This window comes from Modestobacter altitudinis (genome assembly GCF_005930475.1).
Lineage (GTDB): Bacteria > Actinomycetota > Actinomycetes > Mycobacteriales > Geodermatophilaceae > Modestobacter > Modestobacter altitudinis.
Genome location: NZ_SJEW01000012.1, coordinates 1 through 80,856, shown reverse-complemented (window position 1 = coordinate 80,856; position 80,856 = coordinate 1). Strand labels below are relative to the sequence as shown.

Genomic DNA, 80,856 nt, shown 5'->3' with positions numbered 1-80,856 from the left:
CCACTACTCGCGGCGCTGCGCTCCGCACGTCCGGCACTCGTCGTACGCGCGCACGTGCTCGTCCCAGCGCGGGTTCAGCCGGTCCAGTCCACGTCGCCGCCGACGCGACTCGACCCGCACGACGTCCGCACTCCCGCAGAGCAGACAGGGCCAACAAGCCCGCTCCAGAACCGAGCGTATCTGTTCCACAACCCCAGTGTGTAGCCCGGGTGTTGCGCGCCCGCGAGCGACTGCTGACGACCCGGTGACCCGCCGGGGTGTCGAGCGCGACGCGCGTCAGCCCGCGCGGCGGCCCAGCGCGCGGTAGCTCCAGCCGGCGGCGGTCCACGCCTCACGGTCGAGAGCGTTGCGGCCGTCGAGCACCCGCTTTTGCTTGACCACCTTGCCGAAGGCGACCGGGTCCAGCTCGCAGAACTGCTTCCACTCGGTGAGCACGAGGACCGCGTCGGCGCGCTCGGCCGCTTCCTCGGCGGTGTCCACGACGTCCAGCTGAGCCCACGAGCGCCGGATGTTGTCCCCCGCCGCGGGGTCGGTGACCCGCACGACCGCGCCCTGCAGCTGCAGCTGCGCGGCGACGTTGAGCGCCGGGGAGTCCCGGATGTCGTCGCTGTCGGGCTTGAACGCCGCACCCAGCACAGCCACGCGCTTGCCGAGCAGCGAGCCGTCGCAGACCTCGCGAGCGAGGTCGACCATCCGGATCCGGCGGCGCATGTTGATGTTGTCGACCTCGCGCAGGAAGGTCAGCGCCTGGTCGGCGCCCAACTCGCCGGCACGGGCCATGAAGGCGCGGATGTCCTTGGGCAGGCAGCCGCCACCGAAGCCGAGCCCGGCGTTGAGGAACTTCCGGCCGATCCGGTCGTCGTAACCGATGGCGTCGGCGAGCAGCTTGACGTCGGCGCCGGTGGCCTCGCACAGCTCGGCCATCGCGTTGATGAAGGAAATCTTGGTGGCCAGGAAGGAGTTGGCTGCCGTCTTCACCATCTCCGCCGTGGCGTAGTCCGTGACCACCTGCGGCGTACCGGCCGCGACGATCGCGGCATACACCTCGTCGAGCAGTGCACGGGCCGTGTCGGCGTCGGGACCGGTCGACAGCCCGTAGACCAGCCGGTCGGGGTGCAGGGTGTCCTGCACGGCGAAGCCCTCGCGGAGGAACTCCGGGTTCCAAGCGAGCATCGCTCCGGGCACCTTCCCCGACACGATCTCCGCCAGCCGCGCCGCCGTGCCCACCGGCACCGTCGACTTCCCGGCCACCAGATCACCAGGCTTGAGCGCCTCCAGCAGCGACTCGACCGCGGCCTCGACGTAGCGCAGGTCGGCGGCGTACTCCCCGCGCTTCTGCGGCGTCCCGACGCAGACGAAGTGGACGACGGCATCGCGGGCGTCGGCGATGTCGGTGCTGAACCGCAGCCGCCCGGAGGCGAGCGAGGAGCTCAGCAGGTCCTCGAAACCGGGCTCGTAGAACGGCGCCTTCGCCTGCTGGAGCAGCTCGATCTTCGGCCGGTCGACGTCGATGCCCACGACGTCGTGCCCGAGTTCCGCCATCGAGGCGGCGTGCACCGCACCCAGGTAGCCACAGCCGATGACCGAGATCTTCATGGACGTCGTTCCCTCTCCACGCACAGTCGGGCGGACGCCCCGTTCCGCCCGAACGGTAGGAGACGCGGTCAGCCGGGCGCCAGCCGCGTCCGGTCCGGCCCGACCCTCCAACGGGTGAGAACCGCTGCACGACCGTGGGCCGCACCGCGGCGAGCCGTTACCGTTCGTGCAGTTGGCCAGGCAGAACACGGGGGCACCGCATGCGCGAGGTTGATGACGGCGGTCGTCGTGGTCGCCGCGCGGCGCCTGAGTCGGTTGCAAGCGGTTCGCTCCTCGCCGACGCCTCGATAAACTCCACTCCTCCTCCGCGCCAGGAGCGCCGGGGTCACCGGCTGCGGCGCACGCTGGTCGCGATCGGCGTCCTCGCGCTCGTGCTCGCGCTGGCGGTGGGTGGCGGCATCTGGTTCCTGACCAACCGTTACGCCGGCAACGTCGAGCGGGTCGGTGACGTCTTCGCCGACCTGGACCAGAGCGCCCGACCGGCGGCGTCCTCTCACACCAGCACGGCAGCCGCGACTGCCGACCCGATCACCTTCCTGCTGGTCGGCTCGGACACCCGCGAGGAGATCGCGCCCGGCGACCTGCCCGACGCCCGCTCGGACGCGATCATGATCGCCCGCTTCTCGGCCGACCGGCAGCACGCCCAGATCGTCTCTATCCCCCGCGACTCCTGGGTCGAGATCCCCGGCCACGGCAGGAACAAGATCAATGCGGCGTACGCCTACGGCGGGCCCACGCTGCTGATCCAGACCGTCGAGCAGCTGACCGGCGTCCGGATCGACCACTACGCGGCGATCGACTTCGACGGCCTGATCCAGGTGACCGACGACCTGGGCGGCGTGGACGTCGTCGTGCAGGACACCACCAGCAACGGCCCGTACACGTTCACCGCCGGCTTCAACCACCTCGACGGCGACCAGGCCCGCTGGTACGTCGGGCAGCGCTACGACCTGGCTGGCGGCGACTTCGACCGGGTGAAGCGTCAGCAGAACTACCTGCGGGCGATGTTCGGCAAGCTGGCCGCCCAGGGCGTGTTCACCTCCCCCGGCAGGCTCGACTCGACCCTGCTGGCGGTCACCGATGCCGTCGCCGTGGACGACGCGCTCAGCAACGGCGACCTGCTGTCGATCGCCAACTCGCTACGGGGCCTCACCCCCAGCGACGTCGAGTTCTTCACCGCGCCGGTGCTGGGCACGGGCACCGAGGGGTCGGCCAGCGTGGTGTACCTCGACGCCACGACCGGCGCCCGCATGTGGGGCTACCTACAGACCGACTCGCTGGGGCAGAACGCCGACGAGTTCGGCGACGAGACGCTTCCCGAGGTCCCCCGCTGACCTGTTCTGCTGGCTGACTGCTACGCAGCCGTCGCGGAGAGTCCCACCGATGTGATCTTACCTGCGAGCCATCGCGTGGGATGGCGTACCGGACCGCGTCCAGGTGGACGCCGCCCGACCCTGCTCCCCGCCCGTCGTCCAGGGGGATCGGGGCATGAGCTCGACAGACATCATCGCCGGTTCCGCCGCCCTGCCCGACTCGACGGGCGACGGCTGGTTCCGCTTCGCCCTCAACATCACGGTGCGGGGACGACGGCCCGGCGCGCCTGGCAGTGAGCTACGTGCGGCGGACCGTCGCGCTCGACGCGCTGTGCGCGTTCATCGCCGCCTTCGCCGGCTACCACCTCTGGTTCGACTGGGGGGGCGGCGAGCGACGGACGGCCCCCCCTACTGGGAGGTGGTGCTGCTGCCGGTGCTCTGGCTGCCCGCCATGGTGGTCTCGCGCACCTACGAGAAGCGGTTCCTGTGGGTGAGGGTCGAGGAGTACCGCCGGGTGGTCGCTGCGGCGGTGGGGCTGCTGGCCGCGGTCGGGTTTGTCTCCTCTGCCATCGACCTCCGGCTGGCCCGGGGCTTCGTGGTCCTGGCGCTGCCCGGCGCGACGCTGCTGACCCTGCGGCACGCTTCGATCATCGGAACTGGCTCTACCGCCAGCGCCGGCACGGCAATACCAGCAGACGACGCTCCTGGTCGGCCATCGGCGCGCGGTGGCCGCGCTCGACGAGCAGCTGCAGTGGGCCACTGACCGCGGCTACCGGGTGATCGGCTGCTGCTCGACCAAGTCAGCACGATCGCTTTGATCATATCGCCTCGTCAATCCCACCCGTTCGCCAGCCAACCCTCCTACGGCCATCAGCAGCACCACGAGCAGGACTGGGGAGTGCGACCGAATGATCCCGTCGCACTCCTTAGGTCTTGGCCGGCGCCGTCATGCGCCGAGGCCGGAGGCGCTTCTCCATCGGCACCTCCACGAAGGTGTGCAGACACCAGGCCGCAGCCACCGCACAGCCCAGGATCCCGCAGACCGCGAGCAGCCACTGGCTGCCGCTGGGACTCGACAAGACGATTCCCGAGCGGTGGAGCGCCTCGAAGCCGGCCATCATGACAAGCGAGTGCACCAGGTAGAAGGCGTAGGACCAGGTGCCCAGGGCCGCGAACGGGCGTGCCCGGAACACCGAGCGCCGGCTGGTCAGGTCCGCGTGGGCAGCAGACCAGATGAGCAGCGCGAAGGGCACCAGCGTCACGGCGACGTCCCGGAAGGCTGCCGGGACGTGGTCAGCCAGGAGGAAGGCGCCGCCGGCCACGGCGACCGCAGCGCCGAGCTGGGGTGACCAGCGAACTCCACGGGCGGCCAGCACCCCGAGCAGCACGCCGACGGCGAATTCCGCGGCCCTGGTGACCGGGAAGACCACCGCGAGCCAGTGCAGGACCGGTCCGCCGCCGGCTCCCCAGACGGCCAAGGCGAGCAGCTCCACAGCCACCACGAGGACGACGATGCCCAGCAGTGCCTGCCGCGCGGTCCACGACCGGACGACCCGATACATCCACGGGAACGCGATGTAGAAGAACGCTTCGCAGGACAGCGTCCAGAAGACGGCGTTGGTGGCCCAGTACACGTTCTCCGACGGGACCCACGACTGCAGCAGGGTCAGCGGCACTCCATCGAGGAGGCTGACCTGTCGACCTGCGGCCATGGTGGCGACGAGCGAGAGCACCCAGGTGACCGCGTACGCTGGGTAGATGCGCGCAAACCGCCGGCGGTAGAAGAGGACGGCGGTGTCGTCGTCGCGGGCCGTCCAGCTCATCACGAAGCCGCTGACGATGAAGAAGAACGAGACCCCGGTCGTGCCGGCGATGAGCAGTGCCTCACCCGGAGCACCCCCGCCGTAGTTCAGCGCGTGCAGCCCGAACACCGCCAGCGCCGCGACGAAGCGGAGACCCGTCAGGGAGTCCAGTCGTGGCGGCGGCGTGGCTGCGTCACGACGCAGCGGCCGGGTCGAGCCTCGCGTGGAGAGGGGCTCGCCGTCGCCCGTCAGTGCCTGCACCCCAGCAGCCTGCAGGTTGGACGCGGGTTCGGAGGCCTCGCCACCGACGCCGTCACCCTCATGGTGGATGCCCAGCGGGGCCTGCCCGCTCACCGAGATGCCGGCGGTCGAGCCGGCGCGGTCGGCCCTCACCGTGGGATCCCGGCGTCATGACGGCGCTGCAGCCGGACCAGCGCCGTCCAGGACAGCACCACGAACACGACCTCGGCGACCAGCGTCGCTGTCACTGCCCCACGCCAGGACCACAGCGGGATGAGGACGCCACACATCACGGCCGCGACCGCAGCCGCGGACCCGACGGCCAGCAGGCGCGTGCCGTGGGCCCGCAACCCCATCAGCCCGTTGAAGCAGAACATGCCCAGCCCGCGCAGCAGCACGAGGACCGCGAGCAGGCGGACCATCTCGACGGAGCCGGCGTAGGCCGATCCCAGCACCACCGGCAGGAGTGGCGCCGCCAGGATCACGGCGACCGCAGCGACGCAGCCGTATCCAGCACCGGCCGCAGTGAACCGGGCCGACCGCTGGAGGTGCTCACCTCGGCGGGCCGGGTCGTGCTCGAGGAAGCGCCGGTGCGACGCCGCCTGCAGCGCGCGGAGCGGGGCCACCGCGACCTGCACCGCCCGGTAGGCGGCCGCGTACAGCCCGGCCGTCGCCGGGTCTGCCAGCCGCACCATGAGGATCTTGTCTGCGTCCTCGTGGACGGAGAAGGCCAGCAGCGCCGCCGAGAACGAGAAGGTGTCCCGCACGTCGGGCCGCGTGGGCCGCGCCAGCCGCAACCGGTGACCGGTGTGCACTCGGAGGTGGACCAGGACGGCGACTGCGGCGAGCAGGCCCAGCGTGCCGTAGGCCCAGGCCACCGCCTGGAGGGACAGCGCCTGCCCGGTCGCCAGGAGCAGCAGGGCAGCAGCCCGCAGGACGAGCGGCAGCATCCGCAGCGCCACGGAGAGGCGATAGGCGTCGAGGGCCTGGTGGTGGCTCGCCGCGAGGGCGACCACACCGGAGCCGACCAGCTCCGCGAGCGTCAGCAGCGTGAAGACCAGCAGCCCCAGCTGGGGGAACAACAGCGGCCGCAGCAGGAACCCGGCCGCCAGGGCGATCGCCGTGCTCCCGATGAGCAGCGTGAGGCACCGCGCGAGGACCTCGTCCGGTGGCCGGCGGTCGCGGACGACGCCCTGCAGCAGCAGCTGGCCCACCGACGCGTAGGAGAACATGCCCAACGTGGCCGCGAGGGCCTGCGCGCCGACGAACTGCCCGTAGTCCGCGGGGCCCAGCCGGGTGCTGATCAGGTACATCGCCAGCAGGCTGGAGACCAGCGTCAGCAGCTCTGCGCCGAAGGCCCAGCCGGTGTCACCGGCCAGCCGACCAGAGCGGCGTCGCCGAGCCCCCGCATCGCGGGGTTGGTCCGCGGCTTCGTCCTGCGCGTCGGTGTGCTGCTCGGTCCCGAGCGCGTTCACGCCGTCACCACCTCACGTCGCTCGTCCACCAGGGCCGGGTGGGCGGTGCCCGGTCCGGTAGCGGGGCGCATGGCAGGGCGGCCGAGGCAACCGGCCAGGAGGGCGATCAGCAGCAAGCCGTTGCCGGTGAACGGGGAGCTCTCGGTGATCGACGTCAGCAGCAGCAGCACCAGCACGCCGAGCGCCCAGGCGCCGACCGCCCCGCCGCCCCGCACGGCACCGACCGCGATCGCGGCGAGCACGACGACGAGGAGCACGAGGCCCACCCAGCCGACCTGCAGCCGGATGTCCAGCCACCCGTTGTGGGCGTAGAAGGCGTCGAACCGCGACTCCCGCCAGATGGCGAGCGTCACCGGGGAGGTCAGCTCCCACACGCCGCCGAACCCGTGACCGGTGAGCGGCCGGTGCTGCACCTGGTCCAGGACGGCGGTCCAGATGGCGCGCCGACCGGTCAGTGAACTGTCCCGGCCGAGCAGGCCCAGGAACAGGTCCGGCAGGACGAGGGCCACTGCGGTCAGCACCCCGGCTCCTGCCGCCGCGGTGACGTCCACCATCAGTCGGGCACCTGCAGCGCGGCGGTCACGGGCCTGGGACCAGAGCACCACCACCATCGCCGCCACGGTCGCCCCCAGCGCACTCGCCGAGGCACTGCCGAGCAGCAGCACGAGAGTCAGGACCAGCCACGCCCGCCGCCGCCAGCCGCGGGGCAGCTGTGTCCACAGCGTGACCGCGGCCAGGGCACAGAAGAACCCGAGGTCGTTCTTGTGCGGGAAGAGCCCGTGCCAGCCCGGAGCGCCGTCGACGCCCGCCGCCGTCGCCCAGCCGGGGGCCACCAGGAGCGTCACGACCGTGGCCACCAGCACGTAGCGGACGGTGCGGGCCAGGCTCGCCGCGACCGAGGCACCGCAGATCTGGCCGGCGACCCAGCCCACAGCGGTCAGCGCGACCAGGTCGATCAGCCGGCGGCTGGTGGTCGTCGGATCCGCGCTCCAAGTAGCGGACACCAGGCACCACAGCACGAAGGCCGCGAGCGGTACGGACAGGCGCAGCCGGGCGCGTCGAGCCTGGGGCAGGGCCAGCACGATCAGGACCACCCAGATCGGCAGGGCGCGGACCATCCAGCGCGCAACCACGAACTCCGACCACTGCGACAGCACGAAGGCGCTGGCGAGGAGCAGGGCGGCGGAGCGCTCAACGCGTCCCGCGGCCCGCGTGAGCCCGACCGCCTCGGTGGTGCTCACGGCGTGGTGACGACCACGTGCTGCCGGGTGCCCGGCATCGTCGCCAGGACGTCGACGGCCAGTCGCAGATCGGCCTCCACCTGGTCGCCGACCGGGACCACGAGCACCGCCCGTCCGCTCGCCCGGACCGCCGCACCGGCGAAGGTGGAGTCCAGCAGCGAGCCGGCGTCGACGAGCACCACGTCGGCCCCGTTGGACCAGTCGGGGAGCGCCTTGACGAAGTCCTCAGCGGTGAGCTCACCGGGTTCCGGGTGTGAGAAGACGGTCACGCCGGTCCCGACCGTCCCTGACTGCCAACCGCGGTCGCCGTGGACGGCCAACTCCGCCTGCGGCACCAGCGGCCGGTCGCCCGGACGCCGCGGGGTCACCGCGACCACCCGCCGTCCTTCGGCTGCCAGCCGCGATGCCAGGGCGCTGACGACCGCGGAGCGACCCCGTGCGGCGCCCGCGTCGCAGACCGAGATCACCAGGGGGCTGTCCTCCGGCTCCACGGGCTCCATCAGCGCGACCAGCCGCGTGGCCGGTGCCACCCCCCGACCAGGTCGTCGGCCGGCCCGGCGGAAGACGGCCTCGACGGGGCGGCCGGTCAACTCCTCGACCCGCCACTCCCCCGCCACCCGCGGGCGGCGGACCGCCCGGGTCACCGCCACGAGCAGCGCCACGAGACCGCAGAGGGCCGCCGCGCCCAGCACGCTGAGCGGCAGGCTGACCGGCCGCACCGCGGCGGCCTCACGAGCGCCGTCGGCCACCCGCGTGGCGTCGCGGACCGCGCCCGGCAGGGACAGCTCGGCGAGGTCCGACGCCACCTGTGCGTACTGGGTCTGCAACGCCGATGCCAACGACGGCGAGAGTGCCTCGTCCGCGAGCCGGTCGGTCAGCTCCCCGGCCTGGTCCTGCAGCGCGGCGCGCTGCCCGTCCAGGGCGGACTGTGCGGCCTCCGCCCGACGGTCCACGTAGGAGTCGACCACGGCGTTGGCCAGGGCCACCGCGTCCGCCGGTGAGTCCGCCGCCGCCGTCACGGTGACCACGTCGCTGCCGGTCACGTGCGACAGCCGGAGGTCGCTCAGCACCTGCCGGGCGGTCGGGGACGGGTCGAGCAGCTGTGCGGCCGCGGTTGCCGCCGAGAAGCTCTGCAGCGACTCGAGCTCACCGGTCACGTACCGCTCCGGGTCGCCGGCGAACGGCGCCTGCCCGGGCACGGTCACCGCGGTGCTGTCCATGACCAGCACCGCGGAGGCCTCGTAGCCGGCGGGCAGCAGGCGCCAGGCCGCCGTCCCGAGCGCCGCCCCGAGCACGACGCAGGTGACGATCAGGACGAACGATCTCCGCACGGCCTGCGCGAGCAGTTGCAGTTCCACCAGATGCCTCTCTCAGGTGCGCCGATCTGGCGCCGACTCGCGGTCAAGGATGGGTGCGCCGGCTCTCGATCGGCCGACTCCGGCGTCGGCTCTGCCCCGGGGGAGTGAGCGCCGGCGCGGTCGATCAGGTCGCCAGGACAACCCCTGCCGGCTCGCTGCCCACCCCGACCCGCGCCAGGTACCGGTCCAGTTCCGCGTACGCCTGACCTGCGGAGAAGAGCCCGGCAGCCGCGCGTGCAGCACTCTCCACCTCTCGGCGAGCCGGGCCGTCGGCGAGCAGCTCGACCACGGCGTCGGTGAACTCCCCGGCCGAGTCGGCGAGCCGGTAGGGAGCCGGCCGCAGTCCGCCCAGGCCCTGCGCCCCGACGCTCGTGGTCACGGTCGGCACGCCGTGGCAGAGCGCCTCCACGACCTTCACCTTCAGCCCGCTCCCTGCGCGCAGCGGCGCGACAGCCACCGACGCCTGCTCGTACTCCTCGGCCAGCGACCGCACCTCTCCGCGCAGGACCACCCCGGCCGGGACGCTCGCGAGCCGGGCGCACACGGTGCCGACGACGTGCAGCTCAGCGTCCGGCCGGCGGCGGCGCACCTCCGGCCAGATCGCGCGCAGGAACCACTGGAGGGCCTCGACGTTGTGCAACGAGCCGCTCCCGATGAACAGGCAGCGCCCCGATCGGGCCCGCTCGCGCACCACCGGTTCGACGTCCACCACGACGGGCGTCACGACGACGGCCGCACCAGGAGCGAGGGCGGCGAGGGTCGCCACGTCGTCCCACTGGATGGCCAGGACCAGGTCCATCCGGGCGAGCACAGCGGCCTCGTGCTCGGCGGCGAAGCCAGCCGGGTCGACCCGGTGCCCCGCAGCGCGGAAGCTGCTGGCGCGTTCGTGCACCACGTCGTGGCTGATCACCCCCGTCACCCGGACCGAGGGCGGGAGGAGCAACGGGTCGGGCACGGAGAAGACGGTGTTGAACAGGACCACCTCCGGAGCCACGGTCGCCAGTTCCCGGGCCACCCAGTGGGACGTCGCCGGATCGAGCCACGTCCCCAGGACGTGGTCGACCTCGGCGCGGGACCGCCGCGCGGTCCGGACCCGGTCCACCGCCGTCTGCACACGGTGCGGCAACCGCCGGAAGACGGCCCAGGCCACGTGTCCGGCGACCGCTGCCGGGCTGGTGACCACCTGCCAGCCGCCGACGGTCAGCAGGCCCGGCGCGCGGTAGGTCAGTCCGTCCTGCCCTGCCCGTCGGACGAGGAAGCCCGCGCGCGAGCCGGTGAGCAGCACGACGACGTCGTGGCCGACGTCGCGGTGGTGGGCGAGGATGCCGCGGAGGTGCTGGCCGTGACCGGCTCGCTGGTACTCCGGCCCCTCGGCGGCGACGACGGCCACGCGGGGTCGCTCGGTCTCCTGCGCCGGCGCTGTCCCGTAGAGGTCGTAGGTGCGTCCGCGCAGACCATCGACCATGCCCGCTGCGCGCGTCACCTTCATCAGCCCCTCGACCGTCCGGGCCCGGTCACGCGCCACGACGGCGCGCACCACGGCGGTCAGCCCGGCGGCGGCCCAGTAACCGGCGACCAGGACACGCCGCACCGGCCGGCCCGCAGGCCAGCCGGGCCGTGACCGGTCGAGGATCCCGAGCGTCCCGCCCTTCCGGTACTCCCGGCGGAGCAGGTACCGCACGGACAGCCGATCGGACGGAACCGGTTCGTGGACGACGGCGGACGGCTCGAACCAGATGCGTGCCCCGGCCGCCACCGCCTGGCGGGAGAACAACTGGTCCTCCCCACCGGATCGCCCCAACGTCTCGTCGAAGCGCAGGCCATGCCGCTCGACCAGGCCGGTGGACAGCAGCAGGTTGCCTGCGTGGGCCTCCGCGACCCAGCCAGGGCCGTCGCCGGCCACCGAGTGGAAGACCGGTCGCCGCACCCACTGCGGCGCTTCGGTCGGGTAGTCGGCCAGGACAGGGCCGATGACGAGCTCGGCTGAGGTGCGCTGCTGGGCGTCGAGCAGCCGGTCCAGCCAGTCGGCATCAGGCAGTTCGTCGTCGTCGATGAGCGCGAGGAACGGTGCGCGCCCGACCGCGTGCGTCAGCACGGCGTTGCGACCGCTGGCGATGTTGCCCGCTCCGTGCGGCACGTACTGGACGGTGAACCGGTCGGGCAGGGTCGCTGTCGCAACGACGGGACGCGCCTCCGAGTCCGGCGAGTTGTCGACGACGAGCAGCAGCACCTGCTGCGTCCGGTCCGCCGGGGAGTCCAGTTCGGCGAGTCGCTGCAACAGCGCCCGCAGCGGTTCGGGTCGGCGGTACGTCACGATGCCGATGACGACGTCCGCGAGACTCGTCTCCCCGTCGCTCCCGACCGGGCGGTCACGCGTGCTCGTCACATCGCCACCGGGTGCGACGGCACGTGAGCCAGATGGGTCGGTGCGCCGGCGAGAGATGCCGCCACCATGGCCTCGTAGGGCCGGCGCCCCTGCTCGCGCAGGTAGCCACGGACGACATCGGCAGAGCGGATGCCGCGGACTGCCTCGACCGTGTAGCGACGCCACAGCCGGCCTGGCTCGCGCAGGACACGGAACAGCCAGTTCAGCTTGAGCCGGTAGGCCCACGGCGGGTAGTAGGTCGGATCGCTGACCTGGTCGAGCCAACCGCCTGCGGTGACGAGGACCTGCTCGGTCATCCCGTGTTCGACCAGTTCCAGGAGGTAGGAGTCCTGGCGCGGGGCACCCAGCCCGAGGACGACCACGTCGACCCCGAGGGCGCGGAGTCGGGTCGCCATCTGGTTCGGCGGGAGCAGCTCCTCGAACCCGTCGCAGGTGAAGACGACGGCCGGAGCGGAGGGCAGTGCCTCGAGGGTCTCCTTGGCCGCGGCGAGGTTCTCGGCGCGACTGCCGATCAGCGCGACCCGAGCACCGGGCGGCAAGGAGCCCAGGAGCACGGGGAGCACCAGGTCGGCGCTCGTGCGGGGCGCACCCGGAGCGGCCAGCCACCGGAGGAAGAAGCCGTCGATGCCGACGTGGTCGAACCGGGACACGTCGACGTCCGCGTCGATCGACCGCAGGACGGAGGCGTGGTTGTACCAGGTGACCCGGGCACCACGGCCGGTCAGGAGCGCCTCCCGGAGATGACTGGCGACGTTCACTGCCCATCTGCGCTCGTCCAGCAGGACAGGCCCCCGCACTTCGCCCACGACGCTCCCCCTTGCACATGCGCGGGGGAGGGGCACCACGGACGTGGCTCCAGCCGAGGTCGGGCGCGACACTGCGCGAGGTGATGGACCTGGCCGCCGACGTAGCTCCCCGGCAGTAACCTCACGATCAGGCGCGGAGGGCTGCGCGGAACAGGTCCGGGCGACTGCCGTCACCCCGAGGAGGGAGCGCCGTCGAGGCGGATCCCGCGACGCACGCGCGAGCCGGCGGACCACAGCAGGTCCCCGGTGAGACCAGGTACGGTGCCGGAACTGTGCGCCGAGCTTCTCCCGTGACGAGCCCGTCCATGCCCTGCTGCCGGTGACCCGGCCCTCCGCGCCGCCACGAGCGACGCCGCGTTGGCTCGAGGCCGTCGGCTCGTCGCGCTGGATCGTGCTGCTGCCCTTCTGCGGCCTGCTGTTCGTGGTCGCGCTGGACGCCGCACTGGCCTACCGGCACTGGCCGGTCGTCCTCGCCGGGCTGATCGACGAGCCCGGCCACCTCGTCACCGCCGCGCTGCTGCTGGCGACACTGCTCCCCTGGCGCGCCTGCGCGCTCGCACCGTGGGCGCTGGCCGGGTCGGTCCTGCTGGACATCGACCACGTGCCGCTCTACTCGTTCTGGCCGGGCATCGCCGCCGAGGGCGGGGGCCGGCCGGTCACCCACTCGCTGATCACCGCGGCCGTGCTGCTCGCCGGCGCAGCGGCGGTCCGGCGCTGGCGCATCCCGCTGGTCGGCCTCGCCACCGGCGTCCTGCTGCACCTGGTCCGGGACCTCGCCTCCGGGCCGGGCGCACCACTGCTCTTCCCGTGGACCGAGGCGTGGGTCCGGGTGTCCGAGCGCAGTTACCTCGCGCTGGTGGCGGTGGCGGCCGTCGTCGCCACCGTGCGGCTCGCGCGGTCGGTCAGCGCGCGAGGAAGCGGCTGAGGAACGGCCGCGAGTACTTGGCGCACGAGCACATCGCGCAGTCGCTGCCCCGGCGGTAGTGCTCGTGGGCCTGCTTGCCGTGCCCGCACGAGCAGGGCTTGGCCATGGCGGCAGGAGCCATCGCCTGCCGGACCGAGGTGCGCGACGCAGCAGCGCGACGGGCCGCGGCCCGGTCGGCGGCCGGGGCAAACAGCAGCACGCTGCCCCCGATGACGACGGAGCCCCCCGCCGGAACGACCGACGGAGACAGACCAACCTGGAGACCGCGCACGGGCCCTGCCTTTCGCTGCGGCCCTCCCCCAGCGGCGCGAGCGTTCTCGCAGGAGGGCGAGCGGACGCTAACGCGATACGGCGCCCTCAACCCGTCAGGTGACTGAGCCGTCACGGCGCGTCGTCTCGCCCGTCCCAGCCGACCCAGCCGCACCGCCCCCCTGTGGACGGCGTCCGGCCAGGTCGCCCGGATGGTGGCGCCCGCTGCGAGGCCGTGCGGAACCGGAACGGCCCTTGCAACCTGGCCCGCATGTCGGTCGCCCCCTCCACCCCGGCCGCCTACGTTCACGGCCATCGTCGGCGCGTACACCTTGCGACCCGGCGCTCCAGCGAGCGCACCTGTGTCTCGCGCCCTGCCGCTGGGAATCCTGCGGCACCTGCGCCCCAGCGGCCGCGCCGGCATCGACAAGGCCTGGGCCATCGTCGGGGCGCGGACCTCACCGCATCGGGCTGCCTCGTCAGGCGACTGCGCGCCCGGAAGGCCACCGCCAGGGCGTGACCTCGGTCATGCCCTGACGCCCGGCGTGCTCTTCATCGCCCCACCGGCTGCCGCAGTGCGGGAATACCGCTCGCGGCTACGTATCCGACTCCGCATGCGGTTCACGTCCGCGAGCCGTGACCGCCAGTTGTCGGGGAACCCGCCGTTCGCAGTCACGAAGTGTGATCAGCACTGTCCGTAGCGTCATTGTTGATCACCTGAGCGATGGCAGGCCGTCGCGATCAGTGGTGACGTTATGGCTTGGTGTCAGTACGGAATGCGTTCGCCCCGCCTCAAAAGCAGCGTTGTGACCAGTGTCAAGGCGGCGTGAACATCACCACCGGTGCGAGTGAACGCACCAAGATCCGGTTTACAGAACTGGCCCTCTCCGGTACAAAAGTCCCTGAGTGATGAACACGCTGAGTGATGGCGGGTCGTCGCGGGGGTCTTCGGTCAGCCGACCGGGTGGCACCCGGGCAGGGGCTGGTGGCACATCGTCACCGACTCCGCGCCGTCCATCAGTACCTGCACAACGGGGAAGCGATGACCCGCCGGGCGCAATTGGTCGCCTTAGCCCGGCGGTGAGCAGAGGCGAAACCGGCCCGTTCCTTTCACAGGAGGAGTCCGGCTCATGCGCCGTAACACCGTGGTCGAGACGAAGGCCTCGCGCACGAACGACACCCACACCCCCAAGGTGAGCGTGGTCGTCCCGACGTACAACGAGGCCAAGAACCTCCCCCATGTGTTCTCGCTGATGCCCGACGACGTCCACGAGATCATCGTCGTCGACGGCCGCAGCGTCGACGACACCATCGAGGTCGCGAAGTCGCTGCGCCCCGACGTGAAGATCGTGCTGCAGAACCGCCTGGGCAAGGGCAACGCCATGGCATGCGGCTTTGAGGCCGTGACCGGCGACATCATCGTCATGCTCGACGCCGACGGCTCCGCCGACCCGCGCGAGATCCCGCTCTACGTCGCCGCCCTCACCGCCGGCGCCGACTTCGCCAAGGGCACCCGCTTCGCCAACGGCGGCGGCAGCTCGGACATCACCCGGGTCCGCGCCTGGGGCAACCGGTGGCTCAACCGCTCGGCCAACGTGCTGTTCGGTACCAGCTACACCGACCTCTGCTACGGCTACAACGCCTTCTGGGCGCACTGCCTCCCGGTCCTGGAGCTCAACGCCAGCGACAACGGGCAGACCGAGCGCACCTGGGGCGACGGCTTCGAGATCGAGACCCTGATCAACACCCGGGTCGCCAAGGGCAAGCTGCGCATCGTCGAGGTGCCGAGCTTCGAGTACGAGCGGCTGCACGGCACCAGCAACCTCAACACCTGGCGCGACGGCATGCGCGTCCTGCGCGCCCTGGTCATCGAGCGGCTGAACAGCAAGGGCAAGCTCGACCGGGACCGGTCGCTGCAGGCCACCACCACCCCGGCCGCCCGGTTGGTCGCGACCACCGTCGCCGACCTCGAGACGGCCGACGCGCAGTCCGCCTGATCGGTCTGAAGACCCCTCGGGCTCGTCGCGGTGCGACGAGCTCAAGGGGTCTTCGGCATCTCCGGGGTGGGTGCCGTCAGCCGCCGGCGCTCAGGCGCGGAGCAGGAATCGGGGGCCGGACCGGTCGAACCGGAAGCAGTCGCACATCCCGCAGTCCGAGCCGCTGCGGTAGTGGTCGTGGGCCTCGCGAGAGTGCGCGCAGGTGCACAGCTGGGTCCGGCACTTCCGGGACGCCTTCCGACGTTGGACCGGCTGCACCGGGTCGGGGACGAGATCGGGGACCGCGTGCAGGTGGCGGGCAGGGGCGATGTCGGTGCTCACGCGCATGGTGGGACCCCCTCCGCAGGCCGTCATCTTGGTCAACTGTCCATGGGACTGGCCAACCAAACCAGATGAACGGCTCGCTGCGAAGACCTCGCACAAATCCACAGCAGGAACTCAGGAATGCCGTGCCGCCACCAGCCGAGCTGAGCCCCTAGCAAGGGAAGGGCGACCGGGTGCTCGCGCACCGTGATCAGGGTGGTGAGCGGCGGAACCGGGCGCGCAGCGAGCGGTGGAAGCGTCCGCAGTCGCACAGAGCGCAGTCGCTGCCGGCGCGGTAGTGCTCGTGAGCCTGCTTCCGGTGCCCGCACGAACACGGCGCACCGGCGGGCTCCGGTGGCGGTGGGGTGTTCGCCATCGCCAGCGGTGGTGGAACGGAGTGGAGCCGGTAATCGCCGGGAGAACTCGCAGCCTCAGCGTCGAAGGGCATCCCGGCCTCCGTTCCTCAGGTCGCCGTGGGACGGAACGGTACGGCACAGGAGCCGCTGGAGCACTCCAACGGTGCATGGACCTGCAGGTGAGCGCGCGGAGGCGAGTGCGGCCGACTGTGCGCCGAGTCGCCGGTCGTCGTCAGGGCACCCCGGGCGTCGCCGTCCGTGGACCTCCCTCGCCGCGTGCGCCGGCATCTCCCGCGACGTCGGCAGGTCCCCACACGGAGGGAGTTGACGCATGCCGCGCTCAATCCGCGACTGGTCTCCGACGACGACTGCTGCATGCCGATCGCCACCGACCCGATGACCTCCGTGGCCACCGACGCCGTCACCCTGCTGCCCTCCCGGGCCGCGCTGATCGAGCGCCTGGCCGAGCGGGCGCCGTCCTCCGCGGACGACCCCGCCGCGCTGGTGCTGGTCGGGCTGCTCCCCCGCGACACCCGCTGGCCGCTGCCGGGCAGCCACCTCGGCCTGGTGGCTGCCGCTCTGTCGGCGGCCGTGCGGGCCGACGACTGGCTCGCCCGCTCCGGCCCCACCGAGTTCGCGGTGCTGCTCGGCAGCGCCGCTGGCGACGCCGAGACGGCGACCGAGCGGCTGCTGCAGGTGGTCGTCGGCGCCGGGGTGCCCGGGCTGACCGCGTGCGCTCGCATCGCGGCCCTCTCCCCCGACGCCTCGGCCACCGAGGTCCACCGCCGCGCCACCCTCTGCCTGACCACCGCGCTCAGCGTCGGCGGCGGCCGGGTCATCCGGTAGGGCGGCGCGCGCCGCTGACCTGGCGCCCGACGTCAGCGGACGACGGACTTCGCCTCGTGCGGGTCGTCGGTGCCGGCCCGGGCAGCGGCCTCGGCCTGACGGGCCTCGAGCCGCGCACGCTGCGGGATCACCGTGTACTTCGGGTCCTTGGCGCTGGCCATGCCGGCCTCGAACACGCCCATCCGGGTCAGCAGCGAACCGGTCGCCAGCAGCACGCCGCCGACCACCGAGCCGGCCCGGGTCCGGCCGAGCAGCGCGGTCACCCCGGCCCCGCTCACGGTCGCCGTCTTGGCCGCCCGGAGCAGCTTCCCGGCCTTGCCGATGGAGTACGGCTCACTGACGATGCCGTGCCCGTGCTCGACCCGGTGCATCGCCGCGAGCTCGAGGGCCACGCCGGTCAGCGCCACCTTGCGCGACGGCCCGGCCTCGTCGACCGGGGTCAGCGCCATGGTGACGCCACCGCCGGCGGCCATCGCCGACCCGGCGAACACGAACGGCAGCTCGTCGTACGGCGCGTGCCACGACGGGACGGCGGTGTTCGCGATCAGCACCGCGGTGTAGGTCGCCATCGGCCCGCCGAACGCAGCCGCGCCCACCGCCGAGGCCTTGCGCAGCACCGGGAACGCACCCGAGATCGACGGCAGGAACGGCAGCACCCGGGTGGCCAGGCCGTACACCGGCTTCAGGTCCAGCAGCCGCACCGCGGCCGCCGCGGAGGCCAGCGCGCTGAACGGCGACAGGATGTAGGAGCCCACCGACAGCGGCGACGTCGGCTTGAACACCCGCAGCATGTGCAGGAACCGCTCCGGCCGGCCGAGGTCGTCGATCAGCAGCACGACCGAGGCCAGCGCACCGACCCCCGCGGCGTACTCAGCGTTGCGGGCGAGCTTCGGCCGGCCGGTGAACTCCGCCAGCGCGGCGATCACCGACGAGGTGCCGGCCGCGCCCCCCATAAAGAAGTAGATCGGGACCTCGGGGTTCTTCCAGGTCGGCGACTTGATGATCTGCCGGCCGTAGTAGGAGCTGAACTCCGCGTCCGGCACCATGGCCGCCTCGCGGTTACCACTTCCCCAGCCGCCACCACCGCGGCGGCGCTTGCGCCGCGGCTTGGTGAGGTCCTCCCCGCCGGCCCGGTGCCAGCCGGCGCCGGGTGTCAGCGGCGCCTCACCGGCCGGCTCGTTCCCGCTCGTCGGCTGCTCGCTCACGCCGCCACCTCCTGTCGCCAGGAGCACGCCTTCGGCGAGGGCTCCGGTCGCCAAAGGCGTGCTTTTGGCGAGTGGTCGTGGCTCATCGCTTGCGCCCCACGAAGGCCGAGGCGACGACGCCGACGATGACCGCCGCGCCGGTCGCCGCGGCCCTCCACATCGACGGCAGGTCGCGGGTGGTGACGATCGGGTCCGGCGGGAAGCCGTAGACCTCGGGCTCGTCGAGCAGCAGGAAGAAGGCGCCGACGCCACCGACGCCGTCGGCCTCGTCCCGGCCGTAGAGCCGCGCCGTCTCCACGCCCTGCCCCTTGAGCGTCGCGAGCCGGGCGTCGGCCCGGGCCTGCAGCTCGTCGAGGTCGCCGAACTGGATCGACTGGGTCGGGCAGGCGGTGGCGCAGGCCGGCTGCAGCCCGTCGGTCAGCCGGTCGTAGCACATCGTGCACTTGAAGACCCGGCCGTCGTCCTCGCGCTTGTCGATGACGCCGTAGGGGCAGGCGGGCACGCAGTAGCCGCAGCCGTTGCAGATGTCGCCCTGGACGACGACGGTGCCGAACTCGGTGCGGAACAGCGCACCGGTCGGGCAGACGTCCAGGCAGCCGGCGTGCGTGCAGTGCTTGCAGACGTCGGAGGACATCAGCCAGCGGATCTGCTTGTCGCTGCCGCTCTGCCCGGTCTGCGGGTCGAACTCGCTCAGCGCTTCGGCGTTGAGCACGCTGGTCTGCGCGTTCAGCGTGCTGTCGGCCGTCGGGGTGATCGGGTTGACCGGCTGCCCGATGTCCTGCCGGTCATCGCCCGGCCGGCCGAACACCGGCATCGGGAGGTCGACGGCGCGGCTCTGCTCGATGAACGCCACGTGCCGCCACGAGTTCGCGCCGAGCTGGCCGGTGTTGTCGTAGGACATGCCGGACAGCCCCATGGCGTCCTTCGTGCCGTGCGAGTCGTCCATCGGGAGCGTGTTCCACTCCTTGCAGGCCACCTCGCAGGCCTTGCACCCGATGCAGACCGACGTGTCGGTGAAGAACCCGACCCGCGCCGGGTGGTCGGTCTCGTACCCCGCCTCACCCTGGACGTCGGGCAGTGGCCCGTACAGCCGGTTCCCCGAGACGACGCCGGTGTCCTTGCTGAGACCCGGGCTCGCTGAGCTGACAGTGGTCATGCGCCGGTCTCCTCGATCGCGCTCGGGTCCTGGTCCGGTGCCCGGCCGTTGACGCCGACCTTCCCCGACCCGACCCCGGCTCGGGTCCGGTAGGACTCGACGAACTCCAGCAGCTCCGGCCCGCGCGGACGGCGTCCGGGGACGATGTCGGCGGTGCTGACCTTGTCCTCCTGGATGTGGGTGTTCGCGTCCAGCACGATGCCCAGCAGGTCGTTGGCGTTGTCGCCGGTGGACAGCCCGCTGTAGGACCAGTGGTAGGGCATGCCGATCTGGTGCACCACCTGCCCGCCGCGCAGCTTGACCGGCCGGATCCGCTCGGTGACCAGCACCTTCGCCTCGATCGCCGTCCGGGCGCTGACCAGCGTGGCGAACTCGCCGTTGACCAGACCGCGCAGCTGCGCCAGCTCCGGGCTGACCTCGACGAAGAACTCCGGCTGGAGCTCGGACAGGTAGGGCAGCGTGCGGCTCATCCCACCGGCGGTGTGGTGCTCGGTGAGCCGGTAGGTGGTCACCTGGAACGGGAAGACCTCGCTGAGCGAGGGGTTCTCCCGGTTCCACGGCCCGGCGATGCGCTCGATCGTCGGGCTGGACTGCTGGTCGTAGAGGAAGTTCTCCACGACCGACTCGGCCGGCTCGTAGTGCGTCGGCATCGGACCGTCGACCAGACCGGACGGTGCGTACAGCCAGGCCTTGCCGTCCATCTGCATGATGAACGGGTCCGCCCCGCCGATCGCGGCCTGCGCCCGGGCACCCTCCGGCGGCACGTAGTCCGGCCGCTTGTCCGCCTCGAAGTCCGGCACGTCGTCACCGGTCCACTTCCCGGCGGCCTCGTCCCAGTACACGTACTTCTTGCGCTCGCTCCACGGCTTGCCGTCGGGGTCGGCGGAGGCACGGTTGTAGAGGATGCGGCGGTTGAGCGGCCAGGCCCAGCCCCACTCCAGCGCGACCGGGCCCTGCTCGCGACGCGGCTTGCGCCGCGCGGCCTGGTTGACCTCGTCGGCGTAGACACCGGAGTAGATCCAGCACCCGCTGCTGGTCGACCCGTCGTCCTTGAGCTCGAGGTACCCGTTGACCGCCCTGCCGTCGGGACCCACGCCGTTGATCTCGCGCAGCACCGCCGCCGCGTCGGGGTCGGCGGTCTCCCCGATCGTCGGGTAGTCCCAGGTCAGGTTCAGCAGCGCCTGGTCGCGTGGGTCCGTTGACCCGGCCAGCCGCTTCCGCAGGATGCGGCCCAGGTGGAAGTAGAACCACAGGTCGCTGCGGGCGTCGGCCGGCGGCTCGACCGCCTTGTGCCGCCACTGCAGCACCCGCTGCGTCTGGGTGAAGGTGCCTTCCTTCTCCGTGTGCGTCGCCGCCGGCATGAAGAAGACCTCGGTGCCGATCGTCTCCGGCGCCATCTCGCCGGACTCGATCTCCGGGCCCTCCTTCCAGAAGGTCGCCGACTCGATCATCTGCAGGTCACGGACGACCAGCCAGTCCAGGTTGGCCAGCCCGAACCGGTTCATCTTGCCGTTGGGGTGCCCGACCGAGGGGTTCTCGCCGACCAGGAAGTAGCCGTGCACCTTCCCGGCGATCATGTCCGCGATCGTCCGGTAGGAGCTGTGGTCGCCGTTGATCTTGGGGATCCAGTCGAACCGGAAGTCGTTCTCCGCACTCGCCGCATCGCCGAACCAGGCCTTGAGCAGGCTGACGGTGTACGCGCGTTTGTTGCCCCAGAAGCCCGCCTTGCCGGCGGCGTCGGCCACGTACTCGTCGACCGTGGAGTGCTGGGCGGCGTGCGGCATCGGCAGGTAGCCGGGCAGCAGGTTGTACAGCGTCGGGACGTCGGTCGAGCCCTGGATGCTGGCGTGCCCGCGCAGCGCCAGGATCCCGCCACCGGGCCGGCCGATGTTGCCCAGCAGCGTCTGCAGGATCGAGCAGCTGCGGATGTACTGCGCGCCGACGCTGTGCTGCGTCCAGCCCACGGAGTAGACCCACGCCGTCGTCCGCTCGCGGCCGCTGTTGCTGGTGACCCACTTCGCGACCTGCTCGAAGACCTCCGGCTCGATGCCGCAGACCTCGGCCACCATCTCCGGGGTGTAGCGGGCGAAGTGCCGCTTGAGCACCTGGAACACGCTGCGCGGGTGCTGCAGCGTCTCGTCCCGCAGGGGCTTGGCCGGGATGGACGCCCCACCGCTGCCCAGCGACTGCGCCTGGTCGGCGGACTTGACGTCGTGGTCGTCGCCGACGGCCTCCTGCTCGGCGGACCCCTGCGGGTCGTCGGCGCCGGAGTGCGGCTCGTCGGCGAACTCATACGCCCAGCTGCCGGTGTCGTAGTGGCCGTGCTCAGGGTCGAAGCCGGAGAACAGGCCGCCGAGGTCCTCGGTGTCGACGAACTCCTCGCCGACCAGCGCCGCGGCGTTGGTGTAGGCGACCACGTACTCCTTGAAGTACAGGTCGTTGTCCAGGACGTACCGGATCAGCCCACCGAGGAACGCGATGTCGGTGCCCATGCGCAGCGGGACGTGCAGGTCGGCGACCGCGCTGGTCCGGGTGAACCGCGGGTCGATGTGGATGACCTTGGCCCCCCGGGCCTTGGCCTCCATCACCCACTGGAAGCCCACCGGATGGCACTCGGCCATGTTCGAACCCTCGATGACGATGCAGTCGGAGTTCGCCAGGTCTTCCTGGAAGTTGGTCGCGCCACCACGGCCGAACGAGGTCCCCAGACCGGGGACCGTCGAAGAGTGCTATATGCGGGCCTGGTTCTCGATCTGTATCGCGCCCAGGGCGCTGTACAGCTTCTTCATCAGGTAGTTCTCTTCGTTGTCCAGCGTCGCGCCGCCCAGGCTGGCCAGGCCCATGGTGCGGTTGACCCGCTTGCCCTCGTCCTCGACCTGCCAGCCCTTCTCGCGGGCCTCCAGGACGCGGTCGGCGATCATCTCCATCGCCGTGTCGAGGTCCAGGTCCTCCCAGTCCGTGGCGTACGGACGGCGGTACCTGACCGTGGTGACCCGGGTCGGGCTGGTGACCAACTGCTTGCTCGCGCTGCCCTTGGGGCAGAGCCGGCCGCGGCTGATCGGTGAGTCCGGGTCGCCCTCGATCTGGACGATCTTCTCGTCCTTGACGAACACGCGCTGGGCGCAGCCGACCGCGCAGTACGGGCAGACGGACTTCACGACCCGGTCGGCGGTCGCCGTCCGGCTGACCACCTGCTCGGTGGCCTTGCTGCGCGCAGCCACCCCCCGGCCGAGCGGGTCCGCGCCGGTGAGCTGCCGGAACACCGGCCAGGAGTCGAGCCACGTCTTCACGATCGGGAGCTTGCCACCCGATCGCCCGCCACGCGCGTCCACCCCGCGCCGCGTCGCGGCGCGGTGCCCGCAGGCGTGAGCGCGGACGACCGATCCCGGCGGTGCGCTGCTCGCGAGCGGCCGGTCCGCTGGGTCGGCTGGCCGAGCGGGGACCGTTCGGCCACCATGTGCGCAGCCTGCGTCCGATCCCCCGGGTCGGCGCGGTCAGGGTCCCCCCGTCGGTCGGTCGACCGGGGGAGCCGCCGCCGGGCCACCCTGCTCCTGGTCCTGCGCTGCACCGCCCGCGCAGCGCCCTGCTGCCGGAGGCCGCGAGGAGGACCCGTGCGCGAGGACCAGGCCGAGGCCGTCTCGTGTCACCGCTGCGGGCACAGCTACCACGAGCACGCCCCGGCGTGCGTGGCCTACGACGCCTGCCGGTGCTCGAGCTTCCAGTGGGTCGACCCCGCGCCGTCCCGGGATGTCCTGGGCTACCACCGGCTCCCCCGCAGCAGCTGACGACCGGCGGGCCCTGGTGCTGCTGAGTAGCGTTCTCGGCAACACCTCAGGAGGCACGCCATCCCCATGGACATCGCAGGCAGCACCGATCCCACCCACGGCCGTCCGCAGGACGGAGACCACGCGCCACAGGTCCCGACTGCTCGACCCACGTCGGAGTCGACCGTCGACTGCCCCGAGTGCGGGGAGCCCAGCAGCCCGCAGCGGATCGCGACCTGGGGCCACTGCCGGGCCTGCCGCACCGCGGACTCCCGCTCGAAGAGCCCGCTGCGCTGGTGACCCCGCGCCGCTGACGGTCAGCAGGCCGTCTCGGCGCGGGACACCCAGACGCCGGACCCCGCCTCCACCAGGCGGTATCCCTCCCGCTCGCGGTCGTCCACGGCCACCAGCCAGCACTCCGACGCGTCGCTGAACATCCCGGTCCACCAGCCCTGGTCGCCCGGGGCGTCCCGGCCGGCGTGCGCCGCGGCCACGGCGGTGTGCCAGCCCGACCACTCCTGCCCGGCGGCGATCGACATCGGGTCCACCCCGGCGTCGAACAGGTCCTGGGCGGCGGTCCACCGGGCGGTGTCCGACCGCAGGGTGCCGGCGGTCAGCACGACTGCGACGGCACAGCACGCCGCGAGCAGCGCCCCCGACCCGAGCCACGCCAGACGGGGCGGCGCGGCAGCGGTCCCGGCCGGGGGCACCGACTGCAGCACCAGGACGGCGAGCACCGGCGGCAGCGCCAGCAGGTACCGGGAGTACGTCGTCTGGCCCACCAGGTCCTGCACCAGCAGCCCGGCGACGGTCAGCGCCAGGAACCAGCTCAGCACCCGCGCGGCCGGGTCGGCGCGCGCCGCCAGCGGCCGGCTCCGCCGGTCGGCCAGCCGCTCGACCAGCACCCCGGCCGACACCACGGCGACCCCGCACACCCCCGCCCAGACGGCGTCGGGCACCAGCACCGCGCGGCTGCCCAGCTCCGCGGTCGAGTAGCCGCCGCGCTGGCTCAGGTAGTTGGCCGGGAAGAGCGGCCGGTCCAGACCCTGCGAGACCGCGACGGCTCCGCACCCGGCGAGGCCGACGGCGAGCCAGGACCGGCCCCGCCGCCACCAGCGGCCGAGGAACAGCGTCAGCGGGCTCAGCACGAGGCCGGTCCAGAACAGCGCCTCGGCTCCGTGCGCGGCGGTGGCCACCAGGTCGACGGCGAGGACCGGCGGGTCGTCACCGGCCAGCGACCGCCGCCACCACTCGAACGCCACCACGGCCACCACGCCGACCGCCGCCGACGCCCAGGCCGGTGCCCGCAGGTCGCGGCGGGTCGCCACGGCGGCGATCAGCACCGCGGCCGGCGCGGCCAGCGCACCCTCGCGGACGGTGAAGGCCCACAGCCCCACCCCCACGGCCCCGATCAGCAGCAGCCGAGCGGCGCGGCGACCCGGCGCCCGCACGGCGGCCACGCCGAGCAGCACCGACCCGAGCACCAGCAGGGCAGCCAGGACGTCGGTCATGAACGAGGTGGACAGCAGCCACAGCTCGCACGTGCCGACCAGGGTCAGCGCACCCAGCACGGCCCGGCCGGGCGGTGAGAACCGGCGCAGCAGCGCGTAGGCCACCGCGGGCAGCAGTGCGGCCGCTCCCACGTCCAGGGCCTGCAGGGTCGCCACACCGCCGCCGGTCAGCCGGAGGGCCCCGGCCCCCAGGACGCTCTGTCCGACCAGGGACATCCGGTTCCAGCCGACCAGCCGGACCTCGCCGGTGTCGGCCAGCCGCTGCGCGATCCGCAGCATCGCCCAGTCGTCGTTGTGCGGGAGCCCCCAGGCGCCGGTCCCGGCGGCGAGCGCCGCGGACGCCGCGGCGAAGCCGAGCACCAGCCCCACGACCACCACCCGGTCGGCCGCGCGCGGGCCGACCACGCCGTCCGGCCCCCGCTGCACGAGACGGGATGCTGCCACGGCTGCCCGCCCTCCTTGGGGTGAGGGCTGCGCCGCTGGTCTGCAGAGCGGCCGGGCCGGTCCCGACAACCCTGGGGTGACCACCGGACCCCTCGCCGCTCCGACGCCGGCCGTGTCCGCCTCCTCCCCAGGCGGCTCGGCCGCCCCCGCCCTGCGTCGGCACCTGCTCCTCGCCGTCCTCGCCGCGTTCCTCCCGCTGGCCGCCGCCCTGCTGCCCGACAGCTGGTCGGTCGGCGTGGCGGTGACCGTCAACTTCCTGGCCGTCGTGGTCGTGCTCGCGCTGCTGGTCCGCTCCGGACGGCGCAGCGCCCACCCGGCCGGGTGGCGCTGGTACGCGATCTCGGTGGCCACGAGCGCCGCCGGTGCCCTGGTGGCCGGCGCCTGGCTGCCCTGGGGGCAGACGGCGCTGGGCAGCGTCCCCGGTCAGCTGCTGGTGGTCGTGGCCATCGTGCGCATGCTCGACCGCTCGTCCCTGCGGGGTGCCCGGGCCCGGATCACCTCGATGCTCGTGCTGTTCGTGGTCGCCGACCTGCTGACCGTGCACACGCTCTACCACCTCACCATCGCCCGGTCCGGCGTCCTGTCGCTGGACCAGACGATCGCGCTGTTCGCCCTGCTGTTCAGCATCGCGATCGGCACCGGGTTCTCCCTCGTCCTCATCGCGGTCTGCGCCGCCGAGCAGCGCCGCGTCGGCTGGCTGCTGTTCGCCTCCCAGGTGGCCACCGCGCAGGCCGGCGCCTGGTCCTCGATCGCGACCGGCCCCGGGGTCGTCCAGTACCTCGCCTGCGCCACCAGCATCCTGGGGCTCACCCTGCTCGCCGTGGCCTGCGCGACCGACCGGTCCCGCCCGGCTCCCGACCGGCGGTCCGCGGACGGCTCCACGCTGGGCGCGCTGCTGCCGCACGCCACCGCGATGACCGGCGGCTCGCTGCTGCTGCTCAGCGTCCCGGTCACCGGCACGCTCACCGTCTTCGGCACGACGCTGGGCGTGCTGGCCCTCGGCGCCCTGTTCGCCCACCAGGCGGTGTCCTGGCGCACCCAGGGGCGGCTCACCCGGGACCTGCAGCGCAGCGAGGCCTACTTCCGCACCCTCGTGCGCGGCAGCGCCGACCCGGTGGTGATCCTCGACGACCAGCTGACCGTCAGCTGGGTGTCACCGGCCATCACCGGCCTGCTCGGCGTCGAGCCGCAGCGCATCGCCGGGCGCCCCGTCGCCGAGGCGGTGCACCCGGACGACGCCGCCGGCCTGGTGGCGGCGCTGGCCGCTCCGCACGACGAGGAGGTCCGGACCCGCAGCGCCCGGGTCCGCCACTGCGACGGCACCTGGCGGCTCCTCCAGGCCCAGGTGCGCGACCTGCGCAGCGACCCCGACGTGGGCGCCCTGGTGCTGTACTGCCGTGACGTCACCGCCACCGCCCCGCTGCCGGTGGTGACCGACCTCGCCTTCGCCACCACCGACCCGGCCACCGGGCTGCCGAACCGGTCCGCCCTCACCCAGCGGCTGGCCACCGTGCTGCGCGCCCCCTGGGTGTCCGCCACCTCGCTGGTGGTGCTGGGGGTCGACGGTCTCGCCGACGGCGACGACGCCGCGATGCTCCGCGAGCTGACCACCCGGTTCAGCCGGGCGCTGCGCGGGGACGACTGGCTCGCCCGCTCCGGGGTCAGCGAGTTCGCCGTGGTCGTCGACGGCGGCATCGCCGACGCCGAGACCGTCGCCGCGCGGCTGGTCGCCGCGGTCGAGCCGGTCGCCAGCGGCCCGGGGGCGACGCTGCGGCTCACCGCCGCGGCCGGCGTCAGCGGGCTCTCCACCGACGTCGACGCCGGTGAGGTGCTGGGCTGGGGCGACCTGGCGCTGCGCAGCGCGCGCGGCGCCGGACCCGGCCAGGTGCGCCGGCACTCCGACGCCCTGCGGATCACCCAGGACCGCCAGGAGGCGCTGCGGGCCGACCTGGCCGACGCCCTGCACGCGGACCGCCTGCACCTGGTCTACCAGCCGGTCGTCGACCTGGCCCTGCGCCGCACGGTGTCGGTCGAGGCGCTGCTCCGCTGGCAGCACCCGGTCTACGGCGCCGTCTCCCCCGCCGAGTTCATCCCGCTGGCCGAGGAGTCCTCGCTCATCACCGACATCGGCCGCTGGGTGCTCTCCCGCGCCACCGCGGCCGTCGTCGCGCTGCCGCACCCCGACCTCGGCGTCGCGGTCAACGTCTCCGCCCGGCACGTGCGCAGCGGTGCGCTGGTCGACGACGTCCTGGCCGCCCTGGACGCCAGCGGGCTGCCTGCCTCCCGGCTGGTCCTGGAGATCACCGAGTCCGTGCTGCTGGACGACGGTCACGTGGTCGCCGACCTGCAGCTGCTGCGCCGGCTCGGCGTCCGCATCGCGGTCGACGACTTCGGCACCGGCTGGTCCTCGCTGGCCTACCTGGTGGGCCTGCCGATCGACGTGCTGAAGATGGACCGCCAGTTCCTCGCCGACGTCGAGACCGACCCGCAGCGCCGGGCGCTGTGCGCCTCGGTGCTGCACCTGGGCACCAGCCTGGGCCTGGCCGTCGTGGTCGAGGGCGTGGAGACCCAGGCCGAGCTGCAGCTGCTGCGTGACATGGGGCACCGCTTCATCCAGGGCTTCCTGCTCGCCCGCCCGATGGACGTCGCCGCGCTCGGGACGCGGCTGCCCGGCATCGGTGCCGACGGCGCTCCGACCCCCTGCGCCGACCTGCCCAATGGCGACCCCGCCCACCCGGTGGGCGCGCGCTTCCCCCGGCCCACGCGGTGACCGGCGTGCGCCGCTCCGCGCCGGCGCTGACCGCCCTGGCCGTGCTGACCACCGTCCTCCTCACCCTGCCGGTCGGCCCGGTGGGCACCCGGCCGCAGTGGGACGACCTGGTGCTGGCCGCGACGGCGGCGTGGGCGGCCTGGCGCTGCAGCACGCTGACCCGGTCTATGCGCCGTCGGGACCGGCTGCCCTTCCAGGTCCTGGGCACCGGCGCGCTGGTGTTCGCCGCGGGCAGCCTGGTCACCGGCGTGGGCCTCGGTGGCCAGCTCGGCGGGCTGGGCCTCGGCGACGCGCTGGTCATGGTGGCCTCGCTCGGCCCCACGGTCAGCTCGGCGCTGCTCGGCGGCCGGGTGTCCGGCGCCCGCTGGCCGATCCTGGTGATCGACGGGCTGCTGGCCACCGTGGCGCTGGTCGTCGTCGCCGACGTCCTGGTGCTCTCCCCCGCGCTCGCCCCGGGCGCGCTCGCCGACGACCAGGAGCCGCTGCTGCTGGCCTACGGCCTCTACCCGGCCGTCGTGATGGGCGTCGTCGGTGCCCTGTGCACCGTCACGACCACGGCGGTGACCCGCTCGGCCACCGGCATGGTGCTGGTGACCGGCCTGTTCAGCCTGGCCTCCGGGTTGCTCGCCGCCGCCATCGCACGGCCCGAGCCGGGTTGGGCCGCGGCGGCCGACGTCGCCGTCGTGCTGGCCCTCGCCGCCGGCGTGCGGGTGGTCCAGCTCGCCGCCGGCAGCACCGCGCCGTCGGCGGCCGACGCGGCCGTCGCGGTCAACCCGGCCGGCGCCGTGATCGTCGTCGTCGCGCTGGTCGGTGTGCCCGTCATGCTGGTGACCGCGCTGGTCCGGGACATGCCGCTGGACGCCGGCGCGGTCGCCGGGACGGCGATCGTCATCGCCCTGCTGCTGCTGCGCGTGGTGGTCCGGATCCGGGACACCGGCCGGGTCCGCGAGGACCTGGTGCGCAGCGAGCAGGACTTCCGCGGGCTGGTCGAGGCCAGCTCCGACGGCGTCGCGATCATCGACGCCGACCTGCGGCTGGAGTTCACCTCGCCCGCCGCCCGCACGCTGCTCGGCGTCGCCGACCCCGACCCGCACCCGCTGCTGCTGGACCTGCTGCACGAGGAGGACCGCCCGCGGGTCCGGCTCGAGCTGACCGGCGCGGTCGGCGCGGTCACCCCCACCCTGCAGCTGCGCGTCCCGCACGCCGACGGCGACGCCCGCGAGCTGGAGGTCACCCACCACGAGCGGCCCGGCAGCGGCCGCCGGGTGCTGCACCTGCGCGACGTCACCACCAGCCGCCGCCGCGAGCGCGAGCTGGAGCGGATGGCCTTCACCGACCACCTGACCCGGCTGCCGAACCGGGCGATGCTGTTCCAGGAGATGGCTGCGCCGTCCGCCGCCGAGCGGCGGCTGCTGGTGCTCGACCTCGACGGCTTCAAGGCGGTCAACGACACCGCCGGGCACGAGTTCGGTGACCTGCTGCTGGTCGAGGTCGCCCGGCGGCTGCAGAGCCTGCTGCGCACCGACGACCTGGTCGCCCGCCTCGGCGGTGACGAGTTCGCCGTGCTCATCACCGGGGACGAGGAGGCCGGGACCGAGGCCGCCCAGCGGGTCGTCGACGTGCTCGGCCAGCCCTACCGCGTCGATGGCCGGACGTTCTCCGTCGGCGCCAGCGTCGGACTGTGCCGGGTGCACCCCGGCGGTGGTCAGCTGGCGTTCCGGCTGGCCGACACCGCGCTGCGCGCCGCGAAGCAGGCCGGCAAGGGCTGCTGGCGGGTGCACAGCGAGGACCGGGGCGGCCAGGCCGCGGCCACCAGCGACGTCGCCACCGCGCTCGCCGACGGGGAGGTGCAGCTCCGCTACGACGTCGTCGCCACCAGCGACACCGGGCTCATCACCGGGGTGCACGCCGCACCGGTGTGGGCGCACCCCGAGCTGGGCCTGCTGCCGGCACCGGAGCTGTGGGCCGCCGCCGAGCGGCAGGGGCAGGACGGCGCGCTGCAGCAGTGGCTGCTGCGCCAGGCCTGCGCCGAGGTGGCCGCGCTGGGCGGCGAGCTGCAGGTCGGGTTCGACCTGCCGCCGCGCCAGCTACGCGCCGACGAGCTGGCCGGGGAGGTCGCCGCCGCGCTGGCCGTCAGCGGCATGGCCCCGCGCCAGCTGGTGCTGGCCTTCGACGAGGAGGTGCTGCAGACCTCCTCGGCCGGGCTGATCCCGGCGCTGCACGTGGTGCGCGCCGCCGGCGTGCACCTGTGCCTCAACGACTTCGGGATGGGTTCCACGCTGTGGTCCCAGCTGGCCCGGGTCCCGCTGGACACCGTGCGGGTGGACGTGCGCGGGCTGGCGGCCCCCGACGACCACGAGCGGACGATGAAGGTGCTGACCGCCATCGAGTCCAGCGCCGCCGCCTTCGACGTGTACACCCTCGCCGGCGAGGTGGGCAGCCCGGAGCTCTACGACCGGATCCGCGCGCAGTGCCGGATGGCCGTGACCGGGCCGGTGCTGCCCAGCGGGCTCACCGCGGCCCAGGTCGCCGCGCTGCTCCGGCACCCCTCGGCGGTCGTGATCGCGGCGTCCCCGGTGCCGCGCCCCCGCGCCGAGGTGTGAGCCGGACGAGTGGTGACCAGGGTCGTGATCAGCGCCGATACTGGGCCGGTGACCCCTCCGCGCCTGCACTTCCTCGGTCACTCGACGGTGCGGGCGGAGCTGGCCGGGAAGACCGTGCTCACCGACCCGCTGCTCACCGTCCGGCTGGGCCCGCTGCGCCGGGTGGTGACACCGCTGACCCCGTCGTCGTGGGCCGGGGTGGACCTGGTGCTCATCTCCCACCTGCACAACGACCACCTGCACCTGCGCTCGCTGCGGCTGCTCGGCCGGAGCACCCCGGTCGTCGTCCCGCGCGGTGCCGGCCGGTGGCTGACCCGGCACGGCTTCACCGCGGTGGAGGAGCTGGCTCCGGGCGAGAGCCTCACCGACGGCGGGCTCACCGTGGCCGCCACCCACGCCGACCACGCCGCACACCGCTGGGGTCCGCGGCTCACCCACGGCCCGCACGCCCCGGCGGTCGGGCACCTGCTCTCCGGCGACGGGACGACCGTGTACGCCGCCGGCGACACCGACCTCTTCGCGGGCATGACCGACCTGGGCGCCGAGGGCATCGACGTCGCGCTGCTGCCGGTGTGGGGCTGGGGTCCCTCGCTGGGCCCCGGGCACCTGGACCCCGCCGGGGCGGCCGCGGCGGTGCAGCGGCTCCGCCCGGAGGTCGCCGTCCCGGTGCACTGGGGCACCTTCGCCGTCGCCGGGCTGACCTCGCTGCCCAGCCCGTGGCGGGCGCGGATGCGCGCGCTGCTGACCGAGCCGCCGCGCCGGTTCTCTGCCGCGGTCACCGCCGCCGCGCCGGCGACGCACGTGGCGCTCACCGCGCCCGGGTCGGCGGTGGTGCTGCCGGCGCCGGTGGACTCCGGGGGCGCCGCGTGAGCACGCCGGCCGTGCTGGCCGCGAGCTGGACCGACGGCAGCTCGCTGGGCTACCCGGTCCTCCTCGGCGGGGTGCTGCTGGGTTCCGTCGTCCCGGTGGTGCCCACCGGGGCGGTCGTCGGCGCTGCGGCGGCGGTCGCGCTGACCACCGACCACCTGTCGCTGCCGCTCGTCGTCCTGCTGGCCACGCTCGGCGCCTTCGCCGGCGACGTCATCACCTTCAGCATCTGCCGGTTCGGCGGCCCGGCAGCGGTCCGCTGGGTCGCCCGCGGCCAGCACGCCGACCGGATCGACGAGGTGCGCGAGCAGTTCCGCCGGCACGGCTGGCAGATCGTCGTCGTCGGCCGGCTGCTGCCCGCCGGCCGGATCCCGGTGCTGCTGGCCGCCGGGGCGCTGGCCTACCCGTGGCGGCGGCTGCTGCCGGCGTCCTTCGCCGCGGCGCTGGTCTGGGCGGTCGCCTACGCGCTGCTCGGCGTGGTCAGCGGCGGCATCTTCGACTCCCCGCTGCTCGCCACGCTGATCGCGACGCTGCTCGTGCTGCTGGTCGGCATCGTGCTGAACCTGGTCTCCGCCCACCGCAGGAAGAAGACCGCCCCGGTCCCGGCGCCGAACCCGGCTGCGGTTTCGGCGCCGAACCCGGCTGCGGTTTCGGCGCCGAAACCGGAGGACGACGCGCTCTCGCAGGCGAAGGTGCACGGGGACGACGCGCGCTGCGAGCGGCCGTGAGCGAGGCCCGCTCCCCCGGCCGGGTGCTGCGGACCGGCCGGACGCTGGCCCGGGTGGTGCTGGTGTGGGCCTTCGTCACCGGCGCGCTGGTCGTCCTCGACGACTGGCTGTCCGGGTTCGCGATGACCTCGTGGTGGCAGCCCCCCGTCGCCGCGCTGCTGCTCGGGGTGCTCGCCGCGGTCGGCTGGCCGCTGGTCATGCGGGTGGCGCTGCCGATCGCCTTCTTCACCCTCGGCCTGGGCAGCTTCCTGATCATGGGCGCGGGTGTGCTGGCGATCTTCTACGCGATCCCCGGCGTCCGGGTGCACTCGTTCTCCACCAGCGTCGTCGTCGCGGTGGTCATGGCCGCCATCGCCGGGGTGATCAGCAGCGTGCTGGCGGTCAACGAGGACGAGGTCTTCTTCCGCCGCGCCCGCCGCCGCGGCGCCGGCGCCGGCGCCGGCAGCGGCGAGCTCCCGCACGGCGTGGTCTTCCTGCAGATCGACGGGCTGGGGCACGCGGTCGCCCGGCGCGCGGTCCGGGACGGCTCGATGCCCACCCTGGCGGCCTGGCTGCGCGCCGACACCCACGTGCTGCGCACCTGGCACACCGACTGGAGCTCGCAGACCGGCGCCAGCCAGGCCGGCATCCTGCAGGGCTCGAACTCCGGCATCGTCGGGTTCCGCTGGTACGACAAGGAGCGCGACCGGGTCGTCTCGGTCTCCCACCCCGAGGACGCCGCCGAGATCGAACGCCGGCACTCCGACGGCAGCGGGCTGCTGGCCGGGGACGGCGCGGGGCGCGGCAACCTCTTCACCGGCGACGCCGCGCACGTCTCGCTGACGATGAGCTCGCTGGCGGTCGTCGTCGGCCGGGGGTCGCGGCGGGAGCGGCGCAGCCGGGACCGGATCGGCGCCGGGTACTACGCCTACTTCGCCAACCCGGTCAACGCGCTGCGCACCCTCGGCGTCGCGCTGGTCGAGGTCTACCGCGAGCTGGCCGCCGCCGCCCGGCAGCGCCGGGCCGACGTCCGGCCGCGGGTGAAGCGCGGCGGCATCTACCCCCTGGCCCGGGTCGGGTCGACGGTGCTCATCCGGGACGTCGTGGTCAACGCCGTCCTGGAGGACATGCTCGCCGGCCGGCCGGTCGTCTACGCCGACTTCGTGGGCTACGACGAGGTGGCCCACCACTCCGGGATCGAGCGGTTCGACACCCTCGAGGTGCTGCGCCACATCGACCAGCAGATCGGCCGGCTCGCCCGCGCGGCCCAGCTGGCCCCCCGCCCCTACCACCTGGTGTGCCTGTCCGACCACGGGCAGACCCAGGGCCAGACCTTCGCCGACCGGTTCGGTGAGACCGTCGAGCAGCTGGTCGGGCGGCTGTGCGGCGCCGTTCCCCCGGAGCCGCGGCGCCGGCTGCTCGGCCTGCTCCCGCCCGCCCCGGTGAGCGACAGCCGGCGGCCGGCCGAGTCCTGGCAGGTGACCTCCGCCCTCGCCGAGAGCAGCGGGTTCATCGCCCGGCGGCTGCGCGACCGGGTCTCCCCGGGCGGTGCGGCCGAGGAGGTCACGCCGGTGGGCGTAGCCGGCGCGGTCACCCGGGTCGCTCCCGGCGTCGTCGTCAGCGTGTCCGGGCACATGGCGCAGGTCTGCTTCGCCGACCTGCCCGGCCGGGTGCCGCTGGAGACGATCGAGCGGCGCTGGCCGCACCTGCTCCCCACGCTCGTCGACCACGCCGGCATCGGGTTCCTGCTCGTGCAGTCCGAGGAGTTCGGCCCGGTGGTGCTCGGCCGGGACGGGCTGCACCGGCTGCGCACCGGGGTGGTGATCGGCGAGGACCCGCTGGCCGCCTACGGCGAGCACGCTGCCACCCTGGTCGCCCGGGTGTCGTCGTTCCGGACCTGCCCCGACGTCGTGGTCAACAGCCGCTACGACCCGGTCACCGACGAGGCCTCGCCGTTCGAGCCGCACGTCGGCTCGCACGGTGCGCTGGGCGGCCCGCAGCAGCACGGGTTCCTGGTGCACCCGCGGGAGTTCGGCGACCCGGGCGAGGTGGTCGGCGCCGAGCAGCTGCACCGGGTGCTGCGAAGCTGGCTGACCGGCCTGGGCCACCCCGCGCCCCTCGGGACGCCGGCCGAGGTCGGCGTCCTCACCCCGAACGGCTGAGCCGGGGCGTCAGCCGACGCCGATGCTGATCACCGGGGCGGCGTTCGGGTCCAGCCAGCGCATCAGCTGCTGCAGGACGCCGCGGTCGACGGCCACGCAGCCGGCGGTGGCCCCGCCGTTGGAGATGTGCAGGAAGAACGCCGACCCGGCGCCGCGGACGACCGGGGCGCGGTTGTAGTCGATGACCACCGCGTTGTCGTAGACGGCGCCGGCCGCGTACAGGTTCTCCCCCGCCCGCTCGTCGAACGGGCAGGTGCCCGGCGCGCACCGCGCAGGGGCGTTGTACAGCGGGCTGCCGGTGTCGGACACCCACCAGTCGGACCGGTCGACCACCCGGTAGGGCAGCGCCGTCCCCGGGTTGCCGGCCCGCCCGAACGCCGTGGTGAGGGAGAACGTGCCGGCCGGGGTCCGGGTCGACGACTCGCTGGCCGCGCCCACCCCGGCACTGCCGACCCGGGCCGGCACCGGGCCGAGGACGGCGGACCAGCCACCCGGGCCGCGCTGCCACGCGGTGACCGTGGCGGTGCTGGAGCCGGCCGAGGGCGCCACCACGGTGATCACCTGGTTGCCGGGCGGCGTGACGCCCAGCGGCAGCGTCGCGCCGCCGACGACGGTGCCGCCCGTCGGGGTCCAGCTGATCGAACCGCGCTGGAAGTCCTGCGCCCGCCCCCCGGGGACGGCGTACTCGTCGCTGACCGGGAACCCGAGAGCCGAGCTCTCCCAGCCTGCCGCGGCCCAGCGGTCGCGGATGGCGCCGTACACGCCGTGTGCCCCGCTGGCCGGCGACCAGTAGACCGAGCCGCCCTGGAAGTGGTTGTACCGGCCGAGCCCGTTGGGGGTGCTCAGTTCGTCGGTGGTCGGCAGGCCGAGGACCGAGCCCTCCCGGCCCAGCGCGTCGTACCGACCGAAGATCGAGCCACCGACCTGGTGTGCGCCGGTGCCGGGCGACCAGTAGACGGCCCCGCCCTGGAACAGCTCGTACCGCCCGCGGCCGCCCTGCGTCATGCCCTCGTCGGTGATCGGGTAGCCCAGCGGCCCGGCCTCCCAGCCGAGCCATGCCCACCGGTCGCGGATGGCGCCGACGACCGACCACGCACCCGTGGCCGGCGACCAGTACACCGACCCTGCGGCGAAGTGGTTGTACCGGCCGTACCGCGACGGCGTCGCCAGCTCGTCGGTGAGCGGCCCGCCCAGCACGCCACCGGGGCCCCCGAGGGCCTGGTAGTGGGTGAGGATCGAGCCGATCACCTGGCGCGTCCCGCCGGCCGGCGAGGGGTACGCGGTCGCCGAGGCGCTCGGCGCGCCGAGGCCGACCACGGTGACCAGCACGACGGCCAGCAGCGCGGTCAACCGGCCCAGCCGGGCCCGCGCGCGGCGGGCCGGAGAGGTCGTGCTCATCTGGTCGCTCCCGCGTCGTCCGGTCCGGTCGGCAGGAACCTAGGACGGTGGGACCGGCCGGCCCGGCAGGGGCGCCCCGGTCGCGCCCCACCGCAACCACCGGCCCCACCCACCGCAGCCGTCCACCGCGCGGGTGGTCGGCTGCGGTCGGGCCGGACCTGCCACCCCGACCGCGAGGGCGCGTGAAGTTCATGTGAACGACGCCCCGGCGACGCGCGGAGGGCGGCCGACGTGCCCGACAGTGGGCGGATGCGACCTGACGCCCGCGCATGGTTCGAGCACCGCACCACGTCGGCCACCTCCCTGGCCGAGATCGACGTCCCCGCCCTGCTGTCGGCCAAGCGCCGCGGCGGGCACCGGATCAGCGTCGTCCTGCCCGCCCGGGACGAGGAGGCGACCGTCGGCGTCCTCGTCCGAGATCTCGTCGAACGCTGGGTGCAGGGCGTCCCCCTGGTCGACGAGGTGGTCGTCATCGACTCGAACTCCAGCGACCGGACGGCGGAGGTGGCCCGGGCGGCCGGGGCCGACGTCGTCGCCGCGGCCGACGTCCTGCCCTCCCACGGCGACCGCCGCGGCAAGGGCGAGGCGTTGTGGAAGTCACTGGCCGCCACCACCGGCGACCTCGTCGTCTTCATGGACTCCGACCTGCTCGGCCACGTCGGCCACTACGTACCCGGGCTGCTCACCCCGCTGCTGACCGACCCCCGGGTCGACTACGTCAAGGGCTGCTACACCCGTCCGCTGAGCATCGACGGCGAGCACCGGCCGGCCGGTGGCGGCCGGGTCACCGAGCTCACCGCCCGTCCGCTGCTCAACGCGCTGTGGCCGGAGCTCGCCGGCTTCGTGCAGCCGCTCGGCGGGGAGTACGCCGGGCGCCGGTCGGCCCTGGAGCAGGTGCCGTTCGTGTCCTCCTACGGCGTCGAGGTGGGGCTGCTGATCGACCTGCTGCAGGTCTGCGGCCTGTCCGGGCTGGCCCAGGTCGACCTGGGCACCCGCACCCACTCGCACCAGACCGATCAGGCGCTGGGCACGATGGCCGGGCAGATCGTGAACACCCTGCTGGCCCGGGCCGAGCGGGGCCGGCACGGCCGCCGGCTGGAGCCCGGCGGCCTGCTCACGCAGTTCAGCCACGACGGCGACCGGTTCGTCCCGACGAGCACCGCGGTCGCCGTCGACCAGCGGCCGCCGATGGCGACGGTGGCGGAGTACACCCTGCTCCAGGAGGGCATCGTCGGCTGATGCCGCCGGGGGTGACCCCTAACAGGTGACCGGCGTGCGCAGGCGGGTGAACCCGGTGCGCCGGGTCTCAGGACGGCCCGGGTGCCGGTCGATGGAGCGGACATGAGGCTCCTGTCCGCACCCGTGCTCCACCAGGTCCAGCTCCGCTACGACGCGCTCCGCGACGTCGGCACCGGCCGGCTGGTCGTGCTGCTGGCCGACGTCGTCTGGGTGCACCCCACCTGGGGTGACCTCCCGGCCGACGACGCCTGGTCCGCCGCCGAGCGGGCCGGGGTGCAGGGCGTGCTGCGCCGCTGGCTGCTGACGCAGGCCTGCCGGGACGCCGCCGCGTTCCCGGCCACGGTGGGCGTTGGCGTCCGGCTGCCCGGCGACCTCACGGTGGCCGAGACCCTCGCCGAGGACGTGGCCGACGCGCTGGCCGCCGGCGGGCTCTCCCCCGAGCGGTTGGCGCTCTGCTTCCCCGAGCAGCTGCTGCGGCACGCGCCCGTCCTGCGGGCGGTGCACGACGCCGGGGTCCGCCTGGTGCTGACCGACCCCGGCCCGGGGACGCACCTCGGCGGGCTGCCCACCGAGGTGCCGCTCGACGCCGTCGTCGTGTCGTTGGGCGCGACCGGCGGGCCGGACCACGCCCTGCGCGTGCTGCGCGGCACCTCCGCGGCCGAGGTCGGGGGCTGGGTCGCCACGGTCCCGGCTGACGTCGAGACGCCGGACCTGCCGACCCGGGTCGGCACACTGGGCCTGCGGGCGATGACCGGCCCGCTGCTGCCCAGCGGCCTCACCGCCGCCGAGGCCGCCGCACGGCTGGCCCCGCAGCCGGCCTGAGGCCCAGCGTCAGGCCAGCGGGGAGTCGTCCAGCGCGGCCATCAGGTCGGCCGGGGTGTCGTGGATGGAGATCGCGCCGGCGTTGCGCAGTTCGTCGTCCCCGAACCCGCCGGAGCGGACGGCGATCGCCGGCATGCCGGCGTTCTTCGCCGCCTCGATGTCCCACACCGAGTCGCCGATCATCACGCTGTGGGTCTCCGCGGAGGCGCCGAGCTTCTGCCGCGCCACCTGCAGCAGGTCCGGCGCCGGCTTGGTCGCCTCGGCGTCCTCGCTGGAGGTGATCGCGTCGGCGATCTCCCGGGCGTCCAGCAGGCCGACCGCGATGTCGACGTGCCGCGGCTGACCGGAGCTGGCCAGCACCAGCCGGTGGCCGCGCTCCTTGATGGCGAGCAGCAGGTCCCGGGCACCGGGGAGCGGCGCGACCTCGCCGATCAGCGCGTCGACCTCCTCGCCCTGGCGCTTGCGCGCCTCCTCACCGATCCGCTCCTCGAGCTCCTCGCCGCCCAGGCTCAGGATGACCTGGTCGCCGCCCATGCCGATCAGCCGGTGCAGCCGCCAGATCGGGAACGTCTCGCCCATCGCGCGCAGGGCGCGGTACCAGGCGAGGGCGTGCTGGTAGTTGGAGTCGACGAGGGTGCCATCGACGTCCAGGACGGCGATGGTCGGTTCAGTCATGCCCGTGAGGTGCCCAACCGACCACCACCTCACGCCCGCAGGGGCCATGTTGGCCAACATGGCCCCTCGCGGGCGGCTGTCAGTGCTCGTGCTGCAGGACCCCGCGGATGATCGTGCCGTCGCGCTGGTCCTGGTAGCCCTGGTTGACCTCGTCGAGGGCGTACCGGCGGGTGATGAGCTCGGAGACCTTGAGCGTCCCCTGCTCGTAGAGCCGGAGCAGCCGCGGGATGTCGCGGTAGGCGTTGCACATCCCGTAGAGCGCGCCCTGCACCCGCTGCTCGAAGACGGTGGTGATGTTGCCCGGCAGCGCGACCGTGGTGTCCATCGTGTGGTCGGCCAGTCCGGTGAGCACCAGCGTGCCGCCCTTGCCCAGGCAGCGGTACGCGCCGCCGGTCACCTCCGGGCTGGTGGTGCCGGTGGCCAGGACGACGACGTCCGCGCCGGTGCCCCGGGACAGCTCCTTGGCCAGCGCCGCGGCCTCCCCGGTGCCGGCCACCGCGTGGGTGGCACCCACCGTGCGGGCGAACTCGCGGCGGAACTCGACCGGGTCGACGGCGATGACCTGCGCGGCACCGGCCATCGCCGCGCCCTGCACCGCGTTGCAGCCCACCCCGCCGGTGCCGACGACGACCACGACGTCCCCCTGCCGCACCGGGCCGGCGTTCACCGCCGAGCCCCAGCCGGTCGGCACGCTGCAGGCCATCAGCGCGGCGACGTCCAGCGGCAGGTGGGGCTCGATCCTGACGCAGGAGAACTCCGACAGCAGCGAGTGCTGGGCGAAGGCACCGACCATGCAGAAGCCACCGACCTCCGCGCCGTCCAGCCGGAACGGCCAGGTGCCGTCGGGGAGCTGCCCGGTGCCGATCGTCGCGCCCAGGTCGCAGAGGTTCGACCGGCCCGACGCGCACCACCGGCAGTGCCCGCACGCGGGCAGGAAGGAGGTGACGACGTGGTCGCCGGGCTGCACCGTCCGCACCCCCTCGCCGACCGCGAGCACCGTGCCGGCCCCCTCGTGACCGCCGACGATCGGGTACCGCTGGCTCTCGAAGCGCAGGTGCTCGTCGGAGTGGCACAGGCCGGCGTAGGCCATCTCGACCAGCACCTGGCCCGGCGCCGGGTCCAGGACCTCCAGCTCGACGACCTCCCAGTCGCCGGGCCCGCGCAGCACAGCTCCGTGCGTCTTCATCGATCGTCTCCGGGTCCGCAGGGGTGACCCGGACCACGCTAGGCGCTGCGCCCGCCCACCTGACACCCGGTGCCAGACCCCGCCCTGACGGCGGCCGCGGCGCACCGGACGGCCGGGTGCGGCACGATCGACCACCGTGAGCGACGCCGACACCCGTGCCGACACCGCGACCGCCGACCCCGCCGGCTCGGGGTGGCCGGAGACCGAGGTCTGTCCGGGGTGTGGTGCGGTGACCGCCGCCGTCCCCGGGCTGGGGAACCGTTCCCCCGGTGCCTCGGCGAGCTGCGCGGGCCTGTTCGAGGTGACCGTCCGCGGGCTCCAGGAGGACGCGGCGCAGGACGTGCCGACCGCGGCCCTGCTGCAGCTGGCCACTGACGGGTACGCCGCCCAGCACCCGGTGGACGGCGAACCGGCCGCGGCCGCGGTGCGGCTGTGCCTGTGGCTGGAGCGCGGCACCGACCCGCTGCGGGCCGCTGAGCTGGCCGGACGGGTGGACGACGCCGCACCCCGGCTGCCGTTCCGGCCGGTCCGCTGGACGACGACGGTGGCCGACCTGGCCGCCGACCTCGACGTCGTGGACCTGCCCGCGCTGGTCCGTTCCTGGGCCGACGCGGTGTGGACCGACTGGGGAGCGGCGCACCCCGCCGTCCGGGCTGCGGCGGATGCCGCACTGCCCAGCCCGGACGCAGCGCGATGAGTTACGGACGGTTTCATCTAGATTGTGCGGCGTGACTGCGGACATCGGCGGCCGCCGGGAGCGCCGCAAGGCGCAGACCCGGGCAGCCGTGCGCGAGACGGCGCAGCGGCTGTTCGCCGAGCGCGGGTTCGACGCGGTCACCATCGCCGATGTCGCCGCTGCCGCGGACGTCGCCGTCCAGACGGTGTTCAACCACTTCGAGACCAAGGAGGCGCTCTTCTTCGACGAGCGCACCCCGTGGGTCGAGCTGTCGGCCGCGGCCGTCACCGGGCGCGCTGCGGGCGCCGACCCGGTGTCGGCCCTGCGGGCCTACCTGGAGAGCGACCTCGTCAACGTGCTGGAGCGGGAGTCGCGGCCGGAGAACCGCGGCTACGTCGAGGCGCTGGAGGCCTCGACGTCACTGCGGACCCGCGAGCGGACCCTGGTCGAGCAGACCGGCGAGCGGGTCACCGCGGCGCTCACCACGGCGATCGCGCACGGCGAGTGGTCAGCGGCGCCGGCCACCGACCCGGCCACGGCGCGCGTGCTCAGCCGGCTCGTCGCCGACCTGTTCCTCGTCGCCGGCCGCGCGCTGGTCCTGGAGAACCGCCGGCTCGTGCTGACGTCCGAGCCGGACGGTCGCCGCCCGTCCGCCGCCCGGGAGGCGACGGCGGACACGCTGACCGAGGTCGAGCGCTGTGCGCGCGCGCTGGCCGGTCGGCTGCTCGACCCGGCCGGCTGACTCAGCGTCCGGGAGCGGCGGCCGGGTCGGTGATCGGCAGCAGGACGTCCTCGACCAGGTGCTCGACCTGGGCTGCGGTCATCGGCGCGGCACCGAAACTGGTGTAGCGCTGCCACCACAGCGCCTGCAGCACCTGCCCCAGCAGGGCGATCCGCTCGTCGGGGAGCTCCCGCCCGCGGGTGGCCTCCCGGTCGGCGAGCTCGCGCACCCCGGCGGCCAGCGGGTGCACCAGGGCCTCGTCGAGCCCGGCGCGCAGCTCCTCGTCGTGCCGGGCGGCACCCACGAGGCTGGCGGCGGCCCGCTCCTCGCGGTTGAGCGGCTGGGTCCAGGGCCCGAGCAGCGCGCACAGGTCCGCACGCAGCGACCCGGCGTCCTCCGGGACGGCGACCAGGGTCGTCGTGCTCAGGGCGTGCCGGGCGAGCGCGGCCATCGTGGGCCAGCGGCGGTAGATGCCGGCCTTGCCCGCCCGGGCGCGCGCAGCGACCCGGTCGCTGTTGAGCCGACCCCAGCCCTCGTCGGCCAGGATGTCCATCGCGACAGCGACCAGCTGCCCGGACAGCTCGGTGGACAGCGGCCGACCCGGGGGGCGGGCACCGGAGGTTCGCTGCGGCACGTCCGTGGTGGTCACCGTGCAATCGTTCCCTAGAAAGTGGAGCGACCACAACAAGGGCGCGCATCCACATCGCTTTCACAGCTCGCCGGTACCGTTTCATCGGCGTTTCGGAACAGATCAGGCAGATGCCGCGGGCTCAACGTGCACCTGCAGACCGGCCCCGTCGTCCGCCGTCCACCCCTTGTCGGCGGCGGCGGCGACCATCCGGTCGAACTGCGCGCCCCAGTCGGCGGCGGTCGCCTGCGGCTCCGCCGCAGCGCGCAGGGCGGCGACGTCGAGCACGCCGGTGTCCCCGTCGACCAGCCGGCCGAGCCCGGCGGTCCGCAGCGCCTGGTCCGCCTCGTCGTCGGTCACCGCCCCGACGGCCAGGTGCAGCCTGGTCAGCTCGTCCACGTCCACGACCCGCACCTCCGGCACCTCGTCGGTGCCACCCATCACCTCGACGATCATCTGTGTCTCCTCTCGTGAGTGCAGGCTCCTGGACGCTCCTGGAACGGCCCCCTCGCAGGGCCCGCTGCGAGCCCGCGAGCAGTGGGGGGCGAGGGGGTCCTTCCCCTACGTGTGCCAGGGAAAGCGGGAGAAGTCGGCGGGACGCTTCTCCAGGAACGAGTCGCGCCCCTCGACGGCCTCCTCGGCCATGTAGGCCAGCCGGGTCGTCTCCCCCGCGAAGAGCTGCTGGCCGACCAGACCGTCGTCGATCAGGTTGAACGAGTACTTGAGCATCCGCTGCGCGGTCGGGCTCTTGGCCACGATCCGCCGACCCCAGTCCAACGCGGTCGCCTCCAGCTCGGCGTGCGGCACGACCCGGTTCACCATGCCCATCCGGTGCGCGTCCTCGGCGGAGTACTCCTCGCCGAGGAAGAAGATCTCGCGGGCGAACTTCTGGCCGACCTGGCGGGCGAGGTAGGCCGAGCCGAAGCCGCCGTCGAAGCTGCCGACGTCGGCGTCGGTCTGCTTGAACCGGGCGTGCTCAGCGCTGGCCAGGGTGAGGTCGGCGACGACGTGCAGGCTGTGCCCGCCCCCGGCCGCCCAGCCGGGGACGACGCAGACGACGACCTTCGGCATGAACCGGATCAGCCGCTGCACCTCCAGGATGTGCAGCCTGCCGTTCGCGCCGTCACCGGCCTCGTAGCCGTACCTCCCCCGCACCCGCTGGTCGCCGCCGGAGCAGAACGCCCAGCCGCCGTCGGACTCGCTCGGGCCGTTGCCGGTGAGCAGCACGCAGCCGACGTCGGTGCTCAGCCGGGCGTGCTCGAACACGGCCAGCAGCTGGTCGACCGTCTGCGGCCGGAAGGCGTTGCGCACCTCGGGCCGGTCCAGGGCGATCCGCACGACCCCGGCGTCCACGGCGCGGTGGTAGGTGATGTCGGTGAGCCCCTCGAGGCCGGGGACGGGCTCCCACACCGATGCGTCGAAGATCTCCGAGACGTCCGCGCGTGCGCTCACGGCCCGAAACCTAGCCGCCGCGGTCGCCTCCCGCCGACCCGCTCCCGGGTCGATCGTGCTCTGCTGCCTGCCGGGCAGCAGAGCACGATCGTCGCCGGACTGGTCTGATGGCGGCGTGGAACTGCGGGTCGGGACCTTCAACCTCGCTTCCGGCCGGGACGGGGTGGGCCGCTCCGGTGACGCCGCCTCGCTGGCCGCCGCCCTCGCCGACGTCGACGCCGACGTGCTCGCCGTCCAGGAGGTCGACGTCGGCCAGCCCCGCTCCGGCGGTGTCGACCAGCCCGCCGCCGTGGCCGCCGCGCTCGGTGCGGCCGAGTGGCGCTTCGCCGCGGCCGTCGCCGGCACCCCCAGCCCGTTCCGCAGCTGGACGCCGGTCGACCCGCCGGTGCTGCGCGGGTCCTGGGAGACGCTCGCCGGCCCGCACTACGGGATCGCGCTGGTCAGCCGCGTGCCGGTGCGGCACTGGTCGGTGCTCGCGCTGGGCGCCGGCCGGGCCCGGCTGCCGCTGCAGGCGCCGGACCCGCGGACCGGGAAGACCCGCTGGTGGTGGTTCCCCGACGAGCCGCGGCTGGCGATCGCCGCGGAGCTCGACGGGTGCACCGTGATCGCCACGCACCTGTCCTTCGCCCCGCACACCGCGCTCCGGCAGCTGGTCCGGCTGCGGCGCTGGGCCGGCACCCTGCCCGGACCGGTGCTGCTGGCCGGCGACCTCAACCTCGTCGGCCCCGTGCCGGCGCGGGTCTTCGGCGGGCAGCGGCTGGTCAGCGAGCCGACCTACCCCGCGGCCGCGCCACGGGTGCAGTTCGACCACGTGCTGGGTCCGGCGACGGTGCACGCCACCCGCCCCGAGGTCCGGCCGCTCGCGATCGGTGACCACCGGCTGGCCACCGTGACGGTCACCACCCCCTGACGGGGTCAGGCGCCGAAACCGGGTCAGGGTTCGGCGCCGAAACCGGGCCGGGGTTGGGCGCCGAAACCGGGCCGGGGTTCGGCGCCGAAACCGGGCCGGGGTTCGGCGCCGAATCCGGGAGGGGACGTCAGGACAGCAGCGGTCGGAGGGTCGGCAGCGAGGCGGAGAAGCCCGGGTGCAGCACGGGCAGCGCGGCCAGCGGCCACCAGTCGACCCCGACGCTCTCCTCGTTCAGCGCCAGGGCGCCCGGCTCCAGGTCGCCGGCCGGGGTGGCGAGCACGGTCGTGTAGCTCCAGCCGCCGTGGTCGTCGACGGACTCGGTCCCCAGGACGACGTCGGCGCGGCGCAGGCCGAGCTCCTCCCCCGCCTCCCGCAGCGCGCCGTCGACGGCGGACTCGGCGGGGTGCAGCGCGCCACCCGGCGTGCCCCAGGTGCCGCCGTGGTGCGACCAGCCGACCCGCAGCTGCAGCAGCACCTCGACGCCGGACGCACCGACCCGGTGCAGCAGCAGGCCCGCGGCGCCGGCCAGCCCCCAGTGCCGGTGACCCAGCGCGCAGGTCGTCCAGCCGTCCGTCGGCGAGCGGTGCAGCATCAGGCGGTGGGCAGGCCGCGGCTGCGGCGTGAGCTGATCACCCCGGTGTCGAACCCGGCCCAGTGCAGTCCGCCGGCGAACCGGGCGTGCTCGATCTTCAGGCAGCGGTCCATGACCACCTCGAGCCCGGCGTCCTCCGCGCGGGCGGCGACGTCGTCGTCCCACAGCCCGAGCTGGAGCCACAGCGTGCGGGCCCCGGCCGCGAGGGTCTCGTCCAGCACCTCGGGCAGGTCGCTGGGCTTGCGGAAGACGTCGACGACGTCGGGGGTGCCGGGGACGTCGGCCAGCGACGGGTAGACCGGTCGGCCGAGGATCTCCTTCGCCCGCGGGTTGACGAACCAGATCTCGTACGGCGCCGTCGACAGCAGGTAGGTGGCGACGAAGTAGCTGGCCCGCGACGGGTTGTCCGAGGCGCCGACGATCGCCACCGTCGTCGTCCGGGCCAGGATCGCCTGCCGCTCGCGGGCGCTGGGGCCCTCCCAGGTGCGCACGTCAGACATCCTTCACCGCCGCGGCCAGCGCCTGGTCGAGGTCCCACAGCACGTCCTCGACGTCCTCCAGCCCGACCGAGATACGGATCAGGTCCGGCGACACCCCGCCGGTCTCCAGCTGCTCGACCGACAGCTGGCCGTGCGTGGTCGACCCGGGGTGGATGACCAGCGTGCGGGCGTCGCCAATGTTGGCCAGGTGGCTGCACAGCTCGACGGACTCGATGAACCGGCGCCCGGCGTCCCGGCCGCCGACGACGCCGAAGCTGAACACCGCTCCGGGCCCCTCGGGCAGGTACCGCTGGGCGAGGGCGTGGTCGGGGTGCCCGGGCAGCCCCGAGTACCGCACCCAGGCCACCCGCTCGTCGGCGTCCAGCCACTCGGCGACCCGCTGGGCGTTGGCGACGTGCTCGCGCATCCGCTGCGGCAGCGTCTCGATGCCCAGCAGCAGCAGGAAGGCGCTGTGCGGGGCGAGGGTGGCGCCCACGTCGCGCAGCTGCTCGCTGCGCAGCTTGGTGAGGAAGCCGTACTCGCCGAAGTTGTCCCACCAGCGGATGCCGCCGTAGCTGTCGCTCGGCTCGGTCATCGCGGGGAACCGGCCGTTGCCCCAGTCGAAGGTGCCGGCGTCCACGACCAGCCCGCCGAGCGTCGTCCCGTGGCCGCCGAGGAACTTGGTCGCGGAGTGGATGACGATGTCGGCGCCGTGCTCGATCGGCCGGCAGAGGTACGGCGTGGCCGTGGTCGCGTCGACCACCAGCGGGACGCCGGCGGCGTGCGCCACGTCGGCGAGGCCGCGGACGTCGGCGACGTCGCTGCCCGGGTTGCCCACCACCTCGGCGAAGACGCACTTGGTGCGGTCGGTGATGGCCGCGGCGTAGTCGGCCGGGTCGTTGCCGCGCACGAACGTCGTCTCCACCCCGAACCGGCGCAGCGTGACGTCGAGCTGGGTGATCGTGCCGCCGTACAACGACGCCGAGGCCACGATGTGGTCGCCCATCCCGGCGAGCGCGGCGAAGGTGAGGAACTCCGCGGCCTGCCCGGACGACGTCGCCACCGCGCCGAGCCCGCCCTCCAGCGAGGCGATCCGCTCCTCGAGGGCCGCGACCGTCGGGTTGGCGATCCGGCTGTAGACGTTGCCGTACTTCTGCAACGCGAAGAGGTTGGCCGCGTCGTCGGCGGAGTCGAACACGAACGACGTCGTCTGGTAGATCGGCACGGCGCGAGCGCCGGTGGTGGGGTCGGGCGCCCCGCCGGCGTGCAGGGCACGCGTGCGGAACCCCCAGGTGCGGTCGGCCATCGTCGTCCTCTCGTCGGCTCGTGCCGAGTCTGCCCCCTGCGGCGGGTGGTTGCCGGAGGGGGGAGGTGGGCACCCGGTCGTACACAACCGACGACGGACGAGGAGCTTGACGTGGCGAGTGGTGTGGCGAGTGTGTGGGTCCCGGTCGACGACATGGACCGGGCGCGGGCGTTCTACCGGGACACCCTGGGCCTGAGCGAGCAGAAGACCACCGAGGACTGGAGCGAGTTCGACGCCAACGGCCTGATGATCGGGCTCAACGCCCGCGAGGGCACCGGCCACTCGCACGGCGGGGCCGTCATCACCTTCCAGCCCGACGGCGACATCGAGGCCGAGGTGGAGGAGCTGAAGGGCAAGGGCGTGGAGTTCTCCGGCGGGATCAGCGACCACCCGTGGGGCCGGATCGCGCCGTTCAAGGACTCCGAGGGCAACGACCTGCAGTTCTACGCGCCGCCGTCTTGACCTGACCGCTCGGTGGAGTGCCACGGCGCGGAGAACGCGTCCGTGGCACTCCATCAGCACAATGGCGGCATGGAGACCGTGCAGCTGCGCCGCTACGTCCTGGAGCCCGGCCGGATGGCCGACTTCCTGGCCTGGTTCCCGACCCTGCTCCCGACCCGTCAGCAGTACGGCTTCCGGGTGCTGTTCGCGCTGGCCGAGCACGAGCACCAGACCTTCACCTGGGCCGTCGCGCACGACGGCGACGAGGCGGCGTTCCGGGCCGCCGAGGAGACCTACCTGAGCAGCCCCGAGCGGGCGCAGGTGTTCGAGACCTTCCCGGCCGGCATCGCGTCCATGGAGATCGGCTTCGCCTCCCCCGCCGTCTGACGCCTCCACCACAGGCAGCCTCCGGCGAAGGGGCTGCTCAGCCGGGTGGGGGTGGGCCCTCGCTGCCGCGGCCCGGGGCGCCGGCGAAGGCCTGCGCGACGTCCAGCCACCGGTCGGCGTCCGGGCCGACGGCGACCAGCTGCAGGGCGGCGCGCGGGCGGCGCTGGACCACGCGGAGGCAGAAGTCCAGCAGCGGTCCGCTCACCTGCTGCTCGGCGTCCGCCGGGCCGGCCGACCAGCGTGAGCCGTCGGCGCGGGTCAGCTCCACCCGGACCGGCGCTCCCGGGGCGGGCAGCCCGTGCGCGGCGAACGCGAAGTCCCGGGTGCGGACGCCGAGGTGGGCGACGTGGTCCAGCCGCCGGGACTCCCTGACCGGCACACCCAGCGCGTCCCGGACGTCGACCCCGTGCGCCCAGGTCTCCATCAGCCGGGCGGTCGCCATCGACGCGGTGCTCATCGGCGGACCGAACCACGGCAACCGGACCCCGGAGGGCACGGCGACCAGGGCGTCGGCCAGCCGGTGGCGGCCGGCCCGCCACCGCTCCAGCAGCTCCGCGGGGCGGACGCCGACCGCCGCGGAGGCACCGCGGTCACCGCCGTCGGAGGGGTCGGCCGCGGCCCGGGCGGTGAACGCGTCCGGGTCGGTGGCCGCGAGCAGGGCCACCTCGTCGGTCCAGGCCAGGTGCGCCACCTGCGCGGCGACGGTCCACCCGGCGGCCGGGGTGGGCCGGGTCCAGTCGCCCGGGCCGAGGGCTCCCAGCAGCTCCTCCAGCGCCGCGCCCTCGGCTTCCAGGTCGGCCAGCAGTCCCTCGATCACCCGAGCGCCGCCGCGGCCATCCGGCGCAGCTCCGCGCGCTGGACCTTCGCCGAGGCCGTCATCGGCAGCTCGTCGACGACCCGCCAGGACCGGGGCACCTTGAACGGCGACAACCGGTCCCGGCAGTACCCGGTCAGCTCCGCCGGGCTCGGGTCCCGGTCCCCCGCCGGGACGACGAACGCCACCACCAGCTCACCCCACCGCGGGTCCGGCACCCCGACCACCGCGGCCCGGGCGACGTCCGGGTGCTCGACCAGCACCTCCTCGACCTCCACCGGGGAGACGTTCTCACCACCGGTTTTGATCATGTCCTTGAGCCGGCCGACCACCCGGCAGGCACCGGCCGCGGACATCTCGGCCAGGTCGCCGGTGTGCAGCCAGCCGTCGGGGTCGATCGCCTCGGCGGTGGCGACCGGGTCGTCGAGGTACCCCCGGGTGATCCGCGCGCCCCGCACCCACAGCTCCCCCGGCGTCCCCGGCGGGACGGCGGCGCCGTCGGGGCCGGCGATCCGGACCTCGGTGCCGGCCAGCGGCGCGCCGACGGTCTCCCGGCGCACCGGGTCGGGGTCCTCCGGGGAGGTCTGCAGGACCGCGCCGCAGGTCTCGGTCATGCCGAAGGTGATCGACAGCCGGGCGCCGAACACCTGCTCCACCCGGTCGACGAACGCCGGCGTCACCGTCATCCCGCCGGTGAACAGCACCCGCAGGTCGGGGAGCTCCGGCGGGCCGGCCGCGGCCAGCAGGTCCAGCAGCGTCGGCGCCGCCGACAGCATGCTCACCCGGCGCTCCCCGAGCGCCCGCAGCACCGGCTCCGGCGCGAAGGGCAGGACGACGTGCTCGGCGCCCGCGCTGAGCGCCCCGACCACGCCGAGCACGTTGCCGGCGGTGTGGAACAGCGGCATCGGGTTGCACCACACCCGCCCGGCGGCCGGGCCGAGCCGCTCGGCGAACGCCGTCCCGGTCGCGACCATCGCGGCGTGGGTGATCCGCACGCCCTTGGCCCGCCCGGTGGTCCCGGAGGTGAACTGCACCTGGGCCAGCGACTTCGGGTCGACGACGGGCAGCTCACCCGGGGTCGCCCAGGGCAGCGCGGCCCGCCAGTCGGTGCCGACCCGCACGACCTCGACGCCGTCGACGGCGGCGCACAGGTCGGCCACCGGGTTGCCCGCCACCTCCTCGGCGGCCAGCGCCAGCACGGCGCCGGAGAGCCGCAGCGCGTGCTCGACCTCGGCCGGCCGGGACCGCGGGTTGACCGGGACCAGGGTCATCCCGGCCAGCGCGACCCCGAGCTGGACCAGCACGGGCGCGGGCCCGTTGCCCAGGCAGGTGGCGACCCGGGCGCCGGGGGCCTGCCGGGTGAGCAGCCCGGCGGCGACCGCCTCGGCGTCGGCCAGCAGCTCGGTCGCCGTCCAGGACTCCCCGGTGTCCGGGGTGGACAGCAGCAGGTCGGCGGGCCCACGCCCGACGGCCCGGCGGAGGACGTCCCCGAGGACGCCGTCGGCCGGGCCGGCGGCCGGCGCCCGCAGCTCGCTCAGCACGAGTGCGGGCACCGGTCAGCCCCCGTAGGAGAAGGACTCCGCGCTGGGACCGCTGAGCTCGTCCACCAGCGCGAGCCCGGCCGGGGCGTTCGCGTCGACCTTGGACAGGTAGACGGTCGTGGTCGGCGACTGGCCCACCTGCGAGTAGTCCAGCCCGTCGGGCAGCAGGCCCTTGGTGTCGACCGAGGAGCTCTCCCGCAGCGCCGCGACCACGCCCTCCGGCGTCAGGTTGCCCGACTCGCAGGCGCCGTCCAGCGACTGCTTGAGCAGCTCGGCCTGCACGTAGGCCAGCGGCACCTCCCAGCCGATCGCGCCGTCGGGGTCGGCCTTGGCGTACAGGTCGTTGGCCGCCTTGACCCCCTCGGAGTCCGAGGCGTACGGCGCGATGCTGGTGATGCTGTAGGCGTTGGCCAGCAGCGCGTCGGCCGCCGGCGTCGTCAGCAGCGAGGGGTTGAAGGTCGGGTTCATCCCGATGATCGGGACGTTCGCCCCCTGGGAGACGAGCACGCCGGCCAGCGAGGCGAACTGGGTCGGCGCGGCGGCCAGCACGACGCCGGCGACGCCGGCCTGGGCCAGCGCGGAGGCCTGCGCGGACAGGTCCGTCGTCGCGGAGGTGATCTCCTGCGCGACGATCTCCACGCCGCGCTCGTCGGCGGCGTGCTCGGCACCGGCCAGCGCGTCGCCGCCGTAGTCCCCGGCGAAGTAGACGACGCCGACCTTCGAGCCCTCGGCCATGCCGAGCTCGTCGACCATGTAGTCGATGGCGTTCGCCGCCTCGATCGCGTTCGAGGCGCCGGGGAGCTGGTTGTTCTCGTACTGCAGCGCCGTGCCCGCCCAGCCGACGCCGCCGACGTACACGTCGTCCTGCTCGGCCAGCGGGAGCACCGCGGCACTGGTCGGGCCACCCAGCACCTGCTGCAGTGCGATGACGTCGGGCGCCATGCTGCGGTACAGCGTCACCGCCTTCTGCGGGTCGTAGCCGTGGTCCTGCACGTCGACGACGACGTCGCGGTCGCAGATCCCGCCGTCGGCGTTCACCTGGTCCCAGTAGGCCTTGGTCTCGGTGACCTGCACCGCGGCGCCCGCGGCGAACGGCCCGGACAGGTCGGTGAGCATGCCGACGTGGATCTCGCTGTCGGTGACCCCGTTGCCGGTCTCCACCTCGTCCGAGCCGGAGCCCCCCGCACTGCTGGACTCGCCCGGGTCGGTGGTGCTGCAGGCGGCCAGCGCCAGCGCGGTGGCGGCCGCCAGCGTCAGGGCGCGGGCGCGGGGCAGGTGCTTCATCGGGTGGTCTCCTTCGACCGTGATGGAGTGACCGCGGCCGGGCGGCCGACGTCATCGGTGCTGATCGGGTCGTGCGGTGCGGGACCCGCCGGGGGCGAGCTGCGGGAGCTGCGGTGCCGGAGCCGGCGAGCGGCGCCGGCCAGCCCACCGCGGAGGAACAGCAGGACGGCGATGATGGCCAGCCCGTAGACGATCCGGGACGCCGTCGAGGGGTCCAGCCCGCCGGAGCCGGGCGCGGCCAGGAACGGCAGCGACCCGCTGTACTCGGCCAGCACCAGCGGCAGGGCGGTGACGAACAGCGCCCCGACGACGGCGCCGCCGACCGAGCCCAGCCCGCCGAGCACGATCATCACCAGGAAGTCCACGGACGCGGTGAGGCTGAAGACGTCGGGGGCCACCCGGCCGTAGGCCAGCGCGAGCATGGCGCCGGCGAGCCCGGCGTAGGCCGAGGAGACGACGAACACCGACGCCTTGGCCCGGGCCACGCCGATGCCCATCGCCGCTGCCGCCGTCTCGGAGTCCCGGACGTTCGCCCAGGCCCGGCCGGTGCGGCCGGACCGCAGGTTCCCGGCCAGCCAGCAGGCGACCAGGGCCAGGACGAGGAAGAGGTACCAGAGCCGGTGCAGCCCCTCGAACTCCACGCCCGCGACGGCGAGGTAGTCCGGGTCGGAGTTGCTGAAGCTGAAGCCGCCGAGGGCGAAGGACTCCACCGAGCGGCCGGTGAACCCGCCGGTCCACTGGTCGAGGTTGACCAGCAGGTGCCGGACGATGAAGACCAGGCCGAGCGTGGCCAGCCCCAGGTAGATGCCACGCAGCCGGCCGGCCACCGGGGAGAAGGCCGCACCGACCAGCGCGCTGACCACCGCGGCCAGGACCAGTCCGGCGAGCGGGGGCAGACCGGCGCCGCTGACGGTCGTCGTCGACTCGCCGGTGGACCAGGCGTAGACGTAGGCGCCGATCGCGGCGAACGCCGCGTGCCCCAGCGACAGCTGTCCGGCGACCCCGACCAGCAGGGTCAGCCCGACCGCACCGATGGCCGTGGCCATCACGAACAGGCCGGTCTGCAGCCAGAAGTCCGACAGCACCAGGGGCAGCGTGAGGGCGACCAGCACGAGCACCAGCCCGCCGATCCGGCTGCGCCACCGAGTTCCATGGAGCTCAGACACGGACGGCCTCCTTGCTGCCCAGCAGGCCCGAGGGCCGCACGAGCAGGACGACGATCATGACGACGTACGGCGCGACCTCGCCGAAGCCGGTGCCGACGAACTGCTCGAGGTCGCTCTCGTAGCCGGTGACCAGCGCGCTGGTGAGCCCGATGACCAGGCCCCCGACGACGGCGCCGGGGACGGAGTCGAAGCCGCCGAGCACCCAGGCGGGGATCGCCGCGAAGGCGCTGAGCGCGACGGTCGGGGCCACCCCGGGAGCGGGGAAGGAGGTGAGGAAGACGCCGGCGACGGCGGCCAGCACCCCGGCCAGCGCCCAGCCGGTCGCCGCGGTTCGGGAGAGCCGGATGCCCATCAGCGAGGCGGTCGGCCCGTCGGCGGCCGCCGCGCGCATGCCGACACCCAGGTCGGTGCGGGAGAAGAGGTACCAGAGCCCGGCGAAGGCCACCACGGTCACGCCGGCGGCGACCACCCGGCCGGTGGGCAGCGACACGTCGCCGAACCGGACCACCGAGGCCCCCCACGGAGCGCCGAGGGTCAGCACCTGGTTGCCGATCCGCCGGGTGAGCTCGGTGAGCAGCACGATGTCCACGCCGAGCATCAGGATCGCCGCCGTACCAGCGTTCTTGTCGGCCAGGTGGCGCACCAGCAGGGCGTTGATCAGCACCCCGGCCACCGCGGCCCCCGCCATCGCGACCAGCAGCGCCGGCCAGAACCCGATGGTGTCGTGCAGCACGGCGACCAGGTAGGCGCCGAGGAGCACCACCGAGCCGTGCGCGAAGTTCAGCACCCCGGTGGAGGTGAAGACGATGGCGAAGCCGGCGGCGATCAGGCTCAGCACGAGGCCGTACGACAGCCCGTTGAGCACCTGCTCCAGGAAGTAGCTCATGCCCAGTCCCCCGCTCCGCGCTCGTTCCGCTCCTCGCTCGCAGGGCTCGCTGCGATGCTCGCTCGCTCGTCGCTCATGCCGCAGCCGCCCCCAGGTAGGCCCGGACGACCTCAGGATCGCGCTGCACCTCGGCGGGCGTGCCCTCGGCGATCTTCTTGCCGAAGTCGAGGACGGTGACCTGCTCGGCCAGCCCCATCACGAAGGGCATGTCGTGCTCGACCAGCACGATCGACAGGCCCAGGTCCCGGCGGACCTGGCGGATGGTGTCGGCCATGTCCTGCGACTCCCCGTGGGTCATCCCGGCGACCGGCTCGTCGAGCAGCAGCAGCGAGGGGCGGGCGGCCAGCGCCCGGCCCATCTCCACGCGCTTGCGGTCGCCGTAGGCCAGCGTGTGCACCGGCGTCCGCAGCAGGTGACCGATGCCGAGCAGCTCGGCGATGCCGGCGACGGTCTCCCGGTTCTGGCGCTCCTCCCGGCGGACCCGCGGGGTCCGCCAGGCCCCGGACACGACACCGGCCCGCATCAACCGGTGCCGGCCGACGAGCAGGTTGTCCTCGACGGTGTCCTCGAGGGCGAGGGAGATGTTCTGGAACGTCCGGGCGACGCCGAGCCCGGCCACCCGGTGGGCCGGCAGCGCGGTGAGCTCCTCGTCGCCGTAGTGGACGGTGCCCTCGGTGGCCCGGTAGGCGCCGCCCAGGACGTTGACCAGGGTGGACTTGCCGGCCCCGTTGGGACCGATGAGGGCGTGCACGGTGCCCGGCTCGACGGTGAAGCTGACGTCGGACAGGGCGGTGATGCCGCCGAACCGGACGGTCAGCCCCTCGACGCGCAGCTGCCGCGGCGGCTCGGCGTTCGGGATCTCGGGCTCCTCGACGACCACGGGCTCGGTGGCCACCACCGGGACGGCGACCCCCAGGTACCGCTCCTGCACCTCGTCGCTGGCCGCGAGCTCCGCGGCCGACCCGGCGGCGGTGACCCGGCCGACCTCCAGCACCGAGGCGGCGTCGGCGACCCGCAGGCCCATCACCGCGTTCTGCTCGATCAGCAGCACCGCGGTGCCCTGCCGGTTGATCTCGGTGACGATCTCGCCGATCTGGTCGACGAGCAGCGGCGCCAGGCCGAGCGAGGGCTCGTCGAGCAGCAGCAGCCGGGGCGAGACCATCAGCGCCCGGCCCATCGCCAGCATCTGCTGCTGGCCACCCGACAGCAGGCCGCCGGGCTGGTCCCGCCGCTCGGCCAGGATCGGGAAGAGGTCGAACACCCGGTCGCGGGCCTCGGCCCGGGCCTTGGTGTCGCGCACCGTGTAGCCACCGGCCCGCAGGTTCTCCTCCACCGTCAGGTCGCGGAACACCCGGCGCCCCTCGGGCACCTGCACCAGCCCGCGGCCGACGACGGCGGCGGTGTCGAGCCCGGCGAGGTCCTCGCCGGCGAACCGGACGGTGCCCCCGGTGACCGTGCCGCCGTAGGGGTCCAGCGCCCGGGAGATCGCGCGCAGCAACGAGGTCTTGCCGGCACCGTTGGAACCGAGGACGGCGACGACCTGGCCCTCGTCCACGGTCAGCGAGACGTCGGACAGGGCGCTGATGGTGCCGTCGTAGACGACGTCGAGGTGCTCGACGGTCAGCAGGGGCGGGGACATCGACGTCCTCCTGGTTCGGCGGCAGGACCCGATCACGCGTCATCGTGGTCCAGGTCACGCAAAAGCTAGAGAACGTATCGACGTGCGTCAAGAGAGTGTCTAGCTTTGATGCACCTGAGCCGCTGTGCTGGGATCAGCGACAGGAGCGGGGAGGTCCCATGAGCGCACTGCCGGCCGTCGAGGACGGGCCCGAGGGCGAGGAACCGTCGGCCTCCGGCGCCGCGCACCGGCCCCAGTCGCTGCTGCTCAGCTTCTTCGGCGCCCTGGTCGTGGACGCCGACCTGCCGCCGCTGCCCTCGGCCACCCTGCTCGACCTGCTGGCCGACCTCGGCGTCACCGAGGCCGCGGCGCGCGCCACCCTGAAGCGGATGACCCAGCGCGGGCTGCTCACCCGCGGGCAGGTCGGCCGGACGGCGGAGTACGCCCTCACCCCGCTCGCCGAGGACGTGCTGCGCCGGGCCACCGACCGGGTGGCCTCCGCGGCGCCGTTCGAGCACCCCGACGGCGAGTGGACGCTGCTCAGCTACTCGGTGCCGGAGAGCCGCCGCGACCTGCGGCACCGGGTGCGCTCACGGTTGACCTGGGCCGGCTTCGGTGGCCTGCGGGACGGGCTGTGGATCGCCCCCGGGACGGTCGACGTCGTCGCCGTCCTGGGCCGTTCCGACCTGGCCGACGTCGCCGGCCTGGCCGACGCGTTCGCCGGCCGGCCGCTGCCGGGGACCGACGTGCACCGGCTGGTGCACCGGGCCTGGGACGTGCCGGCCGTGCGCACGGCGCACACCTGGTTCATCGACACCTGGAGCCGTCCGCCCCGGGTCGCCGGGTCGCTGGCCCAGCTCACGCTGCTCGGCGCGGACTGGTTGTCCCTGCTGCGCACCGACCCCGGCCTGCCCGCCACCCAGCTGGGCCCGGCCTGGCCCGCCGCGGCCAGCAGCGCGGTCTACCGGCGCGTCTTCGACGGCCTCGCCCCGGCCGCCCGGGCAGCCCTGGATCGCAGCCTCCGCGCCCACGGCCGCTAGCAACCGGCCCGTGCGGCCCGCTGCAGGGGCCCGCGCCGAGCGTGGGGGGCAGCGGGGTCCTCCTTCAGCCGGTGGCGGTCCAGATGCGGGTGAGCATGTCCCGGAGCCGGTCGCGCTCGGCGTCCCCGAGCAGGCCGAGCGGGGTCTCGACGGCGGTGTCGGCGTCCCGGCCGGCGGCGTCGCGGACCCGCCGGCCCTCGGACGTCGGCACGACCAGCCGGGTGCGCCGGTCCGCCTCGGCCGCCTGCCGCTCCACCAGCCCGGCGGCGACCAGCTCGTCGACCAGCAGCACCACCTGCGAGGGGTCCAGGCCGAGCACGGTGGCCAGCTCGCGCTGGCTGAGCCCGTCGGCGGCCTCGCAGGCGAGCACCAGCACCGAGTACGACCGCACCCGCAGCCCGTGCTCGGCCAGGGCGGCGTTCGTCGCCCGCACGACCTGCCCGCTGGCGCGGGAGAGCAGGAAGCCCAGGTCGTCGGCCAGAGGCTTACCCATGCACACCTCCATCGTTGACAATCTCCACGATACGCACTTACGTTGCCCGGACCACCCCCTGTCTCGATGAGGAGCACCCGTGGACCTGACCGGCAAGGTCGCCGTCGTCACCGGATCCGGGCGGGGCCTCGGCCTCGCCTACGCCACTGAGCTGGCCCGCCGCGGCGCCGCGGTCGTGGTCAACGACGTCGAGGCGGCGGTCGCCGAGGCCGCGGTCGCCTCGATCACGCAGGCGGGCGGCACCGCCGTGGCCGAGGTCGTGCCCGTCGGCACGAGCGAGGCCGCCCAGGCGTTGGTCGACCGGGCGGTGAGCGAGTTCGGCCGGCTCGACGTGCTGGTCAACAACGCCGGCATCCTCCGGGACACCACGGTGTGGAAGATGACCGACGAGCAGTTCGACGCGGTCATCACCACCCACCTGCGCGGGACGTTCACCTGCACCCGGGCGGCCGTCGTCCGGATGCGGGAGCAGGGCGAGGGCGGGCGGGTCATCTGCGTCGGCTCCCCCACCGGTCAGGTCGGCAACTTCGGCCAGACCAACTACGCCGCGGCCAAGGCCGGCATCGTCGGCATGGTCCGCACCTGGGCGATGGAGCTGGCCCGCGCTCAGATCACCGTGAACGCGATCGTCCCGGTCGCGGCCACCGCGATGACCGAGACGGTGCCGTTCCTCAAGCCCTACGTCGACGCCCTGCAGGCCGGGGAGCCGCTGCCGCCGTTCGCCCGGCAGGAGCTCGGCTTCGGCTCCCCCGAGGACGCCGCCGGGCTGGTCGCCTTCCTCGCCTCCGACGCCGCCGCCGGGATCACCGGCCAGGCGGTCGGCATCGGTGGCGACCGGCTGGCCCTGTGGTCGCACCCCAGCGAGGTCGTCGTCGAGTTCGCCGACGGCACCGGGTGGTCCGCCGACGCCATCGCCGAGGTCTGGCCGAAGTCCTTCGAGGGCTCCCTGCAGACGGTCGGGCAGCAGCTGCCGGAGCCCCCCAAGTGAGCCTGCAGCTGGACCTGGACGGGCTGGTCGCCATCGACGTGCACACCCACGTGCACGCCGACACCCACGGCCACCTGGCCCTCGACGACGAGCTCAACGCCGCGGCCGCGAAGTACTTCAAGGGCGACCCCTACGACCCGACCGTCCCGGACATCGCCGCGGACTACCGGGCGAAGAACATGGCCGCCGTCGTCTTCACCGTCGACACCGAGATGGCCACCGGTCAGCCGGCGCTGTCCAACGAGGAGATCGCCGACCTGGCCGCCGAGCACCCCGACGTGCTCATCCCGTTCGGCTCGGTCGACCCCGCCCGGGGGGTGGCCGGCATCCGGCTGGCCCGCAAGCTGGTGGAGTCGCACGGCGTCCGCGGGTTCAAGTTCCACCCCTCGCTGCAGGGGTTCGAGCCGAACGACCCGGCCGTCTACCCGCTCTACGAGGAGCTGCAGGACCTCGGCGTCCCGGCGCTGTTCCACACCGGTCAGACCGGCATCGGCGCGGGCCTGCCGGGTGGCCGCGGGATCAAGCTGCGCTTCTCCGACCCGATGCTGCTCGACGACGTCGCCGCCGACTTCCCGGGCTTGACGATCATCATGGCGCACCCCTCGGTGCCCTGGCAGGACGCGGCGATCTCGGTGGCCACCCACAAGGCCAACGTCTACATCGACCTGTCCGGCTGGTCGCCGAAGTACTTCCCGCCGCAGCTGGTCAAGGCCGCCAACGGACTGCTGAAGCACAAGGTGCTCTTCGGCTCGGACTACCCGCTGCTGCGCCCCGAGCGGTGGATCTCCGACTTCGAGCTCCTCGACATCAAGCCCGAGGTCAAGCCGCTGATCATGAAGGAGAACGCGATCCGGGCCCTGGGGCTGCGGTGAGGAACGCCGGCCTGGGCTCCTGGCCCGAGCGGCACCTGCGCAGCTCGCCGCACAAGCCGGCGCTGTGGTTCGAGGGGACGACGACGACCCACGGCGAGTTCGCGCTGCGGGTCCGGTGCGCCGCGGCAGCGCTCGCGGGGCTCGGGGTGCAGCGCGGTGACCGGGTCGCCTGGTTCGGCGCCAACCACCCCGCCGGACTGGAGATGCTCTACGCCTGCGGCCAGCTCGGCGCGATCTGGGTGCCGGTCAACGCCCGGCTCACCGCGCCGGAGGCGGAGTACGTGCTCGACCACTCCGGTGCCTCGCTGGTGCTGCACGGCCGGGAGCACGGGACGACGGCCGACGCGCTGCGCAGCGCCCTGCCCGCCGTCCGCGCGTGGATCGCGGCCGAGCCGCCACTGGCCGGCGGCGCCGGCTCGCTGGACTGGCAGCAGCTGCTCGCCGACGCCGACCCGGTGCAGCGCGACGAGGCGGTCACCCTCGACGACGTCTGCCTGATCATGTACACGTCCGGGACCACCGGCCGGCCCAAGGGCGCGGTGCTGACCCACGGCAACATGACCTGGTCGTGCATGAGCCAGGTGCTGGGGTTCGACTTCGCCCCGGACGAGCGGACCCTCGCGCTGGCGCCGCTGTTCCACATCGGCGGGCTGAACGGGACGCTCAACCCGACCCTGATGCGCGGCGGCTGCGGGGTGCTGGTCCGCGGCTTCGACCCGCCGGCCACGCTCGCGGTGATCGCCGAGCAGCGGGTGACGTCGTTCTTCGCCGTCCCCACGATGCTCGACGCGCTCAGCCGCCAGCCCGGCTTCCAGACCCTGGACCTGTCCGCGCTGCGCACCATCGGCGCGGCCGGAGCACCGCTGCCGCTGCCGCTGCTGCGGACCTGGCTCGACCGCGGGGTCACCGTGCAGCAGGCCTACGGGATGACCGAGTCGGCACCGGCCGGTACGTCGCTGGACAGCGCGGACGCGGTGAGCCACGTGGGGTCGGCCGGCAAGCCGCAGTTCTTCACCGACGTCAAGGTCGTCCGGCCGGACGGGACGGAGTGCCCGCCCGGCGAGGTCGGGGAGATCGTGCTGTCCGGCCCCAACATCATGGCCGGCTACTGGAACTCCCCCGAGGCCACCGCGGCCGCGATCGTCGACGGCTGGTACCACTCCGGGGACGCCGGCTCGACCGACGAGGAGGGTTACCTCTACATCCGGGACCGCTACAAGGACATGATCATCTCCGGCGGCGAGAACGTGTACCCGGCCGAGGTCGAGTCCGTGATGCTCGAGCTCCCGGAGGTGCAGGAGGTCGCGGTCATCGGCGTGCCCGATCCGCACTGGGGCGAGGTCGGCCTGGCCGTCGTCGTCCCCGCCCCCGGCGCTCCCCAGGACGGCGACGCGCTGCGCGCCACGCTGCGGCAACGCCTCGCCGGGTTCAAGGTGCCCAAGCAGGTCCGGTACGTGGACGAGCTGCCCAAGACCGCGACCGGCAAGATCCGCAAGCCAGCGCTACGACACACGTACGTGCTCACCGAGGAGGACGCATGACCACCACCACGACTCTCGCCGAACTGCCCTCGCTGAAGGGCCAGGAGCTCGGCACCAGCGACTGGTACGAGGTGACCCAGGAAGCGGTCAACCTCTTCGCCGACGCCACCGGTGACCACCAGTGGATCCACGTCGACGTCGAGCGGGCCAAGGCGGAGAGCCCGTTCGGCGGCCCGATCGCGCACGGCTACCTGACCCTGTCGCTGCTCGTGCCGCTGGTCTCCCAGACCTACACGGTGACCGACCAGAAGATGGGCGTGAACTACGGCCTGAACAAGGTCCGGTTCCCCGCACCCGTGCCGGTCGGCTCGAAGGTCCGGGCGCGGGTCACCCTCAAGGAGGTCGACGAGGTCGCCGGCGGGCTGCAGATCGTCTTCGCCGTCACCATCGAGCGCGAGGGCGGCGACAAGCCGGTCTGCATCGCCGAGTGGGTCACCCGCGCCTACGCCTGAGGTGAGCGGAGTGCCAGGGCGCGGAATCCGCGTCCCTGGCACTCCACTAGCGTCGGCGGCGTGCGCATCGCCGTCTTCACCGGGTCCCAGGCGGGGCCGGCGTCCCACCAGCAGGCCGCCGCGACCTTCGCCACCGAGCTGGCCCGGGCCGGCGTCGGCATCGTCTACGGCGGCGGGCACGTCGGGCTGATGGGCGTGGTCGCCGACGCCGCGCTGGCCGCCGGCGGCGAGGTGGTCGGGGTCATCCCGCAGCACCTGGTGGACGACGAGCTCGCGCACCCGGGAGTGCCCCGGATGGAGGTCGTGCAGACGATGCACGAGCGCAAGGCCCGGATGGCCGAGCTCGCCGACGCCTTCGTCGCGCTCCCCGGCGCCGCCGGCACGCTCGAGGAGCTGTTCGAGGCCTGGACCTGGGGGATGCTCGGCCTGCACGCCAAGCCGACGGCGTTCCTGGACGTCGACGGGTTCTGGCAGCCGCAGCTGACCCAGCTGCGCCGCATGGTCGACGACGGCTACCTGGCCGCCCACCGGCTCGAGGCACTCGGCGTGGTGCACGACGCCGCCGAGCTGCTCGCCTTCCTCGAGGACTACGAGCACCCGGCCCGCAAGTGGACCCCGCCGGCCGCCTGAGCATGGAGCACGCGGACGTCCTCGTCATCGGCGGTGGACCGGCCGGCGCCGCGTGCGCCGCCGCCGTCCGCCGGACCCGCCCGGACGCCGACGTGCTGGTGCTCGACCGCGCCGCCTTCCCGCGGGACAAGGTCTGCGGCGACGGGATCGCCCCCGAGGCGCTGGACGTGCTGGCCGTCCTCGGCATCGACGTCGCCGCGCTGACCGACGGCTTCCCCGCCGTCCCCCGGCTCCGGCTGCGCGGCCCGCGCGGGACGACGGTCGAGCGGGAGACGGCGCGCCCGTCGGTCGTCGTCCCCCGGGCGGTGCTGGACGGGCGGCTGCTCGAGCAAGTGCTGGCCGGCGGCGCCCGGTTCCAGCGGCACACGGTGCGGTCGGTCGCCGTCCACCCCACGCACGTCGAGGTCGACGGCCGGTTCCGGGCGCCGGTGCTGGTCGGCGCCGACGGCGCGGAGTCGGTCGTCCGCAGGGCGCTGGGCGTGCCGCCGAACCGGCCGGACCGGCTGGCGGTCGCGATCCGCGGCTACGCGCCCGTGCTGCCCGGGATGGACGGCGTCCAGGTGGTGACGACGACGAAGCAGCGCTGGCCGGCCTACGCCTGGTCGTTCCCGCTCGGCGACGGGCGGGCCAACGTGGGGTACGGCGAGCTCGTCTCCGGTGGGGTGACCCGGGCGGAGCTCGTCGCCGGGCTGCACCGGATGCTGCCGGGGGTCGAGCCGACCGGGCTGCGGGCGCACCGGCTGCCGCTGTCGACCGGCCGGCCCCGGCTGCCGGGCGGGCGGGTGCTGCTGGCCGGGGACGCACAGTCGCTGATCAACCCGCTGACCGGTGAGGGGATCTTCTACGCGGTGCTGTCCGGGGCGCTCGCCGGGGCGGCGTCGGCGGCCGGCGCGCAGGCCGGGCAGGTGCTGCAGCGGGCGCTGGACCAGCGGCTGGGAGCACACCTGCGGTCGTCGGGCACCGCGTCGCAGCTGAGCCGGTGGCCGGTGCTCATGGACGCCGCGGTGCGGGCGGCCGTGGCGGAGCAGCGGGTGTTCGACGACGTCGTCGCCCTGGGCCTGGCCGACGGCCGGCTGACCGCGCGGTCGCTCGCCGCCACGCTCCGCCGGCTCTGCTAGGCGCCGGCGACCGCGACCCGGCCGCGCCCCCCGCGCTTGGCTGCGTACAGCGCCGCGTCGGCAGCCGCGTACAGCTCCTCCAGGGCGAGGGCGTGCGAGGGGGCGTGGGCGACGCCGAGGCTGACCGAGATCGCGAGCAGCTCGCCGTCCGGGAGGACCAGCGGGCTGGCCCGGACGGCGTCCAGCACGTCCGTGGCCCGCCGGACCGCGACGTCGGCGGGGCAGTCGGGCAGCAGCACGGCCAGCTCGTCGCCGCCCATCCGGCTGAGCACCCCGTCGCCGGCGCGCACCACCGAGCGGAGCACCCCGGCGATGTGCGCCAGGGCGTCGTCCCCGACCGGGTGGCCGTGCTGGTCGTTGATCGACTTGAACGAGTCGACGTCGACGATCACCAGCGCGGTCCCGTGCCCGGTCGGCCGGGTGCTGAGCGCGAGGGACAGCGCCTCGTCGAGCACCCGGCGGTTCACCAGCCCGGTGAGCGAGTCGACGCTGGCCTGCTGCTCGAGCCTCGCGACCAGCCGGTCCTGGGTCTCCCCCGCGCGGGCCAGCATGAACGCCATGACGGCGAGCACGGCGCCGAAGAAGCTGAGGTCGGTGACGGCGTTGCCGACCGGCTCGAGGTGGAACAGCACGATCCCGTCGCCCCCGATAGCCAGGACGGTGACGAGGGCGACGGCGCCCCGGCACAGGTGCACCCCGGCCCACAGCACGGGGAAGGCGAGGAACGCCTGGGCGCCGGCCGAGGGGTCGCTGGTGATCCAGTTCATCCCGCAGCAGAGGGTGACGCCGATGACCGCGATCAGCACGTAGCCGCCGCGGCTGTCGATCCGCTCCGGCGGCGTGAACTGGAAGGCCACGGCGAGGGCCACCAGCACGCCCGCGCTGATCCAGGACGCCGTGATCCCGATCGACGACACGGCGTTGGGTCCGAAGAGCGAGAAGACCATCAGCGTGACGGCGCAGACGAGCAGCACCAGGACCGCCGTCCTGGCTGCTGCCTGAGGGTCTCGTGCCCTCATGGTCCGGGGGATCCGCATGCCCACTGGATCGGCAGGCGTCCGCAGATGCTGGGGCACAACCGTTCCACACCGGACCCTTACGGGTGAGGACCCGGGTGCCGTCCGGGTGGCCCGGTCGCCGCTCCGAGGGGAACACTGGGTGGAGGCCACGCGGTCGATCCCGGGAGATCGTGCAGGCCAGGCTCCGTCGGTCCAACCAACGGCCGACGGGGCCGCCTCGTCCACCCGAGACGAGGTTCACGCCGTCGAGGGCGTCCGCCCCTGGTCACCGGCGGTCGGGCGCGGGGCCTCGACGACGCGGTCGAGCCACTCGGCGAGGAGTCGCTGCTCCCCGTCGCTCAGCACGTCGAACCGGGGCGCGAGCGCCCGGAAGGCGACTGCGGTGGCCATCGGCCCGTCGTCGGCCGGTGGGGGCACGTCGGTGAGGACCTGGGTGAGGACGGCCTCGTACATGGCGTCGGCGAGGCCCGGGTCGCGCTGCTCCACCGGAGTCGCCAGCAGCGTGAGGATGGTGCCGATCCCGGCGGCCTGGATGACGTCGACGGCCCGCCGCTCGCTGACCCGGAGCCGCCCGGTCTCGGCCACCCGGTGGACCCGCGACGCCAGCACCTGCCGTCCGGCCTGCGCCGCCGGCGAGTTCACCACCCGGTCGGGGTCGCTGAGGAGCCGGAACAGACCAGGGTTCGCGACGCCGAAGTCGATCTGCGTCTCCCAGCCGGCGCGCAGGTCCTCGAGCGGGTCGACGCCGTCCGCCGAGGCTGCCTGCACGACCGCGGCCTTGCCGGACACCTGGGTGGACATCACGTGCTCGGCGACGGCGTCCAGCAAGCCGTCCTTGTCACCGAAGATGCGGTAGATCGCCGGCGCCTGCACCCCGGCCGCCTCGGCGACCCCGCGGGTGGTCACCGCTGCCGGGCCGTGCTCCTGGAGGAGCCGCGCCGCGACGTCGACGATCTTGGACCGCGTGTCGCTCCGGCGGCTGGGCGCATCGACCATGGTTCCAACGATAACGCAGTGTTGCTATCGTTGTGTTTATCATGGTTAGCCTTGAGGTGTTTCCACCGATACGGAAGCGAGCTGACCATGATCGTCATCACCGGAGCGACCGGCGCCCTGAACGGCGCGACCGTCGACCACCTGCTGCAGCGCCTGCCCGCGAGCGAGCTCGCCGTCGCCGTGCGCGACCTGGGCCGCGCCCAGCGGTTCGCCGATCGCGGGGTGGAGGTCCGGCGCGGCGACTACGCCGACCCGACCTCGCTGCCCGGCGCCTTCGCCGACGCCGACCAGCTGCTGCTGGTCTCCTCGAGCGACCCGGCCGCAGACGCGGTGGCCTTGCACCGGGCGGCGATCGAGGCCGCCGTCGCCGCGGGTGTCGGGCGCATCCTCTACACCAGCCACCAGGGTGCGGCACCCGGCACGCCGTTCCCCGCGGGGCGCGACCACGCCGCGACCGAGCAGCTGCTCGCCGAGTCCGGCGTCCCGTGGACCTCGCTGCGCAACGGCTTCTACGCCCACAGCCTCAGCTGGCTGACGGGGCCGTGGCGGGAGACCGGGGTCATCGCCGTGCCGGCCGACGGGCCCGTGTCGTGGACGGCGCGCGAGGACGTCGCCGAGGCCGCCGCCGTCGTCCTCGCCTCGAACGGCGCCCACGGCGGCCCGATCACGCTCACCGCCGGCGCGGCACCGACGTTCGAGGAGGTCGCAGCGCTCGCGTCCGAGCTGAGCGGGCGGACGGTCGAGCGGGTGGTGGTCGGCGACGACGAGTGGGTCGCCGCCCAGGTCGCGGCCGGGCAGCCGGAGTTCGTCGCCCGCTTCCTCCTCGGCATGTACCAGGCGGCCGACCAGGGGTTCTTCGCCGGCGTCGACCCCCTGCTCGGCGAGCTGCTCGGCCGCGAGCCGCGGACCGTGCGCGACCTGCTCGCCGAGCCCGCCCATCAGGGGTCCTGAGCGGTGACGCGCTGCGCTGATCAGCAGCCGAGGAGGATCCGACTCACCCTGCCTCTCGTGGCAACCCGCCTCCGGGTCGCCAGGCCGGGTCGCGGCCGATGAAGGCCATGAGCCTGTCCTGCGGGGAGGCGTCGTCGTCGACGGGCACGGCGGGACCGAACTGCCCGCTGTCGCGAAGGAGCTGCTCCATCGACGCCATGTCGGCCAGCGCGGCGCGGCACCGCTCCTCCCCCAGGTCGGGCTCTCGACCGAGCGCCTCGGCGAGATCCCAGGAGTGCAGCCACACGTCGCCGGTGTAGAACTGGTCGATCGCCTCGTCCACCGGCTTGTCGCCGGTGTGCGGGTTGCTGAGCACCCGACCGGCGGGATCGTCGAGGACAGCCTGCACGTCGGCGACGTGCTGCTTCCAGGCGGCGACCGGGTCGGCCGCGACGTCCAGGGCCGGGAGCTGGATCCCGGCACCCCCGAGGAAGCCGCGGGACCACTCGACCAGGTGCTCCACGACGTCGAGCGCCGTCCACCCTGCGACCGGACTGGGTCGGGACCAGTCGCCGGCCGAGGCGGACTCGACCAACTCGGTGAACCGGGCCGCGTCGTCGGCGTGTCGCCGGGCTGGACTGCTGGGAGCGGATGTCATCTGAGGTTCCTTCGCGGATCGGGTCGGCCTGCGCCGTGGACACCGGGTGGAGCTACGACGACCTGCGTCCACCGGTCGTCCTCAACTCATCGGTTGACTACGAGGTTAGCTCTGTCTCCAGGCTGTGGTCAACCAGCGGGTTGAAGAAGCTGGCGACTCGCCGAGCGGTCTCGCGATCGTCCGGAGACCGGGCTTCAGCCCGGGTCCATGGGATGGAGGAGGTCGTAGGCGGTCGACAGCTTCTTCGGGACGACCAGGCGCCACGCGTCGACGACGAGCTCTCGGGCTTCGATCGGGTCCAGCGCGGCGAGGTCGGCGTGGACCCAGTTGAACCGCATGTCCGACGCCGCCGGCAGTTGGAACGTGTGCGGCTCGCTGCGGACCAGCGCTTCCCGCTCCTCCTTGGGGAACGCGAAGCCCATCACGCTCTCGTCCAGCGAGAAGGCCACGTAGACGATCTGCCTGACGCGGAACTTCAGCCTGCCGCGTACGTACACCTGGTACGAGCGCTCCAGTTCGGCGCCCAGCGGCCGGACGTCCTCGATCACCGCCATGTCAGGTCCCGCCCCTCGCGGCCGGCAGGCTGCCGTCCTCGTGCCGCCGGTCACCCACGACCTGGCCTGCTCCGTCCGGTCGGTCAGGGTCCATTCCTGCTGCGTCGCGCACACAGGGTCGACTGCGACGGCCGGCTGGAGTCATCGGTCGACCCATCAGCCGGCGTGTCGAGGACCTCCTCCCGACCCGGAGGCCGGGCACCGGCGCGGGACGGTTCGGGTCAGGACCAGGGTCACCTCGGCCGGTGCGACGGGGTCACGGCACGTCGACAGGAGGCCCAGCGCCCCGTCGGGCCCGCACGAGCCACTGGTCGGAGCGGAGGGCGTGGGATTCGAACCCACGATGGGTTTGACCCCATAGCGGTTTTCACGTTCAATCCCCAACGCAGCCTGACCAGCCTGGGGCGATATGGCCGCAGGTCAAGCGGGACCACGACTGACCGCGGGTCACCGTCGTTGCCCCCTGCGTGCCCGTTGTACGGGCACGCAGCGGGCACGAACGAAGGCGACCCGCTGTGACGTGCCGATCCAGATACCGAAATGGGCGGGCAACGCTTCGCGCCGCCCGCAACCCTGTGCACGATCCGACAGACGGCAACCGGACGCCGGTACCGCAGTCGGTGAACACCAGAGCGGGCCTGACCTTCGGCCAGGCGGCGCGCTCCACGCGTGATCGAGCCAGACACGCCGGCGCTGCACGAGCTCCGCTCCGGAGGATGGTTGCCCACACACAGCCGTGGACGGCGGCCGAGGTCTTCCCCGGCCAGCCGCCCACCGCTCAGGCCACGGCGGAAGCGATACAGCGCCACACCCCGTGGCTTCGGCGCTGCCCCCGACCAAGAGATGTCCCCACGGCGCGGATCATCAGGCCTCGCGCGGCAGCCAAGGGCCACTGGATTCGGGCCGCGATCGTGACGTCGCGCCCGCGCCGGCCAGCGCACGAGCCGCTTCCCGCCCCAGGTCCCGCTACGTCTCCGTCGCGACGCCCTTGACCGACGACTCCGACACTTCGGCCGTCTCACTTCCTCAGAAGTGAGACACGGCTGGCAGCGAGACGGCCGCCGACCCGCTGACGAGGCTGTTCGCGCGCCAGCGCGACATAGGTGAACCATCGGCGCGCCGCGAGTCGCTGAGCCGCTCGAGTTCCCTGACCGTAATCGAGGGAGGCATAGGCGCCCACCTGGTTACGCCGTAAGTTGCCTGCCGTGCCTCGCTATCGGTTGAGCCGCGAGCAGACGACCCTTGAGGTGTTCGAGGCGGTCAGTGACGAAGACGCTCAGGTCGTCGGCCGTCACCTGTCGGTGGCCCACGACCACCGAAGTGATCCGGTCATGCGCCCGACCTTCTGCCTGGAGGGCGAGGCCGATGCCGGCTGGCGACCGGTTTTCAGCTGGATGCCGGCCTGACCGACGCCCTGCGGCTGCAGGCTCTCGGCCCGTCCATCGCACCGGTCTCAGGCCCCCGCGGCCTCGACACGCTCGCGGGGGGACGGGGTGGTGCTGCGGCCTGTCGGCAGGCGTTGGCCCAAACCGTGCACACCCCACGTGCGGCTGCCGAGCACACGTCCGGCCGCGTCTTCCCTCGCGCGACATCACAGACCTCCTCAAGGAGTCCTGGCGGCTCATGTCGCGAACAAGGGTCAGGGGTCGCGGGCGCACTCAGTGGCCACCGCGAGCCCGCGATGGTCGTGGGTTGTGAATGTCGATTCAGCTGGCCTTCGGCGGTGATCGCGGCGGCGAAGCGGGTGGCTGGTCCTCGCCCCGGGGCGGTGTCACTTCCGCGTCCGGTGCGCTCAGCCGGGTGGCGCTCGGCCTGACGGCGAGCAGCCGGTCGATGACGGCGTACAGGGCGCTGTCCACCGCGCCGTCCGCACTCGGCGCCGAGAGCGGCACCCGCAGGGAGCGGGAGAACTCCTCGAGCGCTTCGTTGACGGTTTGGGCCAGCACGTCCTGCTGGAAGGTGTCCAGGGGCAGGAGGCCCTGCAGGTAGCCGTCGATGTCGAAGGCATCGCTGGTCCCGCCGAGGGCCACGTAGCGCAGCCACAGCTGCTGAACGGTCAGGCCCGACCCGATTCGGGCGGCCTCCATGGACACATGCCGGTCATCGGTGGACATCACGGGCCCGTCTCAGCGCGGCTGGGAGTCGGTCGAGCGCGCGAGGACCGTGGTGAGCAGAGCCCGCGCGATCTCCTCGACCGGCCGATTGGTCTGCCGCGCCGCATCGGCCAGCGTCGCGAAGGCCTCGTGCGCGCTGGCCGCCCCGCGACCCAGCAGCACGCCCACAGCGTGGGCGATGGTGTCCCGGCTGGCCAGTGCCCCGGTCAGCTCCCGGCTCAGCCGCCGAGCCTCCTGCAAGCTCTGGGTGTTGGACAGCAGGATGGCCGCCTGCTCGGCGAGCAGGCCCATGATGTGCTCGTCGTGCGGCCCATAGTTCATCGGACGCTCGCAGTAGACCTTCATCGCCCCGATCGCCTCACCGCCGACGATCAGCGGCGCGCTGAGCACCGACCGCACGCCCAAGGCCTGGACGGCGGTGTTCCAGCGCGGCCACCGGCCGTCGGTGGTGGTGTCATCGATGCGCACCAGCTCGCGGGTCGCCCAGGCGGTCAGGCACGGCCCCTCGTCGAGCTCGTACTGCAGCGTGTCGGCCTGCTCCACCGCCTGGTTGGAGGCGGCCCTGGAACGTCTGCCGTGTTCGTCGACCACGGTGACCGCGGCGCCCAGGGTGCCGGCGGTGGTGGTGGCGGCCAGGCTGGTGACCAGCTCCAGGGCGGTGTCGACGGTCTCCCGGGACAGCATCAGCCCCGACATCTGGGCCAGCGCCGCGGACAGATCCAGTGGCGGAGCACCTGGGACGTCGTAGGGAAGGTCATCGGGGCGATCGGTGGACTGGGTCATGGCTTTCCCATCGCAGTGGTGCCTTCAGCTGTCAGTGGAGGATGCACAAGCCGGCCCAGGGGCGTGTCCGGCACGCGGTCCCAGGCTCGGGCCTAGGTGTGGTCATCGGCGTGATCGTCAGAGTTCGCCGGTGAGGACCAAGTCCTCAGCGACGTTGCGGAGCTTCCTGTTGGCGCGCTGAGAAGCCTCGGCCAGCAACCGGAAGGCCTGGTCGGCGGTGAGTTTGTGGCGTTCGATCAGGATGCCCTTGGCCTGCTCGATGACCGACCGGAACTCCATCGCGCTGCGCATGTTCTCGGCCAGTTCCCGGGCGTCCTGAAGCGCGTCGATGTTGGTGAGCGCGACCGCGGCGAAGTCGGCGAACCGGGCGATCGTCTGCCGGTCCTCCTCGGTGAAGGCCTCGACCTCGGAGACGTAGACGTTGAGCCCGGCCGACAGCTGCGCGGCCGGCACCGGAACTGCCAGCAAGCCGAGCGCACCGGCGTTCAGAAAAGCCGGCATGTAGTCCGGCCACCGGGTCTCGGTCCGGCCATCGCTGATCTCGATGACGTGTCCGCCGATCGCGGCCTCGACGCAGGGGCCACGCCCCTGCCGGTGCTGCGTCTCATCCAGCGCCTGCGCTCGCCGGCCTGTGAACGCCGCCGTGGTCGGCTGGTCATTGCGCACCACCGTCATCGAGACGTCCCAGACTCCCGGCATCACCCGCGCAACCAGGTCCACGACCTTCTGCAACACCGTTTGGGTGGACTGCCCATCCAATATCAACAAGGCGAGCTCGTCCAATGCGGCCTGAGCCGCCTCGCGGCGCTGACCTTCACGGGGTTCTGACACGGACGCTGGCCCTTCCAACCCGACCTGCCCCTGAGGGTTCTGGCCGTTGGCGGTCCGCCCCAGGGAAGGGAGGGAGAGGGAAGCACTCCACGCCGACTGACCCTGAGGCCTCCCTTGTTGTGCACGGTACCTGACATTGGGAAGGGTGGAACTTCGCTCCCCACGCCGGCTGCCGACGGGCGTCGTCCCGGCGGACTCCCACGTCGGCTTGACACGGCGGAGGAAGGTGAGGCCATCCCCTCACCGGGAAGTCTCCGCCCGAGCACCTGACCGCGGGTGAGGAATTACCCTTCGCCGCGACGGTCGCAGCACCAGGTACACACCGGAGATCTACCCGTGGCAACTGCTCTGAGCACCGCCCGCCGCAACGCCGTCCTCGACGGTCTGTCCGACGAGGACCTGACCACGCTCCTGCCCGACCTGACGCAGATGCCGCTCGAACTCGGCGACGTCCTCCACGAGGCGGGACAGCCCGCCCAGTCGGTCTACTTCCCCCTCCTCGGTGTGGTGTCCGTCGTCGCCGACCTGGGCGGGGACCAGGTCGTGGAGACCGCCACCATCGGGCGGGAGGGGATCGTCGGAATCTCGGTGTTCCTCGGCACGGACACCCCGACCGAGCGATCCCAGGTCCAGGTGGCCGGCTCCGCACTCACCATGAGCGTCGAGGACTTCCGCGCGGCCATCACCGACGTCGATGGGCCGCTGACCGCGATGCTCCGCCGCTCGGCTCAGGCGCTGTTCACGATGGTGTCCCGCAACGCCGCCTGCAACCGGGTGCACACCGTGCGCCAGCGCGCCGCCCGCTGGCTGCTGATGACCGCAGACCGCATGGACGCAACTAATTTCCCCCTCACCCAGCAGTTCCTCGCCCAGATGCTCGCCGTCCGCCGCACCTCCGTGGGCGAGGTCGCCCAAGCCCTGGCCGACGACGGCGCCATCACCTACACCCGCGGCAGCATCACCATCACCGAACCCCAGCGCCTGCGCTCGAGCGCCTGCGACTGCTACGACGTCATCCGCGAAGCCACCGACAAGGCGATGGCAAGCAGGTGAGGGACACCGGCGCTCGGTCCGGAGTCCGGCGAGGCCCAGCGGCGACGAAGTGGCACCATCAGCGATCCCAGTGACCAGCCAGCGCCAGTGACGCCGCACACCGCCCAGGCCACCAGCCTTTCGATCGGCGGCCGCACAGGCCCCCCAGGGACAAAGGCGCAACAGTCAGCTGCCGGTGACCGCAGCGACGCGGGGACCCCCGAGCCGTTCCGACGTCCGCCGAGCCGTTGATGAATGCGAGCACCCCCTCTTGACCTATCAGTCGACTGGCCCGCCGCCGCAGCCGCTCAGTGCTTCCCCAGATGGGAAAGGCGCGTCCGTCGGGCCTGGCGCCTGCAGGCACCACCGCCCGCCCGTGGTCGACACGAACCCATGGGAAGGGAAGGGTGTCGGTCGTGTCCGATGACCTCCGCGCACGAAGCCCTCGCGCGCGTCGTCCTGGTCGACCGCGACCTGGCTGATGTCCTCGATGAGATCACCGAGCTCGGCCGCCGGGCGATCCCCGCTCCGAAGCCGCCTCGGTGACGCTGATCTCCGGCGGGAAACCCCACACCGCCGCCTACCGCGGGCAGATGGCCAGAGACTCCGAAGAGCTGCAGTTCGAGCGGGGCCATGGCCCATGCCTGGATGCCGGCCGTGCGCGCCTGGTGTTCCTCATCTCCGACATGCGCAGTGAAACCCGGTGGTCCGACTACGCCGCCATGGCGGTCGACAGAGGAGTGCACAGCAGCCTGTCGATCCCCCTCCCCTTCCAGGGCGCCAGCATCGGGGCGATCAACCACTACGCCACCCGGCCAGCCGCCTTCGACGAGGACGACGTGGCTCTCGGGGAGGAGTTGGCCGACTTCGTCGCGGTCGCTGTCGTCAACGCCCGCCACAGCCACCAGTCGGCCCAGGACGCGGCGAACATGCGCCGCGCCATGGAGTCCCGGTCGACCATCGAGCAGGCCAAAGGGATCCTGATGGAGCGGCACAAGGTCACCGCGGACATGGCGTTCACCGTGCTCACCCACGCCTCCCAGCGCAACAACGTGGAGCTTCGGGACGTAGCCGACCATCTGGTCCAGACCGGCCAGCTCCTCGGCCGAGAATGACCGCCGGCGGCAGTTCGCGTCTGACCATCTGGTCAACGGTCGAGGACCGTCCGGTGCGGGGCAGGGTTGGCGACTGGCTCAGCCGGCGCCGACCATGCGGTGCCCTCGAAGCGCCAACTGGTAGCGCGGCCGGTTGAGGTCGCCGGCGGGCGGCTGACGTCGGTGGTGGGCGGACTTGTAACAGCGCGGGTCCGTCCGGTTCATCGGGCAGGAAAAGCCACCCACCCCGAACACGTGAACGCAGCCACGTGCCGAACCGTCGTCGGCGCACGGGGAGCGTGGCCGATGAGCGGGTCGATGTGGTCGCAACATCGCCGGCCCGCGCCCGAGCTGGACACATCGAACGTGTGGCGGTGGGAGCCGTCGAACCCGGTGGAAGTGACAGCCCAGCGCCGGGGTCTGAGCGCCGCGCTGCACGACGGCAGCCGACCAGAACGGGCGCAGGAAGACGCCATCGAGAACATGCTCCTGGTGTTCGAGGAGCTGGTGTCCAATGGCCTTCGCCACGGCGAGAGTCCGGTTCACGTCGCCGTCAGCACCACACCCACAGGCTGGCTGCTCGACGTCAGCGACGCGGCGACCGACCAGCCACCAGCACTGGCCGTCGGCCGGGACCCCGCATACGGCGGGCTGGGGCTCTATCTGGTGGCACGACTGTCCGCGGCCTACGGGTGGGAAGTTGACGGCGACCGCAAGCATGTCTGGGCCCAGGTTGCCTTCGCCTCACCGGAGCGCTGACACGGTGGCGTGGCACAGCACACGCCCCCGCGGTAACCTTTCAAGCGGTCGAAGATCCGGCCCGAATGCACCAATTTCAGGCTTCGGATGTTCGGACGCTCGCTGTCCCGCCGTCCACCGATGCCGGCGGGGAAGCCGTTGTGACCATTGATGTCGCACCACAGACCTCAGCGCCGATCCAGGTCGGGCCCACCCTTGAGATCTTCGTGGACCCGTCCCTGGGACTGGTTGTCGTAGTCGGCGAACTGGACAGAGAGCAGTCCCCGCACTTACTGAAGGCTCTCTCAGCCCTTACCCAGACGTCCCACCAGGCTTGGCTGATCGACGCTGGAGAAGTGACCTACTGCGACGCGGGCGGCGTTCGCGCGCTGGCCACCGCAGCCACCATGGCGGAAGACCACGGCAGCCATGTGATGATCACAGCCAGCAGCCGATGCGTGCAGCGCCTGGTCACCCTGGTCGGACTGAGCCACCTGTTCCTCCCCCCGGCGCCTGCCCGTCCCCAGCGCACCACGCCCGGCCCCCCCGCACACGGTCGTCGGATTCCTTCGCGACCAGAGGCCCGACGACCTGTTCGGGTGAAATCACGACCACAATCTCCCGACGGGGACGATCCGTCTCTGATGGTCGCAGTCGATTACCGCCTGGGCAGGCTCCAGCTCACCGGCCGACTGGACGGGGGGAACGCGCACCTGCTGCACGACACCATCTCGGCACTGCTCCTCAGCGACTGCGACCGGTGGACAGCCGACATCACCGCACTCGCCGTCGTCGACCACGCCGGCATCAAGGCCATCGGCACCGCCTACCGGCGACTGCTCCGCAACGGCCGGCGGATCACCCTGCGGGGAGCCTCACCCGCGATGGATCAGGCACTGACCCGCCTACGACTGGACCGCCATCTGTTCGACCCGGCCAGCCACCCGACAACTGCTTCCTCTACCCGGGCCGGCGCCCGGACGGCATGAGGCCCCGGTCGACAGCGCCAACGTCGCCGACCCATGGGTCAGCTACCCGTCGTCTGCTCGCTCCCGTCGTGTAGATGGAGCGCGCTTGCGCGCCGTCGAGCGCGCCGCCCACGCACGCACGACATGGTGGCTTGGACTGCACCGAGACGTGGTGGACAAAACGGGCCGCGATCCGGACCGTCCACGCCATAGGTCAGCCGCTTCCTAGCTGCCGATGTCTCCGGCGGGTAGTCCGCCGATGATGCCGCGGGCCAGCTCGTCATCCCGCGGCGGGCCGCGCCACTCCACCAGCAACAGCGAGGCGTCATCGCTGGTTCGGCCGCCTCGGGCGTCCATCAGGCTGTGGGAGAGCAGTCGTACGGTCTCGGCCACGCTCACCTGGTCCACGCTGGTCTGCTCGACGAGCTCACGCAGGCGTGCCTCGCCGAACTGATGCCCGTCCTCGAGTCGCTCCTCCACGACGCCGTCGGTGAAGAACAGCACCCGGTCCCCTGGTGACAGCTGCGCGGTCTGCACCAGCGGGGCGGCGCCGCCGAAACCTACTGGCCGGGTGATCGGGCCGGTGAGTTCGGTGACCTCGCCGGACGGGTGGATCAACAGGCCCGCGGGATGCCCGGCGTTGACCCAGCTGAGCACGCCGGTCTCGGTGTCCAGCCGGCCCACCTGCGCGGTGGCGAAACGGCCGGGGTATGTCGCGGCGAGCACATCATCCATGTGGACGTACAGGTCCGGTAGGGACGCGTTGGACCGCCGTCCGTGTCGGTAGGTGGCCACCACGATGGTCGCCATCGTGGCCGCCTCCAGCCCGTGGCCCATGGCGTCGAAGACCGCCAGGTGGAGCACGTGGGAGTCCAGTGCGTAGTCGAAGCTGTCTCCACCCACGTCGTAGGCCGGCTCCAGGATCCCGGCGAGCGCGACGTCCGGGGTGGTCATCACCAGCGGGGGCAACGTCTGCCACTGCAGGTGCGCCGACAGGCTCATCGGGGCCGCGGTGCGCACCCGGTCGAAGGTGGTGGTGTAGTCGGACTTGGTGACGATCAGGTCCGCGGCCAGGCCGGCCAGACGCTGGGCGAGTCGCCGGTCGTTGTCGTCCACCGCGGACAGGGTGAACGCAAGCACGCCGATCCGGTCCGAGCCGTCGAGCATCGGCATGAACAGTCGTACCGACCCGTCGGGCAGCTCCTGCTCGATCCGGGCGTCCTGCGTGAAGGCGCGACCCGGCCAGCTCCCGTCGATCGGCGACGGCTCACCCACCAGGCCTGACCCGCTCAGGGGCTGCAGGGTCCGCTGGTCGTAGTCCTGCAGCCAGATGCTGACATCGGAGGCGCCGACCGCGGCGATCTCCTGGGCCAGCAGCGGACCCACCAGCCGGGCCGGCATGAGGTGGGCCCTGTCCAGCAGGGAGCCCAGTAGTCGCTCACCGAGGCTCTCGACCCGCGACCGGCCCTGCGCGTCCGCGAAGCCGCGACCACCGCCCAGCAGTGCTGCGGGCGTCCCGCTCCCATTCTGGGTGCCGCCCTCAGGCATGTGCTCTCCAACCGGGTCCCATGGAAACGGGTGACCGGTCGGTGACCCTTGCCCGGCCGCACGCCGGGTGGAGCAACGCCGCGTCGACATCAGCCACCACGACGGCACCAGACTAACTCCCAGCTGCACGCACTCCCGGCCGATCACCCTGTGGGCCGAGACGAGTGATCCGGCTGATGCCGGTACCGCTAGGGCCGCCGGCGCAACTGCCCATAGGGCCGGGGCCGCCAGGACGCGAGGTTCTGCCAGCGATCGCCATCGCGGCGCTGGAAGACGAAGAATCGCCAGGCTGACTCGTCCCCCGGCGTTCCCGCCGAGTCGGTGAAGGACAGCGCCGTCGAACGACCTTGAGCAAGAGCTAAAAGATCACTGTCCTCGCCATCTTCGACGAAGTACGTCTCCAGGACGCCTCCTGTTGCCGACCTGAGATGTCGAGTAGTCGATAGCCGGCCACGACCCACCCTAGGCACGAAGCACTCACCGGCGGCCGCCAGGTCCGCATCAGCTGGGGCGGTCTCTGCGTCAGGGCGCCGGCAAGCACGCGCGTTGACCGGATGCGGCGCTTCGTTCATCGACGGCGTGCCCGACCACCACCCGAAGCACCAGCGATGCGCGTGAGGGAGCTAAGGCGGGCCCCCACTCCCGCCGGCCGGGTGGAAGTCCCGGCGCCCACGCCCCCAGGGGGCGTCAACTGCCAGCGATTGAGTCCAGGCGATCGGCCTCGCGGAGGTGCTTCTGGGCGTTGACCGACAGGCTTCGCGCTCTCCGACGCACCTCATCTGGGTCGGGCAACCTGTCAGCGTGGTCGAGCAGACGGCAGGCCACACCGCGCTCAGCCTCTCCGACACGTCGATGGGCGTCTGCGAGCGACTTCTTGCTCATGCAGTGACCTCAGGGATCGAGTCTCGTCTGAAGGGTGTGGCGGGGCTGCGCGAGCGCAGGTCGCGCTCGCCTCGGTCGTGCATCAGGTAGCCGCCCCGGCTACTACAGCGCACTCTTAGCCAGCCCCTGCGTTCTGAACCATGAGTCGCCGGGGTCAGGCTCCATCGGTCCAACCACCGGCTGATGGGGCCGCCTCGGCGCTAGTCGGCCAAGGAGCCCGTCAGCACCAGGCGCCCGGCCACGTGGCGGAGCTTGACGTTCTCGCGTTGGCTCGCAGCGACGAGCAAGCGGAATGCCTCTGCTTCGGTGATCTTGTGCCGCTCGATCAGGATGCCCAGAGCCATGCCGATCTGCCGACTCAAGGACAGGGCCCGCTCAAGCTGGTCCAACCGAGACAGGGCGGCCGCCAAGTCCTCGGTGCCATCCGGGCACGAGCCGGCAGCTTACGGCGTAAACCGTGCGCTCCGGCGCGACCTGCGACTAAGGGGGCGTCACCGGGCGGGTGACATCACCTTCCACCGGCCCATGGAACCTGCCACGCTCCTGATCGCGTTGCGGCCTGCGCCCCCGTGGCAGGTCGGGGCGCGCCCTTCCTGGCTGGCAGGGGGCGCTTCGTTCCTGGACGTGGGCCTCGGATGCAGCGAGCGCCCCAAGCGCCTGCGCCAACTCGGCTGCCGCCTCGCCATCAGCAAGTTCCTCCACGACGGACCGCTCAGCCACTGGCGGATCCAACTTCCCACTGCCGGTCTGAAACAGGACCGTTTGAATAGGGGGGGTGCTATGCGCCGCCCTGCACGGGGCCCAGAACCTCCCCTGTCGTGACCAGGTGATCGGCCACCTCACGAAGCTTGAGGTTGTTGTTCTGAGATGCGTGCGACAGCACCGTGAAGGCCGCATCGGCGGTCATCTTGTGCCGTTCCATGAGGATGCCCTTGGCCTGCTCGATCATCGCCCGGGACACCATGGCGCGACGCATGTTCTCGGCCTCCTCGGCTGACTGGGCGCTGTGCTGAGCGTTCGCCACGGCGACCGCGATGAAGCCAGCCATCTCCTCACCGCGGGCCACGTCGTCCTCGTCAAAAGCGGCCGGCCGGGTGGCGTAGTGGTTCAGCGCCCCAATGGTGGCTCCTAGGAAGGGGAGCGGGACCGTCAGGGAACTCCGGACACCACATTCGACCACCGGCGCGGCGTAGTCGGGCCAACGCTGCTCGGTCCCCATGTCCGAGACGAGGAAGACCAGGCCGGCGCGGCCGGCGTCCAGGCACGGACCATGGCCCAGCCCGTACTGCAGTTCCTCGGCGTCGACCGCCAGCTGGCCCTGGAACGCGGCGGTGCGCGGCTTCCCGCCGCCGATGAGGGTGACTGAAGCACTTTCTGAGCCTGGGATCGCCCGGCGGCCGATCTCGGTGATCTCGCACAACGCGTCGCCCAGGTCCCGGTCGACGAGGACAACGCGGGAAAGGGCCTCGTGCAGGGCGGTCAGGTCGGCCATGACTCGTACTCTTCCCTGTCACCGGGTGCGCGTCACGCCTCGCCGGACAGCGAGAAAGCACGGGGCTGAGCCGTGGGTCACTGACCCGCAGCGGGCGCTTGGTTCCGTCGCCAGCTGCGGCACAGCTGCTCACGGCCACCCGCCGAGGTTTGCTGTAGAACGCGGTCAAGGCGACGTTGACCGACCTGGCGCTGACCTTCTTGGACCGTTCCCACATCCTGGCTGGCTTCCCGTAGCTGCCCTCTCGCGGCCGTGGGTGGCGGGGGAAGGGCGCTGTAGGCCCATCCCGTAGGGACGCGCAGCGCCCTTCCGGCGGCGCCCACGGCGGTGATCATGGGCGGCGGGGAGCGGGCCCCTCATGCCGGCGGGGGGGCGCTCGTCCGTGGTGCCACCGCTTCGTCACCCCCAGCTCGAGTCTCGCGACGTCGGGCGCCCCGTTCCCGGCGCGCAGCCGAGCCCCAAGCAGGGCTCCAGGCCGCTGACCTGCGGGGTGACGTCGCCTTGAACGTTCCTCGGCCACCTTGGGCGCATCGCCGGACCCAACCCGGCCACCGCGGGTTCGCCCAGGCCGGCGACCGGCGGCACGCGAGGCGGCGAGGAGGTGGACGACGGTGATGTCGTTGCACAAGCTGTCGGCCGGGTCGGGCTACACGTATCTGACCCGGCAGGTGGCCGCCGGGGATGTCACCGCCCGCGGCCGGGGATTGCTGGGTGCCTACTACGAACAGCGCGGCGAGTCCCCCGGCGTGTGGCTCGGCGTCGGCCTTGCCTCGTTGGACGGCGGCCCGCGAGCGAGGGATCCAGTCACCGAGGCGCAGATGCTCGCCCTGTTCGGACACGGCCATCACCCAGGCGCCTCCACCGTCACCGGTGTGGCCGGGCAGCCCGGTGGCGGCCGGGGGTCAGTGCAGCTGGGGAAGCCGTTCGTCACGACCGGGCCGCGGTTGTCGGTGGCCGGCTATGACCTGACCTTCTCCCCGGTGAAAAGCGTCTCGGCGTTGTGGGCGCTGGCCTCCCCCGAGCTCGCAGCGCAGGTCGAGGCCGCGCACGCCGCGGCGGTGGCCGACACCATCGGCTGGCTGGAACGCACCGCCGTCTACACCCGGCTGGGCGCCGGTGGGCTGCGGCAGGTCGACGTCACCGGGCTACTCGCGGTGGCGTTCACGCATCGGGACTCCCGCAACGGCGACCCGGACTTGCACACCCATGTGGCGATCTCCAAGCCTGACCCGACGGCGCCCGACCGCGGGAAGCTGGCCGAGTACGTCCAGCAACGCGCCGACCTCGTCCACGCCCTGGCCGCGACCATCAACGCCAACCACCTGCCCGACACCACCTGGGCCGACCAGCTACGCCAAGCCGACCCCGACCTGGCCCGGCAGCTCGCCGTCTGGCGCGCCGCCACCGGCAACGCCGACCATCCCCACCCGGTCGGACCACAGGCCTCACCCACACCCGAGGTGCGCGCGCAGTTGCAGACGGTTCTTGCCGCCCACCTGCCCGACCATGAGGCCTTTGATCGGCAGCTGGAGAGCCAACCGTCGAGCATTCGACATGCCGGTGAACCCACCCGCCACCGCGGCGGTGCCCCGGGGCCGCATCACGTCCCCAGGTGTCACCGAACTGCATCCAACGACGCCTGTACGGGCCGTGGCTGGTCGTGGCACCCGAGGGTCACAGCTCGTTCGTTCACCGGTGCGCCAACCGTCTACAGAGGAGCCGGCATGACCGCGACCAGCCCCCGACCGTCGGCCAATGCCGGCGACCGCCTCCACGACGTCGACAGTGCTGCCGACTACCTCCGCTGCGGACGCCGCCTCATCTACCGCCTCGTCGCCGAACGGCGCGTCAAGTTCACCTACGCCGGCCGCTCGCTCCGCTTCTGGCAGACCGACCTCGACGCCTACCTCGACGCCCGTGCTGTCGAACCCACGGCGCCACCCATGAACAACCGTTGACATCGGTCCTGCGGGACCATCCACGAGGCGTGAGCCGATGGTTGTGCGGCCACCGCCGAGGGCTCATCGTCGGGCCCACAAGCGACGCAGAAGTCGTTCTTGGGAGGGGGCCTCCTCCGGCCCAGCGGCCGGGTTGTGCCATCGCACCCCCGCCATCAATCGAGAAGGAGACCGGAGCCGTGGCAGCCGGCAGGAGACGGTTCGGTCGAGTCCGCAAGCTGCCGTCTGGCCGTTGGCAAGCGCGGTATCCAGGCCCGGACGGCAACGACCGCGCAGCGCCGACGACGTACGCGACCAAGACCGATGCCACCAGGTTTCTCGCTGCCACCGAGGTCGACATGGGGCGCGGCGTCTGGCTCGCCCCGCACCGCAGCGGCGTCACACTCCGGGAGTACAGCCAGGCGTGGCTCGCGGAGCGCTCGGTGCGCGGGCGCCCGCTGGCGGTCCGAACCCGCGAGACGTACCGACATTCCCTGGACCGCTGGGTGTTGCCGACCCTCGGCGGCCTGCCCCTCGATCGGATCACCCCGGCCGCCGTGCGGAGCTGGCACGCCAAGATCAGCGCGGCCACGGGCCCTACCGCGACCCGACAGGCCTATGCGGTGCTGCGGGCGATCCTCTCCACCGCTGTCGCCGACGACGCCCTGGCCCGCAATCCGTGTCGCATCACGGGCGCCGGGCAAGCGCGGACGGACGAGCGGCCACTACTGGATCTCGAGCAGGTCCAGCAACTCGCCACCAGGATGCCCGCTCACCTCCGGGGCCTGGTCGAGCTCGCCTTCTGGGGACACCTGCGCCTGGGGGAGCTCATCGCGCTACGCATCCAGGACGTCGACCTGGACGCGGGCACGGTGACCGTGCGACGTCAGGGCGTCGAGACTGACACGGGCCCCGAGGAGGGACCGCCGAAGGTCGGGAGTCACCGGACCGTCCACCTGCCTCCCCAGGGCACGAGGCGCTGGACTAACACCTGAGGTTGCGCGGTCCGGCGCTGCCGAGCGCCCGGCTGTTCGTTCGGCAGGACGGCACCACTCTGCGCGCCCACCACGTCCACGCGGCCTGGGGCACGGCCCGCCGGAGGGCCGACCTGCCCGGAGCCCACCTGCACGATCTCCGCCATGCGGGCTTGACGCTGGCCGCTCAGAGCGGAGCCACGCTCGCCGAGGTGATGCGTCGCGCCGGCCACTCCTCATCGCGCGCGGCCATGATCTACCAGCACGCTGCAGAGCGACGAGACGCCGAGGTGGCCGCCGGGCTGGGCCGCCTTGCGGCGGGCACGACCCGAAACCGTACGGGCACGCAGCGGGCACGACGGGGGCGCTGAGCCCCCGCAGGGGCTCCTGCATCAGACCAGACAGACGGAAACCGCAGGTCAGAGCGGAGGGCGTGGGATTCGAACCCACGATGGGCATTACCCCATAGCGGTTTTCAAGACCGCCGCCATCGGCCACTAGGCGAGCCCTCCCGGCGCTACAGAGGCTAGCGCCTCGACCCGCAGCAGACTCCGCCTCGCCCGGCGGGTGCGCGACGGGCCGGGGTCGGCGTGCAGTGGTGCGCCGCCCCACCGGACGTCACCTGTGCACATGACAGCAGTTCACTGTTCGACAGGCGGAGCGCCCGATCGTGAGTCGTCAGTACCTTCACGCTGGTCAAGAAGTGCCTACGATCCTGTCGGAACCAGCACACTCTCTTCATCGGGCATGATGTGCTGGACGGCGGTGTTCCACATCCATGAAGGTCCGTGTACGCGCGCGTCGACCTCCCACCGCCTGATCCCTCAGCGAAGGACCTCTCTGTCTGTGACCGTCCCACCCCAGTCCCC

At 73.1% G+C, this 80,856-nt stretch carries 73 protein-coding genes, 1 tRNA gene and 1 pseudogene; 34 read left to right on the top strand and 41 right to left on the bottom strand.

The window, feature by feature from the left end:
* Positions 1–276: 276 nt before the first annotated feature.
* A complete protein-coding gene (locus FHL79_RS07055; protein WP_138757904.1) occupies positions 277–1,596 on the bottom strand; it encodes a UDP-glucose dehydrogenase family protein in 1,320 nt (439 codons plus the stop codon).
* 200 nt (positions 1,597–1,796) lie between these two features.
* Here FHL79_RS07055 and FHL79_RS07050 point away from each other — a divergent pair, with 200 nt between their 5' ends.
* Positions 1,797–2,930: an LCP family protein gene (locus tag FHL79_RS07050; protein ID WP_138757903.1), complete on the top strand. Its 1,134-nt coding sequence runs from the start codon at positions 1,797–1,799 to the stop codon at positions 2,928–2,930.
* A gap of 400 nt (positions 2,931–3,330) precedes the next feature.
* On the top strand, positions 3,331–3,672 hold the full coding sequence (locus tag FHL79_RS07045; protein WP_171058064.1) for a hypothetical protein: 342 nt from the start codon (positions 3,331–3,333) through the stop codon (positions 3,670–3,672).
* Positions 3,673–3,835: 163 nt separating this feature from the next.
* Here the strand turns inward: FHL79_RS07045 and FHL79_RS07040 are convergent, their stop codons facing one another.
* The 6 genes from FHL79_RS07040 to FHL79_RS07015 form a co-directional block, all read right to left on the bottom strand.
* Positions 3,836–5,104, bottom strand: coding sequence for an acyltransferase family protein (locus tag FHL79_RS07040; RefSeq protein ID WP_138757901.1), 1,269 nt, complete (start codon positions 5,102–5,104; stop codon positions 3,836–3,838).
* Entirely contained in the window at positions 5,101–6,426 is a 1,326-nt protein-coding gene (locus FHL79_RS26105) for a lipopolysaccharide biosynthesis protein (RefSeq protein ID WP_138757900.1), read from the bottom strand. Before FHL79_RS26105 ends, FHL79_RS07040 begins: the two co-directional genes overlap by 4 nt.
* Positions 6,423–7,667 carry an O-antigen ligase family protein gene (locus FHL79_RS07030; RefSeq protein ID WP_138757899.1) on the bottom strand — a complete coding sequence of 415 codons (1,245 nt, stop codon included), beginning with the start codon at positions 7,665–7,667 and terminating at the stop codon, positions 6,423–6,425. Before FHL79_RS07030 ends, FHL79_RS26105 begins: the two co-directional genes overlap by 4 nt.
* The gene (locus FHL79_RS07025) at positions 7,664–9,025 is read right to left on the bottom strand and encodes a YveK family protein (protein ID WP_138757898.1); all 1,362 of its coding nucleotides are present in this window, start codon (positions 9,023–9,025) and stop codon (positions 7,664–7,666) included. The genes FHL79_RS07030 and FHL79_RS07025 overlap by 4 nt, the downstream gene beginning before the upstream one ends.
* 124 nt (positions 9,026–9,149) lie before the next feature.
* The gene (locus FHL79_RS07020) at positions 9,150–11,411 is read right to left on the bottom strand and encodes a glycosyltransferase (protein ID WP_171058063.1); all 2,262 of its coding nucleotides are present in this window, start codon (positions 11,409–11,411) and stop codon (positions 9,150–9,152) included.
* A complete protein-coding gene (locus tag FHL79_RS07015) occupies positions 11,408–12,217 on the bottom strand; it encodes a WecB/TagA/CpsF family glycosyltransferase (RefSeq protein WP_171058062.1) in 810 nt (269 codons plus the stop codon). The genes FHL79_RS07020 and FHL79_RS07015 overlap by 4 nt, the downstream gene beginning before the upstream one ends.
* Positions 12,218–12,536: 319 nt before the next feature.
* Here FHL79_RS07015 and FHL79_RS07010 point away from each other — a divergent pair, with 319 nt between their 5' ends.
* A complete protein-coding gene (locus tag FHL79_RS07010) occupies positions 12,537–13,142 on the top strand; it encodes a metal-dependent hydrolase (RefSeq protein ID WP_171058061.1) in 606 nt (201 codons plus the stop codon).
* Here FHL79_RS07010 and FHL79_RS07005 read toward each other — a convergent pair.
* Positions 13,120–13,341, bottom strand: a complete 222-nt coding sequence (locus FHL79_RS07005) for a hypothetical protein (RefSeq protein ID WP_138757894.1) — start codon at positions 13,339–13,341, stop codon at positions 13,120–13,122. The genes FHL79_RS07010 and FHL79_RS07005 overlap by 23 nt on opposite strands.
* A 1,180-nt stretch (positions 13,342–14,521) precedes the next feature.
* On the opposite strand from FHL79_RS07005, the gene FHL79_RS07000 reads away from it, so the two are divergent.
* Positions 14,522–15,388 (top strand): glycosyltransferase family 2 protein, encoded by an 867-nt coding sequence (locus FHL79_RS07000; protein WP_138757893.1) that lies wholly within the window; start codon positions 14,522–14,524, stop codon positions 15,386–15,388.
* A 90-nt stretch (positions 15,389–15,478) separates the two neighbouring features.
* Here the strand turns inward: FHL79_RS07000 and FHL79_RS06995 are convergent, their stop codons facing one another.
* Positions 15,479–15,709, bottom strand: a complete 231-nt coding sequence (locus tag FHL79_RS06995; RefSeq protein ID WP_138757892.1) for a hypothetical protein — start codon at positions 15,707–15,709, stop codon at positions 15,479–15,481.
* 713 nt (positions 15,710–16,422) lie between these two features.
* Here FHL79_RS06995 and FHL79_RS06990 point away from each other — a divergent pair.
* A complete protein-coding gene (locus tag FHL79_RS06990) occupies positions 16,423–16,893 on the top strand; it encodes a nucleotidyl cyclase domain-containing protein (RefSeq protein WP_138757891.1) in 471 nt (156 codons plus the stop codon).
* 32 nt (positions 16,894–16,925) lie between these two features.
* Here the strand turns inward: FHL79_RS06990 and nrfD are convergent, their stop codons facing one another.
* The 4 genes and pseudogenes from nrfD to FHL79_RS26670 all read right to left on the bottom strand — a co-directional run bounded on the left by nrfD (position 16,926) and on the right by FHL79_RS26670 (position 22,544).
* On the bottom strand, positions 16,926–18,098 hold the full coding sequence (gene nrfD / locus FHL79_RS06985; protein WP_138757890.1) for an NrfD/PsrC family molybdoenzyme membrane anchor subunit: 1,173 nt from the start codon (positions 18,096–18,098) through the stop codon (positions 16,926–16,928).
* Between the two features lie 82 nt (positions 18,099–18,180).
* A complete protein-coding gene (locus tag FHL79_RS06980) occupies positions 18,181–19,254 on the bottom strand; it encodes a 4Fe-4S dicluster domain-containing protein (RefSeq protein WP_138757889.1) in 1,074 nt (357 codons plus the stop codon).
* Positions 19,251–21,971, bottom strand: a pseudogene (fdh, locus tag FHL79_RS06975) (formate dehydrogenase); the annotation flags it as partial. The pseudogene fdh and the gene FHL79_RS06980, both read right to left, overlap by 4 nt.
* Before the next feature lie 12 nt (positions 21,972–21,983).
* Complete coding sequence (locus FHL79_RS26670; RefSeq protein ID WP_138757887.1) at positions 21,984–22,544, bottom strand: dehydrogenase; 561 nt, start codon at positions 22,542–22,544, stop codon at positions 21,984–21,986.
* A 321-nt stretch (positions 22,545–22,865) separates the two neighbouring features.
* On the opposite strand from FHL79_RS26670, the gene FHL79_RS25025 reads away from it, so the two are divergent.
* Positions 22,866–23,039 (top strand): hypothetical protein, encoded by a 174-nt coding sequence (locus tag FHL79_RS25025; RefSeq protein ID WP_171058060.1) that lies wholly within the window; start codon positions 22,866–22,868, stop codon positions 23,037–23,039.
* 296 nt (positions 23,040–23,335) lie between these two features.
* Here the strand turns inward: FHL79_RS25025 and FHL79_RS06965 are convergent, their stop codons facing one another.
* Positions 23,336–24,973: a hypothetical protein gene (locus tag FHL79_RS06965; RefSeq protein ID WP_138757886.1), complete on the bottom strand. Its 1,638-nt coding sequence runs from the start codon at positions 24,971–24,973 to the stop codon at positions 23,336–23,338.
* Between the two features lie 76 nt (positions 24,974–25,049).
* On the opposite strand from FHL79_RS06965, the gene FHL79_RS06960 reads away from it, so the two are divergent.
* From FHL79_RS06960 to FHL79_RS06940, 5 genes are read left to right on the top strand one after another with little or no spacing between them, the layout of a single operon-like run.
* Complete coding sequence (locus FHL79_RS06960) at positions 25,050–27,743, top strand: putative bifunctional diguanylate cyclase/phosphodiesterase (protein WP_138757885.1); 2,694 nt, start codon at positions 25,050–25,052, stop codon at positions 27,741–27,743.
* Between the two features lie 5 nt (positions 27,744–27,748).
* Positions 27,749–30,346: a diguanylate cyclase domain-containing protein gene (locus FHL79_RS06955; RefSeq protein ID WP_138757884.1), complete on the top strand. Its 2,598-nt coding sequence runs from the start codon at positions 27,749–27,751 to the stop codon at positions 30,344–30,346.
* Between the two features lie 48 nt (positions 30,347–30,394).
* Positions 30,395–31,216, top strand: a complete 822-nt coding sequence (locus FHL79_RS06950; protein WP_138757883.1) for an MBL fold metallo-hydrolase — start codon at positions 30,395–30,397, stop codon at positions 31,214–31,216.
* Positions 31,213–31,941 carry a DedA family protein gene (locus tag FHL79_RS06945; protein WP_138757882.1) on the top strand — a complete coding sequence of 243 codons (729 nt, stop codon included), beginning with the start codon at positions 31,213–31,215 and terminating at the stop codon, positions 31,939–31,941. The genes FHL79_RS06950 and FHL79_RS06945 overlap by 4 nt, the downstream gene beginning before the upstream one ends.
* Positions 31,938–34,082 (top strand): phage holin family protein, encoded by a 2,145-nt coding sequence (locus tag FHL79_RS06940; protein WP_138757881.1) that lies wholly within the window; start codon positions 31,938–31,940, stop codon positions 34,080–34,082. Before FHL79_RS06945 ends, FHL79_RS06940 begins: the two co-directional genes overlap by 4 nt.
* Before the next feature lie 9 nt (positions 34,083–34,091).
* On the opposite strand, the gene FHL79_RS25485 is transcribed toward FHL79_RS06940, so the two are convergent.
* On the bottom strand, positions 34,092–35,480 hold the full coding sequence (locus FHL79_RS25485; RefSeq protein WP_218938357.1) for a L,D-transpeptidase family protein: 1,389 nt from the start codon (positions 35,478–35,480) through the stop codon (positions 34,092–34,094).
* Positions 35,481–35,729: 249 nt separating this feature from the next.
* Between FHL79_RS25485 and FHL79_RS06925 the strand changes: the two genes are divergently transcribed.
* Positions 35,730–36,719 carry a glucosyl-3-phosphoglycerate synthase gene (locus FHL79_RS06925; protein WP_138757880.1) on the top strand — a complete coding sequence of 330 codons (990 nt, stop codon included), beginning with the start codon at positions 35,730–35,732 and terminating at the stop codon, positions 36,717–36,719.
* A 102-nt stretch (positions 36,720–36,821) separates the two neighbouring features.
* A complete protein-coding gene (locus tag FHL79_RS06920) occupies positions 36,822–37,541 on the top strand; it encodes an EAL domain-containing protein (protein ID WP_138757879.1) in 720 nt (239 codons plus the stop codon).
* Positions 37,542–37,550: 9 nt separating this feature from the next.
* Here FHL79_RS06920 and FHL79_RS06915 read toward each other — a convergent pair whose 3' ends face one another.
* Both FHL79_RS06915 and FHL79_RS06910 read right to left on the bottom strand, forming a co-directional pair.
* Entirely contained in the window at positions 37,551–38,216 is a 666-nt protein-coding gene (locus FHL79_RS06915) for an HAD family hydrolase (RefSeq protein ID WP_138757878.1), read from the bottom strand.
* Positions 38,217–38,295: 79 nt separating this feature from the next.
* Positions 38,296–39,402, bottom strand: coding sequence for an NDMA-dependent alcohol dehydrogenase (locus FHL79_RS06910; protein WP_138757877.1), 1,107 nt, complete (start codon positions 39,400–39,402; stop codon positions 38,296–38,298).
* A 136-nt stretch (positions 39,403–39,538) separates the two neighbouring features.
* On the opposite strand from FHL79_RS06910, the gene FHL79_RS06905 reads away from it, so the two are divergent.
* Together FHL79_RS06905 and FHL79_RS06900 are read left to right on the top strand one after the other, a co-directional pair.
* Positions 39,539–40,099, top strand: coding sequence for a DUF5946 family protein (locus FHL79_RS06905; RefSeq protein WP_138757876.1), 561 nt, complete (start codon positions 39,539–39,541; stop codon positions 40,097–40,099).
* 31 nt (positions 40,100–40,130) lie between these two features.
* A complete protein-coding gene (locus FHL79_RS06900; RefSeq protein ID WP_171058059.1) occupies positions 40,131–40,820 on the top strand; it encodes a TetR family transcriptional regulator in 690 nt (229 codons plus the stop codon).
* A 1-nt stretch (position 40,821) separates the two neighbouring features.
* Here FHL79_RS06900 and FHL79_RS06895 read toward each other — a convergent pair whose 3' ends face one another.
* The 3 genes from FHL79_RS06895 to FHL79_RS06885 all read right to left on the bottom strand — a co-directional run bounded on the left by FHL79_RS06895 (position 40,822) and on the right by FHL79_RS06885 (position 42,879).
* Positions 40,822–41,448: a TetR-like C-terminal domain-containing protein gene (locus FHL79_RS06895; protein WP_246080461.1), complete on the bottom strand. Its 627-nt coding sequence runs from the start codon at positions 41,446–41,448 to the stop codon at positions 40,822–40,824.
* Positions 41,449–41,550: 102 nt separating this feature from the next.
* Complete coding sequence (locus FHL79_RS06890; RefSeq protein ID WP_138757873.1) at positions 41,551–41,883, bottom strand: hypothetical protein; 333 nt, start codon at positions 41,881–41,883, stop codon at positions 41,551–41,553.
* 105 nt (positions 41,884–41,988) lie between these two features.
* Positions 41,989–42,879 (bottom strand): 1,4-dihydroxy-2-naphthoyl-CoA synthase, encoded by an 891-nt coding sequence (locus FHL79_RS06885; RefSeq protein ID WP_138757872.1) that lies wholly within the window; start codon positions 42,877–42,879, stop codon positions 41,989–41,991.
* 115 nt (positions 42,880–42,994) lie between these two features.
* On the opposite strand from FHL79_RS06885, the gene FHL79_RS06880 reads away from it, so the two are divergent.
* Positions 42,995–43,789 carry an endonuclease/exonuclease/phosphatase family protein gene (locus FHL79_RS06880; protein ID WP_138757871.1) on the top strand — a complete coding sequence of 265 codons (795 nt, stop codon included), beginning with the start codon at positions 42,995–42,997 and terminating at the stop codon, positions 43,787–43,789.
* Between the two features lie 127 nt (positions 43,790–43,916).
* Here FHL79_RS06880 and FHL79_RS06870 read toward each other — a convergent pair whose 3' ends face one another.
* Genes FHL79_RS06870 through FHL79_RS06860 form a run of 3 tightly spaced genes read right to left on the bottom strand, consistent with a single transcriptional unit; the run spans position 43,917 to position 46,166 of the window.
* On the bottom strand, positions 43,917–44,381 hold the full coding sequence (locus FHL79_RS06870) for an NUDIX domain-containing protein (protein ID WP_138757870.1): 465 nt from the start codon (positions 44,379–44,381) through the stop codon (positions 43,917–43,919).
* Complete coding sequence (locus FHL79_RS06865; protein WP_138757869.1) at positions 44,381–44,881, bottom strand: CoA-binding protein; 501 nt, start codon at positions 44,879–44,881, stop codon at positions 44,381–44,383. The genes FHL79_RS06870 and FHL79_RS06865 overlap by 1 nt, the downstream gene beginning before the upstream one ends.
* Positions 44,874–46,166 carry an O-acetylhomoserine aminocarboxypropyltransferase/cysteine synthase family protein gene (locus FHL79_RS06860; protein WP_138757868.1) on the bottom strand — a complete coding sequence of 431 codons (1,293 nt, stop codon included), beginning with the start codon at positions 46,164–46,166 and terminating at the stop codon, positions 44,874–44,876. The genes FHL79_RS06865 and FHL79_RS06860 overlap by 8 nt, the downstream gene beginning before the upstream one ends.
* A gap of 111 nt (positions 46,167–46,277) precedes the next feature.
* On the opposite strand from FHL79_RS06860, the gene FHL79_RS06855 reads away from it, so the two are divergent.
* Positions 46,278–46,628 carry a VOC family protein gene (locus FHL79_RS06855; RefSeq protein WP_246080459.1) on the top strand — a complete coding sequence of 117 codons (351 nt, stop codon included), beginning with the start codon at positions 46,278–46,280 and terminating at the stop codon, positions 46,626–46,628.
* A gap of 69 nt (positions 46,629–46,697) precedes the next feature.
* Complete coding sequence (locus FHL79_RS06850; RefSeq protein WP_138757867.1) at positions 46,698–46,994, top strand: NIPSNAP family protein; 297 nt, start codon at positions 46,698–46,700, stop codon at positions 46,992–46,994.
* Positions 46,995–47,031: 37 nt separating this feature from the next.
* On the opposite strand, the gene FHL79_RS06845 is transcribed toward FHL79_RS06850, so the two are convergent.
* The 6 genes from FHL79_RS06845 to FHL79_RS26435 form a co-directional block, all read right to left on the bottom strand.
* On the bottom strand, positions 47,032–47,811 hold the full coding sequence (locus FHL79_RS06845) for a TIGR03084 family metal-binding protein (protein ID WP_138757866.1): 780 nt from the start codon (positions 47,809–47,811) through the stop codon (positions 47,032–47,034).
* Positions 47,808–49,361 carry a class I adenylate-forming enzyme family protein gene (locus FHL79_RS06840; RefSeq protein ID WP_138757865.1) on the bottom strand — a complete coding sequence of 518 codons (1,554 nt, stop codon included), beginning with the start codon at positions 49,359–49,361 and terminating at the stop codon, positions 47,808–47,810. The genes FHL79_RS06845 and FHL79_RS06840 overlap by 4 nt, the downstream gene beginning before the upstream one ends.
* Before the next feature lie 3 nt (positions 49,362–49,364).
* Complete coding sequence (locus FHL79_RS06835; RefSeq protein ID WP_138757864.1) at positions 49,365–50,633, bottom strand: ABC transporter substrate-binding protein; 1,269 nt, start codon at positions 50,631–50,633, stop codon at positions 49,365–49,367.
* On the bottom strand, positions 50,630–51,799 hold the full coding sequence (locus FHL79_RS06830; protein ID WP_138757863.1) for a branched-chain amino acid ABC transporter permease: 1,170 nt from the start codon (positions 51,797–51,799) through the stop codon (positions 50,630–50,632). The genes FHL79_RS06835 and FHL79_RS06830 overlap by 4 nt, the downstream gene beginning before the upstream one ends.
* On the bottom strand, positions 51,792–52,685 hold the full coding sequence (locus FHL79_RS06825) for a branched-chain amino acid ABC transporter permease (protein WP_138757862.1): 894 nt from the start codon (positions 52,683–52,685) through the stop codon (positions 51,792–51,794). Before FHL79_RS06825 ends, FHL79_RS06830 begins: the two co-directional genes overlap by 8 nt.
* Positions 52,686–52,758: 73 nt before the next feature.
* A complete protein-coding gene (locus FHL79_RS26435) occupies positions 52,759–54,324 on the bottom strand; it encodes an ATP-binding cassette domain-containing protein (protein ID WP_138757861.1) in 1,566 nt (521 codons plus the stop codon).
* Positions 54,325–54,482: 158 nt separating this feature from the next.
* Between FHL79_RS26435 and FHL79_RS06815 the strand changes: the two genes are divergently transcribed.
* Positions 54,483–55,343: a PaaX family transcriptional regulator gene (locus FHL79_RS06815; RefSeq protein WP_138757860.1), complete on the top strand. Its 861-nt coding sequence runs from the start codon at positions 54,483–54,485 to the stop codon at positions 55,341–55,343.
* A 64-nt stretch (positions 55,344–55,407) separates the two neighbouring features.
* Here FHL79_RS06815 and FHL79_RS06810 read toward each other — a convergent pair whose 3' ends face one another.
* Positions 55,408–55,836, bottom strand: coding sequence for a MarR family winged helix-turn-helix transcriptional regulator (locus tag FHL79_RS06810; RefSeq protein ID WP_218938356.1), 429 nt, complete (start codon positions 55,834–55,836; stop codon positions 55,408–55,410).
* 79 nt (positions 55,837–55,915) lie between these two features.
* Here FHL79_RS06810 and FHL79_RS06805 point away from each other — a divergent pair, with 79 nt between their 5' ends.
* Genes FHL79_RS06805 through FHL79_RS06780 form a run of 6 tightly spaced genes read left to right on the top strand, consistent with a single transcriptional unit; the run spans position 55,916 to position 61,437 of the window.
* The gene (locus FHL79_RS06805; RefSeq protein WP_138757858.1) at positions 55,916–56,824 is read left to right on the top strand and encodes an SDR family NAD(P)-dependent oxidoreductase; all 909 of its coding nucleotides are present in this window, start codon (positions 55,916–55,918) and stop codon (positions 56,822–56,824) included.
* Positions 56,825–56,832: 8 nt separating this feature from the next.
* A complete protein-coding gene (locus FHL79_RS06800; RefSeq protein ID WP_138757908.1) occupies positions 56,833–57,696 on the top strand; it encodes an amidohydrolase family protein in 864 nt (287 codons plus the stop codon).
* The gene (locus FHL79_RS06795) at positions 57,693–59,237 is read left to right on the top strand and encodes an acyl-CoA synthetase (RefSeq protein WP_138757857.1); all 1,545 of its coding nucleotides are present in this window, start codon (positions 57,693–57,695) and stop codon (positions 59,235–59,237) included. Before FHL79_RS06800 ends, FHL79_RS06795 begins: the two co-directional genes overlap by 4 nt.
* The gene (locus tag FHL79_RS06790) at positions 59,234–59,689 is read left to right on the top strand and encodes a MaoC family dehydratase (protein WP_138757856.1); all 456 of its coding nucleotides are present in this window, start codon (positions 59,234–59,236) and stop codon (positions 59,687–59,689) included. Before FHL79_RS06795 ends, FHL79_RS06790 begins: the two co-directional genes overlap by 4 nt.
* 60 nt (positions 59,690–59,749) lie before the next feature.
* Complete coding sequence (locus FHL79_RS06785) at positions 59,750–60,319, top strand: LOG family protein (protein WP_138757855.1); 570 nt, start codon at positions 59,750–59,752, stop codon at positions 60,317–60,319.
* Between the two features lie 2 nt (positions 60,320–60,321).
* Entirely contained in the window at positions 60,322–61,437 is a 1,116-nt protein-coding gene (locus FHL79_RS06780) for an NAD(P)/FAD-dependent oxidoreductase (RefSeq protein ID WP_138757854.1), read from the top strand.
* On the opposite strand, the gene FHL79_RS06775 is transcribed toward FHL79_RS06780, so the two are convergent.
* Both FHL79_RS06775 and FHL79_RS06770 read right to left on the bottom strand, forming a co-directional pair.
* Positions 61,434–62,456, bottom strand: a complete 1,023-nt coding sequence (locus FHL79_RS06775; RefSeq protein ID WP_246080457.1) for a GGDEF domain-containing protein — start codon at positions 62,454–62,456, stop codon at positions 61,434–61,436. The two genes, FHL79_RS06780 and FHL79_RS06775, sit on opposite strands and share 4 nt — an antisense overlap.
* 237 nt (positions 62,457–62,693) lie before the next feature.
* Positions 62,694–63,452 (bottom strand): TetR/AcrR family transcriptional regulator, encoded by a 759-nt coding sequence (locus FHL79_RS06770; RefSeq protein ID WP_138757853.1) that lies wholly within the window; start codon positions 63,450–63,452, stop codon positions 62,694–62,696.
* An 87-nt stretch (positions 63,453–63,539) separates the two neighbouring features.
* On the opposite strand from FHL79_RS06770, the gene FHL79_RS06765 reads away from it, so the two are divergent.
* On the top strand, positions 63,540–64,403 hold the full coding sequence (locus FHL79_RS06765; protein ID WP_138757852.1) for an NmrA family NAD(P)-binding protein: 864 nt from the start codon (positions 63,540–63,542) through the stop codon (positions 64,401–64,403).
* 43 nt (positions 64,404–64,446) lie between these two features.
* Here FHL79_RS06765 and FHL79_RS06760 read toward each other — a convergent pair whose 3' ends face one another.
* Positions 64,447–65,040: a TIGR03086 family metal-binding protein gene (locus FHL79_RS06760; protein ID WP_138757851.1), complete on the bottom strand. Its 594-nt coding sequence runs from the start codon at positions 65,038–65,040 to the stop codon at positions 64,447–64,449.
* 194 nt (positions 65,041–65,234) lie between these two features.
* Positions 65,235–65,594 (bottom strand): MmcQ/YjbR family DNA-binding protein, encoded by a 360-nt coding sequence (locus FHL79_RS06755; RefSeq protein WP_138757850.1) that lies wholly within the window; start codon positions 65,592–65,594, stop codon positions 65,235–65,237.
* A gap of 1,205 nt (positions 65,595–66,799) precedes the next feature.
* Here FHL79_RS06755 and FHL79_RS06750 point away from each other — a divergent pair.
* Positions 66,800–67,000 (top strand): hypothetical protein, encoded by a 201-nt coding sequence (locus FHL79_RS06750; RefSeq protein ID WP_138757849.1) that lies wholly within the window; start codon positions 66,800–66,802, stop codon positions 66,998–67,000.
* A 300-nt stretch (positions 67,001–67,300) separates the two neighbouring features.
* Here FHL79_RS06750 and FHL79_RS06745 read toward each other — a convergent pair whose 3' ends face one another.
* The 3 genes from FHL79_RS06745 to FHL79_RS06735 form a co-directional block, all read right to left on the bottom strand.
* Positions 67,301–67,708 (bottom strand): hypothetical protein, encoded by a 408-nt coding sequence (locus FHL79_RS06745; RefSeq protein ID WP_138757848.1) that lies wholly within the window; start codon positions 67,706–67,708, stop codon positions 67,301–67,303.
* Between the two features lie 12 nt (positions 67,709–67,720).
* Positions 67,721–68,491, bottom strand: coding sequence for a GAF and ANTAR domain-containing protein (locus FHL79_RS06740; RefSeq protein ID WP_138757847.1), 771 nt, complete (start codon positions 68,489–68,491; stop codon positions 67,721–67,723).
* Between the two features lie 117 nt (positions 68,492–68,608).
* Positions 68,609–69,322, bottom strand: a complete 714-nt coding sequence (locus FHL79_RS06735; protein WP_246080455.1) for a GAF and ANTAR domain-containing protein — start codon at positions 69,320–69,322, stop codon at positions 68,609–68,611.
* 336 nt (positions 69,323–69,658) lie between these two features.
* On the opposite strand from FHL79_RS06735, the gene FHL79_RS06730 reads away from it, so the two are divergent.
* The 4 genes from FHL79_RS06730 (at position 69,659) to FHL79_RS06715 (ending at position 73,175) form a co-directional block, all read left to right on the top strand.
* On the top strand, positions 69,659–70,375 hold the full coding sequence (locus tag FHL79_RS06730) for a Crp/Fnr family transcriptional regulator (protein WP_138757846.1): 717 nt from the start codon (positions 69,659–69,661) through the stop codon (positions 70,373–70,375).
* A 521-nt stretch (positions 70,376–70,896) separates the two neighbouring features.
* Entirely contained in the window at positions 70,897–71,469 is a 573-nt protein-coding gene (locus FHL79_RS06725; RefSeq protein ID WP_246080453.1) for a GAF and ANTAR domain-containing protein, read from the top strand.
* A gap of 285 nt (positions 71,470–71,754) precedes the next feature.
* Positions 71,755–72,207: an ATP-binding protein gene (locus FHL79_RS06720; protein WP_138757845.1), complete on the top strand. Its 453-nt coding sequence runs from the start codon at positions 71,755–71,757 to the stop codon at positions 72,205–72,207.
* A gap of 140 nt (positions 72,208–72,347) precedes the next feature.
* Complete coding sequence (locus FHL79_RS06715; RefSeq protein WP_171058058.1) at positions 72,348–73,175, top strand: STAS domain-containing protein; 828 nt, start codon at positions 72,348–72,350, stop codon at positions 73,173–73,175.
* Between the two features lie 204 nt (positions 73,176–73,379).
* Here FHL79_RS06715 and FHL79_RS06710 read toward each other — a convergent pair whose 3' ends face one another.
* The 3 genes from FHL79_RS06710 to FHL79_RS06700 all read right to left on the bottom strand — a co-directional run bounded on the left by FHL79_RS06710 (position 73,380) and on the right by FHL79_RS06700 (position 77,076).
* Positions 73,380–74,702 carry a PP2C family protein-serine/threonine phosphatase gene (locus FHL79_RS06710; protein WP_138757843.1) on the bottom strand — a complete coding sequence of 441 codons (1,323 nt, stop codon included), beginning with the start codon at positions 74,700–74,702 and terminating at the stop codon, positions 73,380–73,382.
* Positions 74,703–75,784: 1,082 nt separating this feature from the next.
* Positions 75,785–75,973 (bottom strand): ANTAR domain-containing protein, encoded by a 189-nt coding sequence (locus FHL79_RS06705; RefSeq protein WP_246080451.1) that lies wholly within the window; start codon positions 75,971–75,973, stop codon positions 75,785–75,787.
* Positions 75,974–76,362: 389 nt separating this feature from the next.
* Entirely contained in the window at positions 76,363–77,076 is a 714-nt protein-coding gene (locus FHL79_RS06700) for a GAF and ANTAR domain-containing protein (RefSeq protein ID WP_138757842.1), read from the bottom strand.
* A 614-nt stretch (positions 77,077–77,690) separates the two neighbouring features.
* Here FHL79_RS06700 and mobF point away from each other — a divergent pair.
* From mobF to FHL79_RS26430, 3 genes are all read left to right on the top strand, one after another.
* The gene (mobF, locus tag FHL79_RS25375; RefSeq protein ID WP_138757841.1) at positions 77,691–79,034 is read left to right on the top strand and encodes a MobF family relaxase; all 1,344 of its coding nucleotides are present in this window, start codon (positions 77,691–77,693) and stop codon (positions 79,032–79,034) included.
* A 179-nt stretch (positions 79,035–79,213) separates the two neighbouring features.
* Entirely contained in the window at positions 79,214–80,008 is a 795-nt protein-coding gene (locus FHL79_RS06690) for a site-specific integrase (protein WP_138757840.1), read from the top strand.
* A gap of 2 nt (positions 80,009–80,010) precedes the next feature.
* On the top strand, positions 80,011–80,358 hold the full coding sequence (locus FHL79_RS26430) for a tyrosine-type recombinase/integrase (RefSeq protein WP_218938354.1): 348 nt from the start codon (positions 80,011–80,013) through the stop codon (positions 80,356–80,358).
* A 54-nt stretch (positions 80,359–80,412) separates the two neighbouring features.
* On the opposite strand, the gene FHL79_RS06680 is transcribed toward FHL79_RS26430, so the two are convergent.
* Positions 80,413–80,499 (bottom strand) — tRNA-Ser (locus FHL79_RS06680).
* Positions 80,500–80,856 lie beyond the last annotated feature (357 nt).

Excerpts from the sequence above, each read along its gene's own strand:
- FHL79_RS06850 (WP_138757867.1), top strand. The coding sequence starts at position 46,698 with ATGGAGACCGTGCAGCTGCGCCGCTACGTCCTGGAGCCCGGCCGGATG.
- FHL79_RS06810 (WP_218938356.1), bottom strand. The coding sequence starts at position 55,836 with ATGGGTAAGCCTCTGGCCGACGACCTGGGCTTCCTGCTCTCCCGCGCC.
- FHL79_RS06755 (WP_138757850.1), bottom strand. The coding sequence starts at position 65,594 with ATGGCGGTGATCGAGGACGTCCGGCCGCTGGGCGCCGAACTGGAGCGC.
- FHL79_RS06860 (WP_138757868.1), bottom strand. The coding sequence starts at position 46,166 with ATGGCCGACCGCACCTGGGGGTTCCGCACGCGTGCCCTGCACGCCGGC.
- FHL79_RS26435 (WP_138757861.1), bottom strand. The coding sequence starts at position 54,324 with ATGTCCCCGCCCCTGCTGACCGTCGAGCACCTCGACGTCGTCTACGAC.
- FHL79_RS06920 (WP_138757879.1), top strand. The coding sequence starts at position 36,822 with ATGAGGCTCCTGTCCGCACCCGTGCTCCACCAGGTCCAGCTCCGCTAC.
- FHL79_RS06990 (WP_138757891.1), top strand. The coding sequence starts at position 16,423 with ATGCCGATCGCCACCGACCCGATGACCTCCGTGGCCACCGACGCCGTC.
- FHL79_RS25485 (WP_218938357.1), bottom strand. The coding sequence starts at position 35,480 with ATGAGCACGACCTCTCCGGCCCGCCGCGCGCGGGCCCGGCTGGGCCGG.
- FHL79_RS06890 (WP_138757873.1), bottom strand. The coding sequence starts at position 41,883 with ATGATCGTCGAGGTGATGGGTGGCACCGACGAGGTGCCGGAGGTGCGG.
- FHL79_RS07050 (WP_138757903.1), top strand. The coding sequence starts at position 1,797 with ATGCGCGAGGTTGATGACGGCGGTCGTCGTGGTCGCCGCGCGGCGCCT.
- FHL79_RS06835 (WP_138757864.1), bottom strand. The coding sequence starts at position 50,633 with ATGAAGCACCTGCCCCGCGCCCGCGCCCTGACGCTGGCGGCCGCCACC.
- FHL79_RS06910 (WP_138757877.1), bottom strand. The coding sequence starts at position 39,402 with ATGAAGACGCACGGAGCTGTGCTGCGCGGGCCCGGCGACTGGGAGGTC.
- FHL79_RS06770 (WP_138757853.1), bottom strand. The coding sequence starts at position 63,452 with ATGGTCGATGCGCCCAGCCGCCGGAGCGACACGCGGTCCAAGATCGTC.
- mobF (WP_138757841.1), top strand. The coding sequence starts at position 77,691 with ATGTCGTTGCACAAGCTGTCGGCCGGGTCGGGCTACACGTATCTGACC.
- FHL79_RS06915 (WP_138757878.1), bottom strand. The coding sequence starts at position 38,216 with ATGACTGAACCGACCATCGCCGTCCTGGACGTCGATGGCACCCTCGTC.
- FHL79_RS06720 (WP_138757845.1), top strand. The coding sequence starts at position 71,755 with ATGAGCGGGTCGATGTGGTCGCAACATCGCCGGCCCGCGCCCGAGCTG.
- FHL79_RS06710 (WP_138757843.1), bottom strand. The coding sequence starts at position 74,702 with ATGCCTGAGGGCGGCACCCAGAATGGGAGCGGGACGCCCGCAGCACTG.
- FHL79_RS06980 (WP_138757889.1), bottom strand. The coding sequence starts at position 19,254 with ATGACCACTGTCAGCTCAGCGAGCCCGGGTCTCAGCAAGGACACCGGC.
- FHL79_RS07000 (WP_138757893.1), top strand. The coding sequence starts at position 14,522 with ATGCGCCGTAACACCGTGGTCGAGACGAAGGCCTCGCGCACGAACGAC.
- FHL79_RS06825 (WP_138757862.1), bottom strand. The coding sequence starts at position 52,685 with ATGAGCTACTTCCTGGAGCAGGTGCTCAACGGGCTGTCGTACGGCCTC.
- FHL79_RS06700 (WP_138757842.1), bottom strand. The coding sequence starts at position 77,076 with ATGGCCGACCTGACCGCCCTGCACGAGGCCCTTTCCCGCGTTGTCCTC.
- FHL79_RS06740 (WP_138757847.1), bottom strand. The coding sequence starts at position 68,491 with ATGACCCAGTCCACCGATCGCCCCGATGACCTTCCCTACGACGTCCCA.
- FHL79_RS06775 (WP_246080457.1), bottom strand. The coding sequence starts at position 62,456 with ATGAGGGCACGAGACCCTCAGGCAGCAGCCAGGACGGCGGTCCTGGTG.
- FHL79_RS06760 (WP_138757851.1), bottom strand. The coding sequence starts at position 65,040 with ATGACATCCGCTCCCAGCAGTCCAGCCCGGCGACACGCCGACGACGCG.
- FHL79_RS06870 (WP_138757870.1), bottom strand. The coding sequence starts at position 44,381 with ATGCTGCACCGCTCGCCGACGGACGGCTGGACGACCTGCGCGCTGGGT.
- FHL79_RS06745 (WP_138757848.1), bottom strand. The coding sequence starts at position 67,708 with ATGTCCACCGATGACCGGCATGTGTCCATGGAGGCCGCCCGAATCGGG.
- FHL79_RS06790 (WP_138757856.1), top strand. The coding sequence starts at position 59,234 with ATGACCACCACCACGACTCTCGCCGAACTGCCCTCGCTGAAGGGCCAG.
- FHL79_RS06765 (WP_138757852.1), top strand. The coding sequence starts at position 63,540 with ATGATCGTCATCACCGGAGCGACCGGCGCCCTGAACGGCGCGACCGTC.
- FHL79_RS06925 (WP_138757880.1), top strand. The coding sequence starts at position 35,730 with ATGCGACCTGACGCCCGCGCATGGTTCGAGCACCGCACCACGTCGGCC.
- FHL79_RS06815 (WP_138757860.1), top strand. The coding sequence starts at position 54,483 with ATGAGCGCACTGCCGGCCGTCGAGGACGGGCCCGAGGGCGAGGAACCG.
- FHL79_RS07055 (WP_138757904.1), bottom strand. The coding sequence starts at position 1,596 with ATGAAGATCTCGGTCATCGGCTGTGGCTACCTGGGTGCGGTGCACGCC.
- FHL79_RS06780 (WP_138757854.1), top strand. The coding sequence starts at position 60,322 with ATGGAGCACGCGGACGTCCTCGTCATCGGCGGTGGACCGGCCGGCGCC.
- FHL79_RS06865 (WP_138757869.1), bottom strand. The coding sequence starts at position 44,881 with ATGTCTGACGTGCGCACCTGGGAGGGCCCCAGCGCCCGCGAGCGGCAG.